The sequence below is a fragment of the Latilactobacillus sp. genome, assembly GCF_033176295.1.
Taxonomy (GTDB): Bacteria; Bacillota; Bacilli; order Lactobacillales; family Lactobacillaceae; genus Latilactobacillus; species Latilactobacillus sakei.
In genome coordinates this window covers 1-92,340 of the sequence record NZ_JAMQEX010000006.1, presented here as the reverse complement: position 1 = coordinate 92,340, position 92,340 = coordinate 1, and the positions used below count along the sequence as shown (strand labels likewise).

Sequence of the window (92,340 nt, the reverse complement as noted above, 5' to 3'; positions counted from 1 at the left end):
CTTGAACTAATTAATCAACGACCATTAAAAATACATCATCAACAGACTGCCATTGAAAGATTCCGGGCTTGTTCGGATTAAACTTGTAATTTGCCACTTTAAAACATATTTTACGTTGAAATATCGCATAAGGTGGCGGAAAAGCCGATTTAACGCGATTTTTTTATGTCGTATACAATAAATTTTTAAAATGAATAAAATACAAAAAAATACCCCAATCATTCGGGAGAAACCGAAATGGTTGGGGAATCGTCTTTTATGTTTTGGCGTTTAATACGTTAATGCTTGCCACTGTTTCTTGGTCATCTTCGTGAAGTGTTCTTTTCTAGTATCATCTAATAGTGGGTTATACATTTCATCAATCGTCAATTCTGGTTGGAAACCTAATTTTTCTTGTGCGCGCTTTGATTGTTGGTTCCCGTCATAATAACCACACCAAATATTATCAAGTTTAAGCGTTTCAAAACCGTATGCTAAAATCGCTTTTGATGCTTCAGGGATTAAACCTTGACCCCAATATGGGACACCAATCCAATAGCCAATTTCGGCATCATTCTCACCCATAAAGGGTTGGCCACCACCATTTTTAACTAATTCTAAACCAACACTACCGATTGCGTGTTGCGGTGCTGTTTTCAAATTAACTGAATAAATTCCCTCTGCCATTAAATAGTTTTGAATGAGTTCGCGACTATTAGCGACGCTAGTGTGCACCGGCCAACCGGCGATGGGGCCAATCGCTGGATCCTTTGCATATTCATAGATTGCTTGATCATCCGTCAATTCAAATGGTCTGAGGATTAAGCGTTGTGTTTCAAGTTGCATATTACTTTGCCTGCCTTTTTCCTAGTATTTTAACCGCTAAGTGTTTGCCAGGGCTCAAAAAAGTACCCCGCGTTTCAATGCCAATTAACGGTAAGTTTTGATGAGTCGTGATGGCTGATAAGGCGCTATCAAATTCCGCGCCGCTAGCGGCTTCAATTGTCGTAAAATCATAACAACCGGCGGCAATGTGGTAGTCGCTTGGCATGGGCGTTGCGATACAAATCGCATAATCCGTTTCGCCAATCACATAATACAGCTGGCGGACCATCAAATCGGGCTGCCAATCAATTGCTTCAACTACCGATAAATCAAAATCTTGCGCAAATGGTAGCCGTTTTAAAACGCGCAAATGAATTGTTTGATTGACCTGATAAGTTGTGTCATGAGTCGCTTGTTGTAATTGCTCATCAACGGTTCGCTCTAACGCTTGTAACCGGGCAATTTCTTGTTGCAGCGCCTGTTTTTTATTCAGAAGCATCGTTTGTTCTGGATAATCCGTTGTTAAAATCAACTTTATTTCAGCTACTGATAAATCTAATGCCCGCAAAAATAGAATAAACGATAATTGATAGGCCTCGGCCATACCATATTGCCGATAGCCATTCTCAGCGATTTTCGCTGGCAATAACAACCCCTTATCCTCATAATGCCGGATGGTGTACTGCGTTGTCTTAAATAATTTGGCAAATGCCGAAATCGTCAATAACTTTTCAGCCATCTTCTCACCTCACAAAAAAGTATAAACCCTAGGGTAACCCAAAGGTCAAGAGAGTGTTATTCACACCGGTTTACTTTTGAACATTTACGCTACTTGGCGAATTGGCGTCAAAGACGCCGGTTTGACAAGTCTCGTAAAGCGCAGAAAGTTGGTGTGAATAACACGTTTCCACAAAAAAGCTTTACCCCTCACGTCAGACCACTTCAAACGCAGTTTTAGCCACTTCTCGTCCGTTGACAATCAGTGCCACGTTATGTTGCCCTGGATAGTGTTTCCGAGTCGTCAAATCTTTAAAATTAATTTGTCGTTCACCACTTAGTCCTTGGCGACCATCAATTTCTTTTTCCGCTAGCTTAAATAACTTACGCGACTGTTGACCATTGGCCTTCACATAATCTACTGCGTATTCAACCCGAACCAGTAGCTTGGCTTCCGGTCTAAAGCGAATCTGATAGTGAAACGCTAATTTATCACCAATGGCTACAGTTGTCGCGGTTGTTTTGATGGTTGCTGATAGCACTAACGGGTTTGCGGGACTATCGGCTGCATACCCAAATAAGGTTTGAACCGTCAAGAAATTCTTTCGCAATAACGTCCGGCAACCATGCCGAATCACCCAGTCAACCGCTTCGGATTCTCCCTGCCACTTTTTAGCCGTTTCAATCACCAATTGTGGGTGGTCCTTAGCGATATCGTTTAAATTATTCGCGACGCTGCGTCGAACGTATAGTTCAGGATCATTTTTAAGTCGTTCTAGAATCGCTAAGACCGGTGTCGGATCTTGTTTAAATACCGGTAAAGATTCTCCCCAAGGTAAACGTGGTCGACAGCCTTCACTCGCTAAACGCCGCACATGGGCATTAGCGCTTTGCGCCCATTGTGTCATTTGGACCATTGCGCGTTTTGGATCCGTTAAAATAAAAGTCCGAATGGCGAACTCCGCTGAAGATTGTTGGGTAAAAATCTCAAGTGCGTGCATTGAAAGCGCCCAATCCTCAGGACGTGTGCCATAAACAACAACGAAATCCGGGAAAAAAAGATAGGCAAAGCCCTGACAATCAGGTGCCAGTTGTTCTAAAAGTGCAATCGCTTCTGAATAGTCCTGTGGTAAGAATTGACCGAGTACGATCGCAATCTGACGTGTCCGTTGTTTCAATGTTAAATCGGCCCAATTATCAGCTAGAACGGCCCTCACAAATTGTTGCGCTTTAAAGGGCCGATAAACTTCTTGAACTTGCTGACTAAAGGTCGTCAGAAATGCTTCTGTATAAATATCTTTTAACAATTCAGCCATTAGTAATGCCTCCGTTTTTTCACTTTCTTCTATCATACCGTTCTTAACGGCTAAAAAAAACGCCCATCAATGATGTGCGTTTTTTGCGATCTAAATTAAAATACCTGCCACTTTCACAATTAACATCAAACCATAACCGATAATGATTAATGCGCTAAGGATGTTAACCCACATTAGGAATTTAGGTGAGACCTTATCTCTAAAAATACTAAACAAAATGGCAATGCCGAAGAACCAACTAGCAGTCGCCGTCACAACGCCGATAATAAATGGTAATGATTGACTGGCAGTCATATCACCCCGTAAGGCCCCCAGCATCAACGTGCCATCAATCAAAGCTTGTGGATTACCCCAAACGGCAATGAAGGCTGTTAAAATTACTTTTTTAAGCGGAATTGGCTGTAATTTACCAAATTCGACGGCCGCCCGCGCGCTCCGTAAAATTGTATAGCCAATCCACAAAATCAACAGCCCGCCGACACCCATAATCGTATACTTAATAATCTCATTTTGAATAATCAACGCACCAATGCCATAAAAGGCCACCACGGAAAAGAGCGCATCAAATAACCAAATAAACAAACTATTTAAAACCGCGCGCCGTGTCGTATTTGACAATGCATTGTTAAATACGAAAATATTTTGCATCCCAATTGGTGCGACAAACGCAAACCCAATTAGCATCCCTTTTAAAAAAATCATCCAAATCCTCCTCTAAAATATCACGAAACAGTTTTTATGCCTAAAACTGCCTATAAACCTCTACTTTATCTGAAATCAGCGGTGACGTCTAGTCCTTTAATTTAACTTATCGTCATTATTCATTATTGGTGTTATCATAATGACCGTTATTATCTATTCGATTAGTCAATTGTTAGCGATATAATTTACTACACTACGTTAACTGTTTTTCTTGTAAAAACGCTTTCTTATCGATACAATAAATATTGAAAGGTGGTTTTAAATTATGGTCAAATTAACGTTATTCGACAACACAAAGATCGTCCTCAAAGACGATGACGTCCTATGCGGAACAGCAGCGGATGCACCGCGCACTAATAAACTTGCTATTAGGGACTTTCCCCATCAAGATATTGTCGCGTTCATAACGCATTTCATCAAAGAAACACCTTTATTTATCGCAAAGCGCAATCCTGATATTATTTATTCGAGTGCGGATATTATTGAAATATCAATCCGTTCATAACCCAATTATTCAAAAAGAACCCTCAGTTATGGCTAACTGCCAATATTGAGGGCTCTTTTTTTAGAAATAATCTGAGAAATAAGGTTGTTCAACCGGAATAATATTCTCTAAGTTTTTAAGCGTTTGTTTTGTGGCTTGCAGGCGTTCAATTTTAGCTAAATATGATGGGCGTCGATAACTCATCAACATGGTCGTCAACGTTTGAATATCACAAACGACCTTTTCACCAACCGGCCGACTCGTAACATGGACTTTTCCTTGCTCATCCCAATAGACACCAAATGTGCCGTTATTCCATTCAGCTAGTGGATCCGTTAATTCAATATGGAATGCTTGCCCATCCGTTTCAAACGGATAAGCTTGTAAGAATTCCTTAGCATCAACAATCCGCGCCATGAAATAGGGTTTGATGGTCTGCTCAATGTCCCCATCATCCAATAGGAACGTAATTGGTTCATCTTGATAGAGATTGCCCTTAACGTGGTCGACCATTGAATAATGCGCACCGATAAAGTTCCATAAACCAATCCGTGCTTCTTGATTCAAATAAATCATTTCTTTAATATGAAAGACTTCGTTAGCGATCCAATAAAGGACGTAGCCAGTTGGTTCTTCGTTTTCATCATAATAAACGCCGGCAATCCGTTCTTCTTCGTTTTCCCAACGCCAATATTCATCCCAATTTAACTCATTGCGAATCATAGCGCCATGATTGCGAAGCGCGAATTTATCATACATCATAATCACATCAGCATCATCAATGTCCAAACGTTCAACATGCCCGTTAACGGGTTGTTGCTTTGGTAATTGACTGTCGCGAATATCATAAGTCAGATGATCGGACATAATCTCCCAGCCCTTTTTACGATAAAAAGGAATGCTGTAAGGATAAAGATAGGAAATCCATTGTTTATTTTGCCGCATTTGATCTAAGCCGACTTTTACTAAATCATGCATTAAACCGTGGCCGGCATATTCTGGATAGGTGCCCACACCGGTTAACCCAGCCATTTTAAAAATTTTTCCATGAATATTAACTTCACAAGGATAAATTGCGAGTTGGGAAATTAATTCATCGCCATTAAACCAACCAATCACATCTGATTTTTCTAAGACCGGCCGTTTAGCACGTTCTAGTTCGCCTTCTTCATAACCACTATCAGAAACTTCCTGATCGGTTACCTGGAAAACATATCGTAATAAGTCATTAAATTGTTCTAAATACTCGATTGTCACGGGTCTAATTTCTAAATTAGCTCGCTGGTCAGCCATTGTTTCGCCTCATTTTTATTTAATCGTTTTTCTTATTATACACTACTTAGCACTTGTCATGAATGTGTACGGCGTTAAATCCGCCATCCCAATCATCGGGTCAATCTGATGACCACTCACCAAGGCTGGTGTTAATTCATAATTAGCAGGTGCTTCTTGAATTGTTTCTTCGCTGTCATCTGCATCGTCCACTAATGCCAATTGTTCTGGCGCTGCTGCTTTAGCCGGGGTTAGTTTTTCAACAGTTGGTTTAGCTTCCGTTAAGCCAACACTAGCGGTTTTGACCGCTTGGCTCACTTTTTCGCCATTAAAGACGCTGATAATCCGTTCCTTAAGCGTTGTTTGCCGATTTGCGGAGAGTTCCTTGGCCGCCTTATCAAAAGCACTTGGTTCCCCAATTAAAATCAGTAAGGACCGCGCCCGTGTCACTGCTGTATACAACAAGTTTCGTTTCAGCATCCGTTGATATTGGTTAACCAAGGGTAGAATTACCATTTCAAATTCAGAACCTTGAGCCTTATGAATCGACGTACAATACGCCAACGTAATTTTATGCCATTCCGTCCGTTTATAGGTAATTTCGGTACTATCAAAGGCAATCGTTAACTCGTCCATCTTGTCATCACTATCTTTAGCATACGTAATCCCGGTTATTTGCCCGATTTCACCGTTAAAAACGTTTAGTTCCGGACTATTAACCAGATGTAAAATCTTATCGCCAATCCGATAATGAACGTTACCTAAACTGACTTGTTTCTTACGATCATCGACCTTTGGATTCATGATATTTTGAATCATTGGATTTAATTGATCAATTCCGGCTGCGCCCCGATACATCGGTGCTAGCACCTGAATGTCTTTTGTTTCAAAGCCCCGGTCTTTTGCTTTAGTGACCACTTGCTTAATCACCGATTCAATCTGATAAGGACTGCACTGAATAAAGCTCCGATCCTTTTGCGGTTGGAGTAGATCGGCTGGTAGTTGGCCCTGATTAATCTCATGAGCTAGCGGAATAATCGTCGACTCATCGTCTTGTCGATAGATTTGTTGCAGTTCGATTGCCGGAATTGCCTGACTCTGCAGTAAATCAAAAAAGACTTGCCCCGCGCCAACTGATGGCAACTGATCTTTATCACCAACAAAGACGACTTGCATATTGCTAGGCACTGCTCGAATCAATGATCTAAAGAGGTACGTATCAACCATCGACATTTCATCGACAATTAATAAGCCGCCTTCTAGTTCCTTACTATCGATATCAGGATTATTTTCACGTCCCGTAATTCCTAATAAGCGATGAATCGTGCTAGCTGGCAAGCCAGTTGTTTCGCTCATCCGTTTAGCGGCCCGCCCAGTAGGCGCTGCCAATGAAATTGGGAATGGTGTGTCTTTATATTCGTTGATATCAAGCGAAAGACCGTTTAACTCAGCAAATAAAGTCACAATCCCATTAATAATCGTTGTTTTCCCAGTACCAGGGCCCCCTGTTAGTAGAAAGGCTCTGTGAGTCATCGCTAATTTAATTGCATTTTTTTGGACATCATCATAGCTCATCTTAAAGCGTTTTTCGAGCCGGCGAATTTCTTTATCCAGATCATGTTTAGGATAACTAATTTTATCCCGTTCATTTTCAATCCGCATCAAGTGGTTGGTAATTTGCCATTCCGCGTTGTACAAACCATTCGGATAAATCCGATTTTCATCACCAACGACTTTGCCATCGTGTGCCAAGACCATTAATTGCTCTGCCACTAAATTCGGATCAATCGCCACGTTCCGGGCCTGTTCCATCAATTGAATGCTGGCTGCTAATAACGGCTTCGCCTGGGTAAACGTATCGCCGGCCTGATTGGTCAGTTCGTTCAAGGCTTGCATCAGCGCCCCTTGAATCCGCGCTGGTGAATCGGCTGCAAACCCAATCTTCTCAGCTAAATTATCCGCTCGTTTAAACCCAATACCGGCAATGTCGGCCACTAGTTGATAAGGATTTTCTTGAATAATCTTCAAGGTATCTTCGTGATAAGTTTGGTAGATGTTATAGGCCATCGAGCTCCCAAAACCGTAATTATTGAGACCAATGATAATTTGTTCCATGCCATTGTTAATCGTCAGCGTTTCAACCAACGTCGCTTGTTTCTTATCATTTAAACCCAGCGGCGCTAAAACAGTTGAGTCCGCTAAGATCTTATCAATCGCATCTAATCCTAAGGTATCGACAATTTTCTCAGCCGTTTTTTGACCAATGCCGGCAAATTTTTCGCCAGATAAATAGGCGACTAAGCCAGTCTTAGTCGTCGGTTGGTCAACCTGATAGTTGTCAGCTTGAAATTGTTGACCGTATTTAGGATGGGTGATGACTTTGCCATAAAACGTATAGCGTTCGTCTTCTTTAATCTCACCAAAACTACCAGTCACGACAATCTCTGGCTCGTGCCAATCGATTGTCTTATGGGCAATTTTAATCAAGAGAATCTTAAAAAAGTTACCGGGATTCTCGTAAAAAACACTTTGGACCGTTCCGGTAACGGTTGGTTTATTATCGACCGTATTTTCTGTTTCCAAAATCGCCATCCCTATTATTTCTGATCTTTGGCGCGTATAAAGCCTTCAATATCAATCAGTTGTTGTTTATTTTTTTCAAAGTATGCTGAATCTAATGTTTTGGCACGTTCAAAATATGACTGGCTTTCTCGACCAAGAACTAGCTGCGTTAACCCATATTTGAAGACTGCTTCGCCATTTTGAGCATCAATGCGATGTGCATTTTTAAAGTAGGTTTGTGCTTGATCAAAATCGCCTAAACTAATCAAAATATTACCGACTAGGATATTAGCATCTAATTGATCTGGTTGTTTTTCCTGAACAGTGAGTGCAAAGGCCATTGCCCGCGCATTTTGTTCCAATTGATGATAAGTTTGTGCCAACATATATTGCGCATCTAGTGCTTGGGTCTCCTTCACCAATTGCGAGAAAGTGGTCTCAGCTTGTTGATAAGCTTCAGCTTGATAATAGAGTGTCCCGAGTGCATATTGGAGCGCGTCGTTTTCTGGGAATTGTGTTAGCGCTTTTTGTAAAAGCACTTCAGCTTGTTCATAATCTTTGAGGGTCGTCAAAAAAGTCGCTAGTGTGACGTACGCTTCGATATCAGTGGGTGTTTTTTCTAAATAATCGACTAGCTGTTGAACGGCTTCTTCGTGTTGGCCAGCTGCCCATTTTTTTAAAATTTCGGGTTTCATCAAATCATCTCCTAAATGGTATCTGACGCAGAAAGTGTGCGGCTTAAAAAGGACGTTTCGTTCCAATCCAATAGTTCAAATGACTGACCTTGATCAGTCGTTTTTAACGTTGTGACAGATGAATTCGTTAAACCACCGTGGGCACGAATATCTGCCAAGGGTGTTTTTAATAACGCCTGAATCATGGCAACTAATGCCGCTCCGTGACTCACAATTAAAATCTGATCGTCTGGTTTAGCCGTGGCCATAATCTGCGCAATCGCCGCAGTTGTACGTTTGATTACTTGCGGGAAGCTTTCACCATTAATGACGCTCGCATCATATTCAGCTGGTGCTTCGCGGAAAGTCCGTAACGTTTCCGGGAACCGTTCCTGAACTTCAGTAAAATACATGCCTTCCATTAAACCAAGGTCAAATTCGTGGAGGCCATCGACCACCGTGATCGGAAAATCTTGGTGTAAATCTTGTTTAAGAGTTGCTGACGTCACGCGCGTGCGCTTCATTGGACTCGTATAGAGATGGGCAAACTGGATGTCTTTTAAATAGTCGGCTAACTCACCGATTTCCGTATAACTAGAAGCCAGTAGTGGTGAATCACCATTCGCACCTTGATAGCGCCCTGCCAAATTCCATTCAGTTTTACCGTGACGTACAAAATATAAGGTTGTCATACACTTTCTCCTCAAAATAACTTACTTTTCATTATGAAAGAGTCATCGCCCAAATTCAAGTCTATCCTATTAAAAGGTTGTTTTTTATAACAAAAAAGGCACCGGGAAAAATTTTCCCCAGCACCTTTAAAAGCGTCTCACGTATTTTTTGATTAATGACTTTCAGCGACAGCTTTCATTGCAATTGCGTTGACGTAGTTCAATGGTTGATCGTAGTTAGGTTGGAAGAACATATCAACCATTGCTAATTGATCAATTGTCATCTTCGTTTGGATGGCCATTGAAATGACGTTAGCTGCTTGTGCAATGTCATATTGACTTGTAAATGAGCCCCCTAAAACTTGGCGTGTCTTAGGATCCCATGTTAAGTTCATCAAAACAGGTGTTGTTGATGGCATGAAGTCTGGGCGATAATCTTCAGTCAAAGTAGTTGTCGCAACTGCCATCCCGCGAACCTTAGCACCTTCAACTGTCAAACCACTACCAGAATATGTCCGACCGAACAATTCAACGGCTGATGTTGCTTGCGTACCCATGTATTTTTCAGTTGGTGTTTCGATATTGCGGCCAATTAACAAGCCTTGGCGAACAGCATTAGTTGCCAATGGAATGTAATCTGCTTTTTGCGTTGGGTTATAGTATACAGCAGCTGAATCGCCGGCAGCGTAGACCCCTTTAACAGATGTTTGCATATATTCATCAGTCGTAATCGCACCGTTGCCTAGCATTTCAACTTGATCCTTGAAGAGGCCAGTATTTGGTCTGAAACCAACACATAAGATTGCAAGATCAGCTGTGTATTCGTTCTTATCAGTCTTAACAGTTACTTGATCAGTACCTGAGAAGCTAACTACTTTTTCGCTTAAGGCTAATTGAACGCCGTGATCTCTGTAATCTTGTTCAACAATCTCAGAGATATTAGGATCAAAGTTTTTACCCAGTGCATGTGGTAAAGCATCAATCAAGGTTACTTTTTTATCAGTTGTCGCATAAGCTTCAGCCAATTCAGCACCAATGTAACCAGAACCGATGACAATGACGCTCTTCACATCAGGGGCACTCTTCTTCAATTCGTTAGCATGTTCCCAGTTTTTACATAATTTAACGTTGGGATTATCAATACCTTCGATTGGTGGAATCACTGGTGATGAACCAGTTGTGACAATAATTTTATCAAATTTTTCAATTGTTTCTTCAGAAGTCACTAAGTTCTTAACGTGTAAGACTTTTTCTTTCAAGTCTGCCTTCAAGACAGTGTGTTGCATCTTCATATGTGCACCCAATTGGGCTAACATTTCTGGACTTGAATAGAACATTTTTTTAGGATCAGAGACGTGGCCACCTACCCAAAGCGCAATCCCACAAGATAGAAATGATAAATTATCATGTGTTTCATAAACAGTGACATCCCAATCAGGGTGTGCCGTTAATGTTGCTTGTGTTGCAAAGGTTCCTGCGTGTGTACAACCAATTACTGCTACTTTCATAGTGTTGCCTCCTAAATAATATAAAAACGATTTCATCGTCAGTTTTTGTGAAACATCACGCAATCAGCGTGTAATTATATTGTACGCTATTTAGTTCTAAATTGTCAATTTTGACCCGCTATTTATTTGATTTCACAAACCAAACTGGTTATTTATATGTTATTTAATTGATACATTGTGATTTTATTCTAAAAAAGGACGTTAATGGTTAAACTCACCCATTAACGCCCATTCTACTATTGAATTAACGCATGAATCAAAGTGACCTTTTGCGCTTTTGGACCAATTTTAATATTATCGTAGAGCAAGTCCTTAATGGCTTCAATGTCTTCTCGGTTACTATAAATCGTCAATAGACTCTCACCTTTTTGAACGGGGTCTCCGATTTTTTTGTGTAAGACTAATCCGACAGCATAATCAATCTCATCGGTTTTCGCTTGTCGACCACCACCAAGTAACATGCTGGCAATCCCCATTTCATTAGCGGTCATTTCAGTCACATAACCGTTTTCTTTAGCAGGTAATTCGATTTGATATTGTGCTTGTGGCATTAATTTTGGATTTTCAATAACGGCAGGATCACCACCTTGATAAATAATCATTTGGCGAAAGGCTTCGAGTGCTCGACCATCGTCGATCACGCCTTGTAGTAATTGACGCGCTTCATCCAAGGTACTTGCCTTTCCAGCCAAGACAACCATTTGACTGCCTAACGTTAAGATTAGTTCTGTAATATCGGTTGGTCCTTCTCCTTTTAAGATGGCGATTGATTCTTCGATTTCTAGCGCATTCCCAATCGCATTGCCCAAAGGTTGATTCATATCAGAAATAACGGCCATACATTGCATCCCCACACTACGCCCAATGTTAACGAGGGCTTGTGCCAATTCCTTAGCATCTTCTTCAGTCTTCATAAAGGCTCCGGAACCAGTCTTAACGTCCAATACTAACGCATCGGTGCCTGAAGCAATCTTCTTACTCATGATTGACCCTGCAATTAACGGAATCGAATCAACCGTATCAGTCACATCTCTGAGTGCATAAATTTTCTTGTCAGCGGGGGCAATATTACCGGTTGCCCCAATAATCGCAAGTTTAATCTCTGCCACTTGCTTTTTAAAAGCCTCTTCTGTTAATGAAATGTTAAAATTTGGAATCGCTTCCAATTTATCCAATGTGCCACCAGTATGGCCTAAACCACGCCCTGAAATCATCGGAATTGGAATCCCTAACGCTGCAATCATTGGTGCAAGTGGAATACTGGTCTTATCACCGACACCACCAGTTGAATGCTTATCAACTTTGATGCCATCAATCATTGAAAGATCTAATTGGTCGCCCGAACGCATCATCGTCATGGTCAACAACGCCCGTTCGTCATCAGTCATGTCATTAAAATAAATCGCCATTAGTAACGCACTTGCTTGGTAGTCTGGAATCGTCCCATCTGTATACCCATCAATAAAGAATTGGATTTCTTCTGCCGTTAGGGCGCCACCTTGTCGCTTATGATCAATGATATCAACCATTCTCATGCTAATCACTCCTTCTTATTAGTCAGGGGCAATCAATGCTTGGGCTGTATGCACATCAATAATTAAACAATTTGCATAGTGCCCCGCTAATGCGCCTTTAATAGCCGCAATTTTTTGTTGCCCGCCTGCTACTAAAATACTATGTTCCTTCGTCTTCAAATCCGCGAGTTGAATCCCAACGGTTCGCTGATCAATCGCTGCACACGTCACTTGACCACTCGTGTTATAAAAACGTGAGCAAATATCGCCAACCGCTTTTTGTTGCAGCACAGTTTGTTCTTCTTTATTAAAATAACCCGTTTGAAAGAGTAAGGCTTCATCTCGAACCGTGCCAACCGTATAAATCGCGATGTTCGCTTGCTTGCCCATTTCAATCATCCGTCTAATATGGCGATCTTCCATGACAACATCGTGCGTCGTTTGGTTGCCAAAAACAACGGGTAACGGCAAGACATGCGGCGCTGTATGGAAAGCCGCCCCAAATTTCATCAGGACTTCTTCGGCATAAACCGGTGTTGGGGTGTAAGTGACACTCCCTTTTAATTCAATAATATTAGCGTTTTGAGCCGTTTGTTCTTTTAGTGCTAGCGCCACTTGGTTTAACGTCTTGCCCCAACTGACACCGATTAAATCATTGTCTTTAACAATCGATGTTAGATAATCCGCCGCATACTGCCCAAGTTGGACAATTGTTTGTTGGTAATCGGAGGCATCCGTATAAACAACGTGTACCTCAGGTAAATCATATTTTTGTTGAATTAATGCTTCTAATGCCTGCGCACTGGCATAAGGATCAACGATTTCAATCCGGACAATCCCAATTTCTTTAGCATATTGCAAAAGTCGTGAGACGGTTGGTCTAGAAATCGCTAGTTTTTTAGCGATTTCTTCCTGGCTCATATTGGCTTTGTAATATAAATTAGCAACAGCTAAACTTTGTTGCGTTTTTTTATGCGACTCAATTTCTACCATGATTTGAACCTCTATTCATCAAATTCATTACATCAAAAAAGTATTACAAATCAATTCTAATAGAAAAAGCATCGCTAAGCCAACTAAAGTCCAATTTAATTGTCGTGTTTTGTGGCTCGCCCACTTCACAATTGGATAAAAGACGAAACCAAATGCTAACCCTGTTGAAATTGAACCTGTTAATGGGATCAAAACAATCATTAAAAAGGCTGGAAACCATTCTGTAAAATCTTGCAAATCAATTGCTTGGACCTGCATCATCATCAAAGCACCGGTAATAATAATGACTGGTGCAATGGCTGCTTGGGGCACAAAGCGCAACAACGGAATAAAGAAAAGTGCGCCTAAAAATAATGTGCCCGCCGTAAAGGCCGTGATGCCAGTTCGACCACCACTTTCGATCCCCGAAGCACTTTCAGCAGCTGCGACGGTGGGACTGGTCCCTAAGAAACCAGAGAGTAAAGTCGTTACCGCACTTGCTTGAAATGCGCGTTTAAATTGTTGCTGATCGGTCAATAAACCTTCTAATAAGCCCATCGATTCAAAAACTAAGATCATGGTCATTGAAAAAACCGCCAGTCCAAATTTTAGCGTCCATAAAGAACTAAAATCACCTTGCATTAAAAGTTGCGGATAGTCACGGATTTGACTAATCGTAATCTGGGTTGTTGCTTGTGGGACAAGTTTAAAAATCCCCGCGAGCCCACTGATTAAGAAAATGCCGACGATAAAACTCCCTGGTGTTTGTCTTAAATACAATACGAGCGTAACGGTCAACCCTAAAAGGGCTAACAGTGGTGTTGCTTGACTCAAATCACCTAATGCGAGCAACGACTGTGTACCGCCCGAGCGAATCAGTTCGGCTTTTTCGAGTCCTAAAACAACTAGGAATAGCCCAATACCAACCGTAATCCCCGCTTTTAACGATGCTGGGATTAAAGCGGATAAACGCTCACTAAGAGATGTAAAGGCAATCCCGACATAGATCAAACTACTGAAAAAAGAAATAGCCACGGCTTGTTGCCAAGTCAAATGCATCCCAACCACTAGGGTATACGTGAAAAAGGCATTAACGCCCATTCCAGGTGTCAAAACAATTGGGGCCTTAGCCCAAAGTCCCATGATAAAACAGCCAATTGCTGATGAAAAAATCGTGGCGAACACACTAAGATTAGCCGGAATCCCCGCATCCTTTAAAATCATTGGATTAACAATAATGATGTATGAAATCGCGAAGAAACTTGTGATGCCTGCTAAAATTTCTGTTCGCACTTGATTTTTACGTCCCACCTGGAATGCCATTTTTCTAAAAACTCCCTTTCAAATTACCAAACGAATAAGCCAACAGTCGCTGCTGATAATAATGACACTAAAATACCAGAAAGCAACATGTAACCAACGTTTTTAGCAATTAAATTATTCTTTGATTTATCGACTAAGCCCTTGAAAGCGCCGATAATCATGCCGACTGTTGAGAAGTTGGCAAACGAGGTCATGAAGACCGTTAGGATTGCCTTGTAATGTGGGGCAAAATCGCCAATCGTATTTGTCACTTTGCCCATCACAACAAATTCATTTGTCACTAACTTAGTCCCCATAAATTGCGCGAATTCAAAAGCGTGACTGACATCTAAGCCCATCAACCAAGCAAATGGGAACATGATAATCCCTAAAAGATGTTCCAATGTAATCCAAGGGTTAATCAATTGTAAGATTTTATCAATCAAAGCGGCTAATGCCACAAAGGTAATAACGTTGGCCGTAATAATCAAGACTAACTTACCAGCGTTCAAGATTGAATCCCCTAAAAATGAAAAGAAGGGTTCTTTACCTTGTACGTCTACTTGTTCGTCAGAAGTATCAGACCCACTACCACTCATCGTTGCGATCGTATCTTCTTCAGGTGTTACTTCAACTGGATTCAAAATATTAGTAACAATAATTGCGTTAATAATGTTAATTGGAATCGCGGTTAAAATAAATTGCCCCGGCATCATTTGTGTATAAGCCCCAATAATGGATGCTGTTACACAGCTCATTGACATCATGGCTAACGTTAAGTTCCGTTCGCCTTTCATCTGTTTGAGTTGTAATGCCGAAACAGCCAAAGCTTCAGTGTTTCCCAAAAACATCATTTCAACTGCGAAAAATGATTCGAACTTTGGTTGACCCGTTACTTTTGATAAGCCACGCCCTAACCATTTAATGATCCATGGTAAAACACCGATATACGTCAAAATATCGAATAACGGGATAATCATTAGAATTGGTAACAAGACACTCGTCACAAAATCCATTTGTTTAACAGCGACCCAACTTGGTAAAGCAAAGGCAATCCCGGTATAAGCGACTTGAACCAACCAATTAAAGCCATTGGCCGCCCCCATAACGATGTTACGTCCAATCGGAAAGCCGGTTAAAAACCACGCTAGAAAAAGATTGATTGCCATCATAATGCCAATTGAACGCCATTTAATCTGCGACTTTTTTTTCGAGAATAAAAAGGCCAAACCAACAAAGACAATTAAACCGATAATATTCACTAAAAGATACATTTCGTCCCCTACTTCCCTGTTTTAAGCAATACCAGCTTCCAATGCAACCGTTATCATTTCGTTGAACGATTTTTCGCGTTCTTCAGCTGAAGTTTCTTCTCCTGTAATGATGTGATTACTAATCGTCAACACGGCTAATGCCTGGACGTTAAACTTCGCTGCCAACATATAAAGTGCCGCGGCTTCCATTTCAGAACCTAAAACACCATATTGGATTAACTTTTGTCGATCAATTTCATCGTTGTAAAAACGATCCTCTGATAAGATATTACCAACCTTAACCGCAATTTGTGCTTGTTGGGCTGCTTGGTAAGCCTTCATTAAGAGTTTAAAATCAGCCGTCGGTGCATAATACAATCCGGCACCAAATGTATTTTGAATAATAGCAGAATCTGTACTTGCGGATTGGGCGATCATAACGTCTCTGACGTGAACGTCAGTCCCTAAGCCGCCACAAGTGCCAACGCGGATTAACCGTTTAACACCATAAAATTGAATTAATTCATTAGCGTAAATTGAAATGGAAGGAATTCCCATGCCAGAAGCTTGGACTGAAATGGCTTGTCCTTTGTAGTAACCAGTATAACCAAATGCATTCCGAATTGTATTATAGCGGTGCACATCTGTTAAAAACGTTTCAGCGATATATTTAGCGCGCAATGGATCACCAGGCAATAAAACAGTTTCCGCAATATCCCCTTGTTGGGCTTCAATATGTGTACTCATAGAAATAACGCCTCCATTATTTTAATTGTGTTAAAAAGCTTGTGCCAACTTCTCCTGCTGGACAATCAAAGTTTTCTAAAATCGTCGCCCCTAAATCAGCAAAAGTTGAACGAACGCCAAGTGATTGATTCCCTGATAAACGAGATGAATAAGCTAACAATGGGACGTATTCACGCGTATGATCAGTCCCTCTGAAACCAGGATCGTTGCCATGATCAGCAGTGATGAGTAACAAGTCATCGGGTTTTAAAACGGCTAATAATTCGCCTAATTGTTGATCAAATGCCATTAAAGCGGCCCCGTATCCTTCTGGATTACGACGATGACCATACATCGCATCAAAATCAACTAAGTTTGTAAAACTAAACCCGGTGAAATCAGTTTGTGCATTTTTGATAGTTTGGACCATCCCATCGTGATTACTTTCTGTATGGACACCGCTTGTAATCCCTTTGCCAGAAAAGATATCGTTAATCTTACCCACTGCAAGGACATCCAAGCCAGCTGCCTTCAAACGATCCATATCAGTCGTCCCAGTTGGTTCTAATGTATAATCATGCCGATCTGAGGTCCGTTCAAAATGGTCTTTGTCTTGCCCCTTAAACGGACGTGCGATGACGCGGCCAATTCGGTATGGCTTTTCAATTGTTATTTGCCGGGCATATTCGCAAATTCGATATAATTCCTCAAGCGGAATGACCGCTTCATTAGCGGCAATTTGTAAGACGGAATCGCCTGATGTATAAACAATTAAAGCGCCTGTTGCCAGTTGTTCTTCGCCGTAATCCCGAATCACATCAGTGCCTGAATAGGGCCGATTAACAATTACGGAACGACCACTAAAAGCAGCTAGTTTTTGAATTAATTCGTTGGGAAAGCCATTGGGGAAAAAACCAAGTGGTTCTTTAACTGGTAAACCCATCATTTCCCAATGACCATCCATACTATCTTTACCAACTGAAGTTTCTTGCATCTTACCAAAATAACCCAAAGCTGGTTGCGCCGCAGGGACACCCTTAATTGGATCAGATGCGCGAATATTACCTAATCCTAATTTTTGTAAGTTAGGTAACTTAAATTGTTCACCGTAAAACGCACCAATATGCCCAAGTGTGTCGGCACCGACATCATTAAAGTTAGCAGCATCACTCGCTTCACCAATACCAACTGAATCTAAGACAACTGTAAAAACCCGTTTGAATTGCATATTTGTTCGCTCCTTTTATTTACTGTTCATGATTTTAACACCGGCACTTGCGCCTAATCGATTTGCACCAGCTGCAATCATTGCTTCAGCATCTTCTTTTGAATGAATACCGCCAGATGCCTTAACCCCTAACCGATCGCCAACAACTGAACGCATTAAAGTAACATCTGCAACCGTTGCGCCACCAGTCGAGAAACCAGTTGATGTTTTAACAAAATCAGCACCCGCTTTTTCAGATAATTCACAAGCACGTCGTTTTTCCACATCCGATAATAGACAAGTTTCAATAATAACCTTCACGTGTTTTTGAGCAGCATGGCCTGCTTTGACAACGGCTTGAATATCACTTAGCACTTGTTCATCGTGACCCGCTTTCAATTCACCAACATTGATGACCATGTCTAATTCATCAGCGCCATTTTCAATGGCAGCTTGTGCTTCAAAAACTTTAGTAGCTGTCGTTGTTGCACCCAAAGGAAAGCCAATAACAGTCACAACTTTAACATCGCTATCTTGAAGTGCCTCACTAGCACGCTTCACCCAATATGGATTTAAACAAACAGATGCAAATTGATATGTTTTTGCTTCTGCGATAATTTGGTCTACTTGAGTCATTGTTGCCTCAGGTTTTAATAATGTATGATCGATATATTTTGCTAAGTTCATAATTAGCGCCTCCTTGTTTTGTTAACGCTTTCAATTTAACACCATTTTGAACATTTGTAAACACCCATCTTGAAATTATGTAAAATTCGCAATAAAAAAAAGCGATACCAGAATTATCTTTGGCATCGCTTCTTCTTAATATGTCATAGTGTTATTAATTAGACGTATTGTAAAACTTGCTTGTCAGCATCATCGTTAGCGACTTTGTAAGCCACGTCGATTGTGCCGCCACCTAAACATTCTGCGCCGTCGTAGAAAACAACAGCTTGTCCGGGTGTAATAGCGCGCACTGGCGCATCGAAGACAACTGTGGCAGTTGTCTCTGAAGTCATGTGAACTGTTACGCCAACATCTTGTTGACGATAACGGAACTTCGCTGTGCAATGGAAATCTGTGCCGTGATCAACTGGTGTGATCCAAGTCATCTTACTTGCATCCAATTGGTCAGCATAGAGTAATTCGTTATGGTAGCCTTGGCCAACATACAGAATATTTTGCTCTAAGTCTTTGCCGACAACAAACCATGGGTCGTTTGATTCGCCACCGCCACCGATACCAAGACCAGAACGTTGACCGATTGTGTAGTACATCAAACCATCATGTGTGCCTTTTTCAAGACCGTCGACAGTCATCATCTTACCTGGTTGTGCTGGTAAGTATTCGCCTAAGAATTGCTTAAAGTTCCGTTCGCCGATGAAACAAATCCCAGTTGAGTCCTTCTTCTTAGCAGTTGCTAAGCCAGCTTCTTCAGCTAAACGACGGACTTCTGATTTTTGCATGTGACCGATTGGGAACATTGATTTTTGTAATTGATCTTGAGAAAGCGCACTCAAGAAGTATGTTTGATCTTTATTGCTATCACCGCCACGCAACATGTGGGCAATGCCGTTTTCATCGCGTTCGATCTGAGCATAGTGGCCCATTGCGATAAAGTCAGCATCAAGTTCCATTGCGTAATCTAAGAAAGCCTTGAATTTCACTTCTTTGTTACACATAACATCAGGATTAGGTGTTCTACCGTGCTTATATTCGTCTAAGAAATATTCGAACACGCGATCCCAGTATTCCTTTTCGAAGTTAACGGAATAATAAGGAATGCCAATTTTAGAAGCAACCTTGGCAACATCCTCATAATCTTCCGTTGCGGTACAGACACCATTTTCATCCGTATCGTCCCAATTTTTCATGAAAACACCAATAACATCATAACCTTGTTGCTTTAACAATAAGGCTGTTACTGATGAGTCCACTCCGCCGCTCATACCAACGACGACTCGTGTATTACTGTGGTCAACCACAATATCACCATCATTTCAAATAGATTCTAGTTTTCTACGATTTGAAGGTCGTGAATTCCAGTACTACCATTATAGCAATCCTCGCTCATATTTCAAACCAAAACACTCACTTTTCATAAGTAATTGTCAATAAAAAAGGAACGCTAACCAATTTTGACCATTGGCAGCGTTCCCATCCTCATTTGATTATGCTTGGGCTACCAAAATATCCCGTTCAATCAAGTGATTAATAATGAAATTAAATTGTTCAACGTTTTCAGCGTTCTTTTCATCCTTAAAAATATTAACTGGATGTAACCCATCAGCGGAAGTGACCGACATTTTGAGCGTCTTCAATTCTTTACCAACAGTAATTTTAAGCTTAATCGCTGTATTAAAGGGTGAATTAGGATCAAGGGGCCGTTCCAATTGGAAATTACCATTATTGGTTGGCATGAAACCAGTATCCCGTAATGTATATTTCTTAACGGCGTCACTTAACCCATATTGTGTCGTATTGCCTAAAACCGTTGCTGTCTCTTTTAATAAAGCCATCTTGCTACCTCCATCAACTGATTGATAGTTTCATTTTAGCATAGATGAAGCGGTTGCGCCTAGGCTTTACCGGCTTGCTTAGCCAAGTTTTTTTGCACAATTTTAGTTAATGCGGCACAAAAGGCAGTCACATCTGCTTCAGTTGTCTCAACACCAAAACTAATTCGAATACTTTCGGCAACTCGTGGGCTATCTTCACCGTACATGGCAATTAGAACGTGTGAAGGTTCCAAATCACCTGCAGTACATGCTGACCCACCTGAAATCGCAAAGCCTGCTAAATCAAGGTTCATCTGCAAGACATAGGTTGAGACACCCTTAACCCACATATTTAATACGTGGCCCACCATATCGTCACTACCTGCGCCATTGACTTCAAAGTCAATACCGTTTGCTTGAAGGGTTTCTAAGACTTGTTGTTTGAAACCAGCATACCGAGCGCGATGTTCAGCCTTAACAGCTGGTGTCAACAATTCAACCGCTTTGGCAAACCCAGCAACGGCTGGAATATTTTCTGTCCCCGCACGGCGTTTCTTTTCTTGTTCGCCACCCATTAAAAATGATGGCAAATGAATCGCGTCATTCACGTACAAGAACCCAATTTGCTTAGGCCCATTAATCTTGTGTGCTGAAACAGATAACATATCAATCTGATCTTCTTGCACATCGATATCCAATAACCCATAAGCCTGAGTGGCATCCGTATGGAACCAAGCATTTGATTCGTGAACAAGTTGACCGATTTCATGAATTGGCATATGACTACCAATTTCATTATTGCCCATCATAATCGTTACTAGAATCGTTTCAGGTGTTAAGGCAGCCTTTAAGTCAGCCAATTCAATAACGCCTTGTGCATTAACGGGTAAATAAACGACATCAAACCCTTGGCTTTCTAAATAAGCCATTGGTTTTAAAACAGAATGATGTTCAATCGCTGTCGTAATAATCCGTTTACCTTCGTTAGCCCGTTTTTGAGCCGTTTGTAAAATCGCCATGTTATTACTTTCAGTTGCACCACTGGTTAAAATAATATCGTTATCCTTCGCATTAATACTTTGCGCTAGAATATGCCGACTTGTATCTAAAACAGTATGTGCTTGGCGCCCAAAGAAATGGGTGCTAGACGCATTCCCAAAATCTTGGGTCATCTGCGTGGTCATCGTCTCGATTACCTCCGGGGCAATCGGGGTCGTTGCTGCGTTGTCTAAATAAATATGTTCCAAAATTTTTCGCCTCGTTTTAAAAAGTATCTATGTTAGTTTAACATAGAAGCCACTTTATTAGCGGTAGAAACACTTCAAAACTAAAAAAAGACTAGGGTTAGCCCCTAATCTTTTAATAATGCTTCAATTATGCGGTCATCAAGGCTGCTTTTTGTTGTTCTGATAGTGATTCATTCATCCGACCACTCTTGAAACCAGCTAAATCAACAGTGACAAATTCGAACCCAGCTTGTTGTAAGGCTTGGTTGATTTGTTCGCTGTGTGTTAAAAAGTCAGCAATTTGTGCTTCTGGCACTTCAACACGGGCAATTGATTCGTGGTAGCGAACACGGACCGTTGCAAAACCTAAATCACGCAAGAATTTTTCTGATTGCATGACTTGCGCAATCTTGTCTTCTGTTAAGGCTGTGTTATATGGAAAGCGTGAAGAAACTGAACAGCTGGCCACTTTGTTCCAGTTATTCAAGTTTAATTCTTTCGCTAATTGACGGACATCAATCTTGTAGAAACCAGCTGTTTGAAGGACACTTTCTGCACCAGCTTCATCACGAGCTCGTAAGCCGGGACGGAAATCACTATTGTCATCCATAATCATGCCATCCAAGACGTGATCAAAGCCTTTTTCAGCAGCGATTTGGTTTAATTGTGTGTAGAACATCTTCTTGCTGTAATACCAAGTTTCTGGTGTGTTATTAGCAATATGTTCATCTGATAAGTAGTTTAAAGTGGTTGCTTCAACGTTAGCTCCCATTTCATGTGCTAAGTCGATTGCCTTGTTAAATTCTTCGTCTGTGAATAATTCTGAGTTAGCAACGACTGCTAAGACATTTTCCTTACCGAGTGTTTCTAAAGCCATTTTTAACACTAATGTGCTATCAATCCCACCAGAAAAGGCTACGATTACTTTTTTCATTTGTTGTAGACTTGCAGCCAACATTGCTTTTTTTTCAGATAATGTATTCATTGTTAAAGACTTCTTTCTATATAATTAAATTAATTGTTTTAATTCTGATAAACCATTTTGAATCTGATCAGCATACGCTAAATCATTGTTATCTAAACTTTTGACAATCATTAAATTCAAATCTGTGGCACTATCAACAAAGTGTTTGAATGTTGATTGACCAGCACTTTGTTGTGCATCGTCTAAATCCCCGTATAGTTGTTCCGCTGTTAAAAGAGCTTGTTGTGCTTCAATAAGACTCGTTGAAATTGTCCCTGGTTGTGACGCATGTGCAGCGACTTCAAATAAGTTGACCATCATCGTTTGAGTTTGTTTAATTTGTTCCCGCATAATTGATTCCTCCGATTAAATTAGATACCAAAGAAGCTCCGCATGAAGAGTGCGGCACATAAGCCACCAACAAATGGGGCAATCCCAGGTACAATAATCCCGTATTGCCAATCTGAGTTAGCTTTATTTTTAATAGGTAAAATAGCGTGCGCAATTCTAGGACCCATATCACGTGCAAGGTTCATCGCGAATCCGGTAGGACCGCCCATCCCCATCCCAATTGCCCAAACAAGTAACCCAACAGCAATTGGTGCAATCCCTGGTGTCTTGATTTGTGTAATCGCGATAATTGATGAAATGAAAACAAATGTTGCGAAAAATTCAACGAAGAAGTTCCGAGGTAAATTGCGGATACCAGGGGCTGTTGAGAAGATGTTCCGAACAGCGACTGGATCGACATTGCCTTCTGAAGCTTTGAATTCGTCGGCGTACATAATGTAGACAATGATAGCACCGACAACCCCACCCAAGACTTCAGCAACTGAATAAGGAATGAACATTGCCCATGAGATATTGCCTAAAACGCATTGTGCTAGTACCATCGCTGGGTTAATTGAGACATCCCCAAAGATGAATAAGGCTACTGTAATCCCGAAGCCCCAAGTTGTAATCGCAAATAAATGACCTGAGCCACGATATTTTGAGCCTTTGAGGACTTCATCACTATGAACCCCGACCCCGAAAATGATCATGAGCGCTGTGCCCATGAATTCTGCTAATAACTGATGAACCATGAATAAATTCCTCCAAATAATGACTATTTTAAAACGTGCTTTTGCCAATAGCTTGCTGTGCTTTTATTTTAATTGCTGATAAACAGCGAGATAAACTTGATTAAGCGCCACGTCATAGGCCTTAGCGGCTGCTAAACAGTCGTCAAACTCCGGCGTATATTTTTCAATATCGTCGTAATTAACTACTTTGACCCGAATATCACCATAACTCGTTGTGACGGTCATAAAATGACGTGGCATGATGGTGCGCCCCATAGTCTGGTAACGCACGCCAACGGTTGATGTGTGTTTCAAAATCAGATAAGTAATGGCTTGCTGATCGGCTGGATGAATCATGACCGTTAGTTTGATAGCTGGCCGATTTTTCTTCATTTGAATGGGACTGAAAAAGGCATCGAGCGCCCCATTATCCATCAATAAATCCAAAACCGGCGCTAAACTTTCCGCTGACTGATCATCAATGTTGGCCTCCAACACTAATATCTGATCTGCCTTTTCTTCAACAACTTGTTGGCTTAGTTTTTTTTTTCGCACAACATCACACGTAATGCGTTGAGTTGTGGTGTTTCCCGATTACCAAAGCCATAACCAACTTTAGTAATCGTTTGGTTGTCTGGAATTGGACAGAATTGATCGACAATCGTCTTAACAATCCCCATTCCCGTTGGTGTAATCAATTCCGTATGAATCTCTGGGTTTTGCTTAATCGGAATCGCACTGCCCACTCGCATTTGCATCACAGCTGGTACCGGAACAGGCATCATTCCATGGGCCACTTTGATAAAGCCACTGCCATCCGTTAATTCGGATGAATAAACTTGGTCGACTGCCAATAATTCGAGTGCGATAAACGCGCCGACAATATCAACGATTGAATCGAGCGCACCGACTTCATGAAAATGAACATCACTTAGCGGCAATTCGTGAACAACCGCTTCTGATTTGGCAATTTCCGTAAAAACTTGTTTAGCATTGGTTTTAACATAATCGCTTAAATCACTGTGATCAATGATGGCTTCAATGTCCTTTAAATGCCGAACTTCATCACCATGGCTATGTGTATGCCCATCTGCATGTTGGTGTGGATGATCATGATGATGAGTTGATGTGGTTTCAATAAAGCCTTCATCCTTGTGCACGGTTTCTGGCAAATGAACATCAAAATCGGTCCCATAGATACTGCTTTTAGCGATCCGCTGGGCATGCAAGTGGTAACCAGTCACATTTAACTTGGCCAATTCGGTCTCAAATTGCTTGAAATCAACCCCTAAATCGAGTAATGCGCCAATAAACATGTCACCACTAATCCCTGAAAAAGCGTCTAAATAAAGTGTTCTCATTTGTCATCCTCCGTCTCACTTAAATGATTGATCATACTTGCTGAGTAACCGGCGCCAAAACCATTATCGACATTGACGACCGTAATGCCTGAAGCACAACTATTGAGCATCGTCATCAGCGCTGTTAGTCCACCAAAGTTCGTCCCATAACCGATGCTAGTGGGGACGGCAATCAGTGGTTTTTCAATCAACCCACCAACAACACTGGCTAAGGCGCCTTCCATGCCAGCGACCACAATCACGACCTGGGCCTCACGAATCTCATCTAAATGTTCAAAAAGACGATGAATGCCAGCAACCCCGACATCATAAATTCGTTTCACTTGGTTACCGTAAACCTCTGCGGTAACGGCTGCTTCTTCGGCAACCGCCATGTCTGAAGTACCAGCCGTCACAACGGCAATATAATGCTTAGTTTGTTCTACCGGCTTTAACATTAAAGTGACGCACTGGGCTAATTCATCATAATGGGCGGTTGGTTCGGCAACTCTAATTACCGCATACTTTTGGGGAGATACTCTCGTACAGAGAATATTTTCAGCATGCCGTTTTAAAGAACCGATAATGCCAATAATTTGGTCGGCTGTCTTACCGGCACCATAGATTACTTCCGGATAGCCATTACGTTTTTGGCGACTTAAATCGACCTTGGCAAAGCCTAAATCATCGATGGTCTGTTCATGCGCTAGCTGCTTGGTGGCCTCTTTTACACTGACTTTTTGGTTTGCAACGGCTTCTAATAGCTGTTGTAGCTCATTTGTTGTGTCCAAACTACTCATTCTTTCTATTGTTATTTCACAATAACCCCTAAACCATCAGGGATTACAGTCACTTTTGCGTCCGCACCTTCAATTGCATAGGCTCGTTCTAAGGCAGCATCTAAACTAGTTGCCAGTTCCATATGCATATCGGTAATTAATTGAGGATCAACTAAATCTGATACGAAAATCACGTGATGTTGCACTAAAATTCGGGCTAAAATTTGTGACGTCCATTGATCGGGCACCGTTTCAAGCCGTGGTGTGTTAATTGCTTGGTCTAAGAATTCCTTTGGATCTTTAACGTCGGCAATATTATGGTAGAAACCATCGCCACCATGACCATCACGTGCACCAGCGACCATAATAATTACGCCACCTTGTTTGTTTGTGGCTTCAGCAGCAGTCATCCCTTTAACCGCTTGGTAGATATTTTGATCAAGTGGATAACCACCATTGGTTGAGATCGCGATATCACAATCAATTTTGTCGACTTCTGATAGACTTTCAACGAAGTCACAGCCTTTTTTGTGTGCCGTTTCTAAATTACCGGCAAAAGAACCGATGATATGTTTATCTTCATCCAAAACAACGTTCAAGATAAATTTAAGACCGGCTGTTTTAGCGGCGTAAACCATATCCTTGTGGACTGGATTATGCATTAAGTTCCCAGTTCTTGAATAATGGGAATTGATAAATTCACCTGAGTGGTTGGCCATAATTGTTTTGTATGACGCCACACCCGGTAGAATTGATTTCCGACCGCCTGAAAAACCGGCGAAGAAATGAGATTCAATGAAACCTTCTGAAATTAACAAGTCAGCTTCAACAGCAATTTTATTGATAATGCAATCACCGCCTGAAGGTAATTGGCCAATTTTAACCACTGAACTATCATCAGTTGAGATGTGCATGACGATTTCTTCATTAGCAACGATTTCTTCACCATACTTATTAACGAGTTCTTCGTGCGTTGAAGGTCGGTGAAACCCGGTTGCCACCAAAATGCGGATGCGTGCATCAGGTGCCACTGAACGAATCCGTCTTAATAAAATAGGGGTCATAATGTGCGAAGGTACTGGTCGGGTGTGATCAGAACTAATGATGACAATGTTCTTCTTTCCCTTCGCCAATTCTTCCAACTTCGGACTATCAATGGGATTATCCAATGACTGCTCAACTGTTTCGGCCTCACTCAATGGATTTTGATAAGTGGCTGCTTGAGAAACCAGCTTGCCGGCAAAATTAGCATCTGCAATATTAGCCGTAATAATTTTTTGATCGTAAGGTAATTTTATAGCTACCAAACTGTAGGACTTCCTTTCTCGGTTCTAAATTAACGCTTAAAAAAGCTACGCTCATAGTTATACAGATTTTCTGAAAAGGATGCGGTATAATTTATAGACAACATTAAACGTTACAAAAGGAAGGCTACAAATGTTAACAAATGTTCAATTAAAATAGCGTACACTTAAGACTTAAGTTATCGAATAATAAGTATAAATGATTATTAATCTCAATTAAGGTAGGCTATCGCATTATGGTTTTAAATGATATTGAATTTCTAATTAATTTTTTAGAGGATCGACAAGTCCCAATTATCACCAAAAAACGACATACTTATCTGACCTATCATGGTCTAGAGGAACGTTATACCTATATATTGAAAAACGGCATTATCAAAAATTCGATTATCTTACAAGATGGCCGTGAATTTAACTTATCTTATATCGCACAACCCGACGTTATTTCGCTCCTTCGCGATGAGGTCTCTAAATACACCGACCAACCCTTTAACGTCCGGATTGAATCAGAAGAAGCAACCTTCTATCAAATCGATCGGGTCACCTTCTGGCACTACGTTAACACCACCCCTGAATTGCAAAACTACATTAAAAATTACTATCGTAAAAAATTATCTGAAAATATTTATCGTCTGCAAAAAATGATGATGAATGGTAAAAAAGGCGGGCTTTGTGCCTTCTTATACAACCTAATCGACCTATTTGGAATCAAACAAAAAGACGGTATTCTGATTGATTTTGTAGTCACTAACGAAGATATCGCTGGTTTTTGTGGCATTAGTTCCAGAAGTAGTGTTAATAGAATGCTCAATCAGCTTAAAAAAGATGGTGTCTTGCAAACTAACGGCCACAAATTTTTAATTAAGGATGTCAGTTATCTATTGGACAACATTGCCAACTAGCCGTTTGTTACCATTTGTATACATGAAATGGCATTGAAAACCCCTATGAGACGCGTAACATGAACAGCATCAATTGACTCATATGGAGGTTTCATCACATGCATATTCCAGATAATTATTTAAGTCCACAAACCTGTACTTTTTTCTTCGCTGCCACTATACCAATCGTTGGCTTGGCACTAAAGAAGGTTAAGCTACAAGTTGCCGAAAAAAAAGAAACGGTGCCGATGCTAGGCATCTCCGCTTCTCTGTCGTTTTTAATGATGATGTTTAACGTGCCGATTCCTGGTGGGACAACCGCCCATGCCGTTGGTGCTACTTTACTCGCCATCCTGATTGGCCCGTATGCCGCCAGTTTATCGGTTACACTTGCTTTAGTGACACAAGCCTTCTTGTTTGGCGATGGTGGGATCCTCGCGCTAGGTGCTAATGTCTTCAATATGGCTGTTGTTATGCCTTTTGTCGGTTATGGTATTTATCGACTTTTTCAAAAATGGCATCACGAAAAGTTGGGTGTTATCCTTGGTGCTTATCTAGGCATCAACGCGGCGGCTTTAATGGCGGGCATTGAACTTGGCTTACAACCCTTAATCGCCCATGACGCAGCTGGTCAACCACTTTATGCCCCTTATCCGCTACACATTGCGATTCCAGCAATGTTATTCGCCCACCTATTAATCGCTGGTTGGGTTGAAGCTGGTTTCACGGTTGCGGTCTATCAATTCATCAAAAAAGTTGCCCCTAACGAACTTTACGCTGCCCCTCAAAAACTCACCGCAGTAACACCAACTAAAAAACTACACCGTGCCCTTTATACTTTTATCGTTGGTTTGATTATTTTGTCACCGATTGGTTTATTAGCAAGTGGCACTGCTTGGGGTGAATGGGACGCAAGTGAACTCTTGCAACAATTAAAAACAGCCCATCTTAGCCAAGTCCTCCCGACCGGTATGGCCCATGGCTTAAACTTTAATGCCCTCTTTAGCGATTACGCGATTCAAGGGCTTCCCCTACCACTTGGTTACATGCTATCCGCACTGACAGCGGTCCTTATCTTCTATCTCATTGGAAAACTGGTGATTAATCATTATGCAACCCACGCCTAAACTGCCTGATTGGCTCAACAAAACAGAAATAATTCCCCAAACGGTCGCTAAACCCGACCGTTTTTTAATTCAAAATTTACGGTTACTGACGGCTATTTTGTCACGACTCGCCCAACCAACCATCCGACATCAATCAACTCGGCAAACACCTGGTATTCAATTGCTTAGTTTACTCATTACCATTTTAATCGTCGTACTCACACATAGCTTTTTACTCATTTGGCTAATCGGATTATTAACACTTATCCGTATTTGTGTCTTACCAGGTCAGCAAATTGGACCACTTTTAAAGCGAGTCGCTAGCATTAGTTTAGTCGCCCTTGCGTTAATTTTACCGAATTTCTGGCTCGGTCACGCTGAAACGACTTGGTATTTTATTATTCGTACCGAGATTATTTTATTCAATATTGGCTTTTTTTTACAGTTAATCACCTGGCCTGCGTTTATTTTAGCCTTACGCCAACTTAAACTACCCGGACTGCTAGTTTTAACTTTAGAAATTAGTCTTAAATACAGCCATTTATTAGCACAATTTTTACAAGAATCACTTTGGGCAATACGCTTGCGTTCAACCGGTAAAGCGCAAAAAAGACAGCACTTAGTCGGTTCCTTGATTGGTCGACTCTATCTAAGCGCACGAGCTTATATGACTGAATTATATCAAGCGATGCTTTTACGGGGTTATACTGGTCATGTTAATCAACAAGCATCATTAACCATTACACGCTACGATTGGCGCTTAATCAGTTGGGATCTCACCTTGATTTGTCTATTCTGTTTCATTCGGAGGTAAATAATATGCTACAACTCAATCACATTCACTATGCCTACACCCAAACAGATAGTTTAACGGATATTTCGCTCACTATTCAGCCTGGTGAAGCAGTCGCGTTTATGGGGCCCAACGGTTCTGGTAAATCAACCTTATTCAAATTAATCAATGGCTTAATCGAACCAACGGCCGGCCAATATTACTTTAAGGACCAGTTAGTTGATCATCAATTTTTAAAAAATGCGGCTCAAACGACCGCCTTACATCGTGCGGTCGGCTTTGTTTTTCAAAACAGTGATGTGCAACTCTTCAACGAAACGGTTTTCGCCGAACTCGCCTTTGGTCCTGAACAGATGGGTCTGTCTAAAGAAGCCGTTCAAACCCGTGTGCAAGACTGCTTAAAACTCCTTCAAATCGAAAAACTCGCCGATCGAGTCCCCTATCAACTATCCGGTGGTGAAAAGAAATTAGTCGCATTAGGGAGCATCTTAACAATGAATCCCGAAATGATTATTTTGGATGAACCCTTTAATGGCTTATCGGCAGCTTATCAGACACTATTAGTTCAACTACTACAACAGCTGAACCAGGCTGGCAAAAGCATTTTGCTTGCCAGTCATAACTACGAACAGGTGCAACAAATCGCTAAGCGAATTGTTATTTTTAACGAAGGCCATCAAATTACCAATGATTTACCGCTAACGGAAATTCAACGGCAACCAGCCCTAATGGCAGCTTTAAGACAGTTATAATAATTTAAAAATATAAATCTAAAAACGTATCTTCTGATGAAGGTGCGTTTTTTTATTAAAAAAGGCTGGCACAAAAATAAATTTGTGTCAGCCTCAAAAGTCATTATTCATTTCGATTCATAAATTTTTTAAAACTTCTAAAATCTAAAAAAGCAACCAAACAGGATAAAATAATCGCCATCGGAATAAAGACGAAGAATTCGTTGCTAACGAGCGTCGCTATTAAAGCTAAAAATAGCCCTAAAAGGATTAAATACCGATAATAGCCTAGTTTAAGATAAACATAATCTCGATAACGCTCCGGTAAAAATATCATCAATGTTATTATGAATAACACGCCATACAAATCCATCTAACTACCGCCTTTTTTATCTATCATTTTCAATCTGTACCCATTTCTCCGTCGCATCCACCGTAATTGTCTGACCAATTGGTAATGTCAGAATCGGTTGCGTATGCCCAACATTGACATTATAGAGTACTGGTATCGTTTTTAAAATTGGAAATTTCGCTAAAATATATAAGAGCATTTCTTCATCCAAATCAACATCCGTCGGGATTCGCCCGATAATCAGCGCCTGTGGCTGTCGAATACTTTGTAAGAGTGCCGCTAGATTACGTGAAAAATCGTAACGATCAGAATCATCTGAACACTCGATCAATAAAATTTTACGATCATAATTTGGTTGATAAGACGTTCCTTGTAAGGTGTAGAGCGTGTTCAAGTTGCCCCCCACTAACTCACCCGTTACGTGGCCTTTGGCATATGTCTGCCATTGATTGTCGTGATAGTCGCGCTTAGCATCCGGCAAGTACCATGCATCACTTGACCATTGGGCAGATGCAGTCAACCGAACCGTATCCGTGCCCTGAGTCATCACTTTTTGCCAATTTTGAACTTGATAATCACCGAGTTGATCCGCTAATTTAAATGCGATGTAAGACGGGCCGTAATAGGTCACTAAGCCGGTCTTAGCGGTAATCGCATTGGCCAACGATGTAAAATCAGAGTAGCCACAAATAATCTTAGGGTGTTTAGCAATCAATTCAAAATCGAGATATGGCAATAATTCGTTGGCATTATAACCACCAGTCACCGCTAAAATTGCTTTAACGTTATCATCTAAAAAAGCGGCATGTAAATCAGCAACACGCGCCTCAATTGGACTTGAATTAAGACAGTCCATTACCATCACATTTTGACCAAATGTTACCTGATAACCGAGGTCGTTTAGGCGTTTGAGCGCCGCTTGATTGGCGGTAAACCCGCCCACACTTTGTAAACTATTGCTAGGTGCGATGACCCGAATTTCATCGCCTTTTGATAATCGTTTGGGAATCATTTTCCTCACACTCCTCTAAGACTTAACCACCATAAATTGTTCACATAAACAAGGAATCGTTGGCTCAAATGTTCGGTTTAACTCGGCATATTCAGCCGTAAAAAAAGGTTCATGAACCGCTCGCCAATAATCAAGTGTTCGATCACCCTCACCTTTTAAATAAGCATGATCAGCCGATGCCTTATTATAAGCAATAATTTTACAGCTCATTGTTTTAGTAATCGCAGCGGGTTTCCCTTGTCCATCTAATATAATATTATAATCACCAGCCTGAGGTACATGCTCATTAGGTTCATACAAGTCAATGGCCGAAGTAGTTGCCGTTTTTTGACTACTAATGACTAGTACCGCTAATTCATTAGCCATTTGCACTGTATTTCCAAATGAATAAATTTCTGCTGGTTGCCGTTCAGGTGATAAATTTTGTTCTTTAATAAACGTTTGCCAATATTGCTCAACCTCTGATGTCATTGGTAACCCTCCGCATCCAGTTATGATATTGACGTTAGTTTAACAGAAATTGCCATTTTGTCCAAAAAAAATAAGCCTAGCATCAAAGCTAGACTTACTTGGTCACTTATTGCCACCGTCTCATTTTTTTGAGCATCATCGGATAGCTTTTAATTAAGAACCATTTTTTTAATTGACCGGTTGTTTGATCAGCACGAAGACCCGCGATACCTTTAGCTAACATCTGTTCAAAAGTAATTGTCGGTTCTGTCCATTGACCATCAATGTAACAAAGTTGGCAATATTGCGTTGATTTGGTGCCATCTTGTTCACGACCTTGGTTGGCTGGTGAAAGTGGCATGCCACAACTTTGACAAAATTTTTCCATAGAAACTCCTGATTAATGTGCTTTTCAACCCATATTCCTTTGCCTAGCGTCACAAGTCAAACGATTACTTTCAGCAACCATTCGCCTTGTTAGGCTAGTGTTCGGAATATCCCGGGTTTGAACACACTTCTTTTTTAACGTGCTTTTTGAAACTGACTCTTGCGCTTAACAACATTTGTCAAATCAGCGATTACATCGCTAATCCGCCAAATTAAGTTAATGCTCAGAGTCAACCCGTTTCAAACGCAATTCTTTCTTTAACGTGCTTTTCGAAACTGACTCTTGCGCTTAACAACATTTGTCAAATCAGCGATTGCATCGCTAATCCGCCAAATTAAGTTAATGCTCAGAGTCAACCCGTTTCAAAAGCACTCATTTTTATTTAATATTCTTCAAGAAGTTGAGGAGCATTGCTGCTGATTTTTGGCCTGCTTCTACGATGAATTCGTCAAACGTTACACCGGCATCCTCATCACCAACATCACTCATAGCACGGATAACAACGAATGGAATCCCAAATTGGGTTGCCACTTGGCCAATCGCTGCGCCTTCCATTTCACAAGAGAGGGCTTCTGGATAGATTTCCTTAATCGCTTTGATTTTATCTTGGCTGGCGATAAATTGGTCACCCGTGACGATTAAACCAACACGTGGTTGTAAGTCAACTGCTTTGGCAGCCGCTTCAATTTGTTTAACTGTGTTAGCATCCCCTTCAAAACGTTGGGGTTGTTGTGGTAATTGTCCTGGTAAATAACCAAAGGCCGTTGCTTCAGCATCATGATATGCGACTTGACTTGAAATCACAACGTCACCGATGTGTAAGCCTTCGCCAATCCCACCAGCTGAACCTGTATTGATAACAACATCTGGTTTTTCTTCGGCTAATAAAATCGCCGTTGTCATCCCAGCTTGTACTTTACCAATCCCTGATTCAACTAACGTGACTTCATGACCGTACAATTGTCCTTTATAGAAGGTATTGCCTGCCACCGTATGTTCTTGAACATCTTCTAACTTCGTTAACAATGTCCGAATTTCTTCTTCCATGGCACAAACGACACTAATTTTCATATTAATATTCTCCGTTTCCTAAAAATAATCGACTTTACTAGTTTATATGAAAAATAAGATCAAGTAAACGATTATAATTAATCCAAATGTAATCCCAATCGCCCAGTTCAAACGAGTCTTCAATCGTTTAACTGCTGGGAGATCTTCTTTTTTCTCACGCCGACGCTTCTTTTCCGGAGCGTCATCGGTCACAGCCTTGAAAGCCGCCTTTTGCTTTTGTCGGGCATATTCCCGTTCGGTTCTTAACCGTTCTTGATCGCGTTGTTTAAAAGCCGCTTCTTCCGCCTCTTTTTGTTGGCGGTAAGCTTCACGCGTACTCGGTTCATTAGCCATTGTCAGCCCTCCTATTTGCTTTGTAATTGCCAGTAGTATAGTGCCATAATCGTTTTGGCATCACAAATGAGCCCACTCTTAACGGCTGCTTGCGCTTGTGCGAGTGTTAAGCGTTCAACGTTCAAAAACTCATCATCATCTAACGGACGTTTATTAGCAACTGGGGTTAGAGCCGTCGTATAAAAGAGCGTCATTTTTTCATTAGAAAAACCTGGTGATGTAAAAAATTCAGCAATTTGTTGTAAATTAGCCGTCGTTAAGCCTGTTTCTTCATTTAATTCTCGTAAAGCAACCTTGGCCAAATCCGTTTCACCTAGATCAATTTTTCCCGCTGGAATTTCAAGCGTTTCACGTTGCATTGGTGCGCGCCATTGTCGTACCAATAATAGCTCACCATCAGCTGTGATTGGAATAATCCCAACCGCACCATGGTGATAGACAATTTCGCGACTGGCGGTTTGACCATCTGGCAAGGCAACTTGTTGAACCGCTAGATCAATCACATGCCCTTTAAAAAGTGTTTCTTCGGATAATACCTTTTCCTCATAAGACATTTAAAATTAACCACCTTTAATTAAGTTTGCATTCTTGTCAATCATTATACGCGCTTTTGAAATCGTCCGCTATCAGTACGTAAAAGTTCATTATTTGGTTGGGATTAAATATCCATCCTTAGGCTGATACCTTTTTAATGAAATTACTGTTAAAATGAACTCATCAATATAAATTTAGGAGCTGACAATAATGTTTAAAAAAATAAAAATATGGTGTATTGGCTTTCTAATTATGGCAGTTTCAATTCCAACGTTCGCAACTCTTTTTGATTTCTATGGCGATTGGGATAACTTCTTGTGGGTCGGTCTAGGTGTCTTACTCGCTGCGATCTACATGCTAATCAGTTTTAAACGCCTTAAGCAACAACCCCAATACAAAACCAATCACAAAATTTCAGATAAAATGCTGAAACACTATCAAGATGCCGGCATGAGTGATGATGAGATTGATTTCTTCAGATCAACAATGCACCAAGCCGAAATTGAAGTTCAAGCTTTGGCAACTAACATGCAAGCTCTTCCTAAATTAAAGGCGATTGATTTAAATCAAGAAACAACGCGTGTCAGTCAAGCCATGTTCCAAGCAATCGTCAAGGAACCCAAACGCTTGCACTTAGCTAGCGATTTTCTCTATCGTCACTTACCTTCAATTAATGAACTAACGCGCAAATTCATCGAGATTAGTCATCATGAAGTTAAGACGGCTGATACCTACGCTGTTTTGGATAAATCTGCCGAAGCAATCGATGCTTTGAGCCAACAAATTAAGCAAGACTACGCGACTTTTGTGGCCGATGATTTAGATGATCTCGACACTGAAATCTCAGTTGCAAAACAACAAACAACCCCTGATCACAAGGAGGAAAACTAATGACAGACGTTACCGAAAAACAAGATGATTTAATGAGTGATTTATTAAAAGACCCATTTGATCAAGCAGCCCCTGCCGTTACTGAAGAAACGGTTGAAAAAAAATCAGGTGAAGAATTACTAAACCAACTCTCACCTGAACAACAACAACAAGCCCAACAATTGGCTGAACAATTAGACGTTAACGATCAACAGGCGGTTCTCAACTACGGCGCCCAGGCCCAAAAGAAACTAGGTGCTTTTTCGCAAACAATGTTGAATCAAGTCCAAAGCCAAGAAACTGGTGAAATCGGCGACGCACTGACCTCATTGATGTATCGTCTAAACGAAGCTAACCCAGACGAATTACGGGCCGAAGACAGCAACGTTTTCAAGCGGATGTTTGGTAAGATTAAAAAATCAGTTTACGAAGTCACTGCTAAGTATCAAAAGATTGGTGCTCAAATCGACGGGATTGCGATTAAACTGGAAAAAGAAAAAGACGGTTTAATGCGCGATAACGAAACATTGGAAGGTCTATACGCTAAAAACAAAGCCTACTTTGATGCACTGAATATCTACATCGCCGCTGGTCAACTCAAGATGCAAGCGCTCGATCAAACTGAGATCCCAGCTGCTATGGCGAAAGCCGAAAATGACAACAATCAAATGGCTGTGCAAGAGGTCAATGATCTCAATCAATTTAAGAACCGGCTTGAAAAGCGGACTTATGATTTAGAGTTAGCCCGTCAAATTACGCTCCAACAAGCGCCACAAATTCGCTTAATCCAAAATACGAACCAAGCGCTCGCTGAAAAAATTCAAGCCTCAATTAACACCGCTATTCCGCTTTGGAAGAATCAAGTCGCAATCGCCTTGACCCTCCTCCGTCAAAAAGATGCGGTCACTGCACAACGCCAAGTTTCCGAAACAACTAACGATCTCTTGAAGAAAAATAGTGCGATGTTGAAGATGTCATCAATTGAAACTGCTAAGGAAAACGAACGTGGCGTCGTTGATATCGAAACCCTTCAAAAGACCCAAAACGACTTAGTCGAAACCCTTCAAGAAACCTTGAAGATTCAACAAGAAGGTCACGAAAAACGGCAAATGGCTGAAAAAGAATTAAACCACATGGAAAATGACTTACGTGATCATTTATTAGCCTACACACAAGGCCAGACAACAAATAACGCGGGTCCTAAGAATGTCAACTAAAAGCACTCAACTGAGTGCTTTTTTTATGTTATAATCAGTTTTTATGTTGGAAAGTAGGGTTCTTGTAGATGTTTAAAAAGAAAAATTGGAAAATTATTGGTCACCCCCGAGTCAGTCATTGGTTTTTATTGATCGTTCTTCTAGGCCAGATCAGTATGAGTGTCATCCGGCTGACTAGCGAATTATACACCCGTTTGATTGATCTAACTGGTAACGAAAATCTATTTTGGGATTTTCCATTCTTTGAGTGGTCCTATAGACTCGTCTGCCGTATGGCACCAAAAGGCATATTGGTATCGGATATCACGGCAGTAATATTATGTTTATTATTAGCCATTTTAATTTATCAGATAAGATGTCAAATTAACGTATCTCTCGCCTTGACGAGTTTATTGATACTTGGATTATCTGATATCACACTCACCGTAGTTGCTTTTTTCACCAACACAAGTGTTGGTATAACAGCAGTAGCATCGGTTTTTAATTCTCGAATTACTTTCATTTTAATGATTGTTTATCTCAGTCAAACCTTAATCGGTATTTGGGGCATCTGGCTTTTTACACGATTATTTATCACAAAAATGGCCTTCAAACCAATACCCTTTTCCAAACGCCATCTTTACTTAATCATTAATTTATGGGGTTTAATTCTAAGTAACTACTTAGAACTCAGAGCACCATCAGAACCAACGTTTAACCTATTTTACTTCATCACACTCTTTTTCATATTCGCCCTAATGATAGGGGTTTTCATCAATCTTAAACCTGCTCAAACCGTACGACAAAAAGACTACTTAATCCTTTTATTAGTGCTTCTTGTCGGATTGCCGCTCCAGCGGTATCATTTTCAGTTCAGTAACGTTCTGATTATCATAACGCTCGCACAGTATTTGATTAAGAGCCGCCAAATTTCAGCTAACGAAAAAGCCATCAATTCCTAAAAGAATTGATGGCTTTTATTTTAATGACGATGTTTCAACATTCGCCAACCTGTTAAGGCTGTCGCAATCAAGCAAATAACCAAGGCGACCATGAAAGCATCGTGCATCCCGGCAATGAAGACGTCCGCGTGACCTGGAATGTACCCCGTTACTTTTTGACCGTAATTACGACTCATTGCGGCGTACAAGACTGTTGTCGATAGTGAAATTCCAAAGACCATGCCTAAGTTACGCGCTAAGGCGTTAATCCCACCGGCGACCCCCAAGTCTTGAACCCCAACTGAACTCATGACGATCGTGTTATTGGGCGCTTGGAAAATCCCATTGCCCAGTCCGACTAAACCGACGAAGAACATGAATAACCAAATTGGCGTTTGTAAATTCATCAACATATAACCGACTTGGCTAATTGAGATTAAAATCAAGCCGACAAAAGTTAATAGCTCTGGGCCAATTTTATCTGAAATACTACCAGCAATCGGTGCTACAACCACTTGCACAATTGGGAAAATCATTAAACTATAACCGGCCAAATTAGGCGCTAAACCCAATGCATTTTCCAAATAGAATGGTGAAATGACGTTGAAGAAGAAATTAACGATAAAAATTAAGAATGCACATAATAAACTCAAGCTAAAATCAACATTTTTGAATAATCTAAATGATAATAAGGGCTGTTCAACATGTTGTTCGATCCAAACAAAAATCCCGGCACTGATCAAGGCTACCACAAAAGCCGTTAAAATGATTGGTGATGTAAAGCCAATTTGTTGGCCGATAAAAATGCCAAGGAACAAGCTGACAATCAAGGCCGCAAAACTGACAAATCCGGCATAATCAATTTTTTCATGCGTTTTAATAATATCTTTTGGTAAAATAAAATGCCCAAAAATAATTGTTAAAATACCAATTGGCACGTTAATCCAGAAAATATAGCCCCAACTAAAGTGCGCGAGGATTAAACCACCGATCCCGGGACCCGCGATACTGCCTAAAGCCACAAATGAACCGGTTAACCCTAATGCTCGGCCTCGTTCTTTTAATGGGAAAACTTCGGTGATAATCCCATTATTATTACTCATTGTCATTGAAGCCCCTAGCGCTTGAACGACCCGCGCACCAAGTAACAATGGTAGGCCACCGTTAAACCCACATAGTAATGAGCCCAATACGAAAAGAAGAGTCCCAATCTTGAAAACTTTAACTTTCCCGAAGGCATCGCCAACTTTACCAAATAATAGCAGTAGTGCACAAATCATAATCAGATAAATCGAGACGATCCATTCTGATTGATTCATCGGAATTTTCAAATCCCGACTCATGACAGGTAACGCAATATTGACGATACTCCCATCGAGGGTGGCCATGAAGGTAAAAAGCCCCACCGCCGTTAATATCCGCCAACGATTCTTTTGAACCTGCGGATTATCTGCATAACTTAACGCCATCTGTAAGTCACTTTCTTTCTTTTCAATTTATTTAATAATAAGTATACCCTTCTTTCAGAAAATTAAATATAAAAAATCACCCCCAAACGCTCGAAAAGAGGGTTGGGGGTGATTTTTAACGTGCTCTTCAAACCATACTTCTGCGGTTAGCTACGTCCCGCAAACAATCGACTGCGTCGCTCATTCACGAGACTAGGCTAGTCCTCGAAGTATACCCAGTTTGAACGCACTTATTTTACTCTTGCCAAGAAATATTTTTTCTTGCCGCGACGGACAATGACAAATTTACCTTCGAAGTTTTCGCTTGGGTCAATTTCAAGTGTTGTTTCGCGGAGACGGTCACCGTTAATTGTGATGGCCCCATTTTGCACATCTTCACGTGCTTGCCGTTTTGATGATTCAATTCCAGCATCCACTAAGAAATCAACGATGTTTTTCTTTTCAGCTGTGATTTCAACTGTTGGTGCTTTTTGGAAAGCTTGTTCTGCTTCTTTGACATCTAAGGCTTTGATATCACCTGAGAAAAGCACTTCCGTAATCTTTTGGGCACCTTCTAATTCAGCTTGGCCGTGAACAAAACGTGTCACTTCTTCAGCTAAACGACGTTGTGCTTCACGTTTTTCAGGGGCTGTTTCAACTGTTTTAGCGAGTTCGTTAATTTCAGCTTCATCTAAGAAAGTGAAGTATTTCAAGTATTTAACAACATCGCGGTCATCTTGGTTTAACCAGAATTGGTAGAATTCGTATGGTGTTGTCTTTTCAGGATCTAACCAGATGGCACCGCCAGCTGTCTTACCAAACTTCGTCCCGTCAGCCTTGAGCATCAATGGAATTGTTAAGCCGTAGACTTCTGTTTCGCTACCTTCAATTTTATGAATCATATCGATCCCTGAAGTAATATTACCCCATTGATCAGCACCACCGATTTGTAGTTGCACATCGTGTGCTTTGTAAAGGTGCATGAAATCGACTGATTGTAAGATTTGGTATGTGAATTCAGTAAATGAAATCCCAACGTCTAAACGACTAGCAACCACGTCTTTAGCCAACATTGTGTTGATGTTGAATAACTTACCGTAATCACGTAAGAAATCTAACAATGAAATTTTTGATAACCAGTCGTAGTTGTTAACCATTGAAACGTTGGCATCTTCGCCGAATAAACGTTTCATTTGGCCTGATAAAGCTTCAACGTTATGTTGAACCATTTCCATTGTTTGGAGTTGACGTTCTGATTTACGACCACTTGGATCACCGATTGAACCTGTTCCGCCACCGATAACGATGTATGGGTGATGGCCAGCCAACTGGAAGCGTTTCATCATCATGAAGGGAATTAAATGCCCGATATGCATACTATCGCCAGTAGGATCAACCCCACAGTATAATGAGATACTCTTCTTTTCAGTTAATTCACGTAAACCGTCAGCATCTGTTTGTTGGTTAATTGCGTCGCGCCATGTTAATTCATCAATAATATTCTTTTGCATTTGAAACCCTCCTAATATAATAAAAAAAGTCCCCATAATCCTCGTGAGAAGATTATAGGGACGACTTAAAATTTAAGTTCGCGGTACCACCCGAATTATGCCAGTTGCCTAGCATCACTCATTGATTGGTACGTCAATCACACGTCTGACCACTTAGCGCATTGTAATTCGATTCTAAGCATATACTGGTTCCCAGCAATCCCAGCTCTCTGGTATAGCGGCTTATTCTCTACTCATTACGCGGTCATTGATATTTAACTATGGTTATACGTTAATCGATTTAACACCGCTTGTCAATCTAATTATCATCAATCTATTAAAAAGAAGGTCCACAGACTAATCAGTCCGGCACCTTCTTCAAAGTATTATTAATCTTTTTTAAGATTATAGTTTTTTAACGTTAGCAGCTTGTGCACCACGTGTACCTTCAACGATGTCGAATTCTACGGCTTGGCCTTCTTCTAATGATTTGAAGCCTTCGTCTTGGATAGCACTGAAATGTACGAAGATATCGTCTTGGCCTTCAACTGAGATAAAGCCAAAACCTTTTTCATTGTTAAACCATTTTACTGTTCCTTTTTCCATGATGTTACTCCTTTAAAATACACTATATTATCTAGCCAACCGTATTGGTCTTCTAAACAAGTTCATTATACGTGATTTTGTAACCGCACGCAATCAGAAACTCTGATTAATTTAACTTGTAACATGTTTGCCGATGGTACTGTTCATTGGCCTTTAAAATAACATTGCCAAAGTCCGCATGATGAATCGCATCCGGCATCATTTGGGCTTCAATTGCGACCGCTTCGTGCGGTTGAATCGCTTTATCAGTCAAGTTTGGTTCGCTCCCGAAACCGTTGGCAGTGTAGATGACAATTGCATTACCTTCCGTATTAATCGTTAGCGAGCGACCACTAGTTGGTTCGATTAAAACCGCATCATTTCGATCAGCATTTTTATTTAATAAGAATGGATGATCGTAGCCATTTACCAATTTATTTTGTGTTTCTTGACTAGCAAAAGCATCAGCGATTGCACGTGGTTGCCGTAAATCGAAAACAGTTTGATCAACTGGCAATAATTGCCCGGTTGGTAGACCATCTGGTTGAATTTCGCCGAAACGATCACTGTCGATTTGCAATTGATGACCGTCAACTAATTGATCGAAGTCCCCTGTTAAGTTTAAATAAACGTGACAAGTTGGGTTGAAAAGCGTTGTTTGATCAGATGTTGCTTGGTAATCAACCAACCATTCATTCTTTTCATTCAAGGTATAAGTCGTCGCAACTGACAGGTTTCCTGGGAAGCCATTGGCACCGTCAGGACTTGTTAATTTAAAAGTAACGCTAATTGCGTCGGCTTGTTCTTCAACGCTTGCTTGCCAAACTTGAGATTCAAAGCTATTAGGACCACCATGATTGGTGTTTTCGCCGTTATTAAGTGGTAATTGATAATCGTGGCCGTCTAATGTGAAGGCCCCCTTACCAATTCGACCGGCTACCCGACCAACAGTCGCGCCAAAGTAAGCTTCTTGTTTGAGATAATCCGCTAAATTATCGTAACCGATCACCACATTTTTAAATTGTCCCGCCTTATCGGGCATCACTAAATTCGTGATGGTTGCCCCATAATCGATAACTGCTAATTGATAGCCCTGACTATTTTCTAACCAATGTTGCCAAACAGTCTGACCATTAATCGTCCCAAATTCCTGACGCCAATATTTCATGACTTGACCTCCAATTGATTTTTAACAGGTTGTCAGCAACACTTTTTAGGCATTGTTGACACGCTCTGTAAATTTGATAAATGCTGCTTGTCCTTTTGCATCGCGCTTGAAGACACCTGCATCTTCTAAAACACGCATGAAGACTTTACCGACTTCATTTTGAACCAATGCCGTAACATTGGCTGGTGTGACTGCTGAATGATCAGCCTTGATTTGGTCGGCCCATGTTTTGTGATAAGCGGCCATTTCATTTGGTTGATCACAGAGGTATTTTTCAACTTCTGCCATTTCAGACTTCAAACGTGGTGGTAGAATCGCTAAGCCCATGACTTCGATTAAACCAATATTTTCTTTTTTAATATGTTGGACATCTGCGTGTGGATGATAAATACCATCTGGATGTTCTGGCGATGTTTGATTGTCACGTAAGACCAAATCAATTTCATATTGATCCCCACGCATTCTCGCAATCGGTGTAATAGTGTGATGCGGTGTCCCGTCTGCTTCTTGCGCTAAGACTTGGACTTCTGGATCACTGTAGTGTTGCCACTTAGTCAGAATGTCAGCAGCAAGTGTTTCAATGCGTTTAGCATCACTGCCTGTCAAACGAATCACCGACATTGGCCAATCAACAATTCCGGCTTGAATATCATCATAACCCGCAAATTGAAGTGGTGTGCTGATTGGCGCTTTGGCCATTGGAAAATCATGCCGGCCACCTTGATAATGTTCATGCGTTAAAATTGAGCCCCCTACGATAGGCAAATCAGCGTTACTCCCGGCAAAGTAGCCAGGGAACTGTTTAACAATTTGTAGTAGGTTTTTAAACGTGGTTTGATCAATCACCATTGGTTCGTGTTTGCCATCCAAGAAGATTGAATGTTCATTGAAATAAGCATATGGCGAATATTGGAAGCCCCATGTTTGTTGTTCTAAATCAAAGCGCACAATTCGATGGTTACGCCGCGCTGGGAAATCCAACCGACCCGCATACCCTTCATTTTCTAAACAAAGTTGGCATTTAGGATAACCCGTTTGCTTCATTGTTTTAGCTAACGCAATTTGCTTAGGATCTTTTTCAGGTTTTGAAAGGTTAATCGTAATTTCTAAATCGCCATATTTAGTGGGTACATCATAAGCGATATTCTTCGCGATTGCGGCAACCTTGATATAATCGTTGGCTTGGCTTAATTCGTAGAAATAAGCCAACGCCTTTTCTGGGTCCTTTTCGTATAACGTCCAAAAACGCTTGTTAACGGCACTTGGCAATGGTGTCACCAAATCCATCAACTTAGCGCCCAAAATATCGCGTTCAGCCGCTAAATCTTGAATCCGCTGATGGTCAACTGCCAATTGGACCAACGCTTCTTTCAAGTCAATCAAAGTTGTCGTCTCTTGTGCAACAACTGGTGTCTCATCACCTTCGCCAACTAAGTCGAGGACAACGTTAAATAAATATTGTTCATCTTCAGCCGTATAAGTTGTTTCTGGAAAAGTGCTGACTTTTGTAATAAACTTTTGAATCAATTCTCTTGCTTGCATATTCTTTCCTCTACCGATCTGCATAACCATTAGGATGGTTTAAGTGCCAATTCCATGCGGTTTCAATAATTGCTTCCATATTGTCATATTTAGGGACCCAGCCAAGCGTTTCACGCGCTTTGTCACTTGCGGCAATCAATGTGCTTGGATCACCGGCACGACGAGGAGCCATTGTCACAGGAATTGCCTTGCCAGTCACTTTACGAGCAGCTTCGACAATTTCCATATTTGAAAAGCCAGTTGATGAGCCCAAGTTAAAGGCGTTGCTATCATGGCCGTCTTTGAGATATTCAAAGGCCAAGATGTGCGCATCCGCTAAATCTAATACGTGTACGTAATCGCGGACGTTTGTCCCATCTGGCGTATCGTAGTCGTCACCAAAGATTGATAATTGATCACGTTTACCAGCAGCGACTTGCAATACGATTGGTAACAAGTGCGTTTCTGGATGATGATCTTCACCAATTGACCCATCTGGTTTGGCACCAACAACGTTGAAATAGCGTAAGGCGACAAATTTGATGCCGTAAGCTTTATCGGCCCACTTCATCATTGTTTCCATCATCAACTTACTCTCACCGTAAGGATTGGTTGGTACTTGTGGGTCGGATTCCTTAATTGGAATTGCCTTAGGTTCCCCATAAGTCGCCGCCGTTGATGAAAAGACGATCCGTTTAACGCCGAATTCGTTCATCACTTCAAGTAACGCCGTCATCCCATAAGTATTGTTGTCAAAATATTTTAATGGCGATTGCATTGATTCTGGCACGATTGAAAAGGCAGCAAAGTGAATGACACCACTAACGTCTTCTTGTTGGAAAACGTTGCGCATAAATTCTTTATCGCGTACGTCACCCTTATAAAAACGGGCTTTGGCGTTAATCGCTGCCTTATGTCCCGTAACTAAATTATCGACAACTGCGACGTCATAACCGCGTTCAATTAATTGATCAACTGTATGGGAACCGATATACCCGGCACCGCCTAATACTAGAATTGACATATTGAAACCCCTCCTAATTTAATGATTAACCTAACTTCTTAGCACCGTCTGCGATTTCTGCGACATAGAAGCTTGGGGCATAACCAATTTTATCTGTATAAGCCTTAGCAACATTTTCTTCAAAATTATCAACTTGGTCTTTTGCAACAATCGCAATGGCACAACCGCCAAAGCCAGCACCAGTCATCCGAGCGCCTAAGACGCCAGGTTGTTGCCAAGCTGATTGAACTAATGTATCTAATTCAATCCCTGTTACTTCATAATCAAATTGTAATGACACGTGTGATGCGTTCACTAACTTACCGAAGCGTTCAAGGTCATTGTTCTTGAGGGCTTCTCTAGCCTTCATTGTCCGTTGGTTTTCAGATACAGCATGGCGAGCACGTTTTAATAGGTTTTCGTCTTGTAACATGTATGTTTGTAGATCAAATGTTTCGTTATCTAAATCACCTAATGAGTTGATATCATTCTTAGTTTGTAAAATCGCTAATGCTTTTTCACATTCACTACGACGTTCGTTATATTTAGAATCAGCTAATTCACGACGTTTGTTAGTGTTCATGATGATGATCACGTTGTCTTGTAAGTCGATTGGGACCAAATCATAATCCAAGGTGTTGGTATCAAGTAAAATAGCGTGGTTAGCCTTGCTCATCCCAACTGCGAATTGATCCATGATACCTGAGTTAACACCGATAAATTTATTTTCAACCATCATCCCTGTTTTAACAAGGTCCACACGGTCGATATCTAAGTTGAATTGGTCTTCTAAAATAACACCCATTAATAATTCGATTGAAGCTGACGATGATAAACCAGCACCATTGGGAATATTACCTTTTAAATAAATATCCAAACCATGATCGATTGTATAACCTTGTTCTTGTAAGTAAACAATCATGCCTTTAGGATAGTTGGCCCAGTTGTGTGCTTTTTGATATGATAAATCGCTAAGGTCAAATGAAATGACACCGGCATCTTCGAAGTTGCCTGATAAAAGATTGATTGTTTGGTCTTCACGTTTAGCAACGACTGCGTATGTCCCTAATGTGATTGCTGTTGGGAAAACGTGTCCGCCGTTATAATCTGTATGTTCACCAATTAAGTTGATCCGACCAGGGGCAAAGTAACTTGCTTCAGGTTCCTTGTTGTAGGCTGCTTTAAATGCGGTATTCAATTCTGTCATGTTCATAGTAAATTCCTCCTTTATTAATCGCTTTCATTTTACTAAACATTTACTAAAAAATCAAACTATTTTTTTAACGCGCGCATTATTTTCGGGTAGTATGCTAAACTAGATAGTAGTAAACACTGAATTGAGAGGTGCACCTTGGCAACTATTAAAGATATCGCACAATTAGCTAAAGTTTCAAACGCAACTGTCTCCCGGGTTTTAAATTACGATCAGTCCCTTTCTGTGAGTGATGAAACCCGCCAACGCATTTTTGAAGCTGCTGAAAGCCTTAGCTACACTAAAAATACTAAAAAAAATAATAACCATCGGGGCCGCATCGCCATTGTCGAATGGTATACCGCTACAGAAGAATTGGAAGACCTCTACTACCTATCAATTCGCCTGGGCGTTGAAAAGAAGCTGCAAGAACTCGGTTTTGAAGTCACTCGTTTTTTTCAAAACGATCCTTTCGATACCCTTTTTGATGCCGCGGGTGTCATTGTCATCGGTAAATACAGCTTGGGTCAGATTACCCGTTTAAAGAAATTAAACCGCAATCTCGTCTTTATTGATATGAATACCTTAGACTACGAGATTAGTTGTGTCATGACCGATTTCAAAACACCGGTCAAAGCAGTTGTCGATCATTTTATGGCGAGTGGTTTAACGAAAATCGGGATGTTAACAGGCCAAGAAAGCACGTCCGACAATGTTAAATTGGGCACCGACCCCCGCTCAACCCACTTCAAACATTATCTTAAAAAGCAAAACAACTTCCATCCCGAATGGCTACTTACCGGCGATTTCACACCGGAATCTGGTTACCAGCTCATTACACAGTTACTTCATGAACAGGCCGATAACTTACCAGAAGCACTCTTCATCGCTAACGACGCCATGGCGGTTGGCGCACTGCGCGCCCTTCACGAAGCAGCCATCAAAGTGCCTGAGCAACTCAGTTTGATTAGCTTTAATGACACGTCAATCTGCCAATACACGTTCCCAACACTCAGCTCGGTCAAGGTCTACACCGAACGAATGGGCCAATCAGCAGCTGAATTATTAATTAAGCAACTCGACGCGGAACAAGTCATTCCACAAGTCATTACGATTGGGACGTCACTAACATTGCGTAATAGTTCAAAATAATGAGTATGGGGCTGGGACAAAAGTAAATTTTGTCCCAGCCCTTTTTTACCATATCTTATTCCCATTCCACGGTATAATAGTAAAATCAGATAATGTTAGGAGTCACTATTTTGAAAACGAAAAAAATGCGTCGGCTATTATTAACCGTCGCCATCCTTGCGATTGGTTATTTGGGTGGTCGCAATAATATCCTGCAAGATATCACCCAGAAAATCCCCGCCATTACACAATCCACCATACAACAGGCGCAAGTCAGTCCCGATTATCAGGCAATTGCTAACCGCGACTTTGAAAATGGCAGCGCCGCTTATCTTGCCATCAACAACGACAAAAGCCAGTTGACTAGTGCAGATTGGACCAGCGAAAAAATCGATTACGGCCAATTAGATCAACTCAATCGAACCACTTCGGCAACAGCCTATCTGTCTTCCCGCAACCTAGGGAAATCTGAAGGGCGCTCACGCCAAGTTTGGAATCCGACTGGTTGGCATAATCAACCACTGGTCGTCAACGGTCGCCGCATCACACCTCAAAACCGTGGCCACCTGATTGCTTACACCATTAGTTTTAATTTTGATCAAAATGGTCACTTTCAATCGGGGCAGCCAGGTAGTTTAGATAATCCGTTAAACCTGGCGACTCAAACCGAATATAGTAATCAAAAGACAATGCAGATTTTCGAAGAAAAGGTCCGTAACGCACTGGCCGCTAATAAAAAAGTAATCTATAAAGTGACAACCGTCTTTCGTGGTAATGAATTAATGCCCCGCGGTTACTGGGTCCAAGCCATCTCGACAGATGGCACCCTTAATTTCAACGATTATGTCTGGAACATCGAACCCGGCGTCGCCTTTGACTACGCAACCGGTCGTTCTCACTTAGATGCCAACATTCAAGTAAAAGATAATCATCCGATTGTAAAAGGGACAGAAAATACCGTCAATAATATCAAAAATCGATTCTAAAAAAGAAGCAGCCACGGTTAGGTTTTCTAACGGGGACTGCTTCTTTTTATAAATTGAAATAATACTAATTTATATACGAGTTATGTTTATATTCAAATATTAACCGCATACTTTTTTTGAATCCGTTATTTCTCCATTGCCTTGCGCAATGCTGCTGCTAGTGGACTTTCAGCTGGCTCTTCTTCTTGGTTTACTTTTTGAATTAGGCGGCGTTCTTCATGTTTTGAAATTTTCTTCTTACAATCTTTTTTATCGAGCATTTTTTCTGTCGTTCCATCATTCAAGCAACGGAAATAAGCACCGGCTTGTCCTTCAATGATGACCATTTTCTTATGACATTGTGGGCACCGATGGTTGGAAACTTTGGGATCTTTACGACGCCGATAATGACAGTTTGTGCAGACGTAAACCTTGCCGTCACGCGTATTACGCTCCTTCAACGGATGGTCACATTCTGGACATTTCTTGTTGGTAATCGCGAAATCGTGATATTCAGTTTCACTCTTTTTAATCTCAGAAACCAAGGTCTTAGTGGCCGCTTCGATTTCAGTGATGAACGCTTTTTGATTTTCTTGACCACGCGCAATCGCCTCTAATGAATTCTCCCATTTACCGGTCAATTCTGGTGAGACCAATGTTTTATTAACCAATTTCAACAGTTGTTGCCCCTTAGGTGTCACTGCTAAGGAATGGCCACGGCGTTCTAAGAGTTCACTACGCACCAATTTTTCGATAATTTCGGCCCGCGTTGCTGGTGTGCCCAAGCCATAGTGTTCCATCTTACCTAATAAGGTCCCTTCAGTTAAGGGTTTCGGCGCTGATGTTAATTGTTCCTTAATTGAAAAGTCAGCAGGCACCACTGCGCCTTCTTGCCAATCAACACTTGTAGTTGGTGTTTCTTTTGAATCCGCGTGCCAACCTTGTTGAACGACTTTAGTTTGTTTGAAGGTAAAGGTGTGATCACCAAACTGAACAGTCGCTTTTGTAACGGCTGTGACATATTGATCCGCAAACAAGCCCATAAAGCGTTCGACAATTAAACGGTACATCCGCAATTCATCGGTAGATAATTTTTCAGCTCTGACTGGTTCTTCGGTTGGAATTAAGGCGTAGTGATCAGTGACCTTTCGATCGTTGAAAACAGCCGGTTGTTTCACTTTAGCGCCCTGCCCTAAGTATTGTTTGGCGCGCGGATCAAACTTCACTAAGGCCGATAAACGTTCCTTCAATGTGCCTTCAATATCTGTTGAAAGATATTTAGAATCCGTCCGCGGATAACTAACAACTTTATGAATTTCATATAATGATTGAATCAATGACAACGTCTTTTTAGCCGACAAGCCGTACATCGCATTGGCAACTTGTTGTAATTCCGTCAAATCATAAGGCAGTGGTGCAGCTTGTGATTTTTGGCTCGTCTTGACACTACCCACTTTACCTTGTGCCTGCTTCAATTTAGCGACTAGCGTTTCGGCTTGCGCACGGTCTTTTAAGCCCTGTGGTTTAGCCATTTGGAGCGTGGCTTGTTCTTGGCCAACTTTCAATTGAATTGTGTAATATTTTTCAGGTTTAAAACGACTGATTTGTTGCGCTGTTTCGTTCACAAAAGCCAATGTTGGTGTTTGAACCCGCCCTGCTGACAAATTATCTTCATATTTCGTCGTTAAGGCCCGCGTGACGTTCAAGCCAATCAACCAATCCGCATGGCCCCGCGCAAGCGCTGAAGCGTACAAATTATCAAACTGCTTAGCTGGTTTCAGATTGGCAAAACCGTCTTTAATCGCCTTGGTCGTTTGTGATGAAATCCAAAGTCGTTCGACTGGCTTATCAAATTTAATCCATTCCAAAATATAACGGGCAACAGCTTCCCCTTCACGGCCAGAATCAGTCGCAATGACTGCCCCTGAAATATCCTGACGATGCGCCAAATGGCTGATAGCCTTTAATTGCCCACCCGTTTTAGGAAGTGGTTTAAGCCCGATATGCTTAGGAATGATTGGTAAATCTTCTAAACGCCATTGTTGCCACTCTTTTTTAATATCTTCCGGTAATTGTAATGATAAAAGATGACCAAACGCCCATGTAATTACGTATTGATCGCCTTCAAAATAGGTTTTAGTTTTCTGATTAGTACCGAGAACCTTGGCAAGCTCTTTAGCAACGCTCGGTTTTTCAGTAATGACTAGTTTTTTACGCATTTAAATTCCTCTTAATGAATTGCTCAGATTAGTTACTGACTATTAGTATAACGCATATGGGAAGGGGAATGAACTATAAGCTAATGAGAACAGATTAAAGTTTTACTTTGTATTGACATATCAAAAAAGAGCAAGCCCCTCATCTTTTCCAGATGTTTGGCTTGCTCTTTTTAGTTTTATTCATCGTCTTCAGTCTGGTTACTGAGTTGTTGTTTCACATCATAGGTATTACAAATAGCCGTTTTAATCACTTGTGACATTTGATAATCTGCCTGACCAAGATTTAAATAAAGCTCTAAAATCATTGGTAAGTTCAAACTGGCTAAAATTGTGATGCGCTCATCTGTTAAATAGCGTTCTAGTACGACATTACATGGCATCCCGCCTGGTAAATCAACAACGATTATCACTTCTTGTGCATCTGGTCTTGTGCATCTGGTTTAAGCGCAACTTCAATTTGATCACCTAATAACGTCTTACTAATTTCACAATCGAAGGTGATGGCCGTTACATTATCATGCCCGCCGGCAATCATATCTAAACTCGTTAAATAACTTTTGGCCAAATCACCATGACTGACTAATATCAATTGTCTCATTCGCTAATCATCCTTTTATCTGTAAGTTCTAACGGCCTTGGTCCGTTCTGTTTGATCCGTAGTTGTTTTTTGATTAGCTGTATCGGCTAATACGGTCCCCGTGTTTAGTGTACTTAAAACCATACTCGATAATAAAATTGTCTGATAGGCTTTCATAATTTACTCCTCCATTGTTATCACAATACTCAAGATTTTTTTATTATAGCATTCAAAAATGCTTAACAGAGGCCTTTACACGGGTAAAAGAGTCAGTCTAATAACAGTCAATCAAACGACTATAAATCAATTTTTCGTTCAATCATATTGCAACGTAACTATCATAAAAAGCCCGACCAATTGGTCGAGCTTTCCATGATGGTTGTTGCGTTTCCCTTTATTTTGGTACACTCTTAGTTTACCAAATCATGATTTCATCACCACTGACAAACACGCCGTCTTGTTCTAATCCCGAACAAAACGCTTCATTTGTACAGTTGTTATTTCATCAGCCGTTCGATTTGACGTAAATTAAAACAGACGCGCACATCAACGGCCTCGCCAGATTCTTTTAAATTACCTTCAAACCAACGATCAATTTGGTTAATGAGTGCCCCACTGTAAAAGATCTCAAAGTCTTTCAACTCCGAATCAGTATAGTGTGGTCGATATTTTTCAAGTACTTGTTTAAAGACAGCCGTTGTGAAGGATTCAAAGAAAGCACAACGCAGCATTTCATCCGAGAAACGATAGAGATTTAAACAAAATTCAGGATAACGCATAATGAATTGGACCATCTCGTGACAGCCCTCTTCCCAGTGGCCGGCGCAAATCGCCTGCCTCACCAGTGCTAGTACCTCTTGCTCTAATGTCCATCTAAACAGACCACACATCCCATTTGGAAAATGATAATAAAAGGTCGTTCGTGAGACCTCTGCCTGTTCTAAAAACTCAGCGACGGTTAATTTTCGTTGCCGTTTCTTTGATAATAATTGCATTAAAATTAATGCCATATGTTGCTTCATAACTTGTCCTTTCCTCATTTACCCACCCCTTCTTAATTTTTCCTCTTCTAGTTTATCAAAAAAATGATAAGTCATGTTTAAACATTAACAAAGACTAAGATTAATGTAATCGTTATCAAATTTTTCGAACAAAAAAAGCTCAGATTGCCGCAATAACGCGGTATATCTGAGCTTTTTTAAGCATCATGTTTATTTTTCTAAACCTTCAGCAACTGCTTCTGGGTAGTTGGCTGTGACAATCGCAGCACAACGCGCACAAAGCATTGGGAACTTGTCGTCTGAACCGACATCGGTCTTAATCATCCGACAACGATCACAAACGTCACCTTCGGCATGAGCAACACTAACAGCAACGCCGTCAAATTGTGTGGCTTCTGCTGGGGCTTCTACAGCTTGGTCAGCAATTGTTAATTGTGAGACAATCAATAATTGTTTAACGTCAGCATCTAATGAAGCTAATAAAGCAGCATTGGCTTCGTTTGGATAAAGTGTTACGGCAGCTTCTAATGACTTACCGATGACCTTGTCCATCCGGGCCGTTTCAAGGGCTTTTAAGACATCGTCACGAATACCCATGAAAGCATTCCATGTAGCGACTAAGTCTTCTTCACCGGCAAAATGTGCCACTTCTGGCATTTCAGCTAATTGAACGAATTCTTCTGGTTCATGTAAGTAGCTCCAGATTTCTTCAGCTGTATGTGGCAAGATTGGTGTTAATAACTTCGTCAAGGCAACTGCTACTGCATAGAAAACAGTTTGCATGTTACGACGAGGCGCATCATTTTGGCCATCAATATAAACAACATCTTTAGCGAAGTCTAAGTAGAAGGCTGATAATTCGTTCGTTAAGAACATATTGATTGTCTTATAAACTGTGGCAAAATCGTAAGCATCGTAAGCAGCTTTACAGCTTGCAATGATTGCGTTTAAGCGAACCAACATGAACTTATCAACTGAGCCTAATTCTGCGTAATCAACTGTGTCTTTGGCAGGATCAAAGTCGGTTGTGTTAGCGATCATAAAGCGCATTGTGTTCCGGATCTTCCGGTAAGCTTCACTGACTTGTTGGAAGTTTTCCATTGTCACTTTCACATCTGAACTAGCATCGACTGAGGCTACCCAGAGGCGGACAATATCTGCACCCATTTGTTTGATGATCTTTTCAGGTAGGATTGTATTCCCAAGTGATTTACTCATCTTACGACCATTACCGTCTAAGACGAAGCCTTGTGAGATAACAGCCTTATAAGGGCTCACTTCGCCAACCGCAACACTCGTGATTAAACTTGAGTTAAACCAACCACGATATTGATCTGAACCTTCTAAGATTAAGTCTGCTGGATAAGTTAATTCATCACGAGCAGCTAAAACAGCTTGATGTGATGAACCTGAATCAAACCAAACATCCATGATATCTTTTTCTTTTGTAAATTCACCATTTGGGCTACCAGGATGTGTAAAGCCAGCTGGTAATAAGTCTTTAGCATCCCATTCAAACCAAACGTTTGAACCGTGTTCTGCAAAGAGTTGTGCCACACGTTCGATTGTTTCTGGTGTGATGATTTCTGTACCGTCTTCAGCGTAGAAGATTGGTAATGGCACACCCCATGCCCGTTGACGAGAGATAACCCAATCGCCACGATCACGAATCATGTTGTAAAGACGCGTCTTACCCCATTCTGGCATGAATTCAACTTTTTCGATTTGTGCCAAGATTTGATCTCTGAACGCATCGATTGAAGCAAACCATTGTGCTGTTGCTCGGAAGATAACTGGTTTCTTTGTCCGCCAGTCATGTGGGTAACTATGCGTGAAGAAGTCGAGTTTCAATAATGAGCCGTTCTTTTCAAGCGCTTCTGTCACCATTGGGTTTGCTTTGTCGTAATAAACACCTTCAAAGCCAGGGGCATCTTCAGTCATAATCCCTTTGCTGTCAACGACTGAAAGCACTGGTAACTTATATTTTGTCCCAGCGTTGTAATCATCTTCACCGTGACCTGGTGCCGTATGCACTAAACCAGTCCCAGTTTCTAATGTCACGTGGTTCCCTAAGATCACCAATGATTCACGGTCATATAATGGGTGGCGGGCTGTCATTAATTCCATGTCAGCACCCTTGAAAGTCTTCAAGATTTCAACTGATTCCCAACCAAGAAGATCAGTCATCTTGTTCAAACGTTCTGCAGCAACAACGTATTTTTGACCGTCAGCTAATACTTGAACATAATCAAAAGCTGGGTTAACAGCAATCCCTAAGTTAGCAGGAATTGTCCATGGTGTTGTTGTCCAGATGATGAATTTTGTGTCAGCATCTAATAAATCTTTACCATCAACAACGTTAAACGCAACGTACATTGATGGTGACTTGATGTCTTTGTATTCAATTTCAGCTTCAGCTAATGTTGATTCTGATGAAGGTGACCAGTAAACGGGCTTCTTACCTTTATAGATATAGCCTTTTTTAGCCATTTCACCGAAGACACGAATTTCTTCAGCTTCGAAATCAGCTGTTAAAGTGATGTATGGATTATCCCAATCAGCAGAAATACCAAGGCGTTTGAAATCTTGGCGTTGCGTGTTGACTTGTTCCATGGCATAGTCGTAACAAAGTTTACGGTAGTCAACAAGGCTCATTTCCTTCCGTTTAATACCCTTTTTAGCCAAGGCTTGTTCGATTGGCAAACCATGTGTATCCCAACCAGGGACAAAAGGTGCGCGGAAACCGTTCATTGATTTGTAACGAACGATGATATCTTTACTTGTTTTATTTAAGGCGTGACCCATGTGGATATTACCGTTAGCAAATGGAGGCCCATCATGAAGTACGAATGATGGTTTACCTTCATTTAATTTTTGCCGTTGTTGATAAAGGTTGTTATCGGCCCAACCTTTTTGCCAATCGATTTCACGATTAGGCAAACCTGCTCGCATTGGGAAAGCTGTCTTACCCAAGTTTAATGTTTCTTTGATACGCATTAAATCACTCCTCAATTTTTTAAAACAAAAAAGACCCCGCCCCGTATAGGACGAAATCTTCGTGGTACCACCTAATTTTGAGAGTCAAAGACCCTCCTTAAGATGCGTTAACGGGCATTGGCCGTTCCAAACTACTTGATTCATCTGAAAAACAACAAGGTGATACACACTAAATAGAGCATTACCAACCTTCCACCAGTCGTTGGCTCGCTTAAATGTTATTTAATTTGTTAATTCTTGTTATTGTCTGTTAATGGTTCGCTATCGTCTTCTTCGATTGGATTATAGCCATAGTCATTATGAGTTTCTTCTGATTGAATTTCATCATCTAAAGTATCGGCCTTAATGACTGGTTCTTCAGGTGCTTCTTCATCAGCTACTTCTGGTAACTTATCATCAGGGAAAACAATCGTATGGGTTGTTTGATCAGAAAAGTCATCAGTCGTAATATCATCCCATGGTTTAACTACTGTCTCTGAGTCTACTAGATTATGCTTCTTGCTGTCAAGGTCTGTGAGGTCAATTTCTGCAGATAATGCTTCATGACCAGCTAAATCATCTTTAGATAATAGGTCTGTCCATTCGGGGCTCTTAACAACTTCCAATTGTGATTCGAGCATCACTTGTAATCTTTGACGGAAAACGCGTGTTTGTTTCTTCAAATCGTCTGTTTCGATGGCGATTTGTTTAGCACGTTCAGTTGCATCTTCAATAATGTGGTTGGCTTTTTCAGTCGCATCATTCAACATTGATTTAGAATTCTTTTCTGTTTCAGTTTGAATAATTTCAGCTTCTCTTTTAGCATTTTCTTTAACTTTATCGGCTGCTTCTTGGGCCACAATAATTGATTGGTTCAAGGCATCTTTTAATTCGTTAAAGTAAGTGACCTTTTCATCACTTGATTTTAGTTCTGCTTTTAAAGCATCATTTTCATTTAAAACTGATTCGTAATCCTTAATCACTTGGTCTAAAAAGTCATTAACTTGATCAGGATTATATCCCCGCATCTTATTGCCGAACTCTTTGTTATGAATATCTAAAGGTGTTAAAACCATTCTGAAATCCCTCCGTCATTTTCAACATTTCTATTATTTTCTTAGAATACCAAGTGTCACACGGTATTTTTCTTTACGCGTTTGACCATCAATTGATTTGAGCTGAATACGCCCATAGCCACGGACAGAAATAATGTCTAATAAGTCTAATTCAAAATCAGGCTTATCAAAGGCTTGCCAATTCAATTTCACTTTATTACCTTGAACAAGCTCTTTAGCACGTTGCCGTGACATATTATAAACTGCCGCGATAATCGTATCTAGTCGGAATGAACTGACTAATAGCTGTTCAAACTGCCAAGCATCCCTGGGGATAATCAACTCAGTATAGGCTTGTTCTTCAAGGTGAACAGTAACTTTACCAATCTTCGTAATCTGATTCACCACATAGTCAGCCATCTTAGTTGTGACAAAAAATTGCCACCGTTGACCATCCGTCATGATATCACCAAACACGTTTCGATCAATACCAGCGTTGACCAATGTTCCTAAAATCTTACCATGCGAAAGCTGTGCAAATTTAATTGGATAACGAATTTCAAAGAGTTGGATTTCAAAATCGGCTTCCTCAGGTTCAAAATAAGTTGGTGCAATCAACGCACGTTGTCGTTCAGCAGCATTGTAGCCCCCACTGAAATGGTATTTAAGCTCACCCTTTTCACCAATTAAGGTTTGTAGAATGTAAGCCTGTCTAGGATCTAAAAAATCCGTTAATATTGCACGGTATTCAGTTGTTGCTTGTTCAATCCAATCAAGAACTTGTGCAACAAATGGCGCTTCACTTTTTCTAAAGTGCTGATAAACAGCTTCGTTATCAGCCATCTTAGTAATACCTCATGGCTAAGATTTGAATAATCGTCCCTAAGCCACGTTCGACTAAATACAAGACAAAGCCAGCAATGATGGCGGAAAAACCAATACCACCAATTGCTGGTATGATCCGGTCAAAAACCCCTAAGAAGGGTTCAACCAATCTCGCAAGTAGCTGACCTAATTTAGAATCCATCGCACCTGGAATCCAAGTTAATAGACAATAAATAAAGATGATGCCCACATAAATCCTTGTGGCTTGCATTAGGAACATTAATAAATAGATTACAAATTGCACTTAGTTCACCTCAGAATCAAAATCATTTTGATCGATAATATCGGATAGATTACCGTCAATTTCATAGTTTGGTGGCGTGCATAAAAAGATTTGTTCACCGACCCGTTGAATTTCACCATTAATTGCGAAAACTGTCCCGGTCAGAAAATCAATTATGCGTGACGCTTGTGCACCCTCAATTCTCGTAAAATTAACAATAACGGCTTTATTTTCGAGTAAATGCTTACCAACTTTTTTAGCGTCAGAGTAAATACGTGGTTCGCAAAGTACGATTTTATTCATCTTAGCATTGCCTGCGGCGGTCATTGAAATAATATTATCCGGACGTGATGTTGGACTGACTTCATCAGTTGTCTTGGTTCCTTGCAGATCAGTCGAATAATCTTCATCTTCTGTCATGCCGAAAAAATTACTGAAACTAAATTTACCAGCCATCAGTCATCCTCCTAATTATTTACGACGTCGTTTAAAAAATGGGGGTACATCATTGTTATCTTGTTTTGTATCCACAGCGTCACTGTCTACTTGTGCTGTTCGTTTGAAGATGTCGAAGTCTTTCTTTTCAACTTCATCAAATTTTTCAGTCGCTTTCGCTTGTTCGCGTGGATTAGGTTCACGACGCATGTCCCAATTGCCGAAAGGATCGTCATTAGTTGTTTGTTTAGGTGTACTAGGTTGTACAGGTTGACTTGTTGTTTGAGCAGCTTCTGGACGTTTTGGTGTTTTACCATCGTTATCGATCCCAGTTGCAATCACAGTTACGACAACTTCGTCTCCAAGATTTTCATTGATTGATGTCCCGAAGATTAAGTTGACTTCACTTGTTGCAGCTTGTTGAACGATACCAGCAGCATCTTGTGCTTCAAATAATGACAAGTCTGGGCCACCAGTGATGTTTAAGAGGACTTGTTCTGCGCCATCGATTGAAACTTCCAATAATGGTGATGAAATAGCCTTCTTCGTTGCTTCTGCTGTCCGGTTTTCGCCAGTAGCTGAACCAATCCCCATCAAGGCAGAACCTTGGTTTGCCATTACTGTTTTAACATCAGCAAAATCCAAGTTGACATAACCAGGTGATGTGATTAAGTCTGAAATCCCTTGAACCCCTTGACGTAAAACATTATCAGCTTCGTGGAAAGCTTCCAACATTGGTGTCTTCTTATCAACAATTTCAAGTAAACGGTTATTAGCAATAATGACTAATGTATCAACATGTTGTTTTAATTCAGCAATCCCTGAAGCAGCGTTTTTACCACGTTTAGGGCCTTCGAATGTAAATGGACGTGTCACAACACCAACAGTCAATGCGCCTAAGTCTTTAGCGACTTTAGCAACAACTGGGGCTGCACCGGTACCAGTACCGCCACCCATACCACCAGTAACGAAGATTAAATCAGCGCCTTTTAAGGCTTCTGCTAAAACTTCTTCACTTTCTTCGGCAGCTTTTTGACCAATATCAGGTGTTGAACCTGCACCTAAACCGCGTGTCAATTTAGGTCCTAATTGGATTTTTGTTTCTGCTTTTGAATCTTCAAGCGCTTGTACGTCAGTATTAGCCGCGATAAAATGAACGCCTTTAACGCCTTCATCGATCATTCGGTTAACGGCATTGCCACCAGCACCGCCGACACCAATTACTTTAATAACTGCGCCATTGTTTTCTTGTTCCGCATCTAATGAATATTCCATATGCTTTTCCTCCTGTAACGACTAGCCCTATTCAAAAAAGTTACTAAAGAAACTTTTTAGGCCTTCGAATGTATGCTTTGATTCAGTTTTATGTTTCTTTTGTGGTGCTTCTTTAGGTGTCGCTTGAGTCTTAGCAGTTGACTTCGTCGCTGTTTGACGTGCTTCAAATTGCTCGACATTGCCAAGCGCACTTTGAACCAGCCAATCCACTTCCGTCAAGTTAGCTATGTAGTTAATTAAACTTAACCCTTGCGCAAACGAAGGATGACGTAATCCCATTTGATCTGGAATGTAGAGTTTAACAGGGCAATTAAAAACTTCCTGTGCTAAATCAACAATTCCAGGTAAAGCTGTCACACCGCCGGTCATGACAATTCCGCCCGGCATATCGAACGCATTGACTTTATCCAAGGCCGTCTTGAGACGATCAAAGATTTGCATCATACGTGCTTCGATAATTTCAGCTAGTTTCTTCTCAGTGATTTGAATCGGCGCTGTTTGACCCACGACTTCGATTGGAATTTGTTCTTCCTCTGAAGCAACTAGTGAATCCGCATTCCCATAATCACGTTTAGCTTTTTCTGCATTCTCAATTGATGTATTTAAGACCACTGAAATATCTTTGGTGATGTGGTCGCCACCTTCTTGGTCAATTGCAGTAAATTTTAATTGATGATCATGAATAACTGCAGCGGTACTTTGACCACCACCAAGATCAACAATAATTGCGCCAAAGTCTTGTTCCCCATCTGATAACGCTAATTTACCTAATGCTAATGGATTAACGACCAGTTGTGAGAGTTCAAGACCTGCTTTTTCAATACATTTCTTTAAGTTGTGAATCATTGTTTTAGGTGCCGTGAATAAAATTCCTGACATTTCAAGACGCACACCCATCATCCCGCGAGGATCTTTAATTCCGTCAAAACCATCTACAGTAAACTGCATTGGTAAGACCGTTAAAATCTCACGTTCTGGTGGTAAGTTCCGCACTAAAGCGGCGCTTGCAACATCTTGTACATCTTGACTTGTTATTTCTTTTGATTGATCAGAAACGGCGATCATGCCTTGGCATTCTTCAATCTGTAATAGATTAGCTGGAATACCTGCGACAACTTGTGTAATTTCAATATTTGCTTTTTGCTCTGCTTGTTGAACGGCTTGTTGAATAGCGGAAACTGCTTGATCAATATCAACAATTGTGCCGCGACTCAACCCATTAGATCTTGCCGACCCAACACCTATCACGTTTAATTGTTTATTCATTGATTCTGCAACAATAACTTTAATTGAAGTAGTTCCAACATCAAGCCCAACATATATTTTTGAATTCTCCATTAAATATGTGGAACCTCCTTGCATTCAATTAGAATAAAATGATTCCTATGCTAAATAGTACCACATTTCGACTAGGTTTAGAAAGCCTTAGAATGTTATTTGAAGCCCGTTAACTAATTATTTAAGCGATTACGACTTCGATTGCTTAAATAATTTTGAATACGCACCCACTTCAAGGTCAATTTTACCCTTGCCATCCATTTGTTTCACTAAAACAGGATAATATTTAATTTTTTTGGCCAACGTTCTTAAATCACCAATTACTTCGTTACCATCATTCATATATAAGTGAACTTGATAAGGATTATCATTTTGTGCCGTTAAACGAATCTCAGAAACCGCACTTTGAATGCTATCAGGAATATCATTATAAAGCTTAAGGCCCAGTTTCAAATAACGATCATTTTTAAAATGGCTGTAAACCGGACTATTCCCTAATGACTGGGTCATTTTCGTTTTTAAAATAGTCCCATTTTCTAAGATTGGGTAATACTGCTTATGCTTAAACATATACCCCACCGTCTTATACTCTGAAACGTTGATTGCAACATGATTTATTTGGCTCACTTGCAAGCCAACCTGTTTAATCTTAGGTAATTTCGTTTGAATATTATACTTAGTTTTCGTGTGGTGCATTAATTGCCACAACACATTATCGCCAAGCTGAATCCCACTTGCATTAATGACCTGTTGATCGGGTACCGACTTTGTGCCGTTAACGGCTAACTGTTGAATATCACTTTTTGTTGAGATGAAATAAGTTGCAGTCAAACTACCTAAAGTAAAAATCCCTAGAATGACCACTAGTTGCCATCTGATCTTTTTACCACGTTGTTTCTTTAACTGCGGTAGTTGATTGGTAATTGTTGGGCGCCCCGGTTTTAAACGTTGTCGCCGTTGCCGTTTCCACCGTTTAATCTGGTAGGCGCGCCACACCTTTAATAACTGTAGCGGATCATGTGACCCGAGCTGCTTTTTATTATTTTTCAAGTCACACGCTTCTTTCTACAATTAAATAATCGTTTCAATGACCTCAATAATCCGGTCTGATGCATCCGGAATACCACTCTTCTTAGCAGCTTTAGCCATCGCATGTTGTTTTTCTGGCGTTTCGAATAGTGTATCTAGTGCTTTAACAAGACTAGCACCTGTTAATTCTGGTTCTGGAATTAAAATAGCGGCGTCTTCTTTCACTAAACTTTGCGCATTTTTAGTTTGATGATCATTTGTCACGTATGGACTAGGAATTAAAATTGATGGAATCCCCAATGCCGTAATTTCAGCAAGACTAGTGGCACCAGCCCGGCCGACAATTGCCTTCAAGTCAGGTAATACTTCGGGCATATTACTAATATAAGGCACAAACGCCAAATTACTATTTAACGTAGTATTAGCTAAGGCTGCTTGCACATTTTCGTAATGGACTTGACCAGAAACGAATAGGACTTGATAGTCACGTTCGTTTAAAAGTGGCACCGCATCAATAAACGCCTTGTTGATACTTGGGGCGCCACGACTACCCCCAAAAATCATGACAGTTGGACTATCCGTTTTTAAACCAAATTCGCTTAAGCGTTCATTGGGAACCATTCCGGCCACTTGTTGGGCCCGTGGATTCCCTGTTAAAACGACTTTGTGCATTGGAAATTGATCGCTAACAGATTCAAAAGAAATTGCCACTTTATCAACGAACCGTGCTAAGAATTTATTCGTCACACCGGCTGCTGAATTTTGTTCATGAATAATCGTTGGTACTTTTAAACGACTTGCGGCATATAACAGTGACCCTGACACATAACCACCAGTCCCAATGACAACATCTGGTTTGAATTCTTTAATCATTTTTTTAGCAGACTTAATACTGCTCATAAACAATTCGATTGTTTTAAGATTGGTTTTAATCCCGTTAAGATTCATTGAGCGTTTAAACCCTTGAATCTCAAGTGTTTTAAAATCAATCCCCTGATCAGGCACAATTTTACTTTCTAAACCACGTTCTGTTCCGACATATAATACGGCATCTAACAAACCACGTTGTTTTAGACGTTCAATTAAGGCTAGTGCTGGGTAAATGTGGCCACCTGTGCCACCGCCAGATATCATTACTCTCATTATTAAATCTCCAATTTATTCTGTAATTTGTTCAACCGCATCAATGTAGACATCGCCGCGTTCTTCAAACGTTTTGAATTGATCCCAACTTGCACAAGCAGGTGATAATAAGATCACATCACCCTCTTGACTTGCCGCGTAAGCTGCAGGCACTGCTTCAGTTAGTTGATCGACAATTTCAATCGTTTCAATTCCGGCTTCTTTGGCCGTTTGTGCCAACAATTGCTTTGTTTCACCATAAAGGATAATCGCCTTGACATGGGCTTTCAATAAATCAGTTAATGGTTCAAACGTAAAGCCACGATCAAGGCCCCCAGCAATGAGAACGATTGGTTGTTTGAAACTCTTCAAGGCAACCTCTGTCGCTTCCATATTTGTGGCTTTTGAATCGTTATAGAAACGACGGCCTGCGAATTCTTTAACGAATTGCATCCGGTGTTTAACACCTGTAAAGGTCGTTAGGACTTCAATAATTGCTTCGTTTGATTGGCCCATTAACTTAGCGGCTGCCAGTGCTGCTAAGGCATTTTCAACATTGTGATCGCCAGGGACATTAATATCTGTAACTGGCATGATGACTTCACCTTTAAAGCATAGTTGGCCATCTTTGACATAGGCCCCTTCTTCAGAAGTGCCTAATCTAGAAAATGGCACAACTTGCGCTTTGGTTTGTTGGCTTAAGGTTCTTAATTCTGGTAAGTCCCAGTTCACAACAAAGTAATCAGAAGCTGTTTGATTTTGGACGATCCGCATCTTAGCTTGCACGTAATTTTCACGTGTCCCGTGATAATCGAGATGTGCTTCGTAGATATTCGTTAAGACTGCTACCTTGGGTTTAACAGTTGTTGTCCCCATCAATTGAAAACTTGATAATTCGGTGACCATTGTATCTTTGGCCGTTGCTTTTTGAGCGACTTCACTCAACGGAATACCAATGTTTCCGGCGGCATATGCATGTCCTTGTGCACGTTGATAGTTCAACATTAAGGCGATTAAAGTCGTCGTAGTTGTTTTCCCGTTTGAGCCAGTCACACTCACCCAGTCAGCTTCAGAAACTTCATAAGCCAATTCTGGTTCTGTCAAGACGGGAATCTCGCGTTTGATGGCTTCTGCCACCATTGGATTATCATAGCGAATTCCTGGGTTTTTAAAGAGGTAATGGAACCCTTCTTCAAATAAAGCAACTGGATGACTACCCGTAATGACAGTTGCACCAAGCGCCCGTAATTCAGCGACTGCTGGTGTGTCCTCTTGATCTTGGCCATCATTAACAGTAACTTTTGCGCCTAATTGTAATAATAGTTTAGTAGCGTTAACGCCACTTTTACCTAGTCCTAATACTAAAACAGATTGATTTTGATATGTTGCGATGGTTCTCATCGAATTCGCCCTCTTCTAAAAAATTAACAGATAAATTGCTGAACAGATAATGCTGAATACCCAGAAACTAATATCAATACGCCATTCGCTCCAACCAGACATTTCAAAGTGATGGTGGATGGGACTCATTTTAAAGATACGTTTATGGAATAGTTTGAATGAAGCAACTTGGAGCATCACACTGGCCGTTTCAATGACATAAACAAGGCCAATTAATAATAGTGAGAATTCACGGTGTAAGAGAATTGACATGGCTGCCAACGCCCCACCAAGGGCTAATGAACCAACGTCACCCATGAAAATTTGAGCTGGCTTATGATTAAAGATTAAGAATCCAATCAAGCCCCCAATAATTGTTAAGCCAAAAATCGCAACATCGATTTGATTTTGTCTAAAAGCAATAATCGTATAAGTTGCAAATGACACAATTGCCAAACCAGCAACCAAGCCGTCAATCCCATCCGCTAAATTAACCGCGTTTGAAAAGCCAACCAACCACACGATGACAAATAAACTAAAGAACCAACTGCTAGAAATTGTACCGATTAACGGTATGTTCAGTGCGTGGCTGAAACCTTCGTGGAAATAAACCGCTAAGAAAACTGCGCCACCCAAGATTTGACCAGCTAATTTTTGCCAAGCCCGCAAACCAAGGTTTTGTTTTTTGAAGACTTTGATAAAGTCATCTGAAAAACCAAGTAAGCCATATAGTACTAGGATGAATAATGCGATCCATAAGCTATTGGTCAATTGTTGCAACCAGATAGCGACCCAGATACTAGAAATTACTGCGGCAACGATGAACACCAACCCACCCATCGTTGGTGTACCGTTTTTCTTAGCGTGCCACTTAGGACCTTCATCACGAATTGTTTGTCCCTCTTTTTTAAACCGTAAATAACCGATGAATAACGGCATGAAGATCACCGTAATCACAAACCCACTCATTAGGGGTATTAAAAATTGTCCCGTTAACATGATATAAACTCCTTTAATCCACTCTTATTTGACTATTTTAATTGTACCTTAATTTGCTTGACGCCGTCTAACAAACTATTAACCGCTAGACTTTGATGATAAGCATAACCACTGCCTTTGATATCCACATCGATCCCCGTTAATTGCGCTAGTTTTAGTAAGTCATTTTTTGACCAACCATTAACATCCGGCATCGTCATCGCGCCGTTGGTCATCAACAAGACCCGTTGGTTCGGCAAAATGACACTGCCGGCTTTTGGTAATTGTTGCACGACGAGATTACCGCTACCTACCAATGTTGTCTTTAGGTTTTGCGCTTCTAGTTTCTTTTGCGCATCCTTTGTTGATTGACTCAAGACCGAAGCGACTTTAACTTGTTGTTGCTTATCTTTTTCGGCTTCCTTCGTATACTCTAGCGCCCGTTTCATCATTGGATTAAAGACTTGCGATAAAATGGTTTCCGCACTATCCGTCATATTACCCGGTTGCTTCATTGTGATATATAAAATGTATTTAGGATCATCTGCCGGTGCAATTCCCGATACTGAGAAGATATAGTTGCTTGCACCAGTTAAATAGCCACCGTTAGGACCCGTAATTTGCGCCGTCCCGGTTTTAGCCGCGATTTTATAGCCCGGAATCTGGTAAACCTGACCAGTCCCATAATCTTTATAAACGACGTCTTCCATATTTTGCATGACTTTCTTAGCCGTGCTGGCTTTGATTGGTTTACCGGCTTTAATCGGTGTGATTTGTTGTTCTTGACCAACACCTGCCAAAATTTGCGGCTTAATCATTGTCCCATTGTTAGCAATGGCACTTGTCATCTGCAACATCTGCATGACATTGACGTTAATCCCTTGCCCAAACGAAGTCGTCGCCTGATCAAGTGGTCGTTCATATTGCAAGGTGCCGGCCGTCTCACCTGGTAATTCGATACCCGTTTTCTTGAGGAAGCCAAATTTTTCAATATAGGACTTCCAAGTCTTGGCACCCATTTCCTGTTCTAATTTGACCATCCCAACATTACTTGAGCGGGCAAACGCTTGGTTGAGCGGAATCATCCCCCACCCAGCGGTCTGCCAATCACTAATTTTCTTACCACTGACCAACACAGAACCAGATTTATAGTATTGATCTGGATTATAGTGACCTGAATCGATCGCAGCTGATAACGTCGCAATCTTCAAAACAGAACCAGGTTCATAACCATCTTCGACCAAAGTATCGCGCCAAACATCACCAATACCTTTTTTAGTACTTGCATTAAAAGTTGGTCGTTGTGAGGCCGCTAAAATTTCACCGGTCTTAGCGTTCATTAAAACGGCGTTCATGCTAGCCGGTTGATATTTCTTATTAACTTTACTCAACAGACTTTCTAGATAGGATTGCATCCGTGAATCTAGTGTTAAATACACATCTTGACCGTTCTTAGCGGCTTTGACTTTGTTTTTGTTCTGATTAATCGAATAGCCATACGAATCCTTCGTCAAATTCTTATAGCCATCTTGACCCGTTAATTGTTCGTTGAAATACTTCTCAACCCCCATGACGCCAACTAAATCTTGACTACCACTATCTTCTGAACCTTTAGGCGTTTGTGCAATCCCCACAACGTGCGATGCAAAAGTCCCATTAGGATACAAGCGTGTTGGTGATTCTTTAAAGTAAATCCCGGTCAAATGTTGCTTTTCAATTTTTCGTTTAATGCTGAGTGATAAATTCTGCCCGGCACTCCCAAATTCAACTTGGTAAACAGCTTTATTTTTAGGCGTCAATTGCTTATAAATATTAGCTTCACTCATTGGGAGGTACTTGCTGAGCGCCTTTGCTGTTTTCTTCTTATCTGCTACGTATAATGGCTTTTTATCCGCAGTCACATAATCATGACTCAAAACCGCATAAACGGCATAGGCGTTGGTATCTTGTGCTAAAACATTGCCTGATGAATCATAAATTGTGCCCCGTTGTGCCCGAATCACGGAGTCGCCTTCATATTTCTTGTTCGATCGTTTAGTTAAATCAACACCCGCAATATGCCCGGTTGCGGCGATGTACGCAAAACGACCCATGAAAATCAGAAAAATCGCCGCGATAATCAGCAATAAAACTTCGCCAAATATGCGTCGATTCTGTCGTGGACTCCTATGTGTCCTAAATAAATTTCTCATTTAGCCACATTCCGAATATTGTTTTCGTTTAATTTCAGATTATTTTTCTTAGCAAAGGCATCTAAACGGTCGGAGCTTGTTAATTCCCCGATTTCTTGTTTTAAATCATTATTTTTAGCACGTGTTTGACTCATATCTTGAGTGGTATTTTCTAATGTCCGTTGTGCATTAACCACCGCGATTTTAGTCGAGAGTAAGCTTACTAGCATTGCAAAAAAAGCAATCCCGATTACGGTAACGGCTAATTTTTCAAGTGTGGAATAAGCTACTTTTTGAGTTGTTTGTTGCGCTGATTGACGAGCAGGTTCTTGAACCTGACTCGGAATACTTTCTGGGGTCGTTAGTTGGCGAGCTGCATTGGTTGCCATCATAATCATTCCTTCTAGTCTATTTCTTTTTGTTTTTCAGCTACTCTTAACTTAGCACTGTGTGCCCGGTGGTTAACCGTTAACTCGTCTTCTGTTGGTAGGATTGGTTTGCGATTAACCAGTTTTAAAACGGTTTTTTCGGTGCCCGGCATAATCGGTAATCCCTTAGGAATATCTGGTAATGTCGCTTGTTCCTTAAACATTGTTTTGACTAAACGGTCTTCCAATGATTGGAACGTAATGATGCTAATTCGACCACCCACTTTAACTAATGGAATGGCTTGTTCAACTGAATCTTCAATTGCGCCTAATTCATCATTAACCGCAATTCGGATTGCTTGGAAAATCCGCTTAGCTGGATGCCCACCCGTCCGTCTTGCCGGTGCCGGAATTGCCTCTTTAATTAAATCTGCTAATTGGATTGTCGTTTCAATGGGTGCAATTTCTCTTTGTTGTTCGATTTTACGTGCGACTTGTTTTGAGAATTTTTCTTCACCATATCTGAAGAAAATTTTAATCAATTGTTGGTAAGACCATTCGTTAACGACTGTATACGCTGTTAACTCGGCGCCTTGATCCATGCGCATATCGAGTGGCGCTTCTTTTTTATAACTGAAGCCGCGTTGGGCATCGTCAAACTGTGGTGATGAAACACCTAAGTCGTATAAAATACCATCAATCTTCGTGATGCCTTGTTCAGCGAGTGCTGTTTTCAAAAATCGAAAATTACTCTTGATAAATGTCACTTGTCCTGCATCCGCATACTTCGCTAACCGTTGGCGACTACTTTCAAGTGCGTGGTCGTCTTGGTCAAATGAATAAAGATGTCCGGTTGTTAATTGTGACAATAAGTATTCACTATGACCACCACCACCTAGTGTTGCATCAACGTAAATCCCGTCTGGCTGAACATTTAAGGCATCAACCGTTTCTTTTAATAAAACACTTTGATGTTTAAATGTTTCTGTCATATTGTTACCATCCTTTAAAAATCAAAATCTAACATATTTTCAGCAATGTCATCGAAATTTTCTTCAGCTTCTTCACTAAAGCTCGCCCATTTTTCTTGGCTCCAAATTTCGATTCGATTGGAAACCCCAATCAGCACACATTCCTTTTCTAAAGAAGCGTGGGTTGATAATGCTTGGGGAATCATAATGCGGCCCTGTTTATCCGGGGTACATTGCACCGCAGCTGAGTAGAAAAAACGCACAAAAGCACGTGCATCTTTTTTAGCGAGTGGCAGTTGTTTTAATTTCTCTTCCAACTGTTCCCATTCGCTGAGTGGGTAACCGAAGATACAATTGTCCATACCACGGGTCAACACGAATTCAGTTCCTAATGCTTCCCGGAACTTGGCTGGTACAATCAATCGGTTCTTCGTGTCGATTGTGTGATGAAATTCACCCATGAACATATACTTCACCCCTTTACCCACCTCAACTCATTTTAGTCTACCATAATCCCCCACTTTCTACCACATTTTGACTAAAAAAAACCAAAATCTTATCTTTTAGGATTTATTCCCACTAACCCACTAGCCATAACCATTTTGCGCCTTAATAGCACTGCCTATTAACGACATCTCGTTCACTAGTGAACAATCCTTAAATAGATCGTCGAACCACAACAAAAAAGGCCTAGGGCAAAATACCCTAGACCAATCATTTAATTAATTTTAGAAGTTTAAGACGCCGGTTGCTGCCAATGAGCCAAAAATAACAGAGCCTACTGTGGCGATTAACATAACCCAAACAAAAATCTTGGTTATCCGACTAAAAGTACTTGTTTGTTTCTTCAACGATTCCACCACCTAGTCTTTTTTCTTATCAGCAGTTTACACCGAATCAATGCAAAGTGCAACTTAGTCCTTTTTATCTTTTCAGAAAGACGGTACAATGGGGATATTAACTTTCGAGGTGATTCAAATGCCATTTACGGCTACGTTATTCTTTATTCTATTACCGTTAATTTGTTTAGCCATCGGTTACGGCTTAAATCTTGTATTGCAACGCTTTTTCAAAAAACAACTTCACTTTGTCGACTGGCTACCCGTGCCATTTTTAATAAGTGCCATCGCGCTTAGCCAACCATTTTTCAACAAAGCTGGTTGGTATTTCTGCTTGGTCATCTGCGTATGGGGCATCATTTGGAGTCTAACGCGGTTTTATTACGACCATGCGCTTTATCCCCGCAAGTTTTTCAAAAGCTGGTGGCGCTATGTCTTATTAATGTCAGGCGCTTGGTACCTTGCCTTTCTCGTTATCGCATTGATTGTAAAATAAAAGTCGCACGCCAAATTGGCATGCGACTTTTTTGATATCATTTATTGAAATAATCAATCAGCATCGATAAATCAGTAATCGTCACTGTCGGTTGCGCCGCAATTAGTAAGCAATCAACGTCAAAATAAACCGTTTGAAGTCCAGCGTTAATCCCGGCTTCAATATCCAACGCGCGATCGCCGATCATAACTGTCTTCGCTCTATCTAATTGATAACGATCGCAGAGGTAATTCAAACTGTCCGGCGCCGGTTTGCGCGCAAACCCGTTTTGGCTAGTGACAATCTCCGTAAAATACTGGTCGAGATGATGTTCCGCCAAATATTTTTGAGCCGCTGTATCACGATGCGTCATCAAGAAGTTACGCCCGGTCTGACTAACCCGTTCTAAAATAGCCGCCGCCCCTGGATAAGGTTGCGGTGCAATTTGCGTCTTCGCCTCGAGTTGATGATATTGTTGGTCTAATGTCGCAAATGCAGTCCCCGTTTGATCGGCTAATGCTTGTAACACCTTTTTAATTGATGTTTGTTTAATCGCTTTGTACAAAGCATTCTGATCAACTGGTACTTGTTGTTGCTGATAAACCGCAACGAGCGCTTTTAACATTACTGGATAGGTATCATAGAGTGTCCCATCAAAGTCCCAAATTGCATTTTGATAAGCCATTAATTATCCCTCGTATCAAATAAAATCGTCACCGGACCATCGTTGACAAGGGCGACTTGCATATCCGCCCCAAATTCACCCGTTTCAACAGTGATTCCAGTAGCCGCTAGTTTTTGGTTAAATAAATGATACATTTTTTGCGCATAATCAGGTTGCCCTGCCCCTGTAAAACTAGGCCGGTTCCCCTTCTTGGTTGAGGCATATAACGTAAATTGCGATACTGATAAAATGGCGCCATTGACTTGCCCTAACGCCAAATTCATCTTCCCTGCTTCATCTTCAAAAACCCGTAATTGACTGATTTTTTTGACGAGGTAATCCAAATCGGCCTCTGTATCGTCATCGCAAATGCCGACTAACAGTAAAAAGCCCTTGTTGATTTGACCAACGACTTGTTCTTTAATTGTGACACTTGCTTGGCTGACACGTTGTAAGACTACTTTCATGGTTAACGACTCCTATCCTTGCACTCGTTTAACTTCGTAAACATCTGGAATATTTTTAACGGCTTCCATAATCCGTTCGAGATGATCAATATTGCGAATCCCAACCGTCACATGAATATCAGCCATTTTATCATGGTCAATCCGCCCCATGACATTGTTGAGTTGTTTGCTGTGTGCATTCAACACTTGTAAGACATCGTTTAATAAACCGCCCCGATTGTAACCATAGACCTCTAAGTTGGCATCGTAGAGTTGATCATGTTTAGCGGACGTATTTTCCCAACTGACTTCCGTTAGTCGACTGTTCATATCGGCACGATCCACGATATTGGGACAATCACGACGATGGACTGAAACACCACGCCCTTTTGTCACATAGCCAACAATATCGTCGCCAGGCACTGGATTACAGCACTTGCTTAAGCGCATCAACACATTATCGACACCTTCGATGATGACGCCATCTTCATGTTTAATCGTAATATGACTACCAGCAGCCTTTTGACCTGGTTTTTGAGAATCCTTGGCCGATAAAATTTCAGCTTCTAGTGCCTTTTGTTCATTCTCTTCTTTTTCACGACGTTCCTTAAGTGTTAATCGGTTCAAGACCGCTTGTGCTGAGATTTCACCAAAGCCCACCGCTGCAAATAATTCTTCTTCTGAATTAAAATTAAAGTGCGGCAAAATGATTGCTAAGCTATCCTTGTTCAGATGTGCCTTCACAGTATGACCTTGTTCTAACAACAAATGTTCAATTGCTGTCCGGCCTTTTTCAACATTTTCATCACGATCTTCTTTTTTAAAGTACCGTTTTACTTTATTACGAGCACGGGCTGTGAAAGCTAACTTAATCCAATCCCGACTTGGTGTCGCACTAGTTGAGGTTAACATCTCCACAATATCACCGTTACGTAATTGATAATTTAATGGGACGATTTTGCCGTTAATCTTAGCACCAACCGCATGATTACCCACTTCCGTATGCACGAGATAGGCAAAATCAATTGGTACCGAGCCTTTTGGCAACTCGTAAACATCGCCTCTAGGGGTGAAAACGTAGACGCGGTCGCTGAAGATATCGCCTTTGACACTTTCCATAAATTCTGATGCATCATCTGAGGCATCTTGAATTTCTAGAATTTCACGGAATAAATCTAACTTACGGCCTGATTCATCTATCTTAATTTGTTCCTTAACGCCTTCTTTATAAGCCCAATGTGCCGCAACCCCATATTCAGCAACGTTGTGCATTTCTTGCGTCCGGATTTGTACTTCAAGTGGTTTGCCTTTAGGACCAATCACCGTTGTATGAATCGATTGATACATATTCGCTTTGGGCATTGCAATATAGTCTTTAAAACGACCGGGCATTGGTTTCCACTTAGTGTGAATGGCGCCTAAAACAGCGTAACAATCTTTAATCGAGTCAACCACTACCCGAATTGCGAGTAAATCATAGAGTTCTTCGAATTGCTTGTGTTGATCGCGCATCTTGCGGTAAATCGAATATAAATGTTTAGGACGACCGTAAATTTCGTAGTTCATGTCCAAATCGGCAACTGAATCCTTGATGTCTTCAATTGCTTCTTGAATATAAGCTTCACGTTGTGTCCGCTTAGAATTCATCAAATGAACAATCCGATAGTATTGTTGTGGGTTAAGATAGCGTAGCGAAATATCTTCTAGTTCCCACTTAATCTTACTAATCCCTAAACGATCAGCTAATGGCGCATAAATTTCCAACGTTTCATTAGCAATCCGCCGTTGTTTTTCGGGTTTCAAATGCTTTAACGTGCGCATATTATGCAGACGATCGGCTAGTTTTACCATAATGACCCGTAAATCCTTGGCCATCGCTAACAACATCTTCCGATGATTTTCAGCGAGTTGTTCTTGATGCGATTTATACTTAATTTTCCCTAATTTCGTCACACCATCAACAATGACTGCCACATCTTGGCCAAACATCTCTTGCACATCACCTAAGGTAATATTGGTATCTTCAACGACGTCATGCAAATAGCCCGACGCAACTGTCGCCGGATCCATCTTCAATTCTGCTAAAATACCTGCGACTTGAATCGGATGAATAATGTACGGTTCACCTGATTGACGTACTTGTTCCTTATGCACATACGCTGCAAAATCATACGCCTTTTGCACGAAAGCAAGATGCTCAGCATTCATGTATTTCTGACATAGCTGGATCACTTCTTGCTGTGAAATCACTTTTTCTTCTGACATCTTGCCCAACTCCAATTCCGACTCTACTAAAATTTGTTTTTTTAAACAACAAAACTGGCTCAACAGTTTGTCGAGTCAGTTTTATTTGCGACGTTCGTACGCAGTATTAATACCCAAATAACTTAATAAGAAGTAAATTGGGACAAACCAATAATTATAATCTGCGAAGCGGACAACAACCATTAAGGCAAATAAAACTGGCAGATAAAAAATATTATACCAAGGGGCGTGTGTTTTCTGAATGCGATAGCCGATGAAAAAGGCTGCACAGCCATTAATTGCCATAAACAGCAACCCAATGCGCCACGTTTTACTAATTGATAACCAACCGAAAACGAGTGGCAATACAACGGCAAGGAGTAACGCTACTAAGAAGTAACGGACCCAAACTTGCTTTAAAAAGCGATTATTTTTAATTTTATCCATTGTGAAGCCCCTCTATAAAAATTATTATTACCTATCATACTATAAAGTACTCAATTCTGTCACATATGAAATTGCGCTTAGTAGATATAGCGGTGCTGTTTCGGCCCGTAAAATTCGTGGTCCCAAACCAGCTAACAAGAAACCTGCTGCTTGTAAGGCCTCAATTTCCTTTGGTGCAATGCCACCTTCTGGCCCAAAAACACAGATTAAACTTTGCCCTGGTTGCGCTGATTGTAGGCTTTGAACCAATTGGCCGTGTTCACCGGCTTTGGCTGATTCTTCGTACGCCACTAATTTAATGTCCGCTGATTCTTCAGCAATTGCCGTTAAACTCGCGCGCCATTCAATCACCGGCACATGGGTTCTATGCGCTTGTTCAGCCGCTTCTTGGGCAATCTTTTGCAGACGCGCTAGTTTCTTCACCTGCTTTTTAGCATCCCAACGCGCTACTGAAAATTGACTATTACAAAAGATAAAGCGATGTGCGCCTAATTGCGTCCCCTTTTGAACGATCCAATCGGTCTTATCACCTTTAGAAAGGCCACAGACAATCGTCGTTTCAATCGGCAGCTCAACATCTGTTTCCACGGCTGATTCAACTGTCACAGTCGCTTGTTTTTGCGTCGCATCTGCTGATTGCAATTGTGTGATAAAAGCTAATTCTTCTGGCGTCACGATTTCAATCTGATCGCCAACTTGCATCCGCATCACCTTGAGCATATGATGCGCCGTTTCACCGGTTAATTGTAATGATTGACCAACCGTCACGGTTTCTTCAATAAAATAACGTTGCATTCATTTGACCTCTAATCTTCGTCCGTCTTTAGCCGGGTAATCAAGCCGACCCAATCGCCCATATGAAGGCTTTCTTCAACCATTAAACCGTTAGCGCTCAATGTTTCGCGAATGACCGCTTCTTTTTCAGTGATAATCCCAGCCAATAATAAGTGGCCGCCTTCTTTTAATAAGGCCGGCACTTGTGGAATCAGGGGCACTAAGACCACTGGTAACATATTGGCGACGATTACGTCAGCCGCACCAGTAATGCCGTGTAATAAATCGTTTGGTTTGGCAATGATGCCTTGTGTAATGGGGTTCAAATCAAAATTAGCCACCGCGGCATCCACTGCGACTTGATCTACATCGTACGCGCGAATATCTTGAACACCTAAATGAGCTGCCGCAATACTCAAGACACCAGAACCTGTCCCAACGTCGATCAATTGTTCACCGCCGCGTAAAACCATTTCTAACATTTGTACTGAAAGATGCGTCGTAGGATGCGTCCCAGTACCAAAAGCCATCCCTGGATCCATTCGGATTAAAGCTTCACGTTCATCTGTTGGTTGGTAATCCGTCCAACTGGGCACAACCGTTAAGAAACGGGTTAGACGGGTTGGTTGATAATACTTTTTCCATGCAGTTGCCCAATCATCATCGGCCACCTGTTGTAGATTAACGCTACCTTCACCAATTGATAAGCCGAATTCCGTGAGTTGTAACACGCGTTGACGAATCAACGGTAACTTTTCAGGAACAAAAACCGTTTCTGGGAAAAAGGCACTGACTGCTGCCACATCTCCGACTAAAGTATCGTTAATTGAGGCGTCTTCGATTTGAATGCCCTCGGCGCCAGCTTCGGTTAAAATATTTGCGATCGCTTCAACTGCTTCATTGACAGTTGCAACTGTGACTTTCGTCCATTCCATGTATTCTGCTCCTTAATGATTAAAACAGGCCAAAAGAATTTGACCTGTCGCTGAAATCTATTCTTAGTATTTAGGGTAAGTGTAGTATTTTTTAGCTAAGTCATCACTGGCTTGAGCAACGGTTGCTTGGAAAACCGTGTCATCCCAGTCCAAGATAAATGTTTCGTCATCTGATTCATCGTTTACAAAGGCAGCTAAACGATCTTCACCATCATCTAATAGGTCTTGGAGATAATTGAAAACACCACGCCCGACTTGGGCATTCAAACCTTGGCGGCCAGAAAATGGAATGACAGCTAAATAGTTATCAGCATATTCAAAACCGTCGATTTTGCTTTCATCGAAGAATAAAATTGCATCTTCATAACTAATTTCATCTGATTCATTTAATTCGCCATTTTGATCTTCGACAGCCAATTCTTGGCTCTTCGTCACATTTAACGTGAATTCTAATTCGATCGCCCGTGATTGTTTATCCCAGTTGATGTTGATATCGCCGCTAAATTGTAAATCATCTAATTCTGCTTCAAAAAATTCTAACATGTTTTTTTCGACCATAATTGTCACCGTATCCTTTAATTTGTTCATTCATCGGCTATCAATAACAGCCGAACACCTGCTAATATCATACCTGATTACGCAATGAATCTAAAGCACTTATCATCTGAAACACAAAAAAAGCCGTGACAATTGTCTCCGGCTTAATCGATTTCTGATTGAAACGTCCAATTTTAGTCGGCCTTTTTTTGGCCCCAATAATTAATATCCATTGTATTAGCATCATAACGGTGAAATTCAATGCCTAAATCTTCAAGCGAGTGACTCATAACCCGCCCGTATAAACGCATATCAGCTTCTTCCGTATTATCCGCTGGTCGAATCGCGTGCATTAAAATAAACTTCGCCATTTCTTCTTGAACCGATGGGATAATCTCTGACAAAGGATCAAAGACCATCGTTACGAACCGAATCTCGTTGCTATCACCATCTTGCGTGAGTGAAACAAGTGGAAAACCGCCGAAATTCTGTCGCTGTCCTAAATAGGCTAGTAACTGATCAATCTGTTCTTTGGTAAAGCCTGATTTATAAAAAAGAAAATGCCAAGTCTGTCTATTCATAATGTCACCTGCTCAAATTTAAATTACCTTTATTATGCCATATCAGCGGTTGAAAAACTAACCATAGAAATCGCATGTAAAACTGTGTTAATTTGTTCACGTTGTGTTTCTTGATCATGACGCGCCGCTAAAACTTGCGCATAAACTTCTTTAGAAGGCCCTTCAAAAGAATGAACCATCGTTTCTGTTGCATCAACGTAGTGTTCAAGTGCCGTAATTAATTGCTGATTAATCGTGACAAACGCAGTTGGTGGTTGCACCGCAGCGACTTGAGTAACAAATGCCCGCAGGACCGTTAAATTTTGGTCAACGTAATGATCCAGGGTCGCTAACGTTTCACCGACTGTGCATCTTCCTAAAATAATATTCCTACAAGTTTGCGTACACTCGAAAAACACCGTTTCAAATACAACGAATCTCTCGAGCAGTTGGTTCACCTGAACCACATAGCTTACAGCCGGTATTGTCTTGGTTGTCATCGATATCCGCTCCTTTAATTTTTCAATTAGTCAATAATTGACTTAAGCATAGATTATCAAAATAATTGGAATTTATTAAAGAATAAGCTCATACGAATCACTATTTTTTGTGAATTGGTTGCTGATATGGTTTGGTTAACCCCGAAAAGGCCACCCGAATCTTCTGATAATGCGCATCGTTATCCCTTGCTTGACTGACCAATTGCGTAAAATCATGTGCTTGAACACCACTTACTGTTTCTTGCCGTTTTCTAAACCATTTCATCACAATCAACTCCTTATTTAAAGTCATTATACCCCTATTCAACATTAATGGCGGTCCTTAAATTTACATTTTTAACAAATTGCCGTAAACTAACTATAATCACTAAAGGAGTGGCATCTATTTTGGGTAAAAAGAAAAAACAAGGACAACTCGCAAAGACCCTTGTCGAAAAAATATTAGACAAACAAAAGGTCGCCTATACACAATTTGAGTTTCCAACACACGAAGAACATCACGTCGCACAAATGCAGGTCGATCACTTGGATATTGATGAACATCTCATCTATAAAACACTCGTGCTCTCGGGCAAACAAACCGGCCCAATTGTCGGTGTCGTCCCCATCGATTGTCATTTGGACGAAAAGAAACTCAGCAAGATTTCCGGTAATAAAAAAATCGCGATGGTCCCTTTAAAGGATCTCGTAGCAACAACCGGGTACGAACATGGCGCCAATACGCCCGTTGGTATTTGGGAAAAAGCACATTTTCCAATCTATATCGACCAACAAGCCGAAAAAGAACCTTTAATCTTTGTTTCATCAGGTAAAATTGGCCGTTCAATCCAGATTAACCCCCAAGACCTGAGCCGGGTGGTCTCAGGCACTTTCGCAGATATTAGCGAAGACTAAAAAAAGGACATCAATTTGCCAATGTAATCACTACAACGAGTGATTTAACATTGCGAATCGATGTCCTTTTTTAATTCATATTAATCTAAATAGCCTGCTAAGTTGTGATTAGAAACAATCACCTTATCCTTCAACAAGGTTGGCGTCTTCACAATATTGTGAATGACCGTTTGTGGGGTCACACCCGCTTGCGCTAAAGTTGTTAGTGCATCGGATTTTACCACTACCTTCTTAATCGACTGACATAGTTTGATCGTTGCAACATACTGTCCCTCATCTTGCGCTTCGGTAATCTCGTATTTCCCATAAAAATGTTTGTTCACGGTCACTCATCTCCTTGTAAAAAGGATAACACAGTTAATCGTTTTATACAAATTACTAATTGTACAATAAGGTAAAACTATGTGTTCGGAGAACGATTACATATCACCCTACATTTAGATTCTATTTTTAATCACACTCTATTATTTTCTTTTTCTTCTATATAATTAAATGATTTTTATAACAAGTTTTGATATACTAATTAACAATGTGAAAAAGTGGTTTTATCAATAATTATTATTGAGTCCAAATACTGACGACTTAAAAAGCTGTATATATTATTGGAGGATTTGAAATGAGCACTAAAATTAAAGGTGCAGACGGTAAAGTTTACAAACAAGTCAGCGAGAATCAAGAAAGCCAACATTCACGTACAGCTGAAATGATTTTGGGAATCATGGGTGGCGTATTTGGGATTATCGCTGGTGTCTTTTCGTTCTTAATGGGTGGTTTTGACAGTGCAATCAACAATACTTCATCAAGTAGCTTGTTTGGATTGGGCTTCGGTTGTGTTGTCGCAAGCATCGTTGCAATTATTTTAGTATGTATGATTAATAAAAATCGCGTTGTGATGGGTTGGTTAATCATTGTCTGTGGCATTTTAAATATTGTTTTTGTTTCAGCATTTGGTGTTTTAAGCGGAGTATTAATAATTGTCGCAGGAATTCTTGCACTTATTAGAAAATAATTTTTTGGGGGTAATAAATTATGTCAAAAAAAATTCAAGATGAAAACGGGAATACTTTTGTAGAAGTTAAACCTTTGTATAAGCGCTGGTGGATCTGGGTTCTAGCAGTTGTCGTTATTATATTTATTTTCGCAGCACTTTCAGGGGGTAGCGATGATACTAAAGAATCAAATGCAACAGCTCACACAACAACTTCTGCTGAAAAAGGAAATTCTAAAAATAGAACCGATAATTCTAATAGTTTAACGATTGACTATAACAAGGTTCCTATTATTTCGGAAAAGACTTACAAACTTTCCGTATCTGACACTACTTGGAACTCGGCTTCTGTTTCTATTTCAAGCGCAAGAGTCATTAAAGTAAAACCTTTTGAATACAATTCAGAATCCGGTAAAAAGGCTGAAGGTTTAATTATTCTAAATGTAGCAGTTAAGCCTTCTCGTGATTTAACTGCTACATTCCCTGATCAAGGAACTATCATTACAAACGACGGACAACAGCAGGAGGCTATTATGCCTTCTATGAAGGGTGTAACAACTAATTGGGGTGGAGATATCGCTAACGGAGCCAATAAATCGGGTGACGTCATTTTCCCACTAGAAAAACTAAATAATATTTCCGATATTAAATCTTTAAGATATAAGTTTAATGCTAGCTATGATACTGATGATTACGAAGATGAAAATTCTAATCATAACTATGATTTAACTATTAATTTAGACTAATTATAAATACCCTCCACTCTGGTGAGACAGCCGCGTTCGATTCGCGGCTGGGGATTAGGCGATAACTTTCCCCATGAAAGGAATCAATAATGGAACTACTACTAACTCAACACGAAGCTGATGATTTAATTGCATCCCTAAAAAAATTAACACAAAAAACAACTAGAATCCTAACAGATGGCGATCGCGGAATAGTTAACATTTCCTCAAATTCTGGAAGGAAATTTTCTTTACGGTACTTCTATTCAAGCAACAATATTCATCTACAATTTATGGATGAAAAAATAAAATTAACTCTTATCAGAATGAATTTAAATGATAGTTTTCATAAAAATTCTACTGGCGAAAAGATATACGGAAACAGAGTTAATATATTTTCGGAGGATGAATTTTATTCAAAAGGAGATGGAACAACCCATACAAAAGCATCCCCTCTTCCCAAGGGCGTTTTAAGAAATACTAGGGATATTCTAGAAGCAATAGACGACCTTTTTAACTATACTAATACCAGCAACCGTGATAAACTTCAATTAACAATTCCGCAACCATTAAACTTTTAAATTCGTTAGAAAGGGGGATAAAAGATGGATACTCAGGATTTAGAAATAAAAAGCATCGTAAACAACTGGTCTTCTTGGATGACCGGGCAAACAAATTTCAAAAGACTAGATAATAATAAAATACAAGTTATTACACCTTTTGTAGATAATTTCGGTGATGGTATTCTATTTAATATTATTTCGAAAGAAAATGACATTTATCAAGTTACTGACGAGGGTTATACCATCTGGAATCTTACTTCTAATGGTATTAATGTGAAATCAAAGCAATCTAATAGATGGCGAATACTGCTTTCTATTATTACCCCCTATAACTTTAAAATTGGAAAGAATGATACTATCTTTAAGTTAGTTAAAAAGAGCGAACTATCTCAAACGATAACAGATTTTATTCAGGTTTTAATAAATGTTTCTGATATTGCGTTTATGAACAGAACTAATACTGCTAGTGTTTTTTTTGATGATGTTAGAGATTATTTTAATGAAAGAAGATCTGATTATAGTTTTTTAAATACTATTTATGCTGATGGTAAAACAAGCCAAAAATATAAATTTGAATACTTGTTCACTCCAAAACCAAATGAATTTAAACTAACTAAAATGTACAATACCCTATCCAAAAATTCTATGGAAGCAATTATCGGTATTTGGAGTGACACTTCCGGGTTCAGAGAGAATAACTATGGCACCAACTCCTCATTCAATATTCTTATAAATGGTATATCCGATAAAGAAAAACCATTCATTGATGGACTTTTGTCTCACGAAATTGATGTTATTGATTTTCAGAATAAGAATGAAGTAAAAGATAAATTATCTATTAAATAAAAGCCCCTGTTGGGTTTTTTATTTGTCACTCAAAAGAACATACGTTTGCGTTTGTAAGCTAATTATTTATGTTTTACCCATTCCATTAACATTTATCTAGATTTATTTATGTAATTTATAAAATTAACCATTAATTTCCAAGTAAGAGGTGTCCCTATGTTTAAGTATGATAAAAATAACGCTATTACAGAATATATTAGCAAAGGCGAAAGAAGATACCTGTTTAGAATTTATGTTGGTATTAATCCCGAGACCCATAAAAAATCAGTTATCACTCGTCGAGGGTTTAAAACACCCGCTGCAGCTAATGCTGAATTTCGTAAAATAGAAGCTCGGGTTAAGAATGATAAGTATGTATTTAAATTAACTGATTCTCCTGCTCTTACCTTTCATCAAGCTTATTTAAAGTGGTTTAGTGAATCTTACCGAACTACCGTCCAATCTAGTACAATCTACAAAACTAAGCAGATTTTTGATTGTCACATCTTACCAGAAATTGGATCCATCCCACTAAATGAAATTACGCCTAAGCTATTACAACCAATTGTTAATCGTTGGGCAGATAAATACGCTAATCGTATTTTTAAGTATGCTTACACAATCAATTTAATAACATCGAATCAAAAAGATAAATTAAAATATGCCTTGGATGTTAACTTTGACTAATCAAAATTTAGCCAAAAACCGTAATTTGTATATTTGCAATAATTGACTAACCTGCTTACTTCATTTTTGACTAACCCTATAGAAGTGACTAACCTTTTTGACTAACCTTTGTCGGCGTATATAGGACAATATGACTTTTTAAATTAAACAAAAAAATAGCCGAATCACTGATTTAACAGCGATTCGGCTTACATAGGACAATATAGGACTTTAGCTTAAGGAGAGTACAGGATTTGAACCTGCGCGCCGGTATAAGCCGGTTCGACGGATTTCGAGTCCGTTGCATTACCACTCTGCCAACTCTCCATAACAGTAGTTATTATACCAGATTTATAACAAACTGAAAAGGCATTATTCTAACCTATCACCCACTAGAACATATTTATGCCACTGACCCTATGATCTTCTAAAAAACGTCGCTTTTCCGAGCGACGTTTTTATTTTCTTATTTTATTGGTTTAAATAATTATATAGCCCACGCATGGTTGCATCGTCTAATGTCAATGGTTTACCATCCAATGTGACTTCCGCAATTTGAACATAGTCTTCAAAGTCTGGCACTTCTAGTTGTTGATTTGCCACAAACTCAGCAGCTTTTTGATAAATTTTTTCGGCACTATTTTGACCATTTACATATTTAATGACTAACATTGCCTTCATCTCCATTTCAACTTTTAAACTCATTGATGAGTTGCTCATCTTTGACAAATTCATCATACATCACTTACTAAAAATAAGCAACGTTTTATCTTCTATTAAAGTTGCATGGTTCCCCCTATTCCCTTTTCCCCCCAACTCCGCTATACTAATACTATCTTATACTTTGACGATAGAGGTTCTCTCAGATGAAAATATCACCTTACAAGTTTCCTTTCTTCTTTGATTTTATTTTTTTAGTCGTGACGCTGTTCCAATCGGCTTTAATTTTGATCCTGAATCCACCATTTTCTAATTTCTTACCGACCTATATGGACGCTATCGGTAAGGTTTGGTGGTTAGCCTTGGTGGCGATTCTTTTGCATGTCATCGCCTACTTGTTGTCATTAGAACAAAATATCGCACTTTTCACTAACTTACTGGCGATCTTAGGTTATTTAACGTTAATTATCATTCCTAATTATTTATTACTCGCTATTATTTTCTTATTCGCCGGTTTAGTACTGGCACTCAAATCATATATCGCTCGTAATTAACCAATAAGGGGTCGAGGCAAAAGATACTTTTGTCTCAACCCCTTTTTTATCGTTATAAACGTGTCATTTCACCCAATCAAAACCCTGTTAAATATTATTTTGTGATATAATTAGTTTGAAGATAAAACTATTAGGAGGTCTCATCATGAAACGGTATTTTGTTATTTTAAATCTCATCTGTTTATTTGCGCTCCCTTTTGTAAGCCCTTACTTATTCGATAGAGGCATCGCGCGCAATCAGACTCAAAGCCGGGTTAGTTTTGAAACACACCGTGGCCCTAAGGCTCATCATGCGACTCCTAGCGATAATGCCGAACAAAACCTCAATAACTTCAACAATCGTTTCGAGGCCTACTTCGATGAATTAAAACAATCACCTGGTGCGCTGCATGCATTACTTATCATCCTTGGTCTTTCAATCATTACCCTACTATGTCAGCCGCTACTTGCTTTGATGGCGACCCCTAAACCGGTCCCTATCAAAAAAACGCAACCGGCTGTTCCGAAGAAACCACAGATTGCGTCTTATAAGCGCCATTTATTAAGTTAGTTGAGACTCAACTTCTGATAGGTGTAATGGCCCTCTTTTAAAGATTGGTTGGCATAGGGCGTTTCATTTAATAGCGAAACGTATTCCTTAGCCCGTTGTTCCGAGCTAAACGCGCGGATCATCTTACTCTTCTCATAATAGAGTGGGTTTGCTTGATACATGACAATATAAATCCAATGGTTCATTTTTCATCACCTAACTTACAAAATAACCACATAAAGAAAGGCCGCCTCGCAATGAGTCGGCCTTTTTAAATGTCATCTTAACGACGAGCTTCTTTGATACGAGCTGCCTTACCACGTAATGCGCGTAAGTAGTATAACTTAGCACGACGTACACGGCCATGACGAGTAACTTCTAATTTAGCAACACGAGGTGAGTGTAATGGGAAAGTTCTTTCCACACCAACACCGCTACTGATCTTACGAACAGTATAAGTTTCACTAACGCCAACACCGTGACGTTTAATAACAACACCTTCGAATAATTGGATACGTTCGCGAGTACCTTCAACAACACGCACGTGAACACGTACGCTGTCACCAGGACGGAAGTTAGGCATATCTGAACGTAATTGTGACTTAGTAATTTCTTGAATTAATAGATTCATCTGAATCTCTCCTTTTTCACAGATATTCATTAACGTCTTGCGCCAGCGGAATACCGTTGTTTTATGACTTATCATCACAGCTATCAATTTTAGCATAAATCAAACTTAATTAAAAGGCTTATTTTTCAGCGGCCTCTTGTTTAATTTCACGTAACCATTTTTGTTGATCTGCGGTTAGATCAAAGTTTTCCAATAAATCTGGCCGGCGTTCATAAGTCCGTTTCAAAGACATCTTGTCCCGCCATTGATTAATGAGCTTATGGTTACCGTTCATCAATACTTCTGGTACTTTTAAGCCGCGATATTCCGGTGGTCGTGTGTATTGTGGGTGTTCCAACAAGCCTGTTGAGAACGAATCGGTGACGGCTGACTGTTCGTTACCTAAAACACCTGGCACTAGCCGTGAAATGGCATCAATCATCACCATGGCGCCTAATTCACCTCCTGTGACGACGAAATCGCCTAATGAGACTTCATCCGTCACCAAGGTCCGAATACGCTCGTCATAGCCCTCATAATGGCCACAAATGAATACGAGGTGGTCTTCTTGTGCAAATTCTTCGGCAACCTTCTGATTAAAAGTAACACCAGCAGGATCTAATAAAATAACGCGTTTATGACCGGGATTTTTAGCATTCACCTGGTCCATCGCTTCAAAAATAGGTTGTGGCCGGAGTAACATCCCCGCACCACCACCATAAGGCGCATCATCCACCGAATTATGTTTATTGACTGAGAAATCACGGAAATCAGTGACTTCTAGATCAATTAAATCTCGATCGATGGCCTTACCGATAATTGATTGCGATAAACCATTTTGAACCATATCTGGGAATAAACTTAAAACATCAATCTTCATTATCAATCAATCCTTCTGGTACTTCAACGTAGGCCTTACCCGCTTCAATATCAATTTTTTTAATGACTGACTTCAAAAATGGTAGTAATAAATCGGAGCGACCGCGACGTTTGATAACCCACACGTCATTAGGACCGGGATCGATGATTTCTGAGACCTTACCATAGCTTGTCCCCTCAGATTCTTCAATCACTTCTAAACCAATGATATCGCCGTAGTAATATTCATCGTCTTCAAGTTGATCATCACGTTCACTTGCCGCAATTTTGAGGTTGTGTCCCTTAAATAATTCGACGTCGTTAATGTTTCCTAAGCCTTCGAATTGTAATAGGTAAAATTGCTTATGTTGACGCATTGCAGAAACCGTGACTGGTGTTAAGCCATTAGGCATTTCAACCGCCAAGTGCGTTCCCTTTTTAAACCGTTCTTCTGTAAAATCGGTTGTCGCAATGACGCGGACTTCACCACGAATACCATGCGTATTCACAATTTTACCGACTTGATAGTATTTTTCTGGCATTTAATTTCTCCTTATTCAACAAAAAACGCTTAAACAAAACATCTCTGCTTCATTTAAACGTTTGATTAGGCATCTACAATATTTAAGCGAACGCGTTTTTGATAAGGTGTTTTCACACTATAGACAATGGTCCGGATTGACTGCGCTACCCGGCCTTGCTTACCAATAATACGCCCGATATCTGATGGATTAACCTGTAAGTCAAATTCCATAAAACGTTCCGTCTCATGTTCAGTCAATTTGACATCATCGGGATGTTCGACAAGTGGCTGAACAATTGCAATAATTAGTTCTTTCACGTCTGTCATAACAAATCCCTACTTTTTAGCGAAGCGAGCTTCGTGATATTTTTGCATAATCCCTTGTTTTGATAAAAGATTACGTACTGTATCAGAAGGTTGTGCGCCTTTTTGTAACCAGTCCATGATAACTTCTTCTTCTAACTTCAAGTCAACAGGTTCTGTTAATGGATTGTAGTAACCTACTTGTTGGATAAAGCGACCATCACGTGGTGAACGTGAATCTGCAACAACGATACGGTAGAATGGGCGTTTTTTAGAACCCATACGTTTCATACGAATTTTAACTGACATTAATGCCACCTCCTATTAATTCTTTAACATGTCATAATATACCAAATTTTAAAGGCCGTGTAAAGTGTTTTTTCTTTACAGGGCGAATTTTTTTAAGATTTAAAACGACGTGCGTTCTTAAGACGTTTTTTCTTGTTCTTCTTTTGCTTTTTCATCATTGAGTTCATGGCCATCTTGCCCATTTTACCCTTGATGCCGTTGCCCATTAAACCTTCCATGCCATTAAAGTTACCTTTTGACATTTGGTTCATCATCTTCTTGGATTGATTAAACTGTTTGATCATCCGATTAACTTCAACGATTGGCCGGCCAGCACCAGCGGCTAAACGACGACGACGACTTGGGTTCAATAAGTCTGGATTTTCCCGTTCTTGCGGTGTCATTGATTGCACAATCGCCTTCATGTGGGTCATATCCTTAGGATCCATCTTGATATTTTTAAGTTGGGGGTTATTAGCCATCCCCGGAATCATCTTCATGATATCTTCCAATGGTCCCATATTTTGCAATTGGTCCATTTGATCGAGGAAATCGTTAAAATCAAAGCTATTTTCTTTGATTTTTTCGGCCATATCAACCGCTTTTTGTTCATCGTAATCTTCTTGCGCCTTTTCAATCAAGCTCAACATGTCGCCCATCCCTAAGATTCGGCTACTCATCCGATCAGGATAGAAGACATCTAATTGGTTTAATTTTTCACCTTGACCAGTGAACTTGATTGGCTTACCAGTTACCGCACGGATTGAAAGGGCAGCCCCACCACGTGTGTCACCGTCTAATTTAGTTAAGACAACCCCTGTGATGTCTAAGCGGCTGTTAAAGCCTTCAGCAACGTCAACCGCAGCTTGCCCAGTCATTGCATCAACTGTTAACAAGATTTCATTAGGATGGGCTAAATCGTTGATATCAGCCAATTCTTGCATTAAGGCTTCATCGATTTGTAAACGACCAGCCGTATCAATTAAGACGTAGTCGTTCTTTTGTAAAGCAGCTTGTGCCAACCCTTGACGTACGATTTCAACCGGATTAACATCCGTCCCCATTTCAAAGACTGGGGCCCCAACTTGTTCCCCAACCGTCTTCAATTGATCGATAGCGGCTGGACGATAAATATCGGCCGCAATCATCAACGGCCGTGCTTTTTCATTTTTAATTAAATAAGTGGCTAATTTCCCAGCAGTCGTGGTTTTCCCGGCCCCTTGAAGCCCGACCATCATAATAATCGTTGGAATTTTTGGTGATTTGTTCAACGGTACAGCCGTTTCACCCATCATCTTGGTTAATTCTTCATCAACAATCTTAACGATTTGTTGTGCTGGTGAGAGACTCTCCAACACTTCCGTTCCGATTGCCTTTTCCTTAACGACTTTAATGAAGTCCTTAACGACTTTAAAGTTAACATCGGCTTCTAATAACGCTAAGCGAATTTCACGCATCGCTTGGTTGACGTCAGCTTCAGTAACCTTCCCTTTACGACGTAATTTACTTAATGCACCTTGTAATCTTTCTGTTAGTCCTTCAAATGCCATTAATGATCATTCCTTTAAATTGATTTATTGTTCAGTGAGATTCAGCAAGTCTGCCAAGAGTTTGGCTAATTGCTGATCATTTGGATACTGAGCTTGAATATACTTCTGGAGCGCGTCTGCACTAGCGTTTTGCTGTTCGTAATTTTGAAACAGATGCAACTTAGCCTCATAGCCCTCAAGAATTTTTTCAGTCCGGCGGATATTATCATAAACCGCTTGTCGACTGACTTGATACTCTTCGGCAATTTCGCCTAATGAGAAATCATCGCCATAATATAATGAGAGATAACTATGTTGTTTCGCCGTTAAAAGTGCGCCATAAAATTCAAATAGTGAATTCATTCGTGCGTTTTGTGCGAGTTCCATTTGACGCCTCCAAATAGTAGATTGACCTAAGTACTAGAGTACCTATTTTGACGGGGTTAGTCAACTTTTATTCCGGATTAGCGCACTAAAAAACACACTCTAAATTGAGTGTGTTTTAAATTAATCTAGTGTGTCTTTGTTTTTTGAATTAAGCGTGCGATATTCATACTTGTTTGGGTTAAATTAGCCTTGGTATTAGCCAACGCTTTTTCCAATGACATGACCCCCGGTGTTGAACAAAAGATACTATCAATGCCTAAATCATAGAGCACGTCAGTTCCTTCACCGATATTACCGGCAATCGCAATCACGGTTGCTTGCGGATTAACCGCTTTGACCGCTTGCGCGACACCAATTGGGGTTTTCCCATATTGGGTTTGGAAATCGATCCCACCTTCACCAGTGACGACGATATCGGCGTCTGCAACAGCCGTTTTGAGTTGCGTTTTTTCAATCACAATTTCAACGCCTGGCTGTAATTGTGCCTTCGTAAAGGCCAACAAACCAGCGCCTAAGCCACCAGCCGCACCGGCACCTGGTGTTTGCGCAACACTGATGCCTAAATCACGTTCGATAATGGCCGCGTAGTGCGCTAAGTTTCGATCCAACTGTGCGACCATTTCAGATGTTGCCCCTTTTTGCGGACCAAAGACGGCTGAGGCACCTTTTTCACCGATTAAAGGATTAGTAACGTCCGACGCAATGACGATTTTAACGTCCGCTAAGGCTGGTAACATCCCAGTTGCATCGATGCTTGCTAAGTCAGCCAAAGCACCGCCACCAAACCCTAAGGATTGCTGGTCGGCGTTTAACAATTGAACACCGAGTGCTTGCGCCATTCCGGCACCACCGTCATTGGTAGCACTACCGCCAAGACCAATAATAATCGTTTTAACACCTTGTTTAACAGCCGCTTCAATCAACTGACCCGTGCCGAATGTCGTCGTTACTAACGGATTACGTGTTTGTTCATTAATAAATTGGATCCCACTAGCAGCTGCCATTTCAATGACCGCCGTTTCTTGGTCGCCTAGAATCCCATATTGCGCAGTGACTTTTTGTCCTAAAGGATTCACAACTTCAGCCGTTAGAAAACGACCCCCTGTGGCATCAACCATCGATTGAACAGTTCCTTCACCGCCATCTGCCATGGGGACTTCAACATAAGTCGCTTTTGGAAAAACTTTTTCAAACCCGGCCCGCATCGCATGACTCGCTTCGATGGCCGTCACTGAATTTTTGAATGAATCTGGTGCTAATACAATTTTCATTTTATCCACCTCATAGTATGCCGTACATTACAACGGCCACAATTGTCATTGTCAAACCAACACATGCTTCCCAAATAACGGCTTGCATTCTTTCTTTAAAACTCATCTGCATCGCATTAGCTGTTACGTGGAAGTAATTACCATGTGGCAATTGATCAATGACCATCGCACCAGCGTGTACCATAACAGCCGCTCCTAAAGCAGGAATCCCAAAGGCTAAAATTGGTTTGCTGAATGAACCAGTTGCTAAAATAACACCTGTTGATGTCGATGCTGTCGCAGCCGACATTAAAATTCCTGAAATTGGTGCTAAGAATGTCCCAGAAATCCCACTCGCTTTAACCAATGAAACCACTTGACTTGGTAAGTTTGAAGCACCGATTAACCCGGCAATTGAACCGGCACCAATTAAGATTAAGACAACATCTGTCATCCGGTTCATTCCGGCTTTCATATAATCTAATAAATGGCTAGCTTTTCCCATCGCAAGTGTTCCGACAATCCCAGCAATTGGGAGGATGTACATAGCGTCAACTTGAAAACTTTGTAGCGCTTTGAGATGTAAAATATTGCCCATTGGATTAATGAGTAACAAGATAATTGCCAATAGCGGTGTTACAATGGCCGTTTTTAGACTAGGAATATCTTTAGTTGTCGTTTGTTGTTGTGCAATATCTGCTTCTGTAACCTGTGTGCCTTTGTGGCGTAGCAACGTCGCTAACAAGACTGCCATTGCTAAGCCAAAAAGTGCAGGTATAAAATCTGCCACCATCACTTGGCTTAATTCAAGGTTAAATCCTTTAGCTGCAGCGATTGTATTGGGGTTAGGCGAAATCAGATTACCAGCCTTACCACCACCAGATAACGCCACTAGCAAGGCTAATTTAGAAATATGCATTCTTTGACCAACCTCTAATGCAATTGGTGCCACAATTAAAACGGCAACTGGGATAAAAACCCCGACACCGGTGATAATCATTGTTGCTAAGGTTAACGCCAAAATTGCAAAACGATCACCCATTTTTTCGACAATCGCCCGCGCAATTGCATCCGCTGCACCGGATTCCATCATCACACCGGCTAAAACACCGGCCGCCAAAACGCGGATGACCGTTCCCATGACGCTCTGTGCACCAGTAACAATAATGTCAACGGTTTGCGCTAAACTAGCACCGCCGACTAACGCCCCCACAATTGTACCCATCAATAATGCATAAACCGGATTTAACCGACTTAAAATCAAAATAATCGCTACTGCAAGCCCAATCAGAGCTGCCCACCAAATAATTGTCATTTCTAAATTACCCTCCCGTTTTGTTATATAACACAATCATTGTAATCGGTAACGCTGCTATATAACATTGACAGAATAGCTAACTTTATTGGGCACTTGCACAACTATTGTAATTCATAATTCAAAAAAGCCGTATATAAAATAACAAGTTCATCGTATCGCTTAGGGTCCAGACCTAACTTATCTTTAATCTGACCTAGCCGATAATTCAACGTATTACGATGGATATGCAATTGGTGGGCCGTTTCCACAATATTGCCATTATTCCTGAAGTATTTTTGAAAAGTAGTAATCAATACCTGTCCTGAATCCGTCTGCGCAAGCACTCTAAACTTTTCAACGTACTCATCCACGACTATGTCCGCCGATAATAATCGATAGGCATAATTAACTTCAGCTGTATAGTACAGTAATTTTTGATTCGTGCCTTGATTGTACTTAATTACTTCGCGGGCTTGCTTTAAAGCCTCACTCACTAGCTTCTGTGGTTGACTAATGCCCACAGCGGCTTGGACTTCTTTCGCATTTTGATGCCAGTGTGCTAATACTTCTGCTTGGCGCGTTAAGATTAATAATTCATCCGGCGTTATTCGCAATTTATAGCTACCAACCTCAACCGTTTCCGGTAATAAATGCGGTGTTTTAATAACCATCGCCTGATATTGCTCATCAATATTAACGCCCAATGCATTGGCTTCTTGCACAAAATCAGGTGTTAACGCAGCTGGATCTTGAATTGCCAACCAATCAAATAAAAACCGCTCTAAGCGCCGTTTTGCTCGTGATAACACTTGATCAGCGAGTGCCTGTTCTGTTAAGAGCTCGGTCGTCACTTTGACCAGTGGTGCAATATAAGTAAGCTTCTCCGGAGCACCTGTAATACCAACGACACCAATCACTTCATTTTGCACCACAATCGGCATATTAAAGCCACGTAACGTCCCATCTGGTTGATCCTGTTCAATAATATTAGTCTTTTGACCTTGAATCGCTTCAATCGCCCCCGGGTGGCTTTGACCAACTCGACTGGGTTCACCACTAGCAATAATCGTTCCTTGCTGATTCATCACATTAATATTGTACGGAATCTCTCGATGTAACCGCGCAACGACTTTTTGCGCCAGCACTTTATCCATTTCCATTTTCAAAAACCACCTTATTAAAAAAGTGTATCAAGTAGGCCTATAGCCCACTTAATACACCTTTTCAATTTTCTATTTAATCGCCTGACTAACATCCGTATCAATCTCACTTTGTGGGCCATCTCCGACAATAATGTCTTTGAATAAACCGTAAACAAAGCGGTTAGGATCGAATAATTGTAAGTCATTCATTTGTTCACCTAGACCAACCATCTTAACTGGCAAGTGTAACTCGGTCCGAACAGCAAGGACAATCCCACCTTTAGCGGAGCCGTCCAGTTTGGTTAACACAATTCCGGTGACGTCAGTGGTTGATTTAAATTGTTTAGCTTGAACCAAGGCGTTTTGCCCAGTCGTTGCGTCTAATACTAACAAGACCTCTTGAGGGGCGCTTGGGATTTCACGCGTAATCACGCGTTTCACCTTTTCAAGTTCCTTCATCAAGTTGACGTTATTTTGCAAACGACCAGCCGTATCAACTAATAAGACGTCAAAGTTTTCTTCTTTAGCCCGCTTAACGGCATCAAAAGCAACGGCGGCTGGATCACTGCCTGCTTTATTAGCGACCACTGGTACTGAAACACGGCGGCCCCATTCTTGCAACTGTTCGATTGCGCCCGCTCTAAACGTATCACCAGCGGCAAGTAAGACCTTCTTACCGGCTTTTTCTAGTTGGTGAGCAAACTTCCCGATTGAGGTTGTCTTGCCGGCACCATTGACGCCGACGAAAAGAAAGACTGTCAATTCACCTTCTGGGGCGAAATGTAATTCATTATCTTCTTGTTGTCCTTCTTGACCGTATAAATCGACTAATTTTTCAACAATCGCTTGTGAAACGGCTTCTGGTTTCTTAACGTTGCGTAACTTCACTTCTTCACGTAATTCGTCTGCAATTTTCATTGCTGTTTCGTAACCAACATCGGCTTCGATTAACATTTCTTCAACGTCGTCAAAGAAAGATTCATCGACACTTCTGAAGTTAGCGAACAAAGCGTTCAACCGTTGTCCAAAAGTCTTCCGTGATTTTTCTAAACCTTGATCATATTTTTCAGTTTGAGCTGCTTGAACGGGTTCAGCTTCTACATCATCTGCCACCGCTGTTTCTTCCATAGCTGTTGGTTCATCGGTAGCAACAACTGCCTCTTCAGGCGCCACTGTTGCTTCAGGTTCAGCAACTTCCGGTTCTGTTTCAACTGGTGTTGGTGTCTCTGCAATCACTGGTTCAGTTGGTTCTTCTTCGACTGGCACTTCTGGTGTTTCTGGTGTTTCTGGTGTTTCTGGTGTTTCTGGTGTTTCTGGTGTTTCTGGTGTTTCTGGTGTTTCTGGTGTTTCTGGTGTTTCTGGTGT

Annotated in this window: 103 protein-coding genes, 1 tRNA gene and 1 other annotated feature; of the genes, 19 read left to right on the top strand and 85 right to left on the bottom strand. The window is 40.6% G+C overall.

Features of this window, described 5'->3' with window-relative positions; genetic code table 11:
- Positions 1-270 precede the first annotated feature (270 nt).
- From NDN60_RS04715 to NDN60_RS04700, 4 genes are all read right to left on the bottom strand, one after another.
- A complete protein-coding gene (locus NDN60_RS04715; RefSeq protein ID WP_011374517.1) occupies positions 271-825 on the bottom strand; it encodes a GNAT family N-acetyltransferase in 555 nt (184 codons plus the stop codon).
- A gap of 1 nt (position 826) precedes the next feature.
- Positions 827-1,543, bottom strand: a complete 717-nt coding sequence (locus NDN60_RS04710) for a MerR family transcriptional regulator (RefSeq protein WP_076631884.1) — start codon at positions 1,541-1,543, stop codon at positions 827-829.
- 193 nt (positions 1,544-1,736) lie between these two features.
- Complete coding sequence (locus tag NDN60_RS04705) at positions 1,737-2,837, bottom strand: DNA alkylation repair protein (RefSeq protein ID WP_011374515.1); 1,101 nt, start codon at positions 2,835-2,837, stop codon at positions 1,737-1,739.
- 90 nt (positions 2,838-2,927) lie between these two features.
- Entirely contained in the window at positions 2,928-3,539 is a 612-nt protein-coding gene (locus NDN60_RS04700; RefSeq protein ID WP_056948489.1) for a LysE/ArgO family amino acid transporter, read from the bottom strand.
- A gap of 265 nt (positions 3,540-3,804) precedes the next feature.
- Here NDN60_RS04700 and NDN60_RS04695 point away from each other — a divergent pair, with 265 nt between their 5' ends.
- The gene (locus NDN60_RS04695) at positions 3,805-4,044 is read left to right on the top strand and encodes a hypothetical protein (protein ID WP_011374513.1); all 240 of its coding nucleotides are present in this window, start codon (positions 3,805-3,807) and stop codon (positions 4,042-4,044) included.
- Between the two features lie 60 nt (positions 4,045-4,104).
- On the opposite strand, the gene NDN60_RS04690 is transcribed toward NDN60_RS04695, so the two are convergent.
- The 22 genes from NDN60_RS04690 to larA form a co-directional block, all read right to left on the bottom strand.
- Positions 4,105-5,316: a GNAT family N-acetyltransferase gene (locus NDN60_RS04690; RefSeq protein WP_011374512.1), complete on the bottom strand. Its 1,212-nt coding sequence runs from the start codon at positions 5,314-5,316 to the stop codon at positions 4,105-4,107.
- A gap of 42 nt (positions 5,317-5,358) precedes the next feature.
- Positions 5,359-7,887, bottom strand: coding sequence for an SF1B family DNA helicase RecD2 (recD2, locus tag NDN60_RS04685; protein WP_099947648.1), 2,529 nt, complete (start codon positions 7,885-7,887; stop codon positions 5,359-5,361).
- Positions 7,888-7,892: 5 nt separating this feature from the next.
- Entirely contained in the window at positions 7,893-8,552 is a 660-nt protein-coding gene (locus tag NDN60_RS04680; RefSeq protein WP_011374510.1) for a tetratricopeptide repeat protein, read from the bottom strand.
- Between the two features lie 11 nt (positions 8,553-8,563).
- Complete coding sequence (locus tag NDN60_RS04675) at positions 8,564-9,223, bottom strand: histidine phosphatase family protein (protein ID WP_011374509.1); 660 nt, start codon at positions 9,221-9,223, stop codon at positions 8,564-8,566.
- Between the two features lie 152 nt (positions 9,224-9,375).
- Positions 9,376-10,710, bottom strand: a complete 1,335-nt coding sequence (locus NDN60_RS04670; RefSeq protein WP_025015827.1) for an FAD-dependent oxidoreductase — start codon at positions 10,708-10,710, stop codon at positions 9,376-9,378.
- 236 nt (positions 10,711-10,946) lie between these two features.
- Positions 10,947-12,245: a pyrimidine-nucleoside phosphorylase gene (locus NDN60_RS04665; protein WP_056948397.1), complete on the bottom strand. Its 1,299-nt coding sequence runs from the start codon at positions 12,243-12,245 to the stop codon at positions 10,947-10,949.
- Positions 12,246-12,263: 18 nt separating this feature from the next.
- The gene (locus tag NDN60_RS04660; protein ID WP_056948395.1) at positions 12,264-13,217 is read right to left on the bottom strand and encodes a sugar-binding transcriptional regulator; all 954 of its coding nucleotides are present in this window, start codon (positions 13,215-13,217) and stop codon (positions 12,264-12,266) included.
- Between the two features lie 27 nt (positions 13,218-13,244).
- Complete coding sequence (locus NDN60_RS04655; protein WP_011374505.1) at positions 13,245-14,519, bottom strand: NCS2 family permease; 1,275 nt, start codon at positions 14,517-14,519, stop codon at positions 13,245-13,247.
- Positions 14,520-14,542: 23 nt separating this feature from the next.
- The gene (locus NDN60_RS04650; protein ID WP_099947647.1) at positions 14,543-15,772 is read right to left on the bottom strand and encodes a NupC/NupG family nucleoside CNT transporter; all 1,230 of its coding nucleotides are present in this window, start codon (positions 15,770-15,772) and stop codon (positions 14,543-14,545) included.
- 21 nt (positions 15,773-15,793) lie between these two features.
- Positions 15,794-16,498 carry a purine-nucleoside phosphorylase gene (gene deoD / locus NDN60_RS04645; RefSeq protein WP_011374503.1) on the bottom strand — a complete coding sequence of 235 codons (705 nt, stop codon included), beginning with the start codon at positions 16,496-16,498 and terminating at the stop codon, positions 15,794-15,796.
- Between the two features lie 16 nt (positions 16,499-16,514).
- The gene (locus tag NDN60_RS04640; RefSeq protein ID WP_011374502.1) at positions 16,515-17,705 is read right to left on the bottom strand and encodes a phosphopentomutase; all 1,191 of its coding nucleotides are present in this window, start codon (positions 17,703-17,705) and stop codon (positions 16,515-16,517) included.
- A 15-nt stretch (positions 17,706-17,720) separates the two neighbouring features.
- On the bottom strand, positions 17,721-18,371 hold the full coding sequence (gene deoC, locus NDN60_RS04635; RefSeq protein ID WP_011374501.1) for a deoxyribose-phosphate aldolase: 651 nt from the start codon (positions 18,369-18,371) through the stop codon (positions 17,721-17,723).
- A gap of 158 nt (positions 18,372-18,529) precedes the next feature.
- The gene (gene mnmA, locus NDN60_RS04630) at positions 18,530-19,669 is read right to left on the bottom strand and encodes a tRNA 2-thiouridine(34) synthase MnmA (protein WP_076631886.1); all 1,140 of its coding nucleotides are present in this window, start codon (positions 19,667-19,669) and stop codon (positions 18,530-18,532) included.
- Between the two features lie 186 nt (positions 19,670-19,855).
- On the bottom strand, positions 19,856-20,203 hold the full coding sequence (locus tag NDN60_RS04625) for a DUF1831 domain-containing protein (protein ID WP_011374499.1): 348 nt from the start codon (positions 20,201-20,203) through the stop codon (positions 19,856-19,858).
- A 59-nt stretch (positions 20,204-20,262) separates the two neighbouring features.
- Positions 20,263-21,429: a cysteine desulfurase family protein gene (locus NDN60_RS04620; protein WP_056948386.1), complete on the bottom strand. Its 1,167-nt coding sequence runs from the start codon at positions 21,427-21,429 to the stop codon at positions 20,263-20,265.
- A gap of 127 nt (positions 21,430-21,556) precedes the next feature.
- Positions 21,557-22,393, bottom strand: coding sequence for an ATP-dependent sacrificial sulfur transferase LarE (larE, locus tag NDN60_RS04615; protein WP_056948384.1), 837 nt, complete (start codon positions 22,391-22,393; stop codon positions 21,557-21,559).
- 24 nt (positions 22,394-22,417) lie between these two features.
- Positions 22,418-22,723 (bottom strand): hypothetical protein, encoded by a 306-nt coding sequence (locus tag NDN60_RS04610; RefSeq protein WP_056948382.1) that lies wholly within the window; start codon positions 22,721-22,723, stop codon positions 22,418-22,420.
- Positions 22,724-22,743: 20 nt separating this feature from the next.
- On the bottom strand, positions 22,744-23,457 hold the full coding sequence (gene larD / locus NDN60_RS04605; RefSeq protein WP_011374495.1) for a D/L-lactic acid transporter LarD: 714 nt from the start codon (positions 23,455-23,457) through the stop codon (positions 22,744-22,746).
- Positions 23,458-23,520: 63 nt separating this feature from the next.
- Complete coding sequence (gene larC, locus NDN60_RS04600) at positions 23,521-23,991, bottom strand: nickel insertion protein (protein WP_011374494.1); 471 nt, start codon at positions 23,989-23,991, stop codon at positions 23,521-23,523.
- Entirely contained in the window at positions 23,973-24,797 is an 825-nt protein-coding gene (locus tag NDN60_RS04595; protein WP_099947646.1) for a LarC family nickel insertion protein, read from the bottom strand. The genes larC and NDN60_RS04595 overlap by 19 nt, the downstream gene beginning before the upstream one ends.
- The gene (gene larB / locus NDN60_RS04590) at positions 24,794-25,576 is read right to left on the bottom strand and encodes a nickel pincer cofactor biosynthesis protein LarB (RefSeq protein ID WP_096585092.1); all 783 of its coding nucleotides are present in this window, start codon (positions 25,574-25,576) and stop codon (positions 24,794-24,796) included. Before larB ends, NDN60_RS04595 begins: the two co-directional genes overlap by 4 nt.
- A gap of 11 nt (positions 25,577-25,587) precedes the next feature.
- A complete protein-coding gene (gene larA, locus NDN60_RS04585) occupies positions 25,588-26,862 on the bottom strand; it encodes a nickel-dependent lactate racemase (protein WP_011374491.1) in 1,275 nt (424 codons plus the stop codon).
- Positions 26,863-27,095: 233 nt separating this feature from the next.
- On the opposite strand from larA, the gene NDN60_RS04580 reads away from it, so the two are divergent.
- The 4 genes from NDN60_RS04580 to NDN60_RS04565 all read left to right on the top strand — a co-directional run bounded on the left by NDN60_RS04580 (position 27,096) and on the right by NDN60_RS04565 (position 30,391).
- Positions 27,096-27,761, top strand: a complete 666-nt coding sequence (locus tag NDN60_RS04580) for a Crp/Fnr family transcriptional regulator (protein WP_011374490.1) — start codon at positions 27,096-27,098, stop codon at positions 27,759-27,761.
- Positions 27,762-27,859: 98 nt separating this feature from the next.
- Entirely contained in the window at positions 27,860-28,867 is a 1,008-nt protein-coding gene (cbiM, locus tag NDN60_RS04575; protein WP_011374489.1) for a cobalt transporter CbiM, read from the top strand.
- Positions 28,851-29,660, top strand: a complete 810-nt coding sequence (locus tag NDN60_RS04570; protein WP_011374488.1) for an energy-coupling factor transporter transmembrane component T — start codon at positions 28,851-28,853, stop codon at positions 29,658-29,660. The genes cbiM and NDN60_RS04570 overlap by 17 nt, the downstream gene beginning before the upstream one ends.
- 5 nt (positions 29,661-29,665) lie before the next feature.
- Positions 29,666-30,391, top strand: coding sequence for an energy-coupling factor ABC transporter ATP-binding protein (locus NDN60_RS04565; RefSeq protein ID WP_056948377.1), 726 nt, complete (start codon positions 29,666-29,668; stop codon positions 30,389-30,391).
- A 368-nt stretch (positions 30,392-30,759) separates the two neighbouring features.
- Here the strand turns inward: NDN60_RS04565 and NDN60_RS04560 are convergent, their stop codons facing one another.
- The 6 genes from NDN60_RS04560 to NDN60_RS04535 form a co-directional block, all read right to left on the bottom strand.
- Entirely contained in the window at positions 30,760-31,734 is a 975-nt protein-coding gene (locus NDN60_RS04560) for a S66 family peptidase (RefSeq protein WP_099947645.1), read from the bottom strand.
- A gap of 15 nt (positions 31,735-31,749) precedes the next feature.
- A complete protein-coding gene (locus NDN60_RS04555; RefSeq protein WP_099947320.1) occupies positions 31,750-32,205 on the bottom strand; it encodes an ASCH domain-containing protein in 456 nt (151 codons plus the stop codon).
- Between the two features lie 106 nt (positions 32,206-32,311).
- Positions 32,312-32,572: a zinc ribbon domain-containing protein gene (locus NDN60_RS04550; RefSeq protein WP_011374484.1), complete on the bottom strand. Its 261-nt coding sequence runs from the start codon at positions 32,570-32,572 to the stop codon at positions 32,312-32,314.
- Between the two features lie 378 nt (positions 32,573-32,950).
- Complete coding sequence (locus tag NDN60_RS04545; RefSeq protein ID WP_011374483.1) at positions 32,951-33,643, bottom strand: 5'-methylthioadenosine/adenosylhomocysteine nucleosidase; 693 nt, start codon at positions 33,641-33,643, stop codon at positions 32,951-32,953.
- Between the two features lie 42 nt (positions 33,644-33,685).
- Positions 33,686-33,976 carry a hypothetical protein gene (locus tag NDN60_RS04540; protein WP_011374482.1) on the bottom strand — a complete coding sequence of 97 codons (291 nt, stop codon included), beginning with the start codon at positions 33,974-33,976 and terminating at the stop codon, positions 33,686-33,688.
- Between the two features lie 11 nt (positions 33,977-33,987).
- Positions 33,988-34,530: an NUDIX hydrolase gene (locus tag NDN60_RS04535; RefSeq protein WP_011374481.1), complete on the bottom strand. Its 543-nt coding sequence runs from the start codon at positions 34,528-34,530 to the stop codon at positions 33,988-33,990.
- Positions 34,531-34,720: 190 nt separating this feature from the next.
- Here NDN60_RS04535 and NDN60_RS04530 point away from each other — a divergent pair, with 190 nt between their 5' ends.
- The 3 genes from NDN60_RS04530 (at position 34,721) to NDN60_RS04520 (ending at position 37,538) form a co-directional block, all read left to right on the top strand.
- Positions 34,721-35,401 carry a 5-bromo-4-chloroindolyl phosphate hydrolysis family protein gene (locus NDN60_RS04530; RefSeq protein ID WP_011374480.1) on the top strand — a complete coding sequence of 227 codons (681 nt, stop codon included), beginning with the start codon at positions 34,721-34,723 and terminating at the stop codon, positions 35,399-35,401.
- Positions 35,401-36,597: a toxic anion resistance protein gene (locus NDN60_RS04525; protein ID WP_061827304.1), complete on the top strand. Its 1,197-nt coding sequence runs from the start codon at positions 35,401-35,403 to the stop codon at positions 36,595-36,597. Before NDN60_RS04530 ends, NDN60_RS04525 begins: the two co-directional genes overlap by 1 nt.
- Before the next feature lie 68 nt (positions 36,598-36,665).
- Entirely contained in the window at positions 36,666-37,538 is an 873-nt protein-coding gene (locus tag NDN60_RS04520; RefSeq protein WP_099947644.1) for a hypothetical protein, read from the top strand.
- A 20-nt stretch (positions 37,539-37,558) separates the two neighbouring features.
- Here NDN60_RS04520 and NDN60_RS04515 read toward each other — a convergent pair whose 3' ends face one another.
- The 7 genes from NDN60_RS04515 to NDN60_RS04485 form a co-directional block, all read right to left on the bottom strand.
- Entirely contained in the window at positions 37,559-38,986 is a 1,428-nt protein-coding gene (locus NDN60_RS04515; protein ID WP_016264963.1) for an MFS transporter, read from the bottom strand.
- 230 nt (positions 38,987-39,216) lie between these two features.
- Positions 39,217-40,476: a tyrosine--tRNA ligase gene (tyrS, locus tag NDN60_RS04510; protein WP_011374476.1), complete on the bottom strand. Its 1,260-nt coding sequence runs from the start codon at positions 40,474-40,476 to the stop codon at positions 39,217-39,219.
- 384 nt (positions 40,477-40,860) lie between these two features.
- On the bottom strand, positions 40,861-41,061 hold the full coding sequence (locus NDN60_RS04505; RefSeq protein WP_011374475.1) for a cold-shock protein: 201 nt from the start codon (positions 41,059-41,061) through the stop codon (positions 40,861-40,863).
- 106 nt (positions 41,062-41,167) lie between these two features.
- Positions 41,168-42,208 (bottom strand): aldose epimerase family protein, encoded by a 1,041-nt coding sequence (locus tag NDN60_RS04500; RefSeq protein ID WP_056948372.1) that lies wholly within the window; start codon positions 42,206-42,208, stop codon positions 41,168-41,170.
- Positions 42,209-42,253: 45 nt separating this feature from the next.
- On the bottom strand, positions 42,254-43,750 hold the full coding sequence (galT, locus tag NDN60_RS04495; RefSeq protein WP_056948370.1) for a UDP-glucose--hexose-1-phosphate uridylyltransferase: 1,497 nt from the start codon (positions 43,748-43,750) through the stop codon (positions 42,254-42,256).
- A gap of 10 nt (positions 43,751-43,760) precedes the next feature.
- Positions 43,761-44,753, bottom strand: a complete 993-nt coding sequence (gene galE, locus NDN60_RS04490; protein WP_056948368.1) for a UDP-glucose 4-epimerase GalE — start codon at positions 44,751-44,753, stop codon at positions 43,761-43,763.
- A gap of 25 nt (positions 44,754-44,778) precedes the next feature.
- Positions 44,779-45,945 (bottom strand): galactokinase, encoded by a 1,167-nt coding sequence (locus NDN60_RS04485; protein ID WP_056948366.1) that lies wholly within the window; start codon positions 45,943-45,945, stop codon positions 44,779-44,781.
- A 138-nt stretch (positions 45,946-46,083) separates the two neighbouring features.
- On the opposite strand from NDN60_RS04485, the gene NDN60_RS04480 reads away from it, so the two are divergent.
- Positions 46,084-47,076, top strand: coding sequence for a LacI family DNA-binding transcriptional regulator (locus tag NDN60_RS04480; protein WP_016264958.1), 993 nt, complete (start codon positions 46,084-46,086; stop codon positions 47,074-47,076).
- Between the two features lie 110 nt (positions 47,077-47,186).
- Entirely contained in the window at positions 47,187-48,041 is an 855-nt protein-coding gene (locus NDN60_RS04475) for a DNA/RNA non-specific endonuclease (RefSeq protein ID WP_025015835.1), read from the top strand.
- Positions 48,042-48,166: 125 nt separating this feature from the next.
- Here the strand turns inward: NDN60_RS04475 and NDN60_RS04470 are convergent, their stop codons facing one another.
- From NDN60_RS04470 to NDN60_RS04370, 21 genes are all read right to left on the bottom strand, one after another.
- Positions 48,167-50,239 carry a DNA topoisomerase 3 gene (locus tag NDN60_RS04470; RefSeq protein ID WP_011374468.1) on the bottom strand — a complete coding sequence of 691 codons (2,073 nt, stop codon included), beginning with the start codon at positions 50,237-50,239 and terminating at the stop codon, positions 48,167-48,169.
- Between the two features lie 176 nt (positions 50,240-50,415).
- Complete coding sequence (locus NDN60_RS04465; RefSeq protein WP_143457229.1) at positions 50,416-50,619, bottom strand: hypothetical protein; 204 nt, start codon at positions 50,617-50,619, stop codon at positions 50,416-50,418.
- Between the two features lie 26 nt (positions 50,620-50,645).
- Complete coding sequence (locus NDN60_RS04460) at positions 50,646-50,837, bottom strand: PTS mannose transporter subunit IIA (protein WP_011374466.1); 192 nt, start codon at positions 50,835-50,837, stop codon at positions 50,646-50,648.
- 15 nt (positions 50,838-50,852) lie between these two features.
- Positions 50,853-50,993, bottom strand: a complete 141-nt coding sequence (locus tag NDN60_RS04455) for a hypothetical protein (RefSeq protein ID WP_011374465.1) — start codon at positions 50,991-50,993, stop codon at positions 50,853-50,855.
- A gap of 320 nt (positions 50,994-51,313) precedes the next feature.
- Entirely contained in the window at positions 51,314-51,856 is a 543-nt protein-coding gene (locus NDN60_RS04450; RefSeq protein WP_011374464.1) for a TetR/AcrR family transcriptional regulator, read from the bottom strand.
- 171 nt (positions 51,857-52,027) lie between these two features.
- Positions 52,028-54,814 (bottom strand): isoleucine--tRNA ligase, encoded by a 2,787-nt coding sequence (ileS, locus tag NDN60_RS04445; protein WP_056948364.1) that lies wholly within the window; start codon positions 54,812-54,814, stop codon positions 52,028-52,030.
- A 43-nt stretch (positions 54,815-54,857) separates the two neighbouring features.
- Positions 54,858-55,067, bottom strand: a binding site (T-box leader).
- Entirely contained in the window at positions 55,045-55,869 is an 825-nt protein-coding gene (locus NDN60_RS04440; RefSeq protein ID WP_011374462.1) for a DivIVA domain-containing protein, read from the bottom strand. It overlaps the preceding feature by 23 nt.
- A 33-nt stretch (positions 55,870-55,902) precedes the next feature.
- Positions 55,903-56,691: a YlmH family RNA-binding protein gene (locus NDN60_RS04435; protein ID WP_016264915.1), complete on the bottom strand. Its 789-nt coding sequence runs from the start codon at positions 56,689-56,691 to the stop codon at positions 55,903-55,905.
- A gap of 1 nt (position 56,692) precedes the next feature.
- Positions 56,693-56,977, bottom strand: coding sequence for a YggT family protein (locus NDN60_RS04430; RefSeq protein ID WP_011374460.1), 285 nt, complete (start codon positions 56,975-56,977; stop codon positions 56,693-56,695).
- Positions 56,978-57,412, bottom strand: coding sequence for a cell division protein SepF (locus NDN60_RS04425; protein WP_011374459.1), 435 nt, complete (start codon positions 57,410-57,412; stop codon positions 56,978-56,980). It lies immediately after the preceding gene.
- 15 nt (positions 57,413-57,427) lie between these two features.
- Entirely contained in the window at positions 57,428-58,666 is a 1,239-nt protein-coding gene (ftsZ, locus tag NDN60_RS04420; protein ID WP_011374458.1) for a cell division protein FtsZ, read from the bottom strand.
- Positions 58,667-58,693: 27 nt separating this feature from the next.
- Positions 58,694-60,004 (bottom strand): cell division protein FtsA, encoded by a 1,311-nt coding sequence (ftsA, locus tag NDN60_RS04415; protein WP_011374457.1) that lies wholly within the window; start codon positions 60,002-60,004, stop codon positions 58,694-58,696.
- A 129-nt stretch (positions 60,005-60,133) separates the two neighbouring features.
- Entirely contained in the window at positions 60,134-60,994 is an 861-nt protein-coding gene (locus NDN60_RS04410; RefSeq protein ID WP_011374456.1) for a cell division protein FtsQ/DivIB, read from the bottom strand.
- A gap of 21 nt (positions 60,995-61,015) precedes the next feature.
- Positions 61,016-62,116 carry an undecaprenyldiphospho-muramoylpentapeptide beta-N-acetylglucosaminyltransferase gene (gene murG / locus NDN60_RS04405; protein ID WP_035146272.1) on the bottom strand — a complete coding sequence of 367 codons (1,101 nt, stop codon included), beginning with the start codon at positions 62,114-62,116 and terminating at the stop codon, positions 61,016-61,018.
- A 15-nt stretch (positions 62,117-62,131) separates the two neighbouring features.
- On the bottom strand, positions 62,132-63,496 hold the full coding sequence (gene murD / locus NDN60_RS04400) for a UDP-N-acetylmuramoyl-L-alanine--D-glutamate ligase (protein WP_011374454.1): 1,365 nt from the start codon (positions 63,494-63,496) through the stop codon (positions 62,132-62,134).
- 15 nt (positions 63,497-63,511) lie between these two features.
- Positions 63,512-64,474 carry a phospho-N-acetylmuramoyl-pentapeptide-transferase gene (gene mraY / locus NDN60_RS04395; protein ID WP_035146274.1) on the bottom strand — a complete coding sequence of 321 codons (963 nt, stop codon included), beginning with the start codon at positions 64,472-64,474 and terminating at the stop codon, positions 63,512-63,514.
- 32 nt (positions 64,475-64,506) lie between these two features.
- The gene (locus NDN60_RS04390; RefSeq protein ID WP_025015841.1) at positions 64,507-66,645 is read right to left on the bottom strand and encodes a penicillin-binding transpeptidase domain-containing protein; all 2,139 of its coding nucleotides are present in this window, start codon (positions 66,643-66,645) and stop codon (positions 64,507-64,509) included.
- Complete coding sequence (gene ftsL / locus NDN60_RS04385; RefSeq protein ID WP_016264908.1) at positions 66,642-67,016, bottom strand: cell division protein FtsL; 375 nt, start codon at positions 67,014-67,016, stop codon at positions 66,642-66,644. Before ftsL ends, NDN60_RS04390 begins: the two co-directional genes overlap by 4 nt.
- Positions 67,017-67,027: 11 nt before the next feature.
- Positions 67,028-67,984: a 16S rRNA (cytosine(1402)-N(4))-methyltransferase RsmH gene (gene rsmH, locus NDN60_RS04380; protein ID WP_016264907.1), complete on the bottom strand. Its 957-nt coding sequence runs from the start codon at positions 67,982-67,984 to the stop codon at positions 67,028-67,030.
- 14 nt (positions 67,985-67,998) lie between these two features.
- Positions 67,999-68,430, bottom strand: coding sequence for a division/cell wall cluster transcriptional repressor MraZ (gene mraZ, locus NDN60_RS04375; protein ID WP_011374449.1), 432 nt, complete (start codon positions 68,428-68,430; stop codon positions 67,999-68,001).
- 261 nt (positions 68,431-68,691) lie between these two features.
- Entirely contained in the window at positions 68,692-68,814 is a 123-nt protein-coding gene (locus NDN60_RS04370) for a DUF4044 domain-containing protein (protein WP_011374448.1), read from the bottom strand.
- A 127-nt stretch (positions 68,815-68,941) separates the two neighbouring features.
- Between NDN60_RS04370 and NDN60_RS04365 the strand changes: the two genes are divergently transcribed.
- Positions 68,942-69,298, top strand: a complete 357-nt coding sequence (locus NDN60_RS04365) for a DUF3397 domain-containing protein (RefSeq protein ID WP_056948360.1) — start codon at positions 68,942-68,944, stop codon at positions 69,296-69,298.
- A 37-nt stretch (positions 69,299-69,335) separates the two neighbouring features.
- On the opposite strand, the gene NDN60_RS04360 is transcribed toward NDN60_RS04365, so the two are convergent.
- From NDN60_RS04360 to NDN60_RS04315, 10 genes are all read right to left on the bottom strand, one after another.
- Positions 69,336-69,962 (bottom strand): HAD-IA family hydrolase, encoded by a 627-nt coding sequence (locus NDN60_RS04360; RefSeq protein WP_035146286.1) that lies wholly within the window; start codon positions 69,960-69,962, stop codon positions 69,336-69,338.
- The gene (gene dtd, locus NDN60_RS04355; protein WP_035146288.1) at positions 69,962-70,408 is read right to left on the bottom strand and encodes a D-aminoacyl-tRNA deacylase; all 447 of its coding nucleotides are present in this window, start codon (positions 70,406-70,408) and stop codon (positions 69,962-69,964) included. The genes NDN60_RS04360 and dtd overlap by 1 nt, the downstream gene beginning before the upstream one ends.
- Before the next feature lie 12 nt (positions 70,409-70,420).
- A complete protein-coding gene (locus NDN60_RS04350) occupies positions 70,421-72,652 on the bottom strand; it encodes a RelA/SpoT family protein (protein ID WP_035146291.1) in 2,232 nt (743 codons plus the stop codon).
- 81 nt (positions 72,653-72,733) lie between these two features.
- Positions 72,734-73,078, bottom strand: coding sequence for a hypothetical protein (locus NDN60_RS04345; RefSeq protein ID WP_011374443.1), 345 nt, complete (start codon positions 73,076-73,078; stop codon positions 72,734-72,736).
- Positions 73,079-73,117: 39 nt separating this feature from the next.
- Positions 73,118-73,873: a 16S rRNA (uracil(1498)-N(3))-methyltransferase gene (locus NDN60_RS04340; protein ID WP_011374442.1), complete on the bottom strand. Its 756-nt coding sequence runs from the start codon at positions 73,871-73,873 to the stop codon at positions 73,118-73,120.
- An 11-nt stretch (positions 73,874-73,884) separates the two neighbouring features.
- On the bottom strand, positions 73,885-74,787 hold the full coding sequence (gene prmA / locus NDN60_RS04335; RefSeq protein WP_099947642.1) for a 50S ribosomal protein L11 methyltransferase: 903 nt from the start codon (positions 74,785-74,787) through the stop codon (positions 73,885-73,887).
- 63 nt (positions 74,788-74,850) lie between these two features.
- On the bottom strand, positions 74,851-75,375 hold the full coding sequence (locus NDN60_RS04330; protein WP_011374440.1) for a DUF3013 family protein: 525 nt from the start codon (positions 75,373-75,375) through the stop codon (positions 74,851-74,853).
- A gap of 143 nt (positions 75,376-75,518) precedes the next feature.
- Positions 75,519-75,905: a hypothetical protein gene (locus NDN60_RS04325; protein WP_011374439.1), complete on the bottom strand. Its 387-nt coding sequence runs from the start codon at positions 75,903-75,905 to the stop codon at positions 75,519-75,521.
- A gap of 32 nt (positions 75,906-75,937) precedes the next feature.
- A complete protein-coding gene (locus NDN60_RS04320; RefSeq protein WP_011374438.1) occupies positions 75,938-76,384 on the bottom strand; it encodes a hypothetical protein in 447 nt (148 codons plus the stop codon).
- 100 nt (positions 76,385-76,484) lie between these two features.
- A complete protein-coding gene (locus NDN60_RS04315; protein ID WP_011374437.1) occupies positions 76,485-76,649 on the bottom strand; it encodes a hypothetical protein in 165 nt (54 codons plus the stop codon).
- Positions 76,650-76,771: 122 nt separating this feature from the next.
- Here NDN60_RS04315 and ybaK point away from each other — a divergent pair, with 122 nt between their 5' ends.
- Positions 76,772-77,278: a Cys-tRNA(Pro) deacylase gene (ybaK, locus tag NDN60_RS04310; RefSeq protein ID WP_011374436.1), complete on the top strand. Its 507-nt coding sequence runs from the start codon at positions 76,772-76,774 to the stop codon at positions 77,276-77,278.
- 80 nt (positions 77,279-77,358) lie between these two features.
- On the opposite strand, the gene NDN60_RS04305 is transcribed toward ybaK, so the two are convergent.
- Positions 77,359-77,601, bottom strand: a complete 243-nt coding sequence (locus tag NDN60_RS04305; RefSeq protein WP_025015847.1) for a hypothetical protein — start codon at positions 77,599-77,601, stop codon at positions 77,359-77,361.
- Positions 77,602-77,894: 293 nt separating this feature from the next.
- Here NDN60_RS04305 and NDN60_RS04300 point away from each other — a divergent pair, with 293 nt between their 5' ends.
- The 5 genes from NDN60_RS04300 (at position 77,895) to NDN60_RS04280 (ending at position 81,066) form a co-directional block, all read left to right on the top strand.
- On the top strand, positions 77,895-78,287 hold the full coding sequence (locus tag NDN60_RS04300) for a DUF4064 domain-containing protein (protein WP_016264896.1): 393 nt from the start codon (positions 77,895-77,897) through the stop codon (positions 78,285-78,287).
- Positions 78,288-78,307: 20 nt separating this feature from the next.
- Entirely contained in the window at positions 78,308-79,012 is a 705-nt protein-coding gene (locus NDN60_RS04295) for a hypothetical protein (protein ID WP_016264895.1), read from the top strand.
- A gap of 89 nt (positions 79,013-79,101) precedes the next feature.
- On the top strand, positions 79,102-79,572 hold the full coding sequence (locus tag NDN60_RS04290; protein WP_051524259.1) for a DUF6978 family protein: 471 nt from the start codon (positions 79,102-79,104) through the stop codon (positions 79,570-79,572).
- Between the two features lie 24 nt (positions 79,573-79,596).
- Positions 79,597-80,400, top strand: coding sequence for a DUF1828 domain-containing protein (locus tag NDN60_RS04285; RefSeq protein WP_099947641.1), 804 nt, complete (start codon positions 79,597-79,599; stop codon positions 80,398-80,400).
- A 156-nt stretch (positions 80,401-80,556) separates the two neighbouring features.
- On the top strand, positions 80,557-81,066 hold the full coding sequence (locus NDN60_RS04280; protein WP_025015850.1) for an N-terminal phage integrase SAM-like domain-containing protein: 510 nt from the start codon (positions 80,557-80,559) through the stop codon (positions 81,064-81,066).
- A gap of 218 nt (positions 81,067-81,284) precedes the next feature.
- Here the strand turns inward: NDN60_RS04280 and NDN60_RS04275 are convergent.
- A tRNA-Ser gene (locus NDN60_RS04275) sits at positions 81,285-81,372 on the bottom strand.
- A gap of 144 nt (positions 81,373-81,516) precedes the next feature.
- A complete protein-coding gene (locus tag NDN60_RS04270) occupies positions 81,517-81,750 on the bottom strand; it encodes a hypothetical protein (protein WP_016264893.1) in 234 nt (77 codons plus the stop codon).
- Between the two features lie 161 nt (positions 81,751-81,911).
- Here NDN60_RS04270 and NDN60_RS04265 point away from each other — a divergent pair, with 161 nt between their 5' ends.
- Positions 81,912-82,259 (top strand): hypothetical protein, encoded by a 348-nt coding sequence (locus tag NDN60_RS04265; RefSeq protein WP_011374430.1) that lies wholly within the window; start codon positions 81,912-81,914, stop codon positions 82,257-82,259.
- 145 nt (positions 82,260-82,404) lie between these two features.
- The gene (locus tag NDN60_RS04260; protein WP_056948358.1) at positions 82,405-82,809 is read left to right on the top strand and encodes a hypothetical protein; all 405 of its coding nucleotides are present in this window, start codon (positions 82,405-82,407) and stop codon (positions 82,807-82,809) included.
- On the opposite strand, the gene NDN60_RS04255 is transcribed toward NDN60_RS04260, so the two are convergent.
- The 12 genes from NDN60_RS04255 to ftsY form a co-directional block, all read right to left on the bottom strand.
- A complete protein-coding gene (locus NDN60_RS04255) occupies positions 82,806-82,994 on the bottom strand; it encodes a hypothetical protein (protein WP_011374428.1) in 189 nt (62 codons plus the stop codon). The two genes, NDN60_RS04260 and NDN60_RS04255, sit on opposite strands and share 4 nt — an antisense overlap.
- Before the next feature lie 77 nt (positions 82,995-83,071).
- The gene (gene rplS, locus NDN60_RS04250) at positions 83,072-83,419 is read right to left on the bottom strand and encodes a 50S ribosomal protein L19 (RefSeq protein WP_056948356.1); all 348 of its coding nucleotides are present in this window, start codon (positions 83,417-83,419) and stop codon (positions 83,072-83,074) included.
- Positions 83,420-83,537: 118 nt separating this feature from the next.
- Positions 83,538-84,278, bottom strand: coding sequence for a tRNA (guanosine(37)-N1)-methyltransferase TrmD (trmD, locus tag NDN60_RS04245; RefSeq protein ID WP_056948354.1), 741 nt, complete (start codon positions 84,276-84,278; stop codon positions 83,538-83,540).
- On the bottom strand, positions 84,268-84,798 hold the full coding sequence (gene rimM / locus NDN60_RS04240) for a ribosome maturation factor RimM (protein ID WP_056948352.1): 531 nt from the start codon (positions 84,796-84,798) through the stop codon (positions 84,268-84,270). Before rimM ends, trmD begins: the two co-directional genes overlap by 11 nt.
- A gap of 65 nt (positions 84,799-84,863) precedes the next feature.
- Positions 84,864-85,106 carry a KH domain-containing protein gene (locus NDN60_RS04235; RefSeq protein ID WP_011374424.1) on the bottom strand — a complete coding sequence of 81 codons (243 nt, stop codon included), beginning with the start codon at positions 85,104-85,106 and terminating at the stop codon, positions 84,864-84,866.
- Positions 85,107-85,115: 9 nt separating this feature from the next.
- Complete coding sequence (gene rpsP, locus NDN60_RS04230; protein WP_011374423.1) at positions 85,116-85,391, bottom strand: 30S ribosomal protein S16; 276 nt, start codon at positions 85,389-85,391, stop codon at positions 85,116-85,118.
- 92 nt (positions 85,392-85,483) lie between these two features.
- Complete coding sequence (gene ffh / locus NDN60_RS04225) at positions 85,484-86,920, bottom strand: signal recognition particle protein (RefSeq protein WP_016264889.1); 1,437 nt, start codon at positions 86,918-86,920, stop codon at positions 85,484-85,486.
- Between the two features lie 24 nt (positions 86,921-86,944).
- A complete protein-coding gene (locus NDN60_RS04220; protein WP_011374421.1) occupies positions 86,945-87,286 on the bottom strand; it encodes a putative DNA-binding protein in 342 nt (113 codons plus the stop codon).
- Positions 87,287-87,411: 125 nt separating this feature from the next.
- A complete protein-coding gene (locus tag NDN60_RS04215; RefSeq protein ID WP_056948350.1) occupies positions 87,412-88,557 on the bottom strand; it encodes a glycerate kinase in 1,146 nt (381 codons plus the stop codon).
- Positions 88,558-88,567: 10 nt separating this feature from the next.
- Positions 88,568-89,851: a GntP family permease gene (locus NDN60_RS04210; RefSeq protein ID WP_011374419.1), complete on the bottom strand. Its 1,284-nt coding sequence runs from the start codon at positions 89,849-89,851 to the stop codon at positions 88,568-88,570.
- Positions 89,852-89,955: 104 nt separating this feature from the next.
- Positions 89,956-90,993: a CdaR family transcriptional regulator gene (locus NDN60_RS04205; protein ID WP_011374418.1), complete on the bottom strand. Its 1,038-nt coding sequence runs from the start codon at positions 90,991-90,993 to the stop codon at positions 89,956-89,958.
- Positions 90,994-91,065: 72 nt separating this feature from the next.
- On the bottom strand, positions 91,066-92,340 hold a 1,275-nt coding region (ftsY, locus tag NDN60_RS04200), incomplete at its 5' end, for a signal recognition particle-docking protein FtsY (RefSeq protein WP_317848250.1).

Bases quoted from the DNA above. Each gene is read 5' to 3' on its own strand.
- NDN60_RS04450 (WP_011374464.1), bottom strand. From the start codon at position 51,856: ATGAGGAAAGGACAAGTTATGAAGCAACATATGGCATTAATTTTAATG.
- NDN60_RS04540 (WP_011374482.1), bottom strand. From the start codon at position 33,976: ATGGCTAATGAACCGAGTACGCGTGAAGCTTACCGCCAACAAAAAGAG.
- NDN60_RS04560 (WP_099947645.1), bottom strand. From the start codon at position 31,734: ATGATTCCCAAACGATTATCAAAAGGCGATGAAATTCGGGTCATCGCA.
- NDN60_RS04455 (WP_011374465.1), bottom strand. From the start codon at position 50,993: ATGAAAGCCTATCAGACAATTTTATTATCGAGTATGGTTTTAAGTACA.
- NDN60_RS04470 (WP_011374468.1), bottom strand. From the start codon at position 50,239: ATGCGTAAAAAACTAGTCATTACTGAAAAACCGAGCGTTGCTAAAGAG.
- NDN60_RS04625 (WP_011374499.1), bottom strand. From the start codon at position 20,203: ATGGCTTTATTAAAAGAGACAGCAACGGTTTTAGGCAATACGACACAA.
- NDN60_RS04535 (WP_011374481.1), bottom strand. From the start codon at position 34,530: ATGTCTTATGAGGAAAAGGTATTATCCGAAGAAACACTTTTTAAAGGG.
- murD (WP_011374454.1), bottom strand. From the start codon at position 63,496: ATGAGAACCATCGCAACATATCAAAATCAATCTGTTTTAGTATTAGGA.
- NDN60_RS04515 (WP_016264963.1), bottom strand. From the start codon at position 38,986: ATGGCGTTAAGTTATGCAGATAATCCGCAGGTTCAAAAGAATCGTTGG.
- NDN60_RS04640 (WP_011374502.1), bottom strand. From the start codon at position 17,705: ATGCAATTCAAACGGGTTTTTACAGTTGTCTTAGATTCAGTTGGTATT.
- murG (WP_035146272.1), bottom strand. From the start codon at position 62,116: ATGAGAGTAATGATATCTGGCGGTGGCACAGGTGGCCACATTTACCCA.
- galT (WP_056948370.1), bottom strand. From the start codon at position 43,750: ATGCAAGCAAGAGAATTGATTCAAAAGTTTATTACAAAAGTCAGCACT.
- cbiM (WP_011374489.1), top strand. From the start codon at position 27,860: ATGCATATTCCAGATAATTATTTAAGTCCACAAACCTGTACTTTTTTC.
- NDN60_RS04530 (WP_011374480.1), top strand. From the start codon at position 34,721: ATGTTTAAAAAAATAAAAATATGGTGTATTGGCTTTCTAATTATGGCA.
- NDN60_RS04525 (WP_061827304.1), top strand. From the start codon at position 35,401: ATGACAGACGTTACCGAAAAACAAGATGATTTAATGAGTGATTTATTA.
- ftsZ (WP_011374458.1), bottom strand. From the start codon at position 58,666: ATGGAATATTCATTAGATGCGGAACAAGAAAACAATGGCGCAGTTATT.
- NDN60_RS04255 (WP_011374428.1), bottom strand. From the start codon at position 82,994: ATGAACCATTGGATTTATATTGTCATGTATCAAGCAAACCCACTCTAT.
- NDN60_RS04665 (WP_056948397.1), bottom strand. From the start codon at position 12,245: ATGAGAATGGTTGATATCATTGATCATAAGCGACAAGGTGGCGCCCTA.
- deoD (WP_011374503.1), bottom strand. From the start codon at position 16,498: ATGAGTACACATATTGAAGCCCAACAAGGGGATATTGCGGAAACTGTT.
- NDN60_RS04215 (WP_056948350.1), bottom strand. From the start codon at position 88,557: ATGAAAATTGTATTAGCACCAGATTCATTCAAAAATTCAGTGACGGCC.
- deoC (WP_011374501.1), bottom strand. From the start codon at position 18,371: ATGAACTTAGCAAAATATATCGATCATACATTATTAAAACCTGAGGCA.
- ileS (WP_056948364.1), bottom strand. From the start codon at position 54,814: ATGCGTATCAAAGAAACATTAAACTTGGGTAAGACAGCTTTCCCAATG.
- NDN60_RS04555 (WP_099947320.1), bottom strand. From the start codon at position 32,205: ATGACATCAGAGGTTGAGCAATATTGGCAAACGTTTATTAAAGAACAA.
- NDN60_RS04500 (WP_056948372.1), bottom strand. From the start codon at position 42,208: ATGAAATATTGGCGTCAGGAATTTGGGACGATTAATGGTCAGACTGTT.
- NDN60_RS04300 (WP_016264896.1), top strand. From the start codon at position 77,895: ATGAGCACTAAAATTAAAGGTGCAGACGGTAAAGTTTACAAACAAGTC.
- rplS (WP_056948356.1), bottom strand. From the start codon at position 83,419: ATGAATCTATTAATTCAAGAAATTACTAAGTCACAATTACGTTCAGAT.
- NDN60_RS04340 (WP_011374442.1), bottom strand. From the start codon at position 73,873: ATGCAACGTTATTTTATTGAAGAAACCGTGACGGTTGGTCAATCATTA.
- NDN60_RS04205 (WP_011374418.1), bottom strand. From the start codon at position 90,993: ATGGAAATGGATAAAGTGCTGGCGCAAAAAGTCGTTGCGCGGTTACAT.
- NDN60_RS04345 (WP_011374443.1), bottom strand. From the start codon at position 73,078: ATGGATAAAATTAAAAATAATCGCTTTTTAAAGCAAGTTTGGGTCCGT.
- NDN60_RS04695 (WP_011374513.1), top strand. From the start codon at position 3,805: ATGGTCAAATTAACGTTATTCGACAACACAAAGATCGTCCTCAAAGAC.
- NDN60_RS04465 (WP_143457229.1), bottom strand. From the start codon at position 50,619: ATGCCATGTAATGTCGTACTAGAACGCTATTTAACAGATGAGCGCATC.
- NDN60_RS04565 (WP_056948377.1), top strand. From the start codon at position 29,666: ATGCTACAACTCAATCACATTCACTATGCCTACACCCAAACAGATAGT.
- NDN60_RS04285 (WP_099947641.1), top strand. From the start codon at position 79,597: ATGGATACTCAGGATTTAGAAATAAAAAGCATCGTAAACAACTGGTCT.
- prmA (WP_099947642.1), bottom strand. From the start codon at position 74,787: ATGGAATGGACGAAAGTCACAGTTGCAACTGTCAATGAAGCAGTTGAA.
- larD (WP_011374495.1), bottom strand. From the start codon at position 23,457: ATGGTTCATCAGTTATTAGCAGAATTCATGGGCACAGCGCTCATGATC.
- NDN60_RS04330 (WP_011374440.1), bottom strand. From the start codon at position 75,375: ATGAACAAATTAAAGGATACGGTGACAATTATGGTCGAAAAAAACATG.
- rsmH (WP_016264907.1), bottom strand. From the start codon at position 67,984: ATGACAGAAACATTTAAACATCAAAGTGTTTTATTAAAAGAAACGGTT.
- NDN60_RS04650 (WP_099947647.1), bottom strand. From the start codon at position 15,772: ATGTATCTTTTAGTGAATATTATCGGTTTAATTGTCTTTGTTGGTTTG.
- NDN60_RS04360 (WP_035146286.1), bottom strand. From the start codon at position 69,962: ATGGCTTATCAAAATGCAATTTGGGACTTTGATGGGACACTCTATGAT.
- larE (WP_056948384.1), bottom strand. From the start codon at position 22,393: ATGAATACATTATCTGAAAAAAAAGCAATGTTGGCTGCAAGTCTACAA.
- NDN60_RS04705 (WP_011374515.1), bottom strand. From the start codon at position 2,837: ATGGCTGAATTGTTAAAAGATATTTATACAGAAGCATTTCTGACGACC.
- rpsP (WP_011374423.1), bottom strand. From the start codon at position 85,391: ATGTCAGTTAAAATTCGTATGAAACGTATGGGTTCTAAAAAACGCCCA.
- NDN60_RS04260 (WP_056948358.1), top strand. From the start codon at position 82,405: ATGAAACGGTATTTTGTTATTTTAAATCTCATCTGTTTATTTGCGCTC.
- galE (WP_056948368.1), bottom strand. From the start codon at position 44,753: ATGTCAATTCTAGTATTAGGCGGTGCCGGGTATATCGGTTCCCATACA.
- NDN60_RS04265 (WP_011374430.1), top strand. From the start codon at position 81,912: ATGAAAATATCACCTTACAAGTTTCCTTTCTTCTTTGATTTTATTTTT.
- NDN60_RS04700 (WP_056948489.1), bottom strand. From the start codon at position 3,539: ATGATTTTTTTAAAAGGGATGCTAATTGGGTTTGCGTTTGTCGCACCA.
- NDN60_RS04545 (WP_011374483.1), bottom strand. From the start codon at position 33,643: ATGAAAATTAGTGTCGTTTGTGCCATGGAAGAAGAAATTCGGACATTG.
- trmD (WP_056948354.1), bottom strand. From the start codon at position 84,278: ATGAAGATTGATGTTTTAAGTTTATTCCCAGATATGGTTCAAAATGGT.
- NDN60_RS04290 (WP_051524259.1), top strand. From the start codon at position 79,102: ATGGAACTACTACTAACTCAACACGAAGCTGATGATTTAATTGCATCC.
- NDN60_RS04295 (WP_016264895.1), top strand. From the start codon at position 78,308: ATGTCAAAAAAAATTCAAGATGAAAACGGGAATACTTTTGTAGAAGTT.
- NDN60_RS04325 (WP_011374439.1), bottom strand. From the start codon at position 75,905: ATGAATAGACAGACTTGGCATTTTCTTTTTTATAAATCAGGCTTTACC.
- NDN60_RS04580 (WP_011374490.1), top strand. From the start codon at position 27,096: ATGGTTTTAAATGATATTGAATTTCTAATTAATTTTTTAGAGGATCGA.
- NDN60_RS04235 (WP_011374424.1), bottom strand. From the start codon at position 85,106: ATGACAGACGTGAAAGAACTAATTATTGCAATTGTTCAGCCACTTGTC.
- NDN60_RS04320 (WP_011374438.1), bottom strand. From the start codon at position 76,384: ATGACAACCAAGACAATACCGGCTGTAAGCTATGTGGTTCAGGTGAAC.
- NDN60_RS04280 (WP_025015850.1), top strand. From the start codon at position 80,557: ATGTTTAAGTATGATAAAAATAACGCTATTACAGAATATATTAGCAAA.
- NDN60_RS04485 (WP_056948366.1), bottom strand. From the start codon at position 45,945: ATGAACATGACAGAATTGAATACCGCATTTAAAGCAGCCTACAACAAG.
- NDN60_RS04270 (WP_016264893.1), bottom strand. From the start codon at position 81,750: ATGAGTTTAAAAGTTGAAATGGAGATGAAGGCAATGTTAGTCATTAAA.
- NDN60_RS04680 (WP_011374510.1), bottom strand. From the start codon at position 8,552: ATGAAACCCGAAATTTTAAAAAAATGGGCAGCTGGCCAACACGAAGAA.
- NDN60_RS04315 (WP_011374437.1), bottom strand. From the start codon at position 76,649: ATGAAATGGTTTAGAAAACGGCAAGAAACAGTAAGTGGTGTTCAAGCA.
- dtd (WP_035146288.1), bottom strand. From the start codon at position 70,408: ATGAAAGTAGTCTTACAACGTGTCAGCCAAGCAAGTGTCACAATTAAA.
- NDN60_RS04460 (WP_011374466.1), bottom strand. From the start codon at position 50,837: ATGAGACAATTGATATTAGTCAGTCATGGTGATTTGGCCAAAAGTTAT.
- NDN60_RS04655 (WP_011374505.1), bottom strand. From the start codon at position 14,519: ATGGCATTCCAGGTGGGACGTAAAAATCAAGTGCGAACAGAAATTTTA.
- NDN60_RS04210 (WP_011374419.1), bottom strand. From the start codon at position 89,851: ATGACAATTATTTGGTGGGCAGCTCTGATTGGGCTTGCAGTAGCGATT.
- NDN60_RS04390 (WP_025015841.1), bottom strand. From the start codon at position 66,645: ATGAGAAATTTATTTAGGACACATAGGAGTCCACGACAGAATCGACGC.
- NDN60_RS04425 (WP_011374459.1), bottom strand. From the start codon at position 57,412: ATGGCTGGTAAATTTAGTTTCAGTAATTTTTTCGGCATGACAGAAGAT.
- ffh (WP_016264889.1), bottom strand. From the start codon at position 86,920: ATGGCATTTGAAGGACTAACAGAAAGATTACAAGGTGCATTAAGTAAA.
- mraZ (WP_011374449.1), bottom strand. From the start codon at position 68,430: ATGTTCATGGGTGAATTTCATCACACAATCGACACGAAGAACCGATTG.
- NDN60_RS04670 (WP_025015827.1), bottom strand. From the start codon at position 10,710: ATGAAAGTAGCAGTAATTGGTTGTACACACGCAGGAACCTTTGCAACA.
- NDN60_RS04350 (WP_035146291.1), bottom strand. From the start codon at position 72,652: ATGTCAGAAGAAAAAGTGATTTCACAGCAAGAAGTGATCCAGCTATGT.
- NDN60_RS04675 (WP_011374509.1), bottom strand. From the start codon at position 9,223: ATGACAACCTTATATTTTGTACGTCACGGTAAAACTGAATGGAATTTG.
- NDN60_RS04550 (WP_011374484.1), bottom strand. From the start codon at position 32,572: ATGGAAAAATTTTGTCAAAGTTGTGGCATGCCACTTTCACCAGCCAAC.
- larB (WP_096585092.1), bottom strand. From the start codon at position 25,576: ATGAGTAGTTTGGACACAACAAATGAGCTACAACAGCTATTAGAAGCC.
- NDN60_RS04440 (WP_011374462.1), bottom strand. From the start codon at position 55,869: ATGGTTTTAACACCTTTAGATATTCATAACAAAGAGTTCGGCAATAAG.
- mraY (WP_035146274.1), bottom strand. From the start codon at position 64,474: ATGTTAACGGGACAATTTTTAATACCCCTAATGAGTGGGTTTGTGATT.
- NDN60_RS04505 (WP_011374475.1), bottom strand. From the start codon at position 41,061: ATGGAAAAAGGAACAGTAAAATGGTTTAACAATGAAAAAGGTTTTGGC.
- NDN60_RS04570 (WP_011374488.1), top strand. From the start codon at position 28,851: ATGCAACCCACGCCTAAACTGCCTGATTGGCTCAACAAAACAGAAATA.
- ftsL (WP_016264908.1), bottom strand. From the start codon at position 67,016: ATGATGGCAACCAATGCAGCTCGCCAACTAACGACCCCAGAAAGTATT.
- NDN60_RS04435 (WP_016264915.1), bottom strand. From the start codon at position 56,691: ATGGCTGATAACGAAGCTGTTTATCAGCACTTTAGAAAAAGTGAAGCG.
- NDN60_RS04710 (WP_076631884.1), bottom strand. From the start codon at position 1,543: ATGGCTGAAAAGTTATTGACGATTTCGGCATTTGCCAAATTATTTAAG.
- NDN60_RS04520 (WP_099947644.1), top strand. From the start codon at position 36,666: ATGTTTAAAAAGAAAAATTGGAAAATTATTGGTCACCCCCGAGTCAGT.
- NDN60_RS04690 (WP_011374512.1), bottom strand. From the start codon at position 5,316: ATGGCTGACCAGCGAGCTAATTTAGAAATTAGACCCGTGACAATCGAG.
- NDN60_RS04595 (WP_099947646.1), bottom strand. From the start codon at position 24,797: ATGAGAACACTTTATTTAGACGCTTTTTCAGGGATTAGTGGTGACATG.
- NDN60_RS04660 (WP_056948395.1), bottom strand. From the start codon at position 13,217: ATGGTAGAAATTGAGTCGCATAAAAAAACGCAACAAAGTTTAGCTGTT.
- NDN60_RS04220 (WP_011374421.1), bottom strand. From the start codon at position 87,286: ATGGAACTCGCACAAAACGCACGAATGAATTCACTATTTGAATTTTAT.
- ftsA (WP_011374457.1), bottom strand. From the start codon at position 60,004: ATGGAGAATTCAAAAATATATGTTGGGCTTGATGTTGGAACTACTTCA.
- NDN60_RS04610 (WP_056948382.1), bottom strand. From the start codon at position 22,723: ATGCGGGAACAAATTAAACAAACTCAAACGATGATGGTCAACTTATTT.
- NDN60_RS04365 (WP_056948360.1), top strand. From the start codon at position 68,942: ATGCCATTTACGGCTACGTTATTCTTTATTCTATTACCGTTAATTTGT.
- recD2 (WP_099947648.1), bottom strand. From the start codon at position 7,887: ATGGCGATTTTGGAAACAGAAAATACGGTCGATAATAAACCAACCGTT.
- tyrS (WP_011374476.1), bottom strand. From the start codon at position 40,476: ATGCAAAAGAATATTATTGATGAATTAACATGGCGCGACGCAATTAAC.
- rimM (WP_056948352.1), bottom strand. From the start codon at position 84,798: ATGCCAGAAAAATACTATCAAGTCGGTAAAATTGTGAATACGCATGGT.
- NDN60_RS04715 (WP_011374517.1), bottom strand. From the start codon at position 825: ATGCAACTTGAAACACAACGCTTAATCCTCAGACCATTTGAATTGACG.